General features: G+C 71.4%; 110 protein-coding genes, 4 tRNA genes and 2 riboswitches (1 of these 116 running past the window's edge). Of the genes, 55 read left to right on the forward strand and 59 right to left on the reverse strand.

Annotated features, from left to right (window positions below; translation table 11 throughout):
- Positions 1-536: 536 nt before the first annotated feature.
- The 4 genes from QWJ90_RS08770 to galU all read right to left on the reverse strand — a co-directional run bounded on the left by QWJ90_RS08770 (position 537) and on the right by galU (position 3323).
- Positions 537-609, reverse strand: a tRNA-Ala gene (locus tag QWJ90_RS08770).
- Between the two features lie 63 nt (positions 610-672).
- Complete coding sequence (locus QWJ90_RS08775; protein WP_290107348.1) at positions 673-1686, reverse strand: large exoprotein; 1014 nt, start codon at positions 1684-1686, stop codon at positions 673-675.
- An 87-nt stretch (positions 1687-1773) separates the two neighbouring features.
- A complete protein-coding gene (locus tag QWJ90_RS08780) occupies positions 1774-2400 on the reverse strand; it encodes a GNAT family N-acetyltransferase (RefSeq protein WP_290107349.1) in 627 nt (208 codons plus the stop codon).
- Positions 2401-2435: 35 nt separating this feature from the next.
- Positions 2436-3323, reverse strand: coding sequence for a UTP--glucose-1-phosphate uridylyltransferase GalU (gene galU / locus QWJ90_RS08785; protein WP_290107350.1), 888 nt, complete (start codon positions 3321-3323; stop codon positions 2436-2438).
- A gap of 90 nt (positions 3324-3413) precedes the next feature.
- Between galU and QWJ90_RS08790 the strand changes: the two genes are divergently transcribed.
- Genes QWJ90_RS08790 through mscL form a run of 3 tightly spaced genes read left to right on the forward strand, consistent with a single transcriptional unit; the run spans position 3414 to position 4774 of the window.
- Complete coding sequence (locus tag QWJ90_RS08790) at positions 3414-4001, forward strand: 5-formyltetrahydrofolate cyclo-ligase (protein ID WP_290107351.1); 588 nt, start codon at positions 3414-3416, stop codon at positions 3999-4001.
- 39 nt (positions 4002-4040) lie between these two features.
- Entirely contained in the window at positions 4041-4301 is a 261-nt protein-coding gene (locus QWJ90_RS08795; protein WP_290107353.1) for an FmdB family zinc ribbon protein, read from the forward strand.
- 50 nt (positions 4302-4351) lie between these two features.
- Positions 4352-4774 carry a large conductance mechanosensitive channel protein MscL gene (mscL, locus tag QWJ90_RS08800; protein ID WP_290107354.1) on the forward strand — a complete coding sequence of 141 codons (423 nt, stop codon included), beginning with the start codon at positions 4352-4354 and terminating at the stop codon, positions 4772-4774.
- 18 nt (positions 4775-4792) lie between these two features.
- Here the strand turns inward: mscL and QWJ90_RS08805 are convergent, their stop codons facing one another.
- Both QWJ90_RS08805 and QWJ90_RS08810 read right to left on the reverse strand, forming a co-directional pair.
- Positions 4793-4996, reverse strand: a complete 204-nt coding sequence (locus tag QWJ90_RS08805; protein WP_290107355.1) for a hypothetical protein — start codon at positions 4994-4996, stop codon at positions 4793-4795.
- Positions 4996-8652: an AAA family ATPase gene (locus QWJ90_RS08810; RefSeq protein WP_290107615.1), complete on the reverse strand. Its 3657-nt coding sequence runs from the start codon at positions 8650-8652 to the stop codon at positions 4996-4998. Before QWJ90_RS08810 ends, QWJ90_RS08805 begins: the two co-directional genes overlap by 1 nt.
- A 186-nt stretch (positions 8653-8838) precedes the next feature.
- Here QWJ90_RS08810 and QWJ90_RS08815 point away from each other — a divergent pair, with 186 nt between their 5' ends.
- A complete protein-coding gene (locus QWJ90_RS08815) occupies positions 8839-9351 on the forward strand; it encodes a methylated-DNA--[protein]-cysteine S-methyltransferase (RefSeq protein ID WP_290107356.1) in 513 nt (170 codons plus the stop codon).
- A gap of 51 nt (positions 9352-9402) precedes the next feature.
- On the opposite strand, the gene QWJ90_RS08820 is transcribed toward QWJ90_RS08815, so the two are convergent.
- Together QWJ90_RS08820 and QWJ90_RS08825 are read right to left on the reverse strand one after the other, a co-directional pair.
- Entirely contained in the window at positions 9403-11013 is a 1611-nt protein-coding gene (locus tag QWJ90_RS08820) for a solute symporter family protein (RefSeq protein WP_290107357.1), read from the reverse strand.
- Positions 11010-11360: a DUF485 domain-containing protein gene (locus tag QWJ90_RS08825; RefSeq protein WP_290107358.1), complete on the reverse strand. Its 351-nt coding sequence runs from the start codon at positions 11358-11360 to the stop codon at positions 11010-11012. The genes QWJ90_RS08820 and QWJ90_RS08825 overlap by 4 nt, the downstream gene beginning before the upstream one ends.
- A 132-nt stretch (positions 11361-11492) precedes the next feature.
- Between QWJ90_RS08825 and QWJ90_RS08830 the strand changes: the two genes are divergently transcribed.
- The 4 genes from QWJ90_RS08830 (at position 11493) to QWJ90_RS08845 (ending at position 13356) form a co-directional block, all read left to right on the forward strand.
- Positions 11493-12374, forward strand: coding sequence for a LuxR C-terminal-related transcriptional regulator (locus tag QWJ90_RS08830; RefSeq protein ID WP_290107359.1), 882 nt, complete (start codon positions 11493-11495; stop codon positions 12372-12374).
- Positions 12375-12439: 65 nt separating this feature from the next.
- On the forward strand, positions 12440-12787 hold the full coding sequence (locus QWJ90_RS08835; RefSeq protein ID WP_156243133.1) for a histone-like nucleoid-structuring protein Lsr2: 348 nt from the start codon (positions 12440-12442) through the stop codon (positions 12785-12787).
- 139 nt (positions 12788-12926) lie between these two features.
- Positions 12927-13211, forward strand: coding sequence for a Fe-S cluster assembly protein HesB (locus tag QWJ90_RS08840; RefSeq protein WP_290107361.1), 285 nt, complete (start codon positions 12927-12929; stop codon positions 13209-13211).
- 72 nt (positions 13212-13283) lie between these two features.
- Positions 13284-13356 (forward strand) — tRNA-Arg (locus tag QWJ90_RS08845).
- A 27-nt stretch (positions 13357-13383) separates the two neighbouring features.
- Here QWJ90_RS08845 and QWJ90_RS08850 read toward each other — a convergent pair.
- The 3 genes from QWJ90_RS08850 to QWJ90_RS08860 form a co-directional block, all read right to left on the reverse strand.
- On the reverse strand, positions 13384-13881 hold the full coding sequence (locus tag QWJ90_RS08850; protein ID WP_290107362.1) for an HNH endonuclease: 498 nt from the start codon (positions 13879-13881) through the stop codon (positions 13384-13386).
- A gap of 369 nt (positions 13882-14250) precedes the next feature.
- On the reverse strand, positions 14251-15177 hold the full coding sequence (locus tag QWJ90_RS08855) for a M23 family metallopeptidase (RefSeq protein ID WP_290107363.1): 927 nt from the start codon (positions 15175-15177) through the stop codon (positions 14251-14253).
- A gap of 200 nt (positions 15178-15377) precedes the next feature.
- Entirely contained in the window at positions 15378-16079 is a 702-nt protein-coding gene (locus QWJ90_RS08860; RefSeq protein WP_290107365.1) for a metal-dependent transcriptional regulator, read from the reverse strand.
- A gap of 94 nt (positions 16080-16173) precedes the next feature.
- Between QWJ90_RS08860 and serC the strand changes: the two genes are divergently transcribed.
- On the forward strand, positions 16174-17283 hold the full coding sequence (gene serC, locus QWJ90_RS08865; protein ID WP_290107366.1) for a phosphoserine transaminase: 1110 nt from the start codon (positions 16174-16176) through the stop codon (positions 17281-17283).
- Positions 17284-17343: 60 nt separating this feature from the next.
- Here the strand turns inward: serC and QWJ90_RS08870 are convergent, their stop codons facing one another.
- Entirely contained in the window at positions 17344-17976 is a 633-nt protein-coding gene (locus QWJ90_RS08870; protein ID WP_290107368.1) for a DUF3027 domain-containing protein, read from the reverse strand.
- Entirely contained in the window at positions 17969-18352 is a 384-nt protein-coding gene (locus QWJ90_RS08875) for a cold-shock protein (RefSeq protein WP_290107369.1), read from the reverse strand. The genes QWJ90_RS08870 and QWJ90_RS08875 overlap by 8 nt, the downstream gene beginning before the upstream one ends.
- A gap of 89 nt (positions 18353-18441) precedes the next feature.
- Between QWJ90_RS08875 and QWJ90_RS08880 the strand changes: the two genes are divergently transcribed.
- From QWJ90_RS08880 to QWJ90_RS08905, 6 genes are all read left to right on the forward strand, one after another.
- Positions 18442-18708 (forward strand): multidrug ABC transporter ATPase, encoded by a 267-nt coding sequence (locus QWJ90_RS08880; RefSeq protein ID WP_290107370.1) that lies wholly within the window; start codon positions 18442-18444, stop codon positions 18706-18708.
- A gap of 3 nt (positions 18709-18711) precedes the next feature.
- Positions 18712-20409, forward strand: coding sequence for a helicase-associated domain-containing protein (locus QWJ90_RS08885; protein ID WP_290107371.1), 1698 nt, complete (start codon positions 18712-18714; stop codon positions 20407-20409).
- Between the two features lie 78 nt (positions 20410-20487).
- Entirely contained in the window at positions 20488-22131 is a 1644-nt protein-coding gene (locus QWJ90_RS08890; protein WP_290107373.1) for a DNA repair helicase XPB, read from the forward strand.
- An 81-nt stretch (positions 22132-22212) separates the two neighbouring features.
- Positions 22213-22908, forward strand: a complete 696-nt coding sequence (locus tag QWJ90_RS08895) for a response regulator transcription factor (RefSeq protein WP_156243123.1) — start codon at positions 22213-22215, stop codon at positions 22906-22908.
- Between the two features lie 61 nt (positions 22909-22969).
- Positions 22970-24745, forward strand: coding sequence for a sensor histidine kinase (locus QWJ90_RS08900; protein WP_290107375.1), 1776 nt, complete (start codon positions 22970-22972; stop codon positions 24743-24745).
- A 50-nt stretch (positions 24746-24795) separates the two neighbouring features.
- Positions 24796-25083 carry a WXG100 family type VII secretion target gene (locus tag QWJ90_RS08905; RefSeq protein WP_290107377.1) on the forward strand — a complete coding sequence of 96 codons (288 nt, stop codon included), beginning with the start codon at positions 24796-24798 and terminating at the stop codon, positions 25081-25083.
- 99 nt (positions 25084-25182) lie between these two features.
- On the opposite strand, the gene groL is transcribed toward QWJ90_RS08905, so the two are convergent.
- From groL to QWJ90_RS08925, 4 genes are all read right to left on the reverse strand, one after another.
- Positions 25183-26802, reverse strand: coding sequence for a chaperonin GroEL (gene groL / locus QWJ90_RS08910; protein ID WP_156243120.1), 1620 nt, complete (start codon positions 26800-26802; stop codon positions 25183-25185).
- Between the two features lie 127 nt (positions 26803-26929).
- A complete protein-coding gene (locus QWJ90_RS08915) occupies positions 26930-27469 on the reverse strand; it encodes a LytR C-terminal domain-containing protein (RefSeq protein WP_290107378.1) in 540 nt (179 codons plus the stop codon).
- Positions 27470-27478: 9 nt separating this feature from the next.
- Positions 27479-27751, reverse strand: a complete 273-nt coding sequence (locus QWJ90_RS08920; protein ID WP_290107379.1) for a DUF3263 domain-containing protein — start codon at positions 27749-27751, stop codon at positions 27479-27481.
- A 35-nt stretch (positions 27752-27786) separates the two neighbouring features.
- Positions 27787-28767, reverse strand: a complete 981-nt coding sequence (locus tag QWJ90_RS08925; RefSeq protein ID WP_290107380.1) for a DUF2332 domain-containing protein — start codon at positions 28765-28767, stop codon at positions 27787-27789.
- Positions 28768-28840: 73 nt separating this feature from the next.
- On the opposite strand from QWJ90_RS08925, the gene msrB reads away from it, so the two are divergent.
- Together msrB and QWJ90_RS08935 are read left to right on the forward strand one after the other, a co-directional pair.
- Positions 28841-29242 carry a peptide-methionine (R)-S-oxide reductase MsrB gene (msrB, locus tag QWJ90_RS08930; RefSeq protein ID WP_290107382.1) on the forward strand — a complete coding sequence of 134 codons (402 nt, stop codon included), beginning with the start codon at positions 28841-28843 and terminating at the stop codon, positions 29240-29242.
- On the forward strand, positions 29239-29802 hold the full coding sequence (locus QWJ90_RS08935; protein WP_290107383.1) for a nitroreductase family protein: 564 nt from the start codon (positions 29239-29241) through the stop codon (positions 29800-29802). The genes msrB and QWJ90_RS08935 overlap by 4 nt, the downstream gene beginning before the upstream one ends.
- 22 nt (positions 29803-29824) lie before the next feature.
- Here QWJ90_RS08935 and QWJ90_RS08940 read toward each other — a convergent pair whose 3' ends face one another.
- Entirely contained in the window at positions 29825-30112 is a 288-nt protein-coding gene (locus QWJ90_RS08940; protein WP_290107384.1) for a hypothetical protein, read from the reverse strand.
- A 309-nt stretch (positions 30113-30421) separates the two neighbouring features.
- Here QWJ90_RS08940 and QWJ90_RS08945 point away from each other — a divergent pair, with 309 nt between their 5' ends.
- On the forward strand, positions 30422-31192 hold the full coding sequence (locus tag QWJ90_RS08945; protein ID WP_290107385.1) for a metal-dependent hydrolase: 771 nt from the start codon (positions 30422-30424) through the stop codon (positions 31190-31192).
- Between the two features lie 249 nt (positions 31193-31441).
- Here QWJ90_RS08945 and QWJ90_RS08950 read toward each other — a convergent pair.
- Positions 31442-31517: transfer RNA gene (locus tag QWJ90_RS08950), tRNA-Thr, on the reverse strand.
- 52 nt (positions 31518-31569) lie between these two features.
- Complete coding sequence (locus tag QWJ90_RS08955; RefSeq protein WP_290107386.1) at positions 31570-32484, reverse strand: DsbA family protein; 915 nt, start codon at positions 32482-32484, stop codon at positions 31570-31572.
- Between the two features lie 281 nt (positions 32485-32765).
- Here QWJ90_RS08955 and QWJ90_RS08960 point away from each other — a divergent pair, with 281 nt between their 5' ends.
- On the forward strand, positions 32766-33863 hold the full coding sequence (locus QWJ90_RS08960; RefSeq protein WP_290107388.1) for an ABC transporter ATP-binding protein: 1098 nt from the start codon (positions 32766-32768) through the stop codon (positions 33861-33863).
- 73 nt (positions 33864-33936) lie between these two features.
- Positions 33937-35217 carry a DUF4032 domain-containing protein gene (locus tag QWJ90_RS08965; RefSeq protein ID WP_290107390.1) on the forward strand — a complete coding sequence of 427 codons (1281 nt, stop codon included), beginning with the start codon at positions 33937-33939 and terminating at the stop codon, positions 35215-35217.
- Positions 35218-35481: 264 nt separating this feature from the next.
- Here QWJ90_RS08965 and rlmB read toward each other — a convergent pair whose 3' ends face one another.
- Both rlmB and cysS read right to left on the reverse strand, forming a co-directional pair.
- Positions 35482-36456, reverse strand: coding sequence for a 23S rRNA (guanosine(2251)-2'-O)-methyltransferase RlmB (rlmB, locus tag QWJ90_RS08970; protein WP_156243109.1), 975 nt, complete (start codon positions 36454-36456; stop codon positions 35482-35484).
- Positions 36449-37843: a cysteine--tRNA ligase gene (gene cysS / locus QWJ90_RS08975; protein ID WP_290107391.1), complete on the reverse strand. Its 1395-nt coding sequence runs from the start codon at positions 37841-37843 to the stop codon at positions 36449-36451. The genes rlmB and cysS overlap by 8 nt, the downstream gene beginning before the upstream one ends.
- Positions 37844-37920: 77 nt before the next feature.
- Between cysS and QWJ90_RS08980 the strand changes: the two genes are divergently transcribed.
- Positions 37921-38835: a DMT family transporter gene (locus QWJ90_RS08980; protein WP_290107392.1), complete on the forward strand. Its 915-nt coding sequence runs from the start codon at positions 37921-37923 to the stop codon at positions 38833-38835.
- Complete coding sequence (locus QWJ90_RS08985; RefSeq protein ID WP_290107394.1) at positions 38832-39293, forward strand: GNAT family N-acetyltransferase; 462 nt, start codon at positions 38832-38834, stop codon at positions 39291-39293. The genes QWJ90_RS08980 and QWJ90_RS08985 overlap by 4 nt, the downstream gene beginning before the upstream one ends.
- 18 nt (positions 39294-39311) lie before the next feature.
- Here the strand turns inward: QWJ90_RS08985 and ispD are convergent, their stop codons facing one another.
- Together ispD and QWJ90_RS08995 are read right to left on the reverse strand one after the other, a co-directional pair.
- The gene (ispD, locus tag QWJ90_RS08990) at positions 39312-40490 is read right to left on the reverse strand and encodes a 2-C-methyl-D-erythritol 4-phosphate cytidylyltransferase (protein WP_290107396.1); all 1179 of its coding nucleotides are present in this window, start codon (positions 40488-40490) and stop codon (positions 39312-39314) included.
- Between the two features lie 81 nt (positions 40491-40571).
- Positions 40572-41057 carry a CarD family transcriptional regulator gene (locus tag QWJ90_RS08995; protein ID WP_290107397.1) on the reverse strand — a complete coding sequence of 162 codons (486 nt, stop codon included), beginning with the start codon at positions 41055-41057 and terminating at the stop codon, positions 40572-40574.
- 174 nt (positions 41058-41231) lie between these two features.
- Between QWJ90_RS08995 and QWJ90_RS09000 the strand changes: the two genes are divergently transcribed.
- Entirely contained in the window at positions 41232-41759 is a 528-nt protein-coding gene (locus QWJ90_RS09000; protein ID WP_290107398.1) for a DNA modification methylase, read from the forward strand.
- 88 nt (positions 41760-41847) lie between these two features.
- On the opposite strand, the gene QWJ90_RS09005 is transcribed toward QWJ90_RS09000, so the two are convergent.
- Positions 41848-42531 carry a response regulator transcription factor gene (locus QWJ90_RS09005; protein WP_290107400.1) on the reverse strand — a complete coding sequence of 228 codons (684 nt, stop codon included), beginning with the start codon at positions 42529-42531 and terminating at the stop codon, positions 41848-41850.
- Between the two features lie 27 nt (positions 42532-42558).
- A complete protein-coding gene (locus QWJ90_RS09010) occupies positions 42559-43746 on the reverse strand; it encodes a sensor histidine kinase (protein WP_290107401.1) in 1188 nt (395 codons plus the stop codon).
- A 184-nt stretch (positions 43747-43930) separates the two neighbouring features.
- Here QWJ90_RS09010 and phoU point away from each other — a divergent pair, with 184 nt between their 5' ends.
- A complete protein-coding gene (gene phoU, locus QWJ90_RS09015) occupies positions 43931-44629 on the forward strand; it encodes a phosphate signaling complex protein PhoU (RefSeq protein WP_290107402.1) in 699 nt (232 codons plus the stop codon).
- 63 nt (positions 44630-44692) lie between these two features.
- Here phoU and QWJ90_RS09020 read toward each other — a convergent pair whose 3' ends face one another.
- Positions 44693-45436 carry a phosphoglyceromutase gene (locus QWJ90_RS09020; RefSeq protein ID WP_156243100.1) on the reverse strand — a complete coding sequence of 248 codons (744 nt, stop codon included), beginning with the start codon at positions 45434-45436 and terminating at the stop codon, positions 44693-44695.
- 64 nt (positions 45437-45500) lie between these two features.
- Between QWJ90_RS09020 and QWJ90_RS09025 the strand changes: the two genes are divergently transcribed.
- Positions 45501-46322, forward strand: a complete 822-nt coding sequence (locus QWJ90_RS09025; protein WP_290107404.1) for a class I SAM-dependent methyltransferase — start codon at positions 45501-45503, stop codon at positions 46320-46322.
- Between the two features lie 42 nt (positions 46323-46364).
- On the opposite strand, the gene ygfZ is transcribed toward QWJ90_RS09025, so the two are convergent.
- The 3 genes from ygfZ to QWJ90_RS09040 all read right to left on the reverse strand — a co-directional run bounded on the left by ygfZ (position 46365) and on the right by QWJ90_RS09040 (position 48591).
- Complete coding sequence (ygfZ, locus tag QWJ90_RS09030; RefSeq protein WP_290107405.1) at positions 46365-47465, reverse strand: CAF17-like 4Fe-4S cluster assembly/insertion protein YgfZ; 1101 nt, start codon at positions 47463-47465, stop codon at positions 46365-46367.
- Between the two features lie 50 nt (positions 47466-47515).
- A complete protein-coding gene (locus tag QWJ90_RS09035; protein ID WP_290107406.1) occupies positions 47516-48121 on the reverse strand; it encodes an FABP family protein in 606 nt (201 codons plus the stop codon).
- Between the two features lie 179 nt (positions 48122-48300).
- Entirely contained in the window at positions 48301-48591 is a 291-nt protein-coding gene (locus QWJ90_RS09040; protein WP_290107407.1) for a hypothetical protein, read from the reverse strand.
- 120 nt (positions 48592-48711) lie between these two features.
- Here QWJ90_RS09040 and QWJ90_RS09045 point away from each other — a divergent pair, with 120 nt between their 5' ends.
- The 12 genes from QWJ90_RS09045 to QWJ90_RS09100 all read left to right on the forward strand — a co-directional run bounded on the left by QWJ90_RS09045 (position 48712) and on the right by QWJ90_RS09100 (position 61045).
- On the forward strand, positions 48712-49395 hold the full coding sequence (locus QWJ90_RS09045; protein WP_290107408.1) for a response regulator transcription factor: 684 nt from the start codon (positions 48712-48714) through the stop codon (positions 49393-49395).
- Between the two features lie 49 nt (positions 49396-49444).
- Positions 49445-51628: an RNA degradosome polyphosphate kinase gene (locus QWJ90_RS09050; protein ID WP_290107409.1), complete on the forward strand. Its 2184-nt coding sequence runs from the start codon at positions 49445-49447 to the stop codon at positions 51626-51628.
- Entirely contained in the window at positions 51625-52569 is a 945-nt protein-coding gene (locus QWJ90_RS09055) for an NUDIX hydrolase (protein WP_290107410.1), read from the forward strand. The genes QWJ90_RS09050 and QWJ90_RS09055 overlap by 4 nt, the downstream gene beginning before the upstream one ends.
- 42 nt (positions 52570-52611) lie before the next feature.
- Positions 52612-53619, forward strand: a complete 1008-nt coding sequence (gene trpS / locus QWJ90_RS09060) for a tryptophan--tRNA ligase (RefSeq protein ID WP_290107412.1) — start codon at positions 52612-52614, stop codon at positions 53617-53619.
- Positions 53612-54247, forward strand: coding sequence for a GNAT family N-acetyltransferase (locus tag QWJ90_RS09065; RefSeq protein ID WP_290107413.1), 636 nt, complete (start codon positions 53612-53614; stop codon positions 54245-54247). The genes trpS and QWJ90_RS09065 overlap by 8 nt, the downstream gene beginning before the upstream one ends.
- 106 nt (positions 54248-54353) lie before the next feature.
- Positions 54354-55217, forward strand: a complete 864-nt coding sequence (locus QWJ90_RS09070; RefSeq protein WP_290107415.1) for an Fpg/Nei family DNA glycosylase — start codon at positions 54354-54356, stop codon at positions 55215-55217.
- Positions 55218-55263: 46 nt separating this feature from the next.
- Positions 55264-55410, forward strand: a riboswitch (FMN riboswitch).
- 58 nt (positions 55411-55468) lie between these two features.
- Complete coding sequence (gene ribD / locus QWJ90_RS09075) at positions 55469-56503, forward strand: bifunctional diaminohydroxyphosphoribosylaminopyrimidine deaminase/5-amino-6-(5-phosphoribosylamino)uracil reductase RibD (RefSeq protein WP_290107416.1); 1035 nt, start codon at positions 55469-55471, stop codon at positions 56501-56503.
- A gap of 1 nt (position 56504) precedes the next feature.
- On the forward strand, positions 56505-57260 hold the full coding sequence (locus QWJ90_RS09080) for a riboflavin synthase (protein ID WP_290107417.1): 756 nt from the start codon (positions 56505-56507) through the stop codon (positions 57258-57260).
- Positions 57257-58543 carry a GTP cyclohydrolase II gene (gene ribA / locus QWJ90_RS09085; protein ID WP_290107418.1) on the forward strand — a complete coding sequence of 429 codons (1287 nt, stop codon included), beginning with the start codon at positions 57257-57259 and terminating at the stop codon, positions 58541-58543. Before QWJ90_RS09080 ends, ribA begins: the two co-directional genes overlap by 4 nt.
- Complete coding sequence (gene ribH / locus QWJ90_RS09090; RefSeq protein WP_290107419.1) at positions 58540-59013, forward strand: 6,7-dimethyl-8-ribityllumazine synthase; 474 nt, start codon at positions 58540-58542, stop codon at positions 59011-59013. The genes ribA and ribH overlap by 4 nt, the downstream gene beginning before the upstream one ends.
- A gap of 47 nt (positions 59014-59060) precedes the next feature.
- Positions 59061-59411, forward strand: coding sequence for a Fe-S protein (locus QWJ90_RS09095; protein WP_290107420.1), 351 nt, complete (start codon positions 59061-59063; stop codon positions 59409-59411).
- A 215-nt stretch (positions 59412-59626) separates the two neighbouring features.
- Positions 59627-61045, forward strand: coding sequence for an MFS transporter (locus tag QWJ90_RS09100; RefSeq protein ID WP_290107421.1), 1419 nt, complete (start codon positions 59627-59629; stop codon positions 61043-61045).
- A gap of 162 nt (positions 61046-61207) precedes the next feature.
- On the opposite strand, the gene QWJ90_RS09105 is transcribed toward QWJ90_RS09100, so the two are convergent.
- A complete protein-coding gene (locus tag QWJ90_RS09105; RefSeq protein ID WP_290107422.1) occupies positions 61208-62608 on the reverse strand; it encodes a dihydrolipoyl dehydrogenase family protein in 1401 nt (466 codons plus the stop codon).
- A 94-nt stretch (positions 62609-62702) separates the two neighbouring features.
- On the opposite strand from QWJ90_RS09105, the gene QWJ90_RS09110 reads away from it, so the two are divergent.
- The 3 genes from QWJ90_RS09110 (at position 62703) to QWJ90_RS09120 (ending at position 66123) form a co-directional block, all read left to right on the forward strand.
- Positions 62703-62912, forward strand: coding sequence for an AsnC family protein (locus tag QWJ90_RS09110; protein WP_290107424.1), 210 nt, complete (start codon positions 62703-62705; stop codon positions 62910-62912).
- 7 nt (positions 62913-62919) lie between these two features.
- Positions 62920-64872 (forward strand): ABC transporter ATP-binding protein, encoded by a 1953-nt coding sequence (locus QWJ90_RS09115; protein WP_290107425.1) that lies wholly within the window; start codon positions 62920-62922, stop codon positions 64870-64872.
- A 177-nt stretch (positions 64873-65049) separates the two neighbouring features.
- Positions 65050-66123: a winged helix DNA-binding domain-containing protein gene (locus QWJ90_RS09120; protein ID WP_290107426.1), complete on the forward strand. Its 1074-nt coding sequence runs from the start codon at positions 65050-65052 to the stop codon at positions 66121-66123.
- A gap of 108 nt (positions 66124-66231) precedes the next feature.
- Here the strand turns inward: QWJ90_RS09120 and QWJ90_RS09125 are convergent, their stop codons facing one another.
- A complete protein-coding gene (locus tag QWJ90_RS09125; RefSeq protein ID WP_436836696.1) occupies positions 66232-68094 on the reverse strand; it encodes a phosphoenolpyruvate carboxykinase (GTP) in 1863 nt (620 codons plus the stop codon).
- A gap of 112 nt (positions 68095-68206) precedes the next feature.
- Between QWJ90_RS09125 and QWJ90_RS09130 the strand changes: the two genes are divergently transcribed.
- Positions 68207-69664: an XRE family transcriptional regulator gene (locus tag QWJ90_RS09130; RefSeq protein ID WP_290107427.1), complete on the forward strand. Its 1458-nt coding sequence runs from the start codon at positions 68207-68209 to the stop codon at positions 69662-69664.
- A 54-nt stretch (positions 69665-69718) separates the two neighbouring features.
- Here the strand turns inward: QWJ90_RS09130 and QWJ90_RS09135 are convergent, their stop codons facing one another.
- Complete coding sequence (locus QWJ90_RS09135; protein WP_290107428.1) at positions 69719-70600, reverse strand: bifunctional methylenetetrahydrofolate dehydrogenase/methenyltetrahydrofolate cyclohydrolase; 882 nt, start codon at positions 70598-70600, stop codon at positions 69719-69721.
- Between the two features lie 3 nt (positions 70601-70603).
- The gene (gene glyA, locus QWJ90_RS09140; protein ID WP_290107429.1) at positions 70604-71902 is read right to left on the reverse strand and encodes a serine hydroxymethyltransferase; all 1299 of its coding nucleotides are present in this window, start codon (positions 71900-71902) and stop codon (positions 70604-70606) included.
- A gap of 33 nt (positions 71903-71935) precedes the next feature.
- A riboswitch (ZMP/ZTP riboswitch) is annotated at positions 71936-72019 on the reverse strand.
- A 72-nt stretch (positions 72020-72091) separates the two neighbouring features.
- Between glyA and QWJ90_RS09145 the strand changes: the two genes are divergently transcribed.
- The 3 genes from QWJ90_RS09145 to QWJ90_RS09155 all read left to right on the forward strand — a co-directional run bounded on the left by QWJ90_RS09145 (position 72092) and on the right by QWJ90_RS09155 (position 75101).
- A complete protein-coding gene (locus QWJ90_RS09145) occupies positions 72092-73261 on the forward strand; it encodes an N-acetylglucosamine-6-phosphate deacetylase (RefSeq protein WP_290107431.1) in 1170 nt (389 codons plus the stop codon).
- 230 nt (positions 73262-73491) lie between these two features.
- Complete coding sequence (locus QWJ90_RS09150; RefSeq protein WP_290107433.1) at positions 73492-74289, forward strand: hypothetical protein; 798 nt, start codon at positions 73492-73494, stop codon at positions 74287-74289.
- Positions 74286-75101, forward strand: coding sequence for an alpha/beta fold hydrolase (locus QWJ90_RS09155; protein ID WP_290107435.1), 816 nt, complete (start codon positions 74286-74288; stop codon positions 75099-75101). The genes QWJ90_RS09150 and QWJ90_RS09155 overlap by 4 nt, the downstream gene beginning before the upstream one ends.
- A gap of 11 nt (positions 75102-75112) precedes the next feature.
- Here the strand turns inward: QWJ90_RS09155 and QWJ90_RS09160 are convergent, their stop codons facing one another.
- The 3 genes from QWJ90_RS09160 to QWJ90_RS09170 are packed head-to-tail and all read right to left on the reverse strand — an operon-like array spanning position 75113 to position 78872.
- On the reverse strand, positions 75113-76918 hold the full coding sequence (locus QWJ90_RS09160) for a helicase HerA-like domain-containing protein (protein WP_290107436.1): 1806 nt from the start codon (positions 76916-76918) through the stop codon (positions 75113-75115).
- A 31-nt stretch (positions 76919-76949) separates the two neighbouring features.
- Complete coding sequence (locus QWJ90_RS09165) at positions 76950-77609, reverse strand: phosphatase PAP2 family protein (RefSeq protein WP_290107438.1); 660 nt, start codon at positions 77607-77609, stop codon at positions 76950-76952.
- Between the two features lie 27 nt (positions 77610-77636).
- On the reverse strand, positions 77637-78872 hold the full coding sequence (locus tag QWJ90_RS09170) for a multidrug effflux MFS transporter (RefSeq protein ID WP_290107617.1): 1236 nt from the start codon (positions 78870-78872) through the stop codon (positions 77637-77639).
- A 305-nt stretch (positions 78873-79177) separates the two neighbouring features.
- Here QWJ90_RS09170 and QWJ90_RS09175 point away from each other — a divergent pair, with 305 nt between their 5' ends.
- Entirely contained in the window at positions 79178-79891 is a 714-nt protein-coding gene (locus QWJ90_RS09175; RefSeq protein WP_290107439.1) for a DUF3105 domain-containing protein, read from the forward strand.
- A gap of 5 nt (positions 79892-79896) precedes the next feature.
- Positions 79897-80550 (forward strand): DUF305 domain-containing protein, encoded by a 654-nt coding sequence (locus tag QWJ90_RS09180; protein ID WP_290107440.1) that lies wholly within the window; start codon positions 79897-79899, stop codon positions 80548-80550.
- Positions 80551-80641: 91 nt separating this feature from the next.
- Here QWJ90_RS09180 and QWJ90_RS09185 read toward each other — a convergent pair whose 3' ends face one another.
- The 6 genes from QWJ90_RS09185 to QWJ90_RS09210 form a co-directional block, all read right to left on the reverse strand.
- Positions 80642-81571 (reverse strand): carbohydrate ABC transporter permease, encoded by a 930-nt coding sequence (locus QWJ90_RS09185; protein WP_290107442.1) that lies wholly within the window; start codon positions 81569-81571, stop codon positions 80642-80644.
- A complete protein-coding gene (locus QWJ90_RS09190) occupies positions 81571-82704 on the reverse strand; it encodes a carbohydrate ABC transporter permease (protein WP_290107443.1) in 1134 nt (377 codons plus the stop codon). The genes QWJ90_RS09185 and QWJ90_RS09190 overlap by 1 nt, the downstream gene beginning before the upstream one ends.
- 9 nt (positions 82705-82713) lie before the next feature.
- A complete protein-coding gene (locus QWJ90_RS09195; protein WP_290107445.1) occupies positions 82714-84051 on the reverse strand; it encodes an ABC transporter substrate-binding protein in 1338 nt (445 codons plus the stop codon).
- A gap of 193 nt (positions 84052-84244) precedes the next feature.
- Positions 84245-84628, reverse strand: a complete 384-nt coding sequence (gene rplL / locus QWJ90_RS09200) for a 50S ribosomal protein L7/L12 (protein WP_156243067.1) — start codon at positions 84626-84628, stop codon at positions 84245-84247.
- Between the two features lie 51 nt (positions 84629-84679).
- The gene (gene rplJ, locus QWJ90_RS09205; RefSeq protein ID WP_156243066.1) at positions 84680-85195 is read right to left on the reverse strand and encodes a 50S ribosomal protein L10; all 516 of its coding nucleotides are present in this window, start codon (positions 85193-85195) and stop codon (positions 84680-84682) included.
- 281 nt (positions 85196-85476) lie between these two features.
- On the reverse strand, positions 85477-86517 hold the full coding sequence (locus QWJ90_RS09210) for a hypothetical protein (protein ID WP_290107447.1): 1041 nt from the start codon (positions 86515-86517) through the stop codon (positions 85477-85479).
- A 144-nt stretch (positions 86518-86661) separates the two neighbouring features.
- On the opposite strand from QWJ90_RS09210, the gene QWJ90_RS09215 reads away from it, so the two are divergent.
- Complete coding sequence (locus tag QWJ90_RS09215; protein ID WP_290107449.1) at positions 86662-87348, forward strand: YqaJ viral recombinase family protein; 687 nt, start codon at positions 86662-86664, stop codon at positions 87346-87348.
- A gap of 483 nt (positions 87349-87831) precedes the next feature.
- Positions 87832-88353: a MarR family winged helix-turn-helix transcriptional regulator gene (locus QWJ90_RS09220; protein WP_290107450.1), complete on the forward strand. Its 522-nt coding sequence runs from the start codon at positions 87832-87834 to the stop codon at positions 88351-88353.
- A 93-nt stretch (positions 88354-88446) separates the two neighbouring features.
- Here the strand turns inward: QWJ90_RS09220 and rplA are convergent, their stop codons facing one another.
- From rplA to QWJ90_RS09245, 5 genes are all read right to left on the reverse strand, one after another.
- Positions 88447-89139 carry a 50S ribosomal protein L1 gene (rplA, locus tag QWJ90_RS09225; protein ID WP_156243062.1) on the reverse strand — a complete coding sequence of 231 codons (693 nt, stop codon included), beginning with the start codon at positions 89137-89139 and terminating at the stop codon, positions 88447-88449.
- Positions 89140-89153: 14 nt separating this feature from the next.
- Positions 89154-89585: a 50S ribosomal protein L11 gene (gene rplK / locus QWJ90_RS09230; protein WP_156243061.1), complete on the reverse strand. Its 432-nt coding sequence runs from the start codon at positions 89583-89585 to the stop codon at positions 89154-89156.
- Between the two features lie 221 nt (positions 89586-89806).
- On the reverse strand, positions 89807-90832 hold the full coding sequence (nusG, locus tag QWJ90_RS09235; protein WP_290107452.1) for a transcription termination/antitermination protein NusG: 1026 nt from the start codon (positions 90830-90832) through the stop codon (positions 89807-89809).
- Positions 90833-90930: 98 nt separating this feature from the next.
- Positions 90931-91194, reverse strand: a complete 264-nt coding sequence (gene secE / locus QWJ90_RS09240; RefSeq protein WP_156243059.1) for a preprotein translocase subunit SecE — start codon at positions 91192-91194, stop codon at positions 90931-90933.
- A 35-nt stretch (positions 91195-91229) separates the two neighbouring features.
- Positions 91230-91302 (reverse strand) — tRNA-Trp (locus tag QWJ90_RS09245).
- A 198-nt stretch (positions 91303-91500) separates the two neighbouring features.
- Between QWJ90_RS09245 and QWJ90_RS09250 the strand changes: the two genes are divergently transcribed.
- Both QWJ90_RS09250 and QWJ90_RS09255 read left to right on the forward strand, forming a co-directional pair.
- Complete coding sequence (locus QWJ90_RS09250; protein ID WP_290107453.1) at positions 91501-92418, forward strand: DUF808 domain-containing protein; 918 nt, start codon at positions 91501-91503, stop codon at positions 92416-92418.
- Between the two features lie 74 nt (positions 92419-92492).
- Positions 92493-93692, forward strand: a complete 1200-nt coding sequence (locus QWJ90_RS09255; protein WP_290107454.1) for a pyridoxal phosphate-dependent aminotransferase — start codon at positions 92493-92495, stop codon at positions 93690-93692.
- 57 nt (positions 93693-93749) lie between these two features.
- Here QWJ90_RS09255 and QWJ90_RS09260 read toward each other — a convergent pair whose 3' ends face one another.
- The 3 genes from QWJ90_RS09260 to QWJ90_RS09270 are packed head-to-tail and all read right to left on the reverse strand — an operon-like array spanning position 93750 to position 95738.
- The gene (locus QWJ90_RS09260) at positions 93750-94886 is read right to left on the reverse strand and encodes a UDP-N-acetylmuramate dehydrogenase (protein ID WP_290107456.1); all 1137 of its coding nucleotides are present in this window, start codon (positions 94884-94886) and stop codon (positions 93750-93752) included.
- Positions 94883-95287 (reverse strand): MaoC/PaaZ C-terminal domain-containing protein, encoded by a 405-nt coding sequence (locus QWJ90_RS09265; RefSeq protein WP_290107458.1) that lies wholly within the window; start codon positions 95285-95287, stop codon positions 94883-94885. The genes QWJ90_RS09260 and QWJ90_RS09265 overlap by 4 nt, the downstream gene beginning before the upstream one ends.
- Entirely contained in the window at positions 95280-95738 is a 459-nt protein-coding gene (locus tag QWJ90_RS09270; RefSeq protein ID WP_290107461.1) for an FAS1-like dehydratase domain-containing protein, read from the reverse strand. Before QWJ90_RS09270 ends, QWJ90_RS09265 begins: the two co-directional genes overlap by 8 nt.
- Before the next feature lie 269 nt (positions 95739-96007).
- Here QWJ90_RS09270 and QWJ90_RS09275 point away from each other — a divergent pair, with 269 nt between their 5' ends.
- Positions 96008-96493, forward strand: coding sequence for an FBP domain-containing protein (locus tag QWJ90_RS09275; RefSeq protein ID WP_290107463.1), 486 nt, complete (start codon positions 96008-96010; stop codon positions 96491-96493).
- Positions 96494-96535: 42 nt separating this feature from the next.
- Here the strand turns inward: QWJ90_RS09275 and QWJ90_RS09280 are convergent, their stop codons facing one another.
- Positions 96536-97330 (reverse strand): sulfite exporter TauE/SafE family protein, encoded by a 795-nt coding sequence (locus QWJ90_RS09280; protein WP_290107465.1) that lies wholly within the window; start codon positions 97328-97330, stop codon positions 96536-96538.
- 134 nt (positions 97331-97464) lie between these two features.
- Positions 97465-98073: a TetR/AcrR family transcriptional regulator C-terminal domain-containing protein gene (locus QWJ90_RS09285; protein WP_290107467.1), complete on the reverse strand. Its 609-nt coding sequence runs from the start codon at positions 98071-98073 to the stop codon at positions 97465-97467.
- A gap of 185 nt (positions 98074-98258) precedes the next feature.
- Here QWJ90_RS09285 and QWJ90_RS09290 point away from each other — a divergent pair, with 185 nt between their 5' ends.
- Both QWJ90_RS09290 and QWJ90_RS09295 read left to right on the forward strand, forming a co-directional pair.
- Positions 98259-99500, forward strand: a complete 1242-nt coding sequence (locus QWJ90_RS09290; RefSeq protein ID WP_290107470.1) for an MFS transporter — start codon at positions 98259-98261, stop codon at positions 99498-99500.
- Positions 99497-101101, forward strand: coding sequence for an amidohydrolase (locus QWJ90_RS09295; RefSeq protein WP_290107472.1), 1605 nt, complete (start codon positions 99497-99499; stop codon positions 101099-101101). The genes QWJ90_RS09290 and QWJ90_RS09295 overlap by 4 nt, the downstream gene beginning before the upstream one ends.
- 3 nt (positions 101102-101104) lie before the next feature.
- Here the strand turns inward: QWJ90_RS09295 and QWJ90_RS09300 are convergent, their stop codons facing one another.
- The gene (locus QWJ90_RS09300; RefSeq protein ID WP_290107474.1) at positions 101105-101719 is read right to left on the reverse strand and encodes a TetR/AcrR family transcriptional regulator; all 615 of its coding nucleotides are present in this window, start codon (positions 101717-101719) and stop codon (positions 101105-101107) included.
- Between the two features lie 63 nt (positions 101720-101782).
- On the opposite strand from QWJ90_RS09300, the gene QWJ90_RS09305 reads away from it, so the two are divergent.
- Both QWJ90_RS09305 and QWJ90_RS09310 read left to right on the forward strand, forming a co-directional pair.
- Positions 101783-102814, forward strand: a complete 1032-nt coding sequence (locus tag QWJ90_RS09305) for an agmatine deiminase family protein (RefSeq protein ID WP_290107476.1) — start codon at positions 101783-101785, stop codon at positions 102812-102814.
- Complete coding sequence (locus QWJ90_RS09310) at positions 102814-104514, forward strand: amidase (RefSeq protein ID WP_290107479.1); 1701 nt, start codon at positions 102814-102816, stop codon at positions 104512-104514. Before QWJ90_RS09305 ends, QWJ90_RS09310 begins: the two co-directional genes overlap by 1 nt.
- A gap of 206 nt (positions 104515-104720) precedes the next feature.
- Here QWJ90_RS09310 and QWJ90_RS09315 read toward each other — a convergent pair whose 3' ends face one another.
- The 5 genes in view from QWJ90_RS09315 to QWJ90_RS09335 are tightly spaced (at most 32 nt apart) and all read right to left on the reverse strand, a layout consistent with a single transcriptional unit that may run on beyond the window.
- Complete coding sequence (locus tag QWJ90_RS09315; RefSeq protein WP_290107483.1) at positions 104721-106082, reverse strand: NAD-dependent succinate-semialdehyde dehydrogenase; 1362 nt, start codon at positions 106080-106082, stop codon at positions 104721-104723.
- Between the two features lie 19 nt (positions 106083-106101).
- Positions 106102-107568: an NAD-dependent succinate-semialdehyde dehydrogenase gene (locus QWJ90_RS09320; RefSeq protein ID WP_290107485.1), complete on the reverse strand. Its 1467-nt coding sequence runs from the start codon at positions 107566-107568 to the stop codon at positions 106102-106104.
- A gap of 32 nt (positions 107569-107600) precedes the next feature.
- Positions 107601-109148 carry an APC family permease gene (locus tag QWJ90_RS09325; protein WP_290107487.1) on the reverse strand — a complete coding sequence of 516 codons (1548 nt, stop codon included), beginning with the start codon at positions 109146-109148 and terminating at the stop codon, positions 107601-107603.
- A 5-nt stretch (positions 109149-109153) separates the two neighbouring features.
- The gene (locus QWJ90_RS09330; protein WP_290107488.1) at positions 109154-110029 is read right to left on the reverse strand and encodes a universal stress protein; all 876 of its coding nucleotides are present in this window, start codon (positions 110027-110029) and stop codon (positions 109154-109156) included.
- Positions 110026-110639, reverse strand: the 3' portion of a protein-coding gene (locus tag QWJ90_RS09335) for a flavin monoamine oxidase family protein (protein ID WP_290107491.1). Its footprint extends 745 nt past the window's final position; the window shows 614 of its 1359 coding nt (coding positions 746-1359); its start codon lies beyond the right edge, outside the window; the stop codon is at positions 110026-110028. The genes QWJ90_RS09330 and QWJ90_RS09335 overlap by 4 nt, the downstream gene beginning before the upstream one ends.

Raw genomic sequence — 110639 nt, forward strand, 5'->3', positions numbered from 1 at the left:
CCAGTCACAAAGACCAGGCCGAGGATAATTTGGCATTTGACAAGTGCACGCTGTTGAGTTCTCAAGGATCAGACGCACCCAGCCCCACGACTCCCGCCGTGGCCCTCCGGGGCAACCATCCACCCCCAGCACCAAGACCAGAAGCCTCGAACCGGGGAGTTATGTTTTGTGTTCGTCGCTGACCTGGGGCGGGGAACCTTCCGGCTCAACCTCGCTGCTTGGCGGCGACAAGAGACAACATTACGCTCAGCCCCCCACCCCCGCAAACCAACCAACCCCCGGGCGTGTCGCGCCGGCGGTCTCTCGTTCGGGTGCGCACGCTGGCTGCTGCCGAGCATCCACTCGAGCCCGCGCGTCGGGCCGCCGGGCAGCATCCTCGCTCGCGCCCGGCGGTCCCGCTCCGAGACTGCGTGTCGCGCACGCTGTCTCGGAGCGAGGGCGCGCCACGCCGCTGGTCGGTCGCCACCCACATGTCCGGGGGTACGAGAAAGGCCCCGTCCGATGGACGGGGCCTGACCGACTGTCTCAACTCAGTGTGGACCCAGGGGGATTCGAACCCCCGACCTTCTCATTGCGAACGAGACGCGCTACCAACTGCGCCATGGGCCCTTGCAACCCGCAATACGTTACCAGAGCAGGAGCTGGTTGCCGAATCGAGGGCAACCGCGCGCGTCAGCTCGCCGCGCGGCGAGCGAGCAGCTGGCGCACGTGCGCCTCGATCTCGGCGTCGTCCACCACGCCCATGCCCGCATAGCGGGAGCGCTCGGCCGCAGGGCGAGCCGTCGCGATGGACACGGGGGCTGCGGCCGCGGCCTGCGCGCGCAGTCCCTCCTCGCGGGCGGCCGCTCGCAGCGCCTCCTGCGCGCGTGCCTCCGCGAGCACGACCGCGGCACGCGATCCGGACACGGAGGCGAGCGGCGCGGGAAGCGTCCGGGGTGTCCAGCCGCGGTCTTCCGCGTCGAGAAGCACCGGAGCGGTCCGGTGGACGGGGACGGACATCGCCACGGGCGCCGCCTCCGGCGCGCGGGCGACCGTCTGCGCCGCCGGGCGGCGCGTGCGGCGCGCGACCGCGGCCATCCTCGCCAGCGCCTGGATGGCGACCAGTGCGGTCACCGCTCCCCCTGCCAGCCACCAACCGGCCCCGCCCTGAGCGAGCGCCGTCGCGCCGTACGCGATCGCCGCGAAGCTCGCCATCAGCAGCCCGGTCGCAGTGAGGCGCAGCGCACGTCGGGCGCGAGCCTGACGAGCGCGGCGGACAGCTGGATCGCGGCGGGCGGCTTCGAGGGCTCGGCGCCGGCGATCGGCTTCGGCGGCGAGCTCGGCGCGGCGACGCTCGAGTTCGAGGGCGGCCTCCTCACGCGAGCGGTCCACGTCGGCCTGCACCTCGAGGCGCTTGCGCTCGAGCGCGATGCGGTTCTGCTCGGCGCGCAGCCGCTCCTCCTCCGCGCGCATGCGCTGCACGAGACGTTCCTGAGCCCGCGCCTCCCGCGCGGAGAGCTCGACATGGATCTCCGCCGGCGTCTCACTCGTCTCGGCGAGGACGCGCAGCGCCTGGCTGAGGCGCACGGCGTTGCGCTCGGCGGCGTTGTAGCGCATCCGGCTGTGCCACGTGGGCAGCAGGTACACGATCCACAGCAGCACCGCGACCGCGATGATCACGCCCCCACCCAGCATCTGCCCGCCCATGCTCTAAAGGTAGGGGAATCGGGGCGCGCGCCTCGACCACGCGCCGCGCGTGTCGCGCCGCGCGTGTCGCGCCGTGCGCCCAGCCGCTCAGCCGGCGAGATCCTGCGGCGGGATGTCAGCGGCGTCGCCGGGCACGTCGCCGCGCAGCCATCGCGCGAGCACGCCGTGGTGCACGTCCTCGCGGACGAGTGCGAAGGCGTAGTGGTCGCGCCAGTCGCCGTCGATGTGGATGTAGCGGCGGCGCAGGCCCTCGTACCGGAAGCCCAGCTTCTGCACGATGCGGAGGCTCGGGATGTTCTCCGGTCGGATGCAGATCTCCATCCGGTGGAGGCCGAGCTCGGTGAAGGCCAGGTCGGTCGCCATCGCCACCGCGGTGGGCGTGATGCCTCGCCCCGCGTAGCGCTCGCTCACCCAGTAGCCGATGGTGGCGGAGGACAGCGAGCCGCGGGCGATCCCCCAGATGTTCAGCTGACCGCAGACGGCGCCGTCGTACTCCATCACCATGGGCACGCCGGCACCGTCGCGGTACTGCTGCAGCAGGCGTCGGACACCCGCGCGCATGTCGAAGGAGACCGCGCCCTCCGGACTGGTCGCCTCCCAGGGACGCAGCCACGTGCGGTTCGACAGCAGCTCCTGCTGCAGCACGCGCGCGTCCCTGGGACGGACGAGTCGAATGGAGACCGGACCGTGCTCGCGCAAGAGCTGGCTATCCATCCGACTCTCCTCGGCCGACGTGTCGAGCAACCTGCTCAGAGCGTAGTCGCGAACTCCTTGAACCACGGACGCAGGTCCGGGCCGAGGTCGGGGCGGTCGGCGGCGAGCTGCACGATGGCCTTGATGTAGTCGAGCCGGTCGCCGGTGTCGTAGCGGCGGCCGCGGAAGATCACCCCGTACACGCCGGGGCCATCCTCGTCGGCGGCCACCTCCTGCAGCGCGTCGGTCAGCTGGATCTCGCCGCCCTTGCCCGGCTCGGTGTGCTCGAGCACGTCGAAGATCGCCGGCGTCAGCACGTAACGGCCGATGATCGCGAGGTTCGAGGGCGCGTCCTCCTTGGCGGGCTTCTCGACGAGGCCCTTCACGCGGACGACGCCCTCGGTGTCGGTCGCCTCGACCTCGGCGCAGCCGTACATGTGGATGTGCTCGGGGTCGACCTCCATGAGGGCGACGATCTGCGCACCGCGCTTGCTCTGCTCGTCGATCATCGTCGAGAGGAGCTCGTCGCGCTCGTCGATGAGGTCGTCACCCAGCAGCACCGCGAACGGCACGTCTCCCACGTGCGCCTTCGCACGCAGCACGGCGTGGCCGAGGCCCTTGGGGTCGCCCTGTCGCACGAAGTGGATGTCGGCGAGGTCGCTCGACGCCTTCACGCGCTCGAGACGACCCTGGTCGCCCTTGCGCTCGAGGTTGCTCTCGAGCTCAGGGACGGAGTCGAAGTGGTTGGCCAGCGCGTTCTTGTTGCGCCCGATGATCATGAGCACGTCGCGGATGCCGGCGGCGACCGCCTCCTCCACGACGTACTGGATGGCCGGCTTGTCGACGACCGGCAGCATCTCCTTGGGCGTGGCCTTGGTGGCAGGCAGGAACCGCGTCCCGAGCCCGGCGGCGGGGATGACCGCCTTGATCTTCGGTGAATCCATGGGCCCAGCCTAGGCGATCGGCCGATATTCTCCGTTCGCCGACACCCCCCGTCGCGTGCGATGACGTTTCTCCGCTCCTAGGATCGGGTCATGCGGGACGACATCGAGCAGGCCAAGCGCGCGCTGCGCGCGGAGATCCGCGAGCGCAGGCAGAACGTCACCGACGCGCAGCGGCACACCGCGAGCGAGGGCGTGCGACGCCAGCTCGACGACCTCGTGCAGCGCGTCGGCGCCCGCTCGGTGTCCTGCTATCTGTCCAGCCCCTCCGAGCCCGACACCCGCGCCTTCATCGACGCCGCGCTCGCTCGAGGCGTCCGCGTCCTGCTCCCCGTGACCCGCGCCGACGGCCTCCTCGACTGGACCGTCGCACGGACGGATGGCCGGGAGATCGAGAGCGCGTACGGCGTTCCCGAGGCGGTCGGCGAGGTGCTCGGTCCGATCGCGGTGAACGACGTCGACCTGCTCATCGTCCCCGCATCGGCGGTGGATGGCGAGGGCCTCCGGATGGGGTGGGGTCGCGGCTTCTACGACAAGACGCTCGGCTCGATGGCGCACAGGCCCCCGGTCTATGCGGTGATCTATGATTCGGAGTTGGTCGATCGCGTCCCGCGCGAGCTGCACGATCAGCCCGTCGACGGCGTGGTGACCCCCACGAGGATCGTCGACTTCGCGGGCTGACGACCCCGGCCATCCGCTTCGAGACCCGAACGAGGACACATGCCCACGTACGCCTACGCCTGCACCGCCTGCGGCCACCGCTTCGACGCCGTCCAGGCCTTCAGCGACCCGTCGCTCACCGAGTGCCCGGAGTGCGCGGGGGTCCTCCGCAAGCAGTATGGCTCCATCGGCGTGACGTTCAACGGCTCCGGCTTCTACCGCACCGACTCGCGTTCGTCGTCGAGCGGCTCCGCGGGCACCTCCGCCCCGGCCGCACCGTCATCGGGGGCGGCAGTCGCTCCCGCCGCCTCCGGCTCCTGACGCCGGGCGGTTCCAGCATCCGCCGGCTTCGTCGGCAGCAGGGAGAGAACATGCTTCAGGGCTTTCGCGACTTCATCCTGCGCGGGAACGTCGTCGAGCTCGCGGTCGCCGTCGTCATCGGCACGGCGTTCAACGCGATCGTCACCGTCCTCGTCGAGGCGCTCATCAACCCGCTGATCGCGCTCTTCTTCGACGCCTCGAGCCTTCAGGACGCCCTGCAGGTCACCGTGCCGACGCTGCTCGGGGGCGAGTCGACATCCGCGACGTTCGCATTCGGCGCTGTGCTCGCCGCGGTGATCAACTTCCTCGTGGTCGCGGCCGCGGTCTACTTCGTCATCGTGCTGCCGATGAACAAGGTCAACGAGATGCGGAAGGCCCGCGCCGGTGTCGTGGAGGAGGCCGTGCCCGCTCCCACCCAGGAGCAGCTCCTCACGGAGATCCGCGACCTGCTCGCGCAGCGTTCCGACCGGTAGCGGTCCAGAGCGCAGCGCTCACCAGTGCGGCGGCACGTCCCGCCGCAGCCGCTCGTCGTTCGGCCCCCGCTCCGCCGTCGACGGGCGGGCGGCGCTCGCGTCGTCGGCCGAGCGCAGCGTCGCCTCGGCGTCCGCGTCGGCGAGCGTCCCCTCCACCCGCGTCAGGCGCGCGCGACGTGCTCCCGCCACGCGCACGACGCGCTGGCGCGGCTCCTCGGCCATCAGAACGCGAGCGGCTCGGTGTCGGAGTCGACGCGCGGCGTGTCCGCGGACACGCCGAGGACGGCGGCGATGCGCTGTGCGACAGCGGCCGGGTCGCTGTAGAGGTCGAACGCGTGCACCCGCACGTAGTGCCATCCCAGTCGGCGCAGCGCGTGCGGACGAAGCCGCAGCGACTCGCGCAGCGAGGCATCCCGCGACTCCGGGTCGCTCTCGACCACGACGGCCTTGCCGCTGCGCTGGGCGACGAGCGGGAGCATCCCGTGGTAGTCCACGTCGACCGCGACCCCGAGCTTCCTCAGCTCGCGCGCGAGCACGCGGGTGAGCGGGTCGGCGTCGTCCTCGCGTCGCGCCTGGCGACCGCGCTCGTTCGCCCGGGCGAGCACGCTCATGAGGATGGCCGCACCGTGCTCGAGACGCCCGTCGTCGGCCTCGGGCCGGATGGACGACACGATGATCATCGACCGGCGGGCGCGGGTCATGCCGACGGTGAGCAGCCGCTCGCCATCCGGGGTCGACAGGTCGCCGAAGTCGCTCAGCACGCGGCCGTGCTTGGTGACGCCGTAGCCGAGGGAGAAGATGACGCGGTCCCGGCTCTCCGCGACCGACTCCTCGAGCGTGAGGACCGTCAGCGGCTCGGTGGTGTCGCGGGAGACGAAATCGGCGACATCGGAGCGGCCGGCGAACGCGGTGGTGACGGCCGACCGGACCCGCTCGGCGTGCCGGCGGCTCGCCGTGACGATCATGAGCGACTCGTTCGGGCGGTTCACCGCGTGCTCGACGACGAGCGTCACCACGCGCTGCACCTCCGCGTCGGGGCTCTCCACCGCTCCGCTCTCGGGGTCGGGGGCGCCGAAGCCGCCCTCGACGTAGTCGACTGAGAGGCTGCCGCGGCCGAGGTACGAGCCTGCCCACGGCAGCGACACGATCTCGCCGCCGTAGAACGCGTCGTTGACGAGGTCCACGAGGTCCTCCCCGCCCGCGCGATAGCTGCGGGTGAGCGTCTCGACCGGCAGCACCTCCGCGAGACGCTCGAACGCGCTGGTCGACTCGGTCTGTGCAGGCGGCGTCTCGAGGACGGCAACCGAGAAGGGCACGGGACGCTGCGTCACCGGGTCGCCGAAGGCGACGACCTGGCGGGCGCGGCGCATGGCCGGGGTCGCTTCGGCGAGGCCGATCGCTCCGGCGTCGGCGAGCAGCACGACGTCGAAGTCAGGGGTGTCCGGGATGAGGGGCACGTCGTAGGGCGAGGCGATCCAGACCGGCGCGATCACTCGCGACAGGGTCGGTGCGATCCGTCCGAGCACCTGCGGCGTGATGTCGCCGCGCGTCAGGGCGCGCTTCAGGCTGTCGGCCTCGCCGGGCTCGTCGACGATCCCGATCTTCCACTGCGTCGCGAGCTGCCAGGCCAGCAGGGGCCCGGAAGCCGCGGCGTGGGCCTCGTCGACGAGTCGGAAGTCGCGCTCGAGCCGGTCGACGACCGACGTGTTCGCACCGAGCAGCGCGCGGTCGGTCTGCAGCAGGTGCTCGAGCACCGACTGCCACCAGGCGAACTCCAGCTCCTCGCCGACCCGTTCCTCGTCGACATGGCGCACGGAGAGCTCGGTGAGCAGCGGCTCGAGCCCCAGACGCGAGAGCTCGGCGCGCAGCTCCGCGCGCTCGACGATGTTCTCGAACACGTCCGAGTCGGCCGCGAGGCCCGCGAGCGTGCGAACGAGGCGCTCCACCGGCATCGAGGCCAGGCGGGTGCCGCGGCCGAGCGCCGAGTCGAGGTCGCTGAGCTCGGCCTCCACACGCTGCCATTCGACCTGCACGTCGGCGAGGCCGAGGGGCAGCTCCGGAATCGTGCCGACGTCGACGAGCTGCTGCCACTGCTGACGCTGCTGCTGGATGCGCGTGAGCGCCTCGTGCATGTCGCCGACGTGCACGCCCGGCCGGAGGTACTCCTTCGACAGGCGGCGCAGTCGCCGACGCTGCGCGCCGGTGAGACCGGACTCGCGCCGTGCGCCGAAGGCCTTGATCATGTCCGTCAGCGGGCGCTCGAAGGCGACGGGCGTGAAGCGGTCGAGCGAGTCGCGGATGCCGTGCAGGAGACGCAGGTACTCCCCGAGCTCGTCGATGGTCGTGAACGGGCGCATCCGCGTCTGCGAGATGAGCTCGAACCCGCGCTCGAGGAGCTCCGGCACGCTGGTGCGGTGCAGCTTGCCGGCCATCCGATGCGCGCTGCGCGCGTCGTCGGTCGACGAGAACGAGACGCCGTACCAGGGCGAGTCGTCAGGACCGACGCGGAACTCGCCCAGGCGCGCGGCGAGCGCGAGCGTCGAGGCCGCCTTCGAACGGTCGCCGGCGAGCTGCTCGAGCGCGCGGATGCCCAGACGGGCAGTCGTGGACGGCGGCGTCGGGAGGGCGGCGAGCTTCGTGAGGGTGCGCGTGGTCTCGAGCACGGAGACGCCGAGCCCGGGGTGCACGCGGGTGAGCGCGTGCCGGTAGTCGCGCAGCACGGAGCGCAGCCGCACGAGCGCGTCGTCGATGTCCGACACCTTCGGCTGCGTGGCCTTCTCGTTCCGGCCGATGGCGCGGATGAGGTCGCGTCGCAGGTCGGTGGGCGACACGGCGAGGCCCTCGAGGCCGATACCGGCGAGCCGGTGGCGGATGCCCTCGAGCGTGGAGCGCCGCGCGCTGACGACGAGCACGCGCTTGCCGTCGCGCACGAGGGCGCCCACGGCGTTGATGACCGTCTGCGTGCCGCCGGTGCCGGGCAGAGTGTGCACGGTGAGCGAGTGCCCGGCGGTGATGCGCGAGAGCACGCGCTCCTGCTCGGCATCGGCGTCCAGCAGCATCGTGTCGGCGGCGGGGGCACGCTCGTCGGGATGCGCGAGCGCGGGGGCGGGTCGCTCGGCCGTCACCTGCGCCAGGTCGTCGGGGTGCCCGCCGAGCGCGTTGAGGAGCGGGTGGTCGAGCTTCGTCATGTCCCGCACCATCACCTCGCCCACTTCGGCGAAGGTCGAGACGATGAGGCGCGGCTTCACGCTGAACGTGTCGACGTGCGCGGCCAGCCCGCGCAGCCGGTCGAGCACGGGCTGCGGCTTGAACACGCCCTCGTCATAGGCGAGGTCGGCGAGCTCGTCGCCGTCCAGCTCGATGCCGAAGTGGTCCTGCGCGATGCGGACGAGCTCGGGGTTCACGCGGAACCGGCCGTGCAGCTTCAGCTCGAAGTCCGAGTGGTGCCGGCGGATGGCCAGGGGGCGCAGGAGGACGGGGGCGACGAACTCCTCGTCCCCCACTCGCCAGCCGGCCAGCCCCACGGCCAGGCGGACGGCGTCGATCCCGCGGACCGTGCGCAGCTCGAGGTTCTTCGCGGTGATGCGCTCGGCGGCCAGCCGCGCGGTGCGCAGCGCGACCTCGTCGCGGAAGAGGTTCGACAGCAGCGTCGAACGGCCGGTGATGAACTGCGGCAGGCTCCCCGGATGAGCCTTGGTGATCTCGATCCCGGACTCCGAGGAGGGTCGGTAGCGCAGCAGCGGCGATCGACCGCCCAGCTGGGCGGCGAGCGCGCGCACGCGCTCGCGTTCGGCCTCAGCGACATGCGCGACCGAGACGTCGGGATCCGCGATACGGAGATCCGCAGGCGTCACGGGCGCGAGCCTGAGGTTCTCCATGGCGTCGTCTTCTGCGGGCAGCACACGTGCCAGGGTAGGCGGGCCGTGCTCAAAGTCCTCCGCGCGCACCGGAGTTTCGCGGAAATGCGCGGCCACGTCTCGTGCACAGGCCCTGTCGCGCGGCGTTTCGCGCCTCGGGACGGTGGAGATGCCTCTGCCCGCCTCCCGGCGCGTGAGGATTGGCCCATGACCTTCCGATACGCGATGCTCCCGACGCCCGTCGGCGATGCGATGGCGGCGTTCTCCGATGAGGGCCTGGTCGCCCTGCGCGTCCGCGCAGAGCCGCACGAGGCCCTCGAGTCCGTCTCCCGCGAGCTGCGCGGCGCGCTCCTTCCCGACGACGACTCGGAAGCCGTCGAGGACCTCGCCGCGCAGCTCGAGGGCTACTTCCAGGGCGAGCGTCGCCGCTTCGACCTGACTCTCGACTGGCGCCTCGCCAACGGCTTCACCCGGGAGGCGCTGGCGGTGGTCTGCGACATCCCGTACGGGACGACCGCGAGCTACGGCGAGGTGGCCGCGCTGGCTGGTCGCCCTCGGGCGGCGAGGGCGGTGGGCACCGCCTGCCGCACGTCGCCCTTCTCGCTCGTCGTGCCCGTGCACCGCGTGATCCACGCGGACGGCACGATCGGCGGATACGGATCCGACATCGACGTCAAGCGCCACCTCCTCGAACTCGAGCAGGACGAGGAGTCGGCATGACGAGGGCGTCGGCGCCGCGTGTAGGCCGCGGCGCCGACGCCCTTCCTCGCGTCAGTGCTGTGCGGCCTTCTCAGCGCCGAAGCCGGTGAGCGAGCGGACCTCCATCTCCGCCGCCAGGCGAGGGTCCTCCGCACGGCGGGAGGTGAGCGAGCCGATCCATCCGAGCAGGAAGCCCACCGGGATGGAGACGATTCCGGGGTTGCTCAGCGGCCAGACCGCGAAGTCGGCGCCCGGGAAGACGCTCGTCTCCGTGCTCGAGAACACCGGCGACAGCACGATCAGCACGAGTGCCGTGCCGAGACCGCCGTACATGCTCCAGACGGCGCCACGGGTGGTGAAGCGTCGCCAGAACAGCGAGTACAGGATGGTGGGGAGGTTCGCGGATGCCGCCACGGCAAAGGCCAGCGCGACGAGGAACGCCACGTTCTGCCCCTGCACGCCGATCCCGCCCACGATCGCGAGCGCGCCGATGACGAGCACCGTGATGCGGGCGATCTTTACCTCGCCGTCGCCCTCGACCTGCCCCTTCTTGATGACGTTCGCGTAGATGTCGTGCGCGAACGAGGTCGCCGCGGTGATCGTGAGCCCCGCGACGACAGCGAGGATCGTCGCGAACGCGACCGCCGAGATGAACCCCATGAGGACGGGCCCGCCGAGCGCCTGTGCGAGCAGCGGAGCCGCCGAGTTCACGCCGCCGGGAGCCGCCGCGATGGTCTCGGCGCCAACCAGAGCGCCCGCGCCGTAGCCGAGCACGAGGGTGAGCAGGTAGAACAGGCCGATGAGCCAGATCGCCCAGACCACCGAGCGCCGGGCCTCCTTCGCGGTGGGGACCGTGTAGAACCGCATCAGCACGTGCGGCAGGCCGGCGGTGCCGAGGACGAGCGCCATGCCGAGGGACAGGAAGTCCAGTGGCTTCGCGCCGTACTGCAGTCCGGGAGCGAGGATCGCGTCTCCCGAAGCGGAAGCGGCCACCGCCGCCTCGAGCACGCCGTTGAAGTCGAACCCGTACTCGGCGAGAACCCAGATGGCCATGGCGATGGCGCCTCCGATGAGGAGGAACGCCTTGACGATCTGCACCCAGGTCGTGCCCTTCATGCCGCCGATGAGCACGTACGCGACCATGAGCACGCCGACCACGGCGATCACCACGGACTGCCCGACCCGGTCGCCGACGCCGAGGAGGAGCGAGACGAGACCGCCCGCTCCCGACATCTGCGCGAGGAGGTAGAACAGGCACACCGCGAGCGTGGTGATGGCGGCGGCCATCCGCACCGGCCGCTGCTTCAGGCGGAACGACAGCACGTCGGCCATCGTGAACTTGCCGGTGTTGCGCATGAGCTCTGCGACGAGCAGCAGGGCGACGAGCCAGGCCACCAGGAAGCCGATCGAGTAGAGGAAGCCGTCGTACCCGTTGAGAGCGATGGCTCCGACGATGCCGAGGAACGACGCGGCCGAGAGGTAGTCGCCTGCGATCGCGAAGCCGTTCTGCGGCCCGCTGAAGGAGCGCCCGCCCGCGTAGAAGTCGGCGGCGGTCTTGTTGTTGCGGCTGGCCCGGATGACGATGAACAGCGTGATGGCGACGAAGGCGCCGAACACGCTGATGTTGAGCACCGGATTGTTCTCCATCTGCTCTGGCGCCTGCGCGAGCAGCACGCGGTTCATGCGCCGATCTCCCGGCTCTCGAGGTCCGCCCGCATCTCCGCGGAGATCGGGTCGAGACGGCGATTGGCGAATGCGACGTACCCCATCGTGATCGCGAAAGTGGTCACGAATTGCCCGAGCCCGAGAAGCAGCCCGACGGTGATATCCCCCGCGACGCGCTGCCCCATGAATTCGGGGAAGAACCCGGCCGCGACGACGTAGGCGAAATACCAGACGAGGAAGAACACCGCGAGCGGGAACACGAAGCTCCGCTGTGTGCGCTTGAGTTCGCGGAATCGCGGTGATTCCTCCACCGCGATGTAATCGATCGACGTCGTCGCTGAGACGCCGCCAGGAGAATCGGTCATGAGGCCTCCTTGCCGCATGGTTCCCTTCGCACTGCGTCGTCGCAGCACGGCCCCGGCAACTCGCCGGTGATATCTTCGACGCTACGGAATGCGACGGAGCCGTCGTCACCCCCGAAAGTAGGTACTCGACCCGTGCAGGCAGCGCCGCAGCAGCTCAGCCCAGATGAGCGCGCACTCGTCTCCGACGCCGTGGGCGACCTCACCCGCCGCACCGGCTTCCCCGTCGCGTTCGGCGGCATCCTCCGTGGCGGCGAAGTCGCCATCACCGCCATCCGCGGCGCGCGCACGGGAGCACTCGACGGACTCGCGGTGCGCCCCGAGCGGGGCCTCGGCGGCCGAGCCATCACCGAGCTGCGGCCGCGCCTCGCCAGCGACTACCGGACAGCGAAGCAGATCACGCACGACTACGACCGCTACATCCTCGGGGAGGGCATCGGCACGCTCTTGGCAGTGCCCGTCGTCGTCGCCGGACGCGCGCGCGGTGTGCTGTACGCGGCGGCCTGGTCGCAGTGGGAGGTGGGCGGCGTCGCCGCCGCGCCCGCCGTCGACGTGGCCGCACGGCTCGGCCGGCGGCTCGCAGAGCTCGACGCGCAGGATGCGGCCGCCGCCGAGGCGCCGCCGGCGCGCAACACGCTGTCCCACCCGGCGCCGGCGCTGCCGCCTGCGCACCAGGAGGAGCTCCGCGAGACCTACGCCGAGCTCCGCCGCATCGCCGCGTCCGTCGCCGACGGTCCCCTGCGCTCCCGCCTCGAGCAGGTCGAACGCCGCCTCGCCGGTCTCTCCGGGATGGCCGCGAGTGCCTCGTCCGAGGAGCCGCCGGTCCGGCTCTCACCACGCGAGACGGACGTGCTCGCGTGCGCCGCGTTGGGGGCCACGAATGGCGATATCGCGACGCAACTCGGTCTTCGAGAAGCCACGGTGAAGGCCTATCTCGGTGCCGCGATGGCGAAACTCGACGTGTCGACGCGGTGGGCGGCGGTGGCGAAAGCACGCAGGGCGGGAATTCTGCCCTGAGAGGCCCGCTGGGAATTCCGGAATAGTCGCACGGCGTCGCATTATTTCTGCGCTACATTTACGGCATGGCTCGAAAGATCATTCATCAGCTCGTGGACGACCTCGATAACAGCGTGCTCGACGCCGGCGAAGGCGAGACCGTCACGTTCGCCCTGGACGGCAAGAGCTACGAGATCGACCTGACCGCGCAGAACGCCGCGGAATTCCGCTCGCTCTTCGAGCGCTACATCTCGGCCGGTCGCCGTGTCGGCGGCGGCGCTTCGGCACAGAACTCGTCGCGCACGCCGCGCCGTCGTTCCGGCCAGACGGATTACGGACCGGTGCGCGAATGGGCGAAGGAGAACGGCTACTCCGTCTCCGAGCGCGGCCGTGTTCCGGCGAATGTGCTCGAGGCATACGAAGCAGCCCACTGACCGCAGCCCGCGACGGCGGCGCCGACCCGCACGGGATGCGCATGTGCATTCCGTGTGAATCGGCGCCGCTTCGTCGTCTCCGGCTTGCGCACCGCGGTCGATCTCGGCATCGTGGCTGGCCCGACGGAAGGAGAGCCCGATGCTCACACTCACCGAGAACGCCCAGACCGCCGTCCGCACGATCGTCGACCAGTCCCCGGCTCCCGCCACGGGTGGCCTGCGCATCGACGGGTCCAGCGCTTCGGCCGAGGGATACACCCTCAGCATCGCCCCCACCCCCGAGCCCGCGGACGCCGTGGTGGATTCCGGCGTCGCCCGGGTCTTCCTGCCGGGCGACGCCGCGGCGGAGCTCGACGACAAGGTTCTCGACGCGGAGATGACGCCGGACGGCGTGCGCTTCGCACTCGGCCTGCAGCAGCACTGAGCGTGACGACGACGGCGCCGCCCACGGGCGGCGCCGTCGTGCTGCCCGCGCCCGATAAGCTGGAGCGCACACGCCCCCGTAGCTCAGTGGATAGAGCGTCGGTTTCCTAAACCGTGCGTCGCTGGTTCGAGTCCAGTCGGGGGCACCGACAGCTCGACCCGAGTCCGACAGCTCAGGCCGCGAGCGCGAGATACGGCTCCCACCTCGGGTCTGCCCGCTCGGTGCCGCGCACCGTCCACGCGCCGCCGCGCGGAGCACCCAGCGCGAACCGGAGCTCCCACCCCATCTCCTGGGGAGTGCGGTCGCTCTTGACGTTGTTGCAGCGGAGACAGCACGCCACGAGGTTCTCCCACGTGTCGCGCCCGCCTCGCGAACGCGGCATGACGTGGTCGATCGTGGAGGCCGCTGCCCCGCAGTAGCCGCATCGGAACGCGTCGCGTCGCAGCACGCCGCGCCTGGTCGCCGGCACCCGACGAGTGCCGGGCACTCTCACGTAGCGCGTCAACACGATCACCGCGGGCCGCTCGAACACCGCTCTCGCTGCCCACACCGGCTCCCCCTCCACACACTCGAGAACCGTGGCCTTCTCGTTCATCACGAGCACGAGGGCTCGCTTGAACGAGACGACCGCGAGGGGCTCGTAGCCCGCGTTGAGAACCAGTGTCCGCATCATCGTTCCCTTCGACGCCACCCGGACGGCTTCCGGGCATTCGAACTGCGGCCGCTCCGATCGAGCAGAGGGGGGCACGAAGAAGGGCGCCGTCTCATGGACAGCGCCCTCGAATGGCCACGGCGGTGCCGAGGCGCACGTGCACACGATGCCGGAGGACGTGACGACCGAGCGCATTCATGGGGTGAATGCGAGGTGTTCGCTCCATCGGCTCCTCCGCCCTTCTCGGCGACAGGGTCAGAGTAGCGCATCCCGGGCGTGTCGCGGGCGAATCGGAGAAGAACGCCTCGGGGCGTGCGAGCGACGTCCGGCATGCGCAGAGCGCCCGGCACCGTGGAGGTGCCGGGCGCTCTGCGGGAGCGGATGCGCTCAGATGGGGAGGTAGCTCAGCGGGTCGACGATCGCGCCGTTAATGCGGTACTCGATGTGCAGGTGGTTCGCGGTCGAGTGTCCGGTCGATCCGACGTAGCCGATGATCTGGCCGGCGGAGACGGTGTCGCCGACCTGAACCTGGCGGGTGCCATAGGTCATGTGCCCGTAGAGCGAGGTGGTGCCGTCGCCGTGATCGATCGCGACGACGACGCCCCAACCTCCGAGCGCCTCCTGCGAGGTGATGACCCGGCCGGGCTTCACCGCATAGATCGGAGTCATAGCAGGGGCGACCATGTCGGCGCCCTCGTGCCCGGAGCTGACCGAGCGGCTGACGTAGTAGGAACCGGCGGGCAGCGGGCAGATGCCGCTCGCGTTCCGCGCGGGTGCCTCGTAGGTCTGCGTCTGCGGGGCCTGCGGCGCCTGCGGCTGCGCGGGCTGCACCTGCGCCTGCTGCTGCTGCTGCGCCTCGGCCTGCTGCTGCTGCTCCGCGGCCGCCTGCTCGGCCTGCTCGCGTGCGCGCTCGGCTGCGGCCGCTGCCGCCGCCTCGGCCTTCGCCTGCTCGATCTCCTCGGGGGTGGTCGCGGAATACGCGGCCCCGCCCAGGGGGGCGGTCTGGACCGCGGCGTCCACCGCGATCGACTGCGCCTCGCTCTCGGCGGCGTCCTGCAAGGACACCGTCTCGGCGGAGGGCTGCGTCGCGGCGTAAGCGGGAACCGCCACGCCGGCGATCAGCGCGAGCACGGCCGCCAGCGTGCCGACGGTGCGCACGGGCTTCACCTTCGGGGCTGCTGCGCGCAGCGCGGCCCGCTCCATCCGGCGCACGTCCCTGCGCGACATCACAACCGGGCCGCTCGCGGCGGGGGCGTTCGTCTGAGAGGTCTCGACGGTGTCGGGGGCACCGTCGGACACGGGGTTCTCTGCCAAGTCTGTTCTCCTCCGTCGCCTCGCGCCAGGGAGCGCCGACTCGTCAGAACTGGTTCGGGGCACAGTTCCACTCCGTCAGAACGACGAGCCGGAGAGGCGATTTCTCACGGAGCGACCCGGGATCAGGGACCCGGGCATCGCTCAAAGGTAACGGAAGATAACGAGAATGTCACGCTCCCGAGCGGGCTCCCGGCCGGTGCTCAGGCGTGGTCGTCGACGAGGAAGACGTGCGAGGCGATCTCGACCGGCAGCTCGAGCGCTTCGGCGACCCCGGCCATCTGCACGAGGACGTACCCCTCGCTGTAGCGGAAGTCGCCCTGCGCGCCCGGCACGACGCCCGCCTGACGCAGCTGCTGCAGCAGCTCGGGATCCACCTGCGCCGACTCCGCGAGGCGGCGGACGGTGCCGGAGACCGGGCCGCCCTTCTCGTCCAGCAGGCGGACGAGGCCCACGACGCCCTGATGCTCGCGTTCGATCGCGAACTCGCCCAGCTGCTCCAGGCCGGGGATGGGGTTGCCGTACGGCGACTCGGTCGGGTACCCGAGGAGCTCGACGAGCCGGCGCTCGACCTGCTCGCTCATGACGTGCTCCCACCGGCAGGCCTCGTCGTGCACGTAGGCCCAGTCGAGGCCGATGACGTCGGACAGCAGCCGCTCCGCGAGGCGGTGCTTGCGCATGACCTCGACGGCCTTGGCACGACCGTCATCGGTCAGCCGCAGCCGTCGGTCCTCCGCGACCACGACGAGACCGTCGCGCTCCATGCGCGCGACCGTCTGCGACACCGTGGGACCCGAGTGCCCGAGCCGCTCCGAGATGCGCGCGCGCAGCGGCACGATCTCCTCCTCCTCGAGGTCGAGGATGGTGCGGAGGTACATCTCCGTGGTGTCGATCAGGTCGGTCATCGATCCTCCGTCTGCGTCTGGCGCAATCCTAGCCATCCGCCCTGCGACCACGGCGGGCCGGGGGCCGCGGAGGCCTCGTTCTAGGATGAGCACCATGACGCTCACGATCCCCGCCGATCTCCTCCCCTCCGACGGCCGGTTCGGCTGCGGCCCCTCGAAGGTGCGCCCCGAGCAGGTGGCCGCCCTCGCCGCGGCGGGATCGTCGCTGCTGGGCACGTCGCACCGCCAGGCTCCCGTGAAGAACCTCGTCGCGGAGGTGCGCGAGCGTCTCGCGCAGCTGCTCCGCCTGCCCGACGGCTACGAGATCGTGGTGGGCAACGGCGGATCGACGGCCTTCTGGGACGCCGCGGCGTTCGGTCTCATCGAGCGGCGCAGCCAGAACCTCGTCTTCGGGGAGTTCGGCGGCAAGTTCGCCAAGGCGGCGGGGGCCCCCTGGCTCGCGGCCCCCGACGTGCGCCGCGCCGAGCCCGGCACGCGGTGCGACGCGGAGGCGGTCGCCGGCGTCGATGTCTACGCGTGGCCGCACAACGAGACGTCCACGGGCGTCTCCGCGCCCGTCCGGCGCGTCGCCGGCGACGCCGGTGCGCTGACGGTCATCGACGCGACGAGCGCGGCCGGCGGCATCGACTTCGATGTGACCGAGACGGACGTCTACTACTTCGCTCCGCAGAAGAACCTCGGGTCGGATGGCGGGCTCTGGTTCGCAGCGATGTCTCCCGCCGCGATCGAACGGGTCGAGCGCGTCCACGCGAGCGACCGCTACATCCCCGAGTTCCTCAGCCTCTGGAACGCGGTGGACAACTCGCGCAAGCAGCAGACGCTGAACACCCCCGCGCTCGCGACGCTGCACCTCCTGGACTCCCAGCTCGGCTGGATCCTCCAGAACGGCGGCCTGCAGTGGGCGGGTGCCCGCACGGCGGAGTCCTCGGACATCCTCTACTCGTGGGCGGAGGCGTCGGACGTCGCGACGCCCTTCGTCGCCGACGTCGCGCACCGCTCCCCCGTCGTCGTCACGATCGACTTCGACGACAGCGTCGACGCGGCCGAGATCTCGAAGACCCTGCGCGCGAACGGCGTGGTCGACACGGAGCCCTACCGCAAGCTCGGGCGCAACCAGCTGCGCGTGGCGACCTTCGTCTCGGTCGAGCCCGACGACGTGCGTCAGCTCACCCGCTGCCTCGACTTCGTGCTCGAGCACCGCTGAGCTCTGCCACGAGAAACGCCCCGGCCGTCGACCGGGGCGTTTCTCGTCGTGGGGGACGTCTCAGTCGTCGCTCTCGCGATCCCACCGGTCGTCATCGTCCGACTCGTCATCATCCGATTCGTCGTCGTCATCGTCCGACTCCTCGTCGTCCGACTCGTCGTCGTCCGAGCCGTCGGAGTCCTCGTCGTCGAGCTCGTCGATGTCGACCCCGTCGACGTCGCCCGCGTGCAGGATCGGCGAGCCGTCCTCGTCGAAGTCGTCCTCGTCCGAGTCCTCGTCGTGGTCGTCCGCGAAGTCCTCGCCGTCCGAGTCGCCCTCGTCGTCGGCCTCGGCGTCATCGTCGGACGCCTCCGCCGCCGCGACCTGCGCCGCCTTGTACTCCTGCAGGCGCACCGACCAGGGCACCCACTCCGGAGCGAGCAGTGCGCCATCGCCGGGGAGCAGCTCGACCTCGAGCACGGTGGGCTCGGCGTCTTCCACGACCGCGAGCGTGACGGTCCAGTGCCAGCCCGGGTATCCGCTCAGCGTCGTCTCGAAGCGCAGCGACACCGCGCCGCCCTCCTCGACGGCATAGCCGGCGGGCTCGCCGATCGTCTCCGCCGGCGTCACCTCGCGGAGGGCCGCCAGGGCGAGGTCGTGCGCCTCGAGGAGGCGCGCGTCGGGCGCGGCGCCGGCTTCGGAGGCGTCAGACATCGAGCTCGTCCGCGACCTTGCGCAGCACCGCGGCGACCTTGCGCCCGTGTGACGAGGAGGGGTAGCGGCCGCGGCGCAGGTCGCCGCCGATGTCGTCGAGGAGCTTCACGAGGTCCTCGACGATGACCGCCATGTCGTCGGCGTTCTTCCGTGCGGCCTTCGCGAGGCTGGGCGGGGCCTCGAGCACGCGGACGGAGAGCGCCTGCGGACCCTTGCGGCCATCCGCGATGCCGAACTCCAGACGCGTGCCCGCCTTGACCACGGCGCCCGCGGGGAGGGCGCTCGCGTGCAGGAACACGTCGTCGTGTCCGTCGTCCGACGTGATGAAGCCGAAGCCCTTGTCGTCGTCGTAGAACCTGACCTTGCCGGTGGGCATGTGAACCTCGCTGATGCGGCTGGACGTAGAGAGAGGGGTCGTCCGATCCCTCCCCGCCAGCCTAGCGCGGTGCCACTATCCTGGTGAGGATGAGCACCCACCCCAACCCGCAGCCGGCGGTCCGCCGCATCGACCGCATCCTCGCGTTCGCGTCGCTGGGCGTCGTCGTCCTCTCCATCGGCTGCTTCCTCTCGGTCATGATCGCCACGTGGGCCGGCGTGACCGACTTCTCCGGCGGGGCGTGGCCGGTGGTCTTCCTGGTCCAGCTGATCGGCCCGATCGTCGCCTTCCTCCTGCTCCTCACGCTGCTCATCACGAGCTTCGTGCGAAGGGGACGCGTCTCCCGCGGGAGCTGACGCATGAGCGGCGGCGAGGCGCGCGAGCTGGCTGAGCAGCTGGCCGCTCTCTCCGACGCCGACCTGCGTGCGCTCCTCACCGCCCGGCGCATCCAGCCGCAGGTGGGATGGCACGACTTCTTCGATGCTGCGGAGGCCCTGCTCGCGCCGGAGTCGATCGCGTCGGCCCTGCGGCTCCTGCCGCGAGGCGTCCTCGCGGCCCTCGCGGGCGGTCGCCCGGTCCAGGGCGGCGCGGTGGCCGCGTCACTCGTCGGGGCGGATGGCCGCGCCCTCCCCCGGGTGGCGGCCGCTCTCGCCGATGTCGACCTCGCGCCCGCCGACGCCCCGCCGCCGCGCCTCGCGGACGACGCGGCGAGCGCGCGTGCGGCCGAGCGCGCCTTCACGACCCTGTCGGCCCTCGCTGACGTGCTCGTCGCGGCCCTCTCGACTCCGCTCACGCGGGTGGGGAGCGGATCGGTGGCCGCGGCCGACCGGCGGCGCCTGCTGCAGGAGGAGGTGGCGCGAGACGCCGACGAGCTCGACGACCTGGTCCGGCTCGGCGAGGTCGCGGGGCTCCTGCACGCCCTCGAGCGCGCGTGGGTGGTGACCGCGGCCGGAGCCGACTGGGTCCAAGCGGACACCCGGGTGCGCTGGGAGAGGCTGACGGGCGGATGGCGCGACGCGCTTCCCGAGGGAGTGCGATCGCCGGCAGGGGGCTGGCTGCCGCCTGCGGCATGGGCCGGGGCCTATCCTCTCGATCCGAGCTGGCCGGAGAGCGCGACGACCTGGCTGCGTCTCGGCGTCCTCCTCGGGCTCGGCGAGCTCCTCGAGTTCGACGCAGCGGAGACGGCCTGGGCGCGTCCCCTGCGCGAGGGCACGGCGCCGGACGCCTCCGCGCTCGTCGCGCTCCTCCCCGGCGAGGTCGATCGAGTGTTCCTGCAGAACGATCTCACGGCGATCTCCCCCGGTCCGCTCGTACCGGCGCTCGAGGTCCGGCTGCGCGGCATGGCGACACGGGAGACCCATGCGCAGGCATCCACCTACCGCTTCAGCGAAGCCACCCTCTCGACCGCGCTGGCCGCCGGCGAGACGGCCGAGGCCATCCGCGCATTCCTCTCCGAGCTGTCGCTCACCGGCATCCCGCAGCCCCTCGACTACCTGCTCTCGCGCGCCGCCGAGCGTCACGGGCTCGTGCAGGTGCGCACGGACCCCGACGACGGCAGGACGCTGGTGACGAGCGTCGACCCGCGCATCCTCGAGACCATCGCCGTGGACCAGGCGCTGCAGCCGATCGCGCTCGTACGTGCGGGCGGCGCGCTGCGGACGCGCATCTCCCGCGACGCCGTCGCCCGTGCGCTGGCCGAGGCCCGGTATCCGGCCGTGGCCGTCGACGAGAGCGGGGCGCCGGTTCCGCTGCGCCACGGGCACGCGGCCCCGCCGCCGAACGACACCGCCTCCAGCCGGTTCGATCCGCTCATCGCACGGCTCCGGGCCGCGCACGGCGAGGATGCCGAGGCGGCATGGCTCGAGCGCGAGCTCGAGTCGGCCGTCCGCGCACGGGCGCTGGTGGTCGTGGCGGTTGCGATGCCGGACGGAGCGGTGCGCGAGTTCACGCTCGAGGCCTCGGGGATGGCGGGCGGACGGCTCCGCGGACGGGACCGCGCAGCCGACGTCGAGCGCACGCTGCCGGTCGCGCTCATCCGCTCCGTGCGTCCGGCCTGACGGCGCCCACGGGGGGAGGTCCGACGTGACGGACCCGCCCCGAGCCGCGCCGCCATCCCGCCGGTAGGATGGTCAGCTATGTCCGACGGCCCCCTCATCGTCCAGAGCGACCGCACGGTGCTCCTCGAGGTCGCCCATCGCGACGCCGAGACGGCCCGTCACGAGCTCGCCGTGTTCGCCGAGCTCGAGCGGGCTCCCGAGCACATCCACACCTACCGCGTGACGCGACTCGGGCTCTGGAACGCTCGCGCCGCCGGCCACACCGCCGACGACATGCTGGCCACCCTTGAGCGGTGGTCGCGGTTCCCCGTTCCGCCCTCGGTCAGCACGGATCTGCGCGAGACCGTGGAGCGGTACGGCCGTCTCGTCATCGACCGCGATGACGAGGGACGCCTGCGTCTGACGTCCACCGACCGCGCCGTGCTCACCGAGGTGTCCCGCAGCAAGCGCATCCAGCCGCTGCTCCTGGCGCAGCCGGCCGAAGACTCCTTCGTCGTCGAGGCGTGGGCCCGCGGGCAGATCAAGCAGGAGCTGCTGAAGATCGGCTGGCCCGCGGAAGACCGCGCCGGCTACACGCCCGGCACCCCGCATCCCATCTCGCTGCGCGAGGACGACTGGGAGCTCCGCCCCTACCAGCGGATGGCCGTCGACACGTTCCGAGCAGACGGCTCCGGCGTCGTCGTGCTCCCGTGCGGTGCGGGCAAGACGCTCGTGGGCGCCGGCGCGATGGCGGCGACCGGGACGACGACGCTCATCCTCGTGACGAACACCGTCTCCGCCCGGCAGTGGCGCGACGAGCTGCTGCGCCGCACCACGCTCACGGCCGAGGAGATCGGCGAGTACTCCGGGCAGTCCAAGGAGATCAAGCCCGTCACGATCGCGACGTACCAGATCCTCACCTCCAAGCGGAAGGGCGAGTACGCGCACCTGTCGCTCCTCGACGCCCTGGACTGGGGGCTCGTCGTCTACGACGAGGTGCACCTCCTCCCCGCGCCGGTGTTCAAGCTCACCGCCGACCTGCAGGCGCGCCGTCGCCTCGGCCTCACTGCGACCCTCGTGCGCGAGGACGGGCGTGAGGGCGACGTGTTCAGCCTCATCGGCCCCAAGCGGTTCGACGCCCCGTGGAAGGAGATCGAGGCGCAGGGCTTCATCTCCCCCGCCGCCTGCTACGAGGTGCGCGTCGACCTCCCGGCCTCCGAGCGGCTCGAGTACGCGGCGGCGGCCGACGACGAGCGCTATCGGCTGGCGGCGACCGCACCGGCGAAGATCGACGCCGTCCGCCGCATCCTCGCCCAGCACGCCGACGAGCAGGTGCTCGTGATCGGGCAGTACCTCGACCAGCTCGACGAGCTCGCCGACGCGCTGGGGGCGCCGAAGATCACCGGCGCCACGCCCGTCGACGAGCGCGAGCGGCTGTTCAGCGCGTTCCGGGCCGGCGAGGTGAAACTCCTGGTCGTGTCGAAGGTGGCGAACTTCTCGGTCGACCTCCCCGAGGCGTCGGTGGCCGTCCAGGTGTCCGGCTCGTTCGGATCCCGCCAGGAGGAGGCGCAGCGGCTCGGCCGGCTCCTCCGCCCGAAGCAGAGCGGCCTCACCGCGAGCTTCTACACGCTCATCGCGCGCGACACCGTCGACCAGGACTTCGCGCAGAACCGCCAGCGCTTCCTCGCCGAGCAGGGCTACAGCTACACGATCCTCGACGCGGAGCGCCTCGAGGCCGCGTGACGCTCCGCCGCGACGGGCGGATTCGGGCGGAAGGCGCGCCATTGCCCACCCGCCCCCGTCCGACGGCGACATAATGGGGTCATGACCGCACCGCGCATCCTGGTCGTCGACGACGAGCCGAACATCCGCGACCTGCTCTCCCAGAGCCTGCGTTTCGCCGGGTTCCAGGTTCGGACCGTGTCCAACGGAGCCCAGACCATCTCCGCCGTGCTGGAGGAGGAGCCCGACCTCATCGTGCTCGACGTGATGCTGCCCGACATGAACGGGTTCAGCGTCACCAAGCGCCTGCGCGACGCCGGCTACACGGCTCCGATCATCTTCCTCACGGCGAAGGACGAGACCGAGGACAAGATCAAGGGTCTCAACGTCGGCGGCGACGACTACGTGACCAAGCCCTTCAGCCTCGACGAGATCGTCGCCCGCATCCAGGCGGTGCTGCGCCGCACGATGCAGACCGACGAGGAGGAGTCGGTCATCCGCGCCGGCGAGCTGACGATGGATCAGGACACCCACGACGTGTACGTGGGCGACGAGCAGATCGATCTCAGCCCGACCGAGTTCAAGCTCCTCCGCTACCTCATGCTGAACCCCAACCGCGTGCTGTCGAAGGCGCAGATCCTCGACCACGTGTGGGAGTACGACTTCAACGGCGACGCCGGCATCGTGGAGAGCTACATCTCCTACCTGCGCCGCAAGATCGACCCGCACACGTCGGAGTCGCTCATCCAGACCAAGCGCGGCTTCGGCTACATGCTGAAGGTCGACAAGGTCTCCTGACCGTCGGCGAGCTCCGCTCGCCCCGAGGAAGGGCCCGGCCCTGGCACGCAAGCTCGACACGGTGACCCGCTGGTGGCGTCGCGTGAGCCTGCGGGCCAAGGTGACCGGGGTCACCGTGTTCGTGCTGGCGTCGGGCCTGCTGGCCGCGGGGCTCGCGACGCTCCCGATCCTGCGCGTCAATCTGCTGAGCACGGTGGACAGCACCGTCCAGGAGTACGCGCAGTCCAACGTCGCCGAGCGGCTGCTCACGCCCCTCACGACGGCATCGGGCGACCTGATGTTCGTGCCGTCCGACAACGAGCCGCGCACGGAGTACTCCGTCGCCATGTACAACCGCGAGGGCGAGCTGCTCGCCACGGCCGGGGGCGCCGAGAATCAGCCCGACCCGGCGTTTCCGCGACAGCTGCCACTGGATCAGGCCTACATGAAGCGCGGCGACACGCTCATCCTCGAGTCCACGAGCGGCTCGGGGTCGGGGTTCCACGCCGCCGTCTCCGTCAACACGCTGCAGTCGGAGAGCTACGACCTGCCGTACGCGACGATGATCGCGCTTCCGCTCACCGGCGTGGACGCCTTCATGCGCACCTACATCGCGGTCTTCACGCTCGTCGCGACCGCGACCGTCATCATCGCCGCGTTCCTCACGCGCGGGCTCGTCACGCTCACGTTCCGCCGCTTCGGCCAGGTCGAGGCGACCGCGATGGAGATCGCGTCGGGCGACTTCAGCCAGCGCATGACCGACATCGAGCCGCGCACCGAGATCGGTCGCCTCAAGATGGCGATCAACACCATGCTCGATCGCATCGACGGCGCGATCGACGAGCGCGACGCGACCGTGCGCCAGATGCGACGGTTCATCGGCGACGCCAGCCATGAGCTGCGCACGCCGCTCGTGAGCGTGCGCGGCTACGCGGAGCTGTACCGGATGGGCGCCCTGCAGGACGAGGAGGCCACCGCCAAGGCGATGGAGCGGATCGAGGCCGAGGCGAAGCGGATGGCTCTCCTGGTCGAGGACCTGCTCGCCCTCACCCGCCTCGACGACCACCGCGAGCTGGACATCCGCCCCGTCGATCTGCGTCCCATCGCGCACGACGCAGCGCTCGATGTGCGCGCGGCGGACCCGGGGCGCAATGTCACGGTCGTCGACCACACCTTCCAGGCGCTCACCGCGTCGGTGACGCTGCCCGACCTCTCGCAGCTCGAGGGTCCCGTGGAGTCGGACGACGCCCCGCGCCGACGGTGGGTGCCGCCGCGCACCGCCGCCATCGCACGCGCCTCCGCCGCTCTGCGCCGCCGCCGCCCCGCTGCCGGGGACGACGACCCCTTCGTCACTCAGCTCGACATCCCCGTGCAGCCGCCGTCGAAGCCCGTCGCGCTGCCCCCCATCGTGCGCGGTGACGAGGACAAGATCCGCCAGGTCGTCTCGAACCTCCTGGGCAACGCGCGGCGCTACAGCCCGCCCGAGGCGCCGATCGTCATCGAGGTCGGCGTGGACGCCGAGGCGCACGCGGGATGGATCGCGATCGTCGATCACGGGGAGGGGGTTCCCGAGTCGATCCGCGAGAAGGTCTTCCAGCGCTTCTGGCGCGCGGACACCTCGCGTGCGCGGGAGACCGGGGGCAGCGGCCTCGGCCTGTCGATCGTGGCCTCCATCGTCGAGTCGCTGAGCGGAACGGTCGAGGTCCACGACACCCCGGGCGGCGGAGCGACCTTCCGCGTCGGCTTCCCCCTCGCGCGCGAGGGCGCGGAGCTGTCGTCGCGTGCACAGGCCTCCCCGGCCCCGGTGTCCGCCGACGCCGCTGTGGACGACGGCGAGGAGACCGCCTCCGGCTCCTAGCGTGAGAATGCGTCGACCACCGGCGCGCCGCGATGAACAGGAGCCCCAGGATGCCCGTCTTCTCCGCCGACAGCGATGCCATCGTCTCGCAGTCCGTCAATGTCCGCGCCACCTGCGATCGCCTGCAGAGCGAGTCCGACACGCTGCTCGGTCAGCTCGCCGAGCTGAAGTCCGTCTGGCACGGATCGGCGGCAGCGGGCTTTCAGGGCGTCATGGACCAGTGGCGCTCCGCGCAGCTGGCGATCCAGGAATCGCTCGCCTCCATCGGGCAGGCGCTGAACATCGCCGGCACCCAGTACGCCGACGCCGAGCAGTCCGCCGCGTCGTTGTTCCGCTGAGGAGGCAGCAGCCTCCGGACACGCGGAAGGGCCCCTCCTCGCGGAGGGGCCCTTCGTGTGGATGGACGTCAGGCCGTCACCGGCCTCGACCCGTCGGGGTCAGAAGTCCATGCCGCCCGTGGGGTCGGCGGGAGCGGCGGCTGCCTTCTCCGGCTTGTCGGCGACGACGGCCTCCGTGGTGAGGAAGAGGCCGGCGATCGACGCGGCGTTCTGCAGCGCGGAGCGCGTGACCTTCGCCGGGTCGATGATGCCCGCGGCGAACAGGTCGACGTACTCGCCGGTCGCGGCGTTGAGGCCCTGGCCCACGGGGAGCTCGGCGACCTTGTTCGCGACGACGCCGGGCTCGAGGCCCGCGTTGAGTGCGATCTGCTTGAGCGGAGCCTCGATCGCGATCTTCACGATGTTCGCACCGGTCGCCTCGTCGCCCGAGAGCTCGAGGCCCTGGAACGCCACCTTGGCGGCCTGGATGAGGGCGACGCCACCACCGGGGACGATGCCCTCCTCGACGGCCGCCTTCGCGTTGCGGACGGCGTCCTCGATGCGGTGCTTGCGCTCCTTGAGCTCGACCTCGGTCGCCGCGCCCGCCTTGATGACGGCGACGCCGCCGGCGAGCTTCGCGAGGCGCTCCTGGAGCTTCTCGCGGTCGTAGTCGCTGTCGGTGTTCTCGATCTCGCGACGGATCTGCGTGACGCGGCCCTCGATCTGGTCCGCCTCGCCGGCGCCCTCGACGATGGTGGTCTCGTCCTTGGTGATGATGACCTTGCGGGCACGGCCGAGCAGGTCGAGGTCGGTGTTCTCGAGCTTGAGGCCGACCTCCTCGGTGATGACCTGGCCGCCGGTGAGGATCGCGATGTCCTGCAGCTGCGCCTTGCGACGGTCGCCGAAGCCGGGAGCCTTGACGGCGACCGACTTGAAGATGCCGCGGATCTTGTTCAGCACCAGGGTCGCGAGCGCCTCGCCCTCGACGTCCTCGGCGATGATGACGAGCTCCTTGCCCGACTGGATCACCTTGTCGACGACGGGCAGAAGGTCCTTGATGTTGGAGATCTTCTGGTTCGCGATGAGGATGTAGGGGTCCTCGAAGACCGCCTCCTGGCGCTCCGGGTCCGTGACGAAGTACGGGTTCAGGTAGCCCTTGTCGAAGCGCATGCCCTCCGTGAGCTCGAGCTCGGTGCCGAAGGCCTGGGCCTCCTCGACCGTGACGACGCCCTCCTTGCCGACCTTGTCGATCGCCTCGGCGATCAGCTCGCCGATCGAGGGGTCAGCGGCGGAGATCGAAGCCGTGGCGGCGATCTGCTCCTTGGACTCGATCTCCTTGGCGCTGGAGAGCAGCTCGTCGGTGACGGCCTTGACGGCCTTCTCGATGCCGCGCTTCAGGCTGATGGGGTCGGCGCCCGCGGCGACGTTGCGAAGGCCCTCGCGGACCAGCGCCTGGGCGAGGACGGTGGCCGTCGTCGTGCCGTCACCGGCGACGTCGTCGGTCTTCTTCGCGACCTCCTTGACGAGCTCAGCGCCGATCTTCTCGTACGGGTCGTCGAGCTCGATCTCCTTGGCGATGGAGACGCCGTCGTTCGTGATGGTGGGGGCGCCCCACTTCTTCTCGAGTACGACGTTGCGACCACGCGGGCCGAGCGTCACCTTGACGGCGTCGGCCAGCGTGTTGAGGCCGCGCTCGAGGCCGCGACGGGCCTCTTCGTCGAAAGCGATGATCTTTGCCATGTGTTTGTCGTCCCTCCCGGACGTAGGTATGGGTTTAGCACTCTCTCAACGGGAGTGCTAATGCCATTTTGGCACTCGACCCCACCGAGTGCAAGCCGGAATCGCGGCGGATCGCGAGGGGTCCCGGTCAGCGAGCGGCCGCGCGGTCCAGCCCGACGACCACCGTCAGCTGCTTCTCGCCCGCCGCGCTGTAGGTGGTGCTCTCGGCCACCTCCGCCGTGCCGATCGCCTCGGCCAGGCCGCGGGCGGCCGCCTCGTCATCGGGGGCCGCGTAGAACACGGTCGTCGCCTCGAAGTCGGTCGTCTCGGAGTCGGCCGTCGTGAGCGCGTCCTCGGCGAAGCCGGCGGCCGCGAGCTGGTCGGCGACCTCGTCGTCGAGGCCCTCGGTGGCGGTGCCGTTGAGGATGAGCACCGAGTAGGAGGTGTCGACGACGGGGTCGGTCGTCTGCACCGCCGACGGCTGCGTCGAGGTGGTCGGCGCGGTGCTCTGGTGCGACAGCTGCAGGAAGACGACGATGCCGACGATCATGAGGACGACTGTGGCGACCGCCGCCCACAGGAGCATCGCGGCCGTGCCCAACCCCGGGTTCTCCGCGCGATGCGCGCCGACGCGTCCCGATGTGCGGGGGATCTCGTCGAAGCGGTCCCGGGGGTAGCTGCTCGGCATCCCTCGATGCTATCGGGCGGTCTCGGTGGATCCGCTGGCGACGCGGAGGCGCGCGGCGGCGCGCTCATCCCGCACGCGGCGCAGCCGGTTCACGAGCAGCGGATCCGCGGCGAGCGCGGCCTCGGTGTCGATGAGCCGGCCCAGCAGCTGGTAGTACCGCGCCGGCGTCAGCGCGAGCTGCGCGCGGATCGCCTCCTCCTTCGCGCCGCCGTGCCCGGTCCAGCTCGCCTCGAAGGCGAGGATGGCGCGGTCGCGGTCATCGAGGTCGAGTGCGGACGGCATCCCCCGAGGCTACGACCGCCGAGGGCCGCCCCCGTTCAGGCTCGCCACTCGACGCGCGCCCCCAGCGAGTCGGCCGCGGCGAGCACTCGGCCGTCGAGGGCGAGCGCGAAACCGCCGGGCCACGTGCCGCGATCGATCGGCTCGGTCCATCCGCCGTGCAGACCGGGAGCATCGAGCGTGATCCACCGCGCGTCCATCTCCCGGATGGCGGTGATCAGCGCGTCGCGGCGCGCGCGCGGCAGATAGGGCAGCACGCCGGGCGTCGAGATGACGAGCGTCGCCTCACGGGGAGCGCCGGCGGCGACGGTGCGCAGGAGCGCCACGTCGCCCGCGTCGCCCGACACGAGCAGCGGCGGATCGGCGGCGGCGATGTCGAGGGCCGCCTCGATCCGCTCGCGCCGCCCGTGCTCACCCGGCCACACCAGCGTCGTGAGCCAGGCGCGGTCGGCATCGCTGCACGGGTCGCGCGGCTCCAGGTCGATGCCCGCGCGCCACACGATCTCGGGCACCCGGAGCGAAGCCCGGGGCCCGGCCCACTCCGCCGAGAGCACGACGCAGGATGGCCCGTCCGCCGGATCCACCGCCATCCTTCCGCCGGCGGAATCGGCATAGCGATAGGAGTAGCGATCGGGATACAGGCACAGGCCGCCGGAGGCGCCGAGCTCGAGGAGGGCGATCGGCCCGTCGACGAGCGACAGAGCGGGGAGCAGCGCCGCACACCGCAGGGGCTCGTTGGTCTGCAGGCTGCGGCGCGCGCACTCGCCGACGATCTCGTCGGCGTGGGCGAGGACGAAGGCGGCCCAGTCGGCCGGGTCGAGCGGAGCCCCCAGCAGCCGCGTGACGGCGAACACGAGCGGGGGCTGGCGGTGCGCGGCCGGAATGCGGGCGAGAACGCCGGCGAGCGCGTCGTCCGATGCCACCTCGAGCGCATACTCCTCGTACACGTGCGAGCGCCCAGGGGCCTCGTCCGCGGCGAAGCGCGCGAAGCGCTCCCTGACCTGCTCGACCTCGTCCATCCCGGCCATTCTCCCCCGTGCGCCTGCCCCTCCGCCCGGCCCCGGCCATCGGCTGCGGCAGTAGAATCGGCGTATGTCGTACCAGGTCGAGAAGTCGGATGAGCAGTGGCGCGAGGAGCTCTCGCCCGAGCAGTACGCGGTGCTGCGCGAGGCCGGGACCGAGCGGCCGTGGACGGGTGAGCTCCTCGACGAGGAGCGCGCGGGTCTCTACACCTGTGCGGCGTGCGGCTCCGAGCTGTTCCAGAGCGGCACGAAGTTCGACTCCCACTGCGGATGGCCGAGCTTCTACGAGTCGGTCCGGCCCGAGGCCGTGCAGCTGCTCGAGGACAACAGCCACGGCATGGTGCGCACCGAGGTCCGCTGCGCGAACTGCGGCTCGCACCTCGGGCACGTCTTCCCCGACGGCTTCGGCACCCCGACCGGCGACCGCTACTGCATGAACTCGCTGTCGCTGAACTTCACGCCCGAGGCGTGAGCGCGACGACCGCGGGCTCGGCGCTGGAATCCGCCCGGGCCCGCCGCTCCTGGTCGAAGGTCACCGACGACGCGCCAACGCGCGAGGAGCTGCTGCCGCTGATCGCCGCGGCGTCGCGCGTCGCCGACCACGCGAATCTCGCGCCGTGGCGGCTCATCGAGCTGCGCGGCGACGACCGGATGCGGCTCGGTCGGGCGATCGGCGAGGCGACCGGCGACGGTCCCTCCACGAAGCCGCTGCGCGCGCCGCTTCTCATCGCGATCGTCTCGAGCCCCAAGCCGAGCGACAAGGTCGAGGAGTGGGAGCAGGAGGCTGTCGCCTCGGGCGTGGCGCACATGCTGAGCCTCCTCCTCGACGAGGCGGGGTGGGGCGTCATGTGGCGCACCGGCGGATTCGTCCGCTCTGCCGCCGTGGCGAAGGCGCACGGCCTCACGCGCCGCGAGAAGCTGCTCGGCTGGCTGTACGTCGGCGGTCGCCCGCCGCGCGAGCGGGAGGCGTTCCGCGCCGCGGTCGACCCCGATCGCGTGCTCGGGCGGATGCCCGGCGGAGACCCCCGGTAGCTCGAGCCCAGGCGGGTCGCGCTCAGACGAGCGCGGGGCGCGCGCGACGGCGGTTGCGGGTCGAGCGCACGCGCGCCGCGGGCGAGGCGGGCTTCGCCCGCTCCTCGAGCACGCCGAGAGCGGCGGCCAGGGAGGCGTACTCCCCGATCGGCAGGCTGTGGCGGTCGTGCGCGAAGTGGCGGTGTCCGTCGATCGTCACGAAGCCGGCGAACTCGCCGGCGTGCGTGGCGACGAAAACGTCGTCTGCCGCCTGCTTCCAGGCAAGCGGCTCACCGGTATGGTGCGGGTCGTGGAGGCGGGGCATGGTCATGTTCACTCTTCTCGTCTGATGCGGGCACCCACGGGCGGATGGCCCGGATGCGACGGCCTCAGCGACTGCCGCTCGCTTCGGTGCGGCGGATGGCGCTGGGCCGGTGAGCTGAGGCGAGGGCCGTGAGAGGCGGCGAGTTCGCACTGCAAGCTCCGGTCAGTCTACCCGAGCGGGGCTGGGAGGGCGCCGGACGTGCTGGAGCGGTGTTCGCGCCGCCGGGCCGATGTCTGCGGTCGGACATAGCCTGGCGGTCGTCCCGACGGCGTGACGCGCAGTCACCCCGAACCTTTCGAAGGAGCATCCGCCACCATGATGGGGACCTCTCATGCCGCCAGCGGTGCCGCCGCGTGGATCGCCCTCACCGCCACGGCCCTTCCCGCCGTCGGCGTCCACGAGCTGACGCCCGCCGCGGTTCTCCTCGGCGCGCCCATCGCCGCGGGCGCGGCGCTCCTGCCCGATGCCGATCACCACAGCGCGACCGTGGCCCGCGCGGTTCCCGTCGCCGGCCGACTGGCCGCCGAGGTGCTCGGGGCGGTGTCCGGCGGGCATCGCAAGGGCATGCACTCGCTGCTGGCGGTCGCCGCCGTGATGATCGGCATGCGCTACCTCGGCCAGATCGTCTGGCAGCCCGGCGGCGACGCTGACCCGTTCCTCCTCGGCGTCGCGCTGGCCGTCGCAGCATGCACGGCGCCCGCGCTCAAGGCGCTCCGCATCGCCCGGCGCTGGGGGCCCGCCTGGCTGGGCGGCACCGCACTCGGCGCCATCGCGGGTCTGCTCGCCCCCGAGCAGCTGACGTGGCTGCCGTGGTGCCTCGGCGTCGGCTACGTCGCGCACATCATCGGCGACCTGCTGACGACGGGCGGTGTGCCCTTCCTCTGGCCCATCCGCATCCCCTCGCCCCGCTGGGCCCGGCGCACTCCCCTGCTGCGTCACATCTGGCTGCGCGGCGGCGGTATCGCCGTCCCGGTGCTCGGGGACACGGGGTCGGGGCGCGAGAAGCTGCTGGCGCTGGGACTCAGCGCCTATGCGCTCTGGGGCGTCTGCGCGGAAGCCGCCACGGCCATCCGCCCGGGGAGCTGATCCGTTCCGCGCTCGACGCGGCCGGGAGACGACGACGCCTCCCCCGGGGGGTCTTCACCCAGGAGAGGCGTCGGCAGGGCAGGCGTGTGTCGTAGCCGAACTACGCCCCCGATTGGCCCTGCGATGAGCGGTCCCCGCACGCGCCTCTGGGAAACGCACGGCGTGAAGGGTCCGCTCGCCGATCAGCCTAGTTCACGGCGAGAGCGGTCGCGTCCGCCGGGATCCCATCCGCGTGGTCTCGCGGAGATGTGGTGCCGGCTACCGGGTTCGAACCGATGACCCCCTGTTTACAAGACAGGTGCTCTACCAACTGAGCTAAGCCGGCGACGGCCCCGAAGGGACCAGGAAAGCATACCGCCGCGCGACGGCCGCTCCCGCTACTCGGCGGGCGCGGGCGTCGGCGTCGCGGTGGAGTAGTACGCGTCGCTCGACACCGTGAGCACGAACTGGGCGAACTCGGCCGGGTCGTCGAGCTGCCCCTGGTAGGGCCGGCCGTTCACGAGGATCATCGGCGCACCGGCGAGCTCGACGCCGTCGGTGTCGGGCAGCGGATTCTCGAGCACGTCCTGCGTGGTGTCGCTCGCCCAGGTGACGAAATCCTCGTTCTCGATGCAGTCGCGCACGGCGTCCGCGTCGTCCGCGCCCACGGCGGCGGCCATGGAGGCGAGCTCGTCGTCGGTGTAGCCGTCGCTGTCGGCGGAGGGCTGATCTACGAGCAGGGCGTGGTTATAGGCGAGGGCGGCTTCGGGCGAATGCGTCCGCACACAGGCCACGGCCCCCGCTGCGCGCAGGGAGTACTTGGTGCCGTTGGACTTCGCGGTGAGGAGGGCGACGGGGTGGTAGGCGAGATCTGCCGCACCCTGCGAGACCCACTCGGCGAGCTGCGCGGCATTCGTCTGCTCGAACTCCGCCGACCCCTCCGAGAGGTAGTCGACGTAGACGCGGATGCTCACCGCCGACGCGGACGAGCCCGAGGCGCTGCCGGCTTCGGGAGCGGGCTCCTCGGTCTGCAGCGAGGTGGTGGCCATGGGAGTGAGGTCATCGCCCTCGCCCACGACGAGGCCGTTGTCGTCGAGGTTCTCGGGCGACAGCGTCGGCCGGTTCAGCGCGGGGAGCACGGCGCTCGTCACGGCGAACGCGATGGCCACGACGGCTGCGACGACCACCAGCGCGATCCCGCCGCGGCGCAGCGCCTTCGCTCGCGTCTGCCTGGCCTGGACCTTCTGCGCTTTCTCCCGCACGGCGTCGCGTCGCTCGCTGCCCGCGGGAACGATCGGATTCTCGTTCGTCATCGCCTGCTGCACTCCCCCTCGCCGCCTCGGGTTCAGGGCGGTCGACCTCGACGATGCTAGATCGAGTCACTGAGAAACACCCACGCAGAAGGTGCACGAATGCCGCCTTTCCCACACGTGCGGCCACCGCCATCCGCTGGTCGGGAAAGCGATTCCCCCCAAAGTCGCCGATCGATGTCATACTGTCCCCAGGTCCAACGACGGACCTACGGCGGCTCACCCCGTCGGTTCCATTCACTACGGATCGTCCGGCACGTACCTGCCGGTGAAGGAGAACAGACATGGCCAGTGTCACTTTCGACGACGCCACGCGCCTCTACCCCGGCGGCACGCGCCCCGCGGTGGACAACCTCAACCTCGAAGTGGGCGACGGCGAGTTCCTCGTCCTGGTCGGCCCCTCGGGCTGCGGGAAGTCCACGTCGCTGCGCATGCTCGCGGGCCTCGAGGAGGTCAACGACGGCCGCATCCTCATCGGCGACCGTGACGTCACCGACGTGCCGCCGAAGGACCGCGACATCGCGATGGTCTTCCAGAACTACGCGCTGTACCCGCACATGACCGTCGCCGAGAACATGGGCTTCGCGCTCAAGATCGCCGGCGTGAACAAGGACGAGCGTGCGAAGCGCGTGCAGGACGCGGCGAAGCTCCTCGACCTCGAGCAGTACCTCAACCGCAAGCCGAAGGCCCTCTCGGGTGGTCAGCGTCAGCGCGTCGCGATGGGACGAGCGATCGTCCGCGAGCCGCAGGTGTTCCTCATGGACGAGCCGCTGTCGAACCTCGACGCCAAGCTCCGCGTGCAGACCCGCACGCAGATCGCGTCGCTGCAGCGCCGCCTCGGCGTCACCACGGTCTACGTCACGCACGACCAGACCGAGGCGCTGACGATGGGCGACCGCATCGCCGTGCTCAAGGACGGCGTGCTCCAGCAGGTCGGCACCCCGCGCGACCTCTACGAGAAGCCGAACAACGTGTTCGTCGCCGGCTTCATCGGCTCGCCCGCGATGAACCTCTTCCCCGCCCCGATCGCCCAGGGCGGCATCGCCTTCGGCACGCGCGTGGTCCCCGTCGAGTCCACCGCGCTCAACCGCGCGCACGGCTCGCAGGTCACCGTCGGCGTCCGCCCCGAGGACTTCATCGTCGGCCCCGCCGGCGCTGACGGCCTCGCCGTCAAGGTGGACCTCGTCGAGGAGCTCGGCGCGGACGGCTACCTCTACGGCCACGTCGAGGGCTCCGACGCGCAGATCGTCGCGCGCGTCGACGGCCGCGCGCACCCCATGGCCGGCGAGACCGTCTCGCTCCTGCCGACGCCCGACCACATCCACGTCTTCGACGCGGAGACCGGCGAGCGCCTGCTCGACAAGGCGATCGCCTCCGCCTGAGCCACGAACCGCGGCGCGGTCGGACCTCCTGGTCCGGCCGCGCCGTCGGCGTTTCTGCGAGAGGATCGTGAGCATGCCCGACTCCCTTCGCATCACCGCCGCCGAGATCGATCCTCAGCTGCTGACACTGCCCTGGCGCATCCCGCTCGCGGACTGGCCCAGCAGCGCCATCGTGAAGCTGCCGAAGGGCATCTCGCGCCACATCGTGCGCTTCAGCCAGCTGTCGGAGACCGTCATCGCCGTCAAGGAGACGACCGCGGAGATGGCGCAGCGCGAGTACGACCTGCTGGGGGCGCTGCAGCGGCTCGAGGCGCCGTGCGTCCGTCGCGTCGCCGTCATCGACGGGCGCACCGACGAGCAGGGGCGGCCGCTGCCGGCGGCCCTCGTGACCGCGCACCTGAAGTTCTCCATGCCGTACCGCGCGCTCTTCACGCAGACGCTGCGCCCCGACACCGCCACCCGGCTCGTCGACGCCCTCGCGCTGCTCCTCGTGCGCGTGCACAAGGTCGGCTTCCGCTGGGGCGACGTGTCGCTCTCCAACACCCTCTTCCGACGCGATGCCGGCGCGTTCGCCGCGTACCTCGTCGATGCCGAGACCGGCGACATCTACGAGGGCGGGCTGACGGATGGCCAGCGCGAGCACGACATCGACATCGCGCGGACGAACATCGCCGGGGAGATCATGGATCTCGAGGCCGGCGGCCGGGTGGAGATCGGCGTGGACGCGGTCGAGGTCGCCGACCAGCTCGTCGCGACCTACCGCGAGCTGTGGTCGGCCCTCACCGAGGCGCAGTCGTTCGCCCTCACCGAGGCGTGGCGGATCACCGAGCGCGTGGAGCGGCTCAACGCCCTCGGCTTCGACATCGACGAGATGACCATCGAGACGGACCCCGACGGCACGCGGGTGTCCATCCAGCCGAAGGTCGTCGACGCCGGCCACCACCGGCGCCGGCTCCTCCGCCTCACCGGCCTCGACGCCGAGGAGAACCAGGCCCGCCGCCTGCTCAACGACCTCGACGAGTACCGGTCGCGCACGGCGCGGAGCCGCGACGAGGACGTGGCAGCCCACGAGTGGCTCACCCGCGTCTTCGAGCCCGTGGTCCGCGCCATCCCGTATGAGCTGCGCACGAAGCTCGAGCCGGCGGAGGTGTTCCACCAGGTGCTCGAGCACCGGTGGCACCTGTCGCAGCAGCGCGGCGCCTCGGTGCCGCTCGCGGAGACCCTCACGAGCTACATCCGCGACGTGCTCCGGCACCGGCGCGACGAGGCCACGATCATGGGCCCCCTCACCGAGACCCTCACCTCGACGATGTCGACGACCGGCCCCACGCGCGACTGGCGCGACCTCGTCTGAGACGGCGGACGGCCCCGTTCGCGCGAGTGGCGGACGGACCCGCTCCCGCAAGTGCGACCATCCGCTCCCGCAAGTGGACCGAGACCGCGCCTCCGCTCCGCCTCCGCGCCGGCGCTCCGAGACAGCGCGCGCTGCACGCGGTCTCGGAGCGTTCATGCGGTCCGCGAGCGCGAAGGCGGTCTCAGGACGCCTGCTGCGCGGCCTGGCACGGCGAAGGCCCCGGTCCCTTCGGACCGGGGCCTTGCGCGTGCGCGAAGCGGCGGACTACGCCTGAGCGGCCCGGATCGTCGACACCTGGTACAGCGCGACGGACGCGGCGATGCCGGCGTTCAACGACTCCGTGACGTCGGAGATCGGAATCGACACGACCTGGTCGCACGTCTCGGTGACGAGGCGCGACAGTCCCTTGCCCTCGCTGCCGACGACGATCACAACGGGCCGATCGGCGAGCTCGATGGACGGCAGCGACACGTCGCCCTCGCCGTCGAGTCCGAGGACGAACACGCCCTGCTTCTTGAACTCCTTGAGCGTGGTCGTGAGGTTCGGCGCGATGGCGACCGGGATGCGCGCGGCGGCGCCGGCGCTCGTCTTCCAGGCGGCCGAGTTCACCCCGGCCGAGCGCCGCTGCGGCACGATGACGCCGTGGCCGCCGAACGCGCCCGTCGAGCGGATGATCGCGCCCAGGTTGCGCGGGTCGGTGATGCCGTCGAGGGCGATGAACAGCGGCGTGCGCCCGCGGTCGATGACCTCCTCGAGGAGGTCCTGCGGGTGCGCGTACTCGTACGGCGGCACCTTCAGGGCGACGCCCTGGTGCACCCCGTCGAACCCGGCCATCCGGTCGAGCTCGGGCCGGGTGACCTCGAGCACGGGGATGTCGCGGTTGCGGGCGATGACGAGCATCTCCTTGACGCGGTCGTCCATCTCCACGCGCTGGGCGATGTAGAGGGCGGTCGCGGGGATCTTCGCGCGCAGCGCCTCGAGCACGCTGTTGCGCCCGGTGACGTTCTCGGTGTCGTCCTTCGGGCGCGCGCTGCGCTGCGCGGGCTTCTGCGCACCGCCGCCGCGCTTCGCGTTCAGGCGCTCTGCCGACTGCTTGCGCTTGTGCGCGACGTGGTACGGCCGGTCCTCGGCCTTCGGGGTCGGGCCCTTGCCCTCGAGCGAACGGCGGTTCTTCCCGCCGGTGCCCTTCGTGGGGCCCTTCTTGCCCTTCGCGGCGCCGGGCCGTCCTGGCTTAGCCATTGATACTCCAAGTGGTTCCGTGTGCGGTGTCTTCGAGGGCGATGCCCGCGGCCGCGAACGCGTCGCGGATGCGGTCGGCACCGGCCCAGTCCTTCGCGGCGCGCGCCTGCGCGCGCTGAGCGATGAGCTGCTCGACGAGCGCGGAGAGGGATTCCGCCGCGGGTCCGTCACCGGATGCCCGCGCGAGTGCGCCGAGCGGATCCAGACCCAGGACATCCATCATGGCGGAGACGGCTGAGAACGCGCCTCGCGCACCCGCTTCGTCCCCCGCATCGAGGGCGGTGTTCCCCGCGCGCACCGTCTCGTGCACGACCGCGAGCGCCTGGGGCACCCCGAGGTCGTCGTCCATCGCGGCGACGAACGCCTCGGGCAGCGCGGCTGCGACAGCGCCGGCCTCGTGCGCGCGCAGGAAGCGCTCGAGGAACGTGCGGATGCGCGAGAGCGCGGCCTCCGCCTCCCGCCACGACGAAGCCGTGAGGTCGAGGTTCGAGCGGTAGTGAGCCGTGGCCAGCGCGTATCGGACGACCAGCGGGTCGTGCGCGTCGAGGACGTCGGACGCGAGCGTGAAGTTGCCCAGCGACTTCGACATCTTCTGGCCGTCCACCGTCACGAGGCCGTTGTGCACCCAGTAGCGGGCGAAGGCGTCTCCGGCCGCGGTCGACTGCGCGAGCTCGTTCTCGTGATGCGGGAAGCGCAGGTCGAGGCCGCCACCGTGGATGTCGAACTCGGCGCCGAGGTACCGCCGCGCCATCGCGGAGCACTCGATGTGCCATCCGGGGCGTCCTCGGCCCCACGGCGAGGCCCAGGTCGCGCTGCCCGGCTCGCCCTCCTTCGCGCCCTTCCAGAGCGCGAAGTCGTGCGGGTCGCGCTTGCCGCGCGGATCGGCGTCGGCGGCGTCCTCCATCGCGTCGACGGACTGGCGCGTGAGGGCTCCGTAGCCGGGCCAGGAGCGGACATCGAAGTAGACGTCGCCCGCGGCGGCATAGGCGTGCCCGCGGTCGATGAGCTCCTGGATGAGCTCCTGCATCTGCGGGATCGACCCCGTGGCCCGGGGCTCGTACGTCGGCGGGAGGACGCCGATGGCGGCGTAGGCGGCCGCAAACTCCTGCTCGATGCGGTAGGCGAGCGCCCACCACGGCTCGTCGCCCGTCGCGTTCGCGAGCACCTTGTCGTCGATGTCCGTGACGTTCCGCACGAAGGTGACGCGAGGATGCCGCACCGCCAGCCACCGGCGCAGCAGGTCGAAGGCGAGCGCGGCGCGGAGGTGGCCGATGTGCGGCCCGGACTGCACCGTCGGCCCGCAGACGTAGAGGGTCACGTTCTCCGGATCGAGGGGCGCGAAGTCGCGCAGGGCCTGCGCGCGGGTGTCGTACAGCCGGAGGGTCACCCTCTCAGACTACTGGCCGCGCTCCTGCGCGCCCCGGCGGAATGGGCGTTTGGAGCTCGCCCGTGTAGAACCGTAGGGTGCCTCCCGTCCTCGCCGTGCTGGCCGCCGCCGTGCTGTTCGGCACCACCGGCACCTCGCAGGCGCTCGGGCCGGAGGGCGCGACCCCGCTCGGCGTGGGAGCCGCCCGCGTCGCGGTCGGCGGCGTCGCGCTGGCGCTCGTCGCCGCGATCGCCGGCGCGCGAGGGCGGGCGCGCGGTCTCCTCGGGTCGCCGCGCCTCACCGGGCGCTCGGCGCTTCTCATGGGGGTCGCCGGCGCCTGCCTCTTCTCCTATCAGCCGCTGTTCTTCCTCGGCACGTCGGCCAACGGCGTCGCGGTGGGAACCGTCATCGCCCTCGGCTCCGCCCCCGTGCTCGCGGGCGCGCTCGAGTGGGCGCTCACGCGCCGCTGCCCCGGGGGCCTCTGGCTCGCCGCCACGGCGCTGGCGACCTCGGGCGTCGCCGTCCTCGCGCTCGGCGGGCAGAGCGACGCGACGACCTCGCCCGTCGGCGTGGCCGCCTCGGTCGGCGCCGGCGCCTCGTTCGCGGTCTTCACGGTGTCGCAGCGTCGCCTGCTCGACGACGGATGGCGGCCGCTCACGATCATGGGCGCGGCCGGTGCGGTCGCGGCGCTGCTCGCCGTCGCGCTTCTGCTCCCGCAGGACGTGACATGGCTCGCCGAGCCGCGGGGGACGGCCGTCGCCCTCTGGCTGGGACTCGTCACGACCGCGCTCGCCTACACCGCGTTCACCTGGGGCCTCCAGGGGGTGCGCGCGGCGACGGCGGCGACCCTCACCCTGGCGGAACCGCTCACGGCGAGCGTGCTCGGCCTCGCCGTCCTGGGCGAGCGGCTCACCCTGCTCGCCGCCGCCGGCATCCTGGTGCTCGCCTCGGGCCTGACCCTCACCGCCTGGGGAGCCCGCCGCCCCCGCAACCCACGACAGGAGATCGCGTGACCATCACCATCCGCCCCGCCGACCTGGCCGAGCCGCGCACCCGCGCACTCGCCGAGCTCCACCTCGCCGGCATGCTCGCGGGCACCCCGGCCGAGAGCGTGCACGCCCTCGACCTCTCGGGCCTGCAGCACGCCGCCGTCACGGCGTGGGCGGCATGGATCGACCCGGAGGTGGCGGGCATCGCGGCCCTCAAGGCGCTCGACGCCGAACGCGGTGAGCTGAAGTCGTTCCGCACGGACCCCGCCCATCTCGGTCGCGGCGTCGCGCGCGCGCTCCTGCGCCACATCGTCGCGGACGCCCGCTCCCGCGGCATGACATCGCTGTGGCTGGAGACCGGCAGCGACGCGGCGTTCCTGCCCGCGCGGCGGCTGTACGGCAGCGAGGGCTTCGTGGAGTGCGAGCCCTTCGAGGGCTACCGGCCTGACCCGCTGTCGACCTTCATGACGCGTGCGCTGTGACGCCCGCCGCGTGACGCGTCAGCCGCGGTAGACGACCGCCACGGCGAAGGCCTGCACGCCGGCGTCGGCCGTGAAGCCGAGGCCATCGGTCGTCGTCGCCGCGACACTGACGGGAACGCCGCCGAGCGCGGCAGACAGGGCTGCCTCGGCCTCCGCGCGGCGGGGCGCGAACTTCGGCCGCGCTGCCTGCACCTGCACCGAGACGTTGCCGATCGCCCATCCCTCGGCGGCGAGGTGCGCGCGGGTGTCGGCGAGGAAGGCCGCCCCGTGCGCTCCGGCGAACTCCGGCCGGTCCGTGCCGAAGCGGCCGCCGATGTCGCCGAGGCCCGCCGCCGACAGCAGCGCGTCGACGATCGCATGCGAGACGGCGTCGCCGTCGGAGTGCCCGGACAGCGCGCGCTCGCCCGGCCATTCCAGGCCGGCCAGCCACAGCGCGCCCTCGCCGCCGAAGGCGTGCACGTCGGTTCCGACGCCGACGCGCGGCAGAGCGGCGTTGGCCCTGGCTGCGCCGACGAGGGAGCGCGCGCGCTCGAGGTCGTCGGGAGTGGTGATCTTGAACGCGCGCTGGTCACCCGCCACCGTGGCGATCGGATGGCCGGCGGCCGCGACGAGCGCGGAGTCGTCGGTGTACTCGACGTCGGCGACGCGGTACGCGGCCTCCAGCACATCGCGGCGGAAGCCCTGCGGCGTCTGCGCGGCCGCCAGCTGCGAGCGGTCGACGACGGCGGTCACGGTCTCGCCCTCGACCCGCTTGATGGTGTCGACGACGGGCAACACGGGAACGACCCCCCACCCGGTACGCTCCACGGCCTCGACCACCCGGTCGATGAGCGCGGCCGGCGCCAGCGCGCGGGCGGCGTCGTGCACGAGCACGATCTCGACATCGGGCCAGACCGCCGCGAGCCCGGCCGCGACGGACTCCTGTCGCGTGAGCCCGCCCGCGACGACGGAGAAGAGGTCACGGCGGTCACCGGCGGCAGCCTGCGCGTCCGCGAGCGCCTCCCCGGTGCGCTCCTCGGGCGCGACGATGACGACCTGCGCGGGCTGGGCGTCGAACACGCCGCGCAGGCAATGGCGCAGGATCGTCAGCGCGTCGAGCCCGACGAAGGCCTTCGGAGCACCGGCCTGGAGGCGGGTGCCGGATCCGGCGGCGACGACGATGACGGCGACACGGGGCGAGGGCGCGAAGGTGGTCACGCCCTCACGCTACCCGCGCGGACGGCCGACGGCCCGGCTCACCGAGGGTGAGCCGGGCCGTCCGGGAATCGCGTGGAGCGGTCAGCTGCTCGCGAGCACCTCGTCGAGGAGCTCGGCTGCCCGCTCCTCCTCGACCTTCTCCGCAAGCGCGAGCTCGGAGACGAGGATCTGCCGGGCCTTCGCGAGCATCCGCTTCTCGCCCGCGGAGAGCCCGCGGTCCTGGTCTCGACGCCACAGGTCGCGCACGACCTCGCTCACCTTGATCACGTCGCCCGAGGCGAGCTTCTCGAGGTTCGCCTTGTAGCGACGCGACCAGTTCGTCGGCTCCTCGGTGAACGGCGCACGCAGCACCTCGAAGACCTTGTCGAGCCCCTCCTGGCCGATGACGTCCCGCACGCCGACCAGGTCGACGTTGTCGGCGGGAACCTCGATGACGAGGTCGCCCTGCGTGACGTTCAGCTTGAGGTAGATCTTCTCCTCGCCCTTGATGACGCGGGTCTTGACTTCGGTGATCGTCGCGGCCCCGTGATGGGGGTAGACGACGGTCTCGCCAACCTCAAAAAGCATAGAAATGTGTCCTTTCGGCGATCTCCAGGATATCACAGCTGAGGATGCACTAAGGTTCGCCGCCCTCCGTGACCGGGCCCACGGCCGCCCCCGACCACGAGAAAGCCCGGAATCCCTTTAGGATGGGCAGGAAGCGTCCGCTCGACGGGCGACGCCGCACCATCTGGAGGATCCGTGAACACGCGCGCACTCGCGTCCGCCGCCCTTGCCGGCCTCGTCATCCTGGGAGCCACGGGTTGCCAGGCCGTCACCTCGCAGGCGACGACGATCATCTACTCGCCGGCGGACGGCGTCAGCGTGCCCGACGCCGAAGGCGCCCCGATCGAGATCCGCAACGCCGTGGTGATCGCCGACGACGAGGGCGAGCAGGGCAATCTCGCCGCCGCTCTCGTGAACCGCACCGAGAGCGCGGGGACCCTCACGCTCGAGTGGGGCGACGAGTCGACCACGGTCCGCGTGCCGGCCGACTCCGTCGTGAGCCTCGGCACCGCGGCGGAGGACCCGCTGCTGCTCGATGCGATCGACACCGTCCCGGGCGCCACGCTTCCCATCTACTTCCAGTCCGGTGACGCCGAGGGCGTCCTGACCGAGGTGCCGGTGCTGAACGGCTGCCTCGAGCAGTTCGAGGACCTCGTGCCCGGCAATGGCTCGAGCGACTGCGAGAAGGAGACGCCCGCGCCCGTCGAGGGCGAGGAGCACTGACGCTTCGCGCGACACTGCGCGAGAAGGGGCCGAGCGGAGATCCTCCCGCTCGGCCCCTTCTCTGCGCGCTCGACGCTCGCGGCCGCGCTCAGCCCTCGAAGCGGTAGCCGAGGCCGCGCACCGTCACCAGCATCGTCGGGTCGCTCGGAGTCTCCTCGATGCGGGAGCGGATGCGCTTGATGTGCACGTCGAGCGTCTTGGTGTCGCCGAAGTAGTCGCTCCCCCACACGCGGTCGATGAGCTGCCCGCGGGTGAGCACGCGGCCGGAGTTGCGCATGAGCACCTCGAGCAGCTCGAACTCCTTCAGCGGCATGTTGATCGGAGCGCCGTCGACCGAGACCGTGTGCCGGTCGATGTCGAGCGTGACGCGCCCGCCGTGCAGCACGCGCTCGTCGAGATCCGCCTCCGCGGGCGCCGTGCGCCGCATCACCGCGCGCATGCGGGCCAGCAGCTCGCGGGCGGAGTACGGCTTGGTGACGTAGTCGTCGGCGCCCAGCTCGAGCCCCACGACGATGTCGACCTCGGAGTCCTTCGCGGTGAGCATGATGATCGGCACCGCGGAGGTCGTGCGCACCTGACGGCACACCTCGGTGCCGGGCATGCCCGGCAGCATGAGGTCGAGGAGGATGACCGCCGGCTCCTCTCTCCGGAAGGAGGCGAGCGCGGTGTCGGCGTCCTCCGCGATCTCCACCTCGTACCCTTCCCGGCGCAGGAGATAGGCGAGCGGGTCGGCGAGATCGGGCTCGTCCTCCACCAGCAGCACACGCGTCATTCGTCTTCTTCCTTCCGTGGGCTGCCCTCACGCGGCGTTGACCGCGCGGGAGCCCTTCTTCTTGCGTCGTCCCGTGCTGTCGCCCACCAGCGGCGCGTCCGTGCGCGGGAGCCGGATGGTGAACGTCGATCCGCGCTCGGGCTGCGACCACAGCCGCACCTCCCCGCCGTGCCGGCTGACTGCGTGCTTGACGATGGCGAGGCCGAGGCCCGTGCCGCCCGTTCGGCGGGAGCGGGCCTGGTCCGCGCGGTAGAAGCGCTCGAACACGCGCTGCTGATCGGCCTCGGCGATGCCGATGCCCTGGTCGGTGACGGCGATCTCGACGGCCTCGACCGTGCCGCGCACGCCGATGCCCACGCGCGATCCGCGCGGGGAGTAGGCGATGGCGTTGGCGATCAGGTTGCCGAGCGCCTCGACGAGGATGGTCGCGGAGCCGCGGACGTGCAGCCCGCGATCCCCGCCGCGCACGAGGACGACCTCGGCGGAGCCGGCCTGCACCTGATACTGCTCGATCGCCGCGGCGACGACCTCGTCGATCGCGACGTCGCCGACCTCGGTGAGCTCGTCGGCGGCCTGCAGCTTCGACAGGTTCATGATGCGCGCGGTGAGCTCGCCGAGGCGCCGCGCCTCGGCCGACATCCGGCCCGCGAAGCGGCGCACCTGATCGGGATCGTCCGAGGCCGAGTCCATCGCCTCGGCGAGGAGGCCGATCGCGCCGACGGGCGTCTTCAGCTCGTGGCTGGTGTTGGCGATGAAGTCCTGCCGCATCTGCTGCAGCCGCTCCTGCTCCGAGATGTCGCGCACGATGAGCAGGGTGAGGCGGTCGGCGATCCTCGCGGCGCGCGCCACGACCAGACGCGATTCGTCGGAGATGCGCCCGCGCCGGATGCGCATCGTCTGGGTCTGCGCGCCGCCGCCGAGCCGGGCGGCCTTGACGAGCTCGCGCAGCTCGGCCTCGTGCAGCCCCTGCCCGGGGGTGAGGCCCAGCCACGTGCCCGGCGCGGACACCGCCACCACCGCTCCGGAGGCGTCGATGATCGCGCTCGCGTCGTCGATCACGTCGAGAGCCGCGATCAGCGCGGGCGGCACCGCCCGGCTCTGCTCGCGCAGCGCGCGCTCGCGAGCGCGGAACGCGAGCACCACGACCAGAGTCACCGCGACGCCCAGGAGGATCCCCAGGGCGAGCGCGAGCAGCCCGAGCTGCGTGGAGTGCATGCCTCCAGAGTAGAGTGCAGCCGAGAGCCCTCCCCTGCGAACGGGCTCGTGCGAGGTAGCCTCGACCCAGTGTTCACCCCGCGTGCACCGGCCGTTCACCTTCGAGGTCGAGGATCGCCGAGCGCGCTGGACGTGCGACCGCCGCCGCCTGCGGCAGATCCGACACCGACGAAAGGTTCGCCCGATGCGCGAAGTCTTCCACCAGGCCCTCGAGGACATCCAGACCCGGCTGGTCGAGATCGCCGAGCTGGTCACCGTAGCCATCGACAAGGCGACGATCGCCTTCGAGACCGGCGACGTGTCCCTCGCCGAGGAGGTCATCGCCGACGACGCCCGCATCGACGAGCTCGCGCTCTCGGTCGACGAGCTCGCGATCGACACCCTCGCCATGCAGCAGCCGGTGGCGCGCGACCTGCGCATCATCGTCAGCGCGCTGCGCACCAGCGCGTCGCTCGAGCGGATGGGCGACCTCGCCGAGCACATCGCCCAGCTGGCGCGCTCCCGCTTCCCCGAGCGGGCCATCCCGAAGGGCCTGAAGAGCACGTTCGTGAAGATGGGCAAGCTCGACGTCAGCGTCGCGCGGACCCTCGTCGAGCTGCTGCGCACGCAGGACCTCGCCTACGCCGCGCAGATCCGCGACGCCGACGACCTCATCGACGAGCTGCACGCCACCGTCTACGAGAAGGTGCTGAGCGAGGCGTTCTCGGGCGACGTCGGCCACGTCATCGACGCCGCGCTCGCCAGCCGCTATCACGAGCGCTTCGGCGACCACGCGGTCTCGATCGCGAAGAAGATCGTCTACCTCGCCACCGGCGACTGGACCGGATCCACCGATCCCGAGATCGCCGCAGCAGACGAGCGCACCTCGCACTTCGGCGTCTGAGCCGCCCTCACGACGAAGCGCCCCGCCGATCGGCGGGGCGCTTCGTCGTGAGGGGTCAGCGCGTCACTTCTTGCCCTGCGCGGCGACGGCGGCGGCACCAGCGGCGGCAGCCTCGGGGTCGAGGTAGCGGCTCGCGCCGGTCGGCTTCATGTCGTCGTCGAGCTCGTACACCAGCGGGATGCCGGTCGGGATGTTGAGACCCGCGATGTCGTCGTCGCTGATGCCGTCGAGGTGCTTCACGAGCGCGCGCAGCGAGTTGCCGTGAGCGGCGACGAGCACGGTCTTGCCGGCCTTCAGGTCGGGGACGATCTCGCCCTCCCAGTACGGCAGCAGGCGGTCGATGACGATCTTGAGCGACTCGGTGCCGGGGATCTCGCCGTCGATGCCCACGTAGCGCGGGTCGTGCGTCTGGGCGTACTCGTCCTCGGGGTCGATCACGGGCGGCGGCACGTCGAACGAACGGCGCCACTCCATGAACTTCTCCTCGCCGAACTCGGCGAGCGTCTGCGCCTTGTCCTTGCCCTGGAGCGCACCGTAGTGACGCTCGTTGAGGCGCCAGGAGCGCTTGACGGGGATCCAGAGCCGGTCGGCCGCGTCGAGCGCGATGTCGGCGGTCTGGATGGCCCGGCTCAGCACCGAGGAGTGCAGGATGTCGGGCAGGACGCCCTGCTCGCGCAGCAGCTCACCGCCGCGCTGAGCCTCGCGCTTCCCCTGCTCCGTGAGTCGGACGTCGACCCATCCGGTGAAGAGGTTCTTCTCGTTCCAGTCGCTCTGCCCGTGGCGGAGCAGGATCAGGGTGTGCGTCATACCCGCCATGCTACCGAGCCGCGACGGGGCGCCGGCGCCGTCGCCGGCGGGCGAGAATGGAGGCATGCCGACGACCGAGGGCCGCCCCACCCGCGGCACCACGGGCACCAATCGGCTCCGTCGCGTGGACCGCTGGATCGCCGCCCATCCCGCCCTGCGCGACGCCGACCATCCGCTCGTCGTCGATCTCGGCTTCGGCGCGAGCGGGGTGACCGCGTTCGAGCTCGCGAGCCGCCTGCGCCGCGCGCGGAGGGACGTCGCGGTGCGCGGGCTCGAGATCGACCCGGACCGGGTGGCGCGTGCGCGGGCCCAGCTCGAGGAGGTGCGCGCGGGGCGCACGGTCTTCGCGGCGGACCTGCCGGTGTCGTTCGCGCGCGGCGGCTTCGAGGTGCCTCTCGAAGGCGGGCGACGCCCGGTGGTGATCCGCGCGTTCAACGTGCTGCGTCAGTACGACGAGCACGAGGTGCGCGCCGCGTGGGGCCGGATGGCCGAGCGCCTGGCTCCGGAGGGGGTGCTGGTGGAGGGCACGTGCGACGAGCTCGGGCGCATCTCGTCGTGGGTGGATGTCGCGCCGTCGGGCGAGCCGCTCCGCTTCTCCGTCTCGCTGCGTCTCGCGCAGCTGGAGCGGCCCGGCGTCGTCGCCGAGCGGCTGCCGAAGGCCCTCATCCACCGCAATGTGCCGGGCGAGCGCGTCCACGCGTTCCTGCAGGCGCTCGACGGCGAATGGGAGCGCGCGGCGCCGCTGTCGACGTTCGGCACCGTGCAGCGATGGCTCGCGACCGTCGCGGCGCTGCGCCACGGCGGATGGCCGATCGCGCGCGCTCCGCGGCGCTGGCGCCTCGGCGAGATCACCCTGCCGTGGTCGGCGGTCGCGCCCGCCGAGTGAGCGCGAGTCGCCCCGCTGCCACGGGCGGCGCAGCGCCGGCGCCTACTGAGCCAGCGGGCGTCGCGAGAGGCGCGTGATGCGCGGCACCTCCGCCGTGGCGCCGGCGTCTGCGGGGACCACGATCTCCTGCGCGGCGGCGACGGCCACCCCGTCGACGTCGACGACCAGCTGCGCGTCGGCGGGCGTGCGCCGGGTCAGCACGGCGAGTGCGATGGGCCCGAGCTCGTGATGCCGCGCGACCGACGTGATGTGCCCCGCCTCGCTCTCCCCGTCGCGCACCACCGCGCCGGGCGCGGGCAGCACGCTCTCGCTGCCGTCGAGGTGCAGCATCGCCACGCGGCGCGGCGGGTGCCCGAGGTTGTGCACCTTGGCGACCGTCTCCTGGCCCCGGTAGCAGCCCTTGTCGAGGTGCACCGCGCTGCGCAGCCAGTCGGTCTCGTGCGGCAGCGAGCGCTCGTCGACCTCCCGACTCCAGCGGGGTCGCCACGCCGCGATGCGGAGGGCCTCGGCCGCGAGCAGGCCGGCGACGTCGCCGTGCTCGGCGAGGGCGGCGGCCCCCGTCTCGTCGACGATCGCCTCGGCCCACGCCAGCTGCGTGCCGGGGTGCTCCTCGACGCGGGCGTACTGCCATCCCCCCTGTCCGACGTCCGTCCACGGGTCGTGCCAGACGAGCGGCCGGCCCGCGGGATGGAGCGCGGCGCCGGAGACCCGCTCCTCGGCAGCGCCGCCCGCGACGAACCCGACGACGCGGAGGTCGCGGCACTCGGCGACCTCGACGCGGGCGCGGAAGCGCATCATGCCGAGCCACTTCGCGAGCTTCGGGGCGTCGCCCGCGTCCGCGATGAGCCACGCCGCCTCGCCGTCGTCTACGACGGCGGCGGCGTGCTCGATGTGCCCGTGCGGGTCGAGGACGAGGAGCTCGGTGCTCGCACCCGGCGCGAGCCGCTTCAGCGCCTGGGAGGTGATGGAGTCGAGCCAGGTGAGACGGTCCTCCCCCGCGACCCGCACGACGGCGCGATCGCCCCGCGGCACGACCGCTCCGCCCGCGAGGAGGCGGCGCTGCTCGCGGACCGGATCGCCGAAGTGCTCGACGCCCTCGTCGCCGTTCACGGCACCGGGCAGCTGGGAGAAGGGATCGGTCATGCTCCCATTGTCCGCCACCCGGCTCCGAGGCGGGCTCGGCGCGCGTGGGCTCAGTCGACGCGGGCGAGGCGCGCGGAGGCGTGCGAGCCCATCTCGCGGCCGAGTGCGGCGATGTCCCATGCCCACAGCAGATGCCCGTCGACCAGGCCGTACATGCGGGTCGCCGCCGCATAGGGCTTCGCGGCCGCGGTGCGCACGACGGCATCCGTGGCGATGTCGATGCGCGGGCCCTTTACCTCGCCGAGGTACAGCTCGCTGACGCCGTCGGCGTGCACGAGATTCACCTCGATCTCGAACCCGCCGCCGTCCGTGCGCAGCTGCTCGACGTCGTCGGCGGTGCGGATGGGAGCGGTCTCGAGAGCGGGCAGCAGGCCGGGGCCGGGAGTGGCCGCGGTGGCGGGTCGCGAGAGGCGCCAGAAGCCCGTCTCGGCGACGAGCTGCTGCGCGGGACGCTCCCCGTCAGCGGCGAGCCACGCCGTCGCGGCGTAGTTCAGGTACGGGCCGCCGTCGTGGCTGAAACTCACGCGATGCGTGAACTCGCCCTCGAAGTGCGCGTCGCCGACGCGGTAGTCGACGACACCGGTGCCTTCCCACACGCCGATCAGCCAGGACAGCGGAACGAGGTCGGCGGGGAGGTCGGTCGGAATCTCGATCACGAGGCTCCGCCCTGACTCAGCGCTGGCCGCGGAAGAGGTTGACGATCACTGCGCCGGAGCAGAAGGCGATCGCAAGACTCGCGAGGCCCAGCAGGCCGACGAAGAACAGTTCGAGGGCGACGAGATCCATGCGCTCAGTCTAGTCCGCTCGGGCAGGGCGCGGCGACCGCCGGGCAGACTCAGTCGGGGACGATCGCGGCGAGGCTGAACAGCGCCGACAGCGCGCCCAGGAGCACCACGCCGCCGACCGCCGCCGCGGCGACGCGGAAGATGAAGCCGCGCGCCTGCCCGACCCGCAGCTCCGCCGCGAACGCGACGAGCAGGGTGGCGCCGGCCCCCACGGCGAACCAGCCCGCCTGGTCGGCCGCGGGCGCGAAGGCCCCGATGGCGATCGCAGCGAGGAGCGCGAACCCCCAGGTCACGACGAAGCCGAGGGGGAACCTGCGCGGGGCGACGTCTCGATCGGTCATGCCGTCCATTGTCGGGGATGTCCCTGCACGCTCGGCGATGACGCCCCGTCGGGAGCCGACGCCGGCGCCCCCTATCATCGGAGACACGGGGCGGACCCCACCGCCGCGAAAGGACTTCGCTTGGCTCAGCTTCTCGTGCTCAGCTCCGCCCCCGGCGGAGAAGCCCCCCTGCCCGCGCTCGAACTCCTGAGCCATCGCGTGCGGACGGCCCCGGCCGACGCCGCCCACCTCGTGGACGCGGCCGACGCCGACGCGGTGCTCCTCGATGCGCGCGTCGACCTCGTCGGCGCGAAGTCGCTGTGCAAGCTGCTGGCGACCGCCGGCGTCTCCGCTCCGGTCGTGCTGATCGTCACAGAAGGCGGGCTCGCCGCGATCTCTCCGGAATGGGGCGTCGACGACGTCATCCTCGCCACGGCGGGCCCCGCCGAGGCGGACGCGCGGGTGCGTCTGGCCCTGGGGAGGCGCGCGCCGGCGGAGACCTCGGGGCGCATCCAGACGTCGGGCATCACGATCGACGAGTCCGCCTACTCGGCGAAGGTCAACGGCAAGCCGCTTGATCTCACCTACAAGGAGTTCCAGCTCCTGCACTTCCTCGCGCTGCACCCCTCGCGCGTGTTCACGCGGGAGCAGCTGCTCAGCGAGGTCTGGGGCTACGACTACTTCGGCGGCACGCGCACCGTCGACGTGCACGTCCGGCGCCTGCGCGCGAAGCTCGGCGACCTGGAGCAGCTCATCGGCACCGTCCGCAATGTCGGCTACCGGTTCACGGCCGACGAGGACGAGACGCCGCGCGGAAGGGACTGAGCCGCAATCCGTTCGCGCGAGCGCCCCCGGCGGGTGCCAGGATAGGCACATGACGGATGCGCCGCTGGTCGACCCCGGCTTCGACACGGAGGACGACGACTTCGACGAGATGGTGGAGGCGCCGGACGCGAACCTCCCCGAGCACCGCTTCATGGATCGCGAGCTCAGCTGGCTCGCGTTCAACAACCGGGTGCTGGAGCTCGCCGAGGACCCCACGCTGCCGCTCCTGGAACGGGCGAACTTCCTGGCGATCTTCGCCAGCAATCTCGACGAGTTCTTCATGGTGCGGGTGGCCGGCCTCAAGCGCCGCATCGTCACCGGCCTCGCGGTCCCCAGCAACATCGGCACGGCGCCGGCGAAAGTGCTCTCCAACATCTCCGACCTCGCGCACGAGCTGCAGGCTCGCCACGCCGAGGTGTGGAACGAGGAGGTCAAGCCCGCCCTCTCGGAGGCCGGCATCGACTTCGTGCGCTGGGACGAGCTCGACGACGGGGAGCGCGAGTACCTGTACGACTACTTCCAGGCGCAGGTCTTCCCGGTGCTCATGCCGCTCGCGGTCGATCCGGCCCATCCGTTCCCGTACATCTCCGGCCTCTCGCTGAACCTGGCCATCCGGATTCGCAACGCGCGCACAGGGCGCGAGGAGTTCGCGCGCCTCAAGGTGCCGCCGATGCTGCCGCGTCTCGTGCCGGTGCCGGCGAAGGACGACGCCCCCGACAGCATCCGGTTCATCGCGCTCGAGGACCTCATCGCCGAGAACCTCGCGGACCTCTTCCCCGGCATGGAGATCCTCGACCACCATGCGTTCCGCCTCACCCGCAACGAGGACGTGACGATCGAGGAGGACGAGTCGGAGAACCTCATCCAGGCGCTGGAAGCCGAGCTGCTGCGACGGCGCTTCGGCCCGCCCATCCGCCTGGAGATCACCGAGGACATGGACGACGTCACCCTCGACCTCCTCATCCGGGAGCTCGACATCTCCGAGCAGGAGGTCTACCGCCTCCCCTCGCCGCTGGACCTGCGCTCCCTGTTCGGGCTCGGCCGCATCGATCGCCCGGAGCTGAAGTACACCCCGCACCTGCCGGTGACGCCGCTGGCGTTTCAGGCCGCGGATGCCGACTCCAAGCACGCGCGCGGCGACATCTTCCGGGCCATCCGCAAGGGCGACGTGCTCGTGCATCACCCGTACGAGTCGTTCGCGACGAGCGTGCAGGCGTTCCTCGAGCAGGCCGCGCGCGACCCGCAGGTGCTCGCCATCAAGCAGACCCTCTACCGCACCTCGGGCGACAGCCCCATCGTGCAGGCGCTCATCGACGCGGCGGAGTCGGGCAAGCAGGTGCTCGCCCTGGTCGAGGTGAAGGCGCGCTTCGACGAGGCGAACAACATCGAGTGGGCCCGCAAGCTGGAGAAGGCCGGCGTGCACGTCGTCTACGGCCTCGTGGGGCTGAAGACCCACTGCAAGCTCGCGCTCGTCATCCGCGAGGAGAAGGGCGTGCTGCGGCACTACACGCACGTCGGAACCGGCAACTACAACCCGAAGACCAGCCGCATCTACGAGGATCTCGGGCTCTTCACCTGCAGCCCCGAGGTGGGCCGCGACGTCACGCGCCTGTTCAACGAGCTGAGCGGGTACGCGATCGAGAAGAAGTTCAAGCGCCTGCTCGTCGCTCCCCTGCACCTACGGAAGGGGCTCCTGCGCCTCATCGACCGGGAGCGCCGCCACGCCGCCGCCGGCAAGCCAGCGCACGTGCGCATCAAGGTCAACTCCATGGTCGACGAGCAGATCATCGACGCGCTGTACCGGGCGTCGCTCGCCGGCGTGCAGGTCGACGTGTGGGTCCGCGGCATCTGCAGTCTGCGCGTCGACCTGCCCGGGGTGAGCGACAACATCCGCGTCCGCAGCGTGCTGGGGCGCTACCTCGAGCACGCCCGCATCTTCGCGTTCGCGAACGACGGCGACCCCGAGGTCTACATCGGCAGCGCCGACATGATGCATCGCAACCTCGACCGCCGCGTCGAGGCGCTCGTGCGCGTGACGCGGCCGGAGCACATCCAGGAGCTGCAGTCGTTCTTCGACCTGGGGATGGACGACGCGAGCGCGACGTGGCACCTCGGCGCCGAGGGCGTGTGGACCCGGCACAACCGCGACGACAGGGGCCGCCCGCTCGCCGACGTGCAGGACCGGACCATGGCCGCGATCCAGCGTCGCCGACGTCCGCGCGCGGCTCGATGAGCTCGAACCGTCGACCCGTGTACGCGGCGGGGTGCGTGGTCTGGCGCGAGCTGGACGGCGAGCTCCTCGTCCTGCTCGTGCACCGAGGCAAGTACCGCGACGTCTCCCTGCCGAAGGGGAAGCTGGACCCGGGCGAGATGCTCCCGCAGACCGCGGTGCGGGAGATCCACGAGGAGACGGGCCTGCGCGTCGCCCTGGGGCCATCCGTCGGCCAGTCCGTCTACATCCAGCCGTCCGGACGCGAGAAGATCGTGCACTACTGGGCCGCGGAGGCGACGACCGAGGCCATCCAGGCGAGCACGTTCGTACCCAACAAGGAGATCGCGGGGCTGGAGTGGGTGACCGTCGCCGCCGCCCGCGAGCGGCTGAGCTACCCGGTCGACCAGGACATCCTGGACCGCTTCGAGCGGCTGCGGCGCTCGGCGAGCCTCCGAACCTTCCCCATCGTGGTGCTGCGGCACGGCAAGGCCGTCTCCCGCGACGACTGGGATGGCGAGGACGCGGACCGGCCGCTGCACCCTCGCGGCAAGGAGCAGGCGAAGGCCGTGGTGGGCGCGGTGAGCGCGTTCGGCGTGCGGAAGATCATCTCGAGCCCCGCCGAACGCTGCGTGAAGACCGTCGCTCCCCTCTCCAAGGCGCTGCACCGCCGCGTCACGAAGACCTCGCTCATCAGCCAGGACGCGTGGTCGGATGGCACGGCGGACGTCCGCGAGGTCGTGGGTCGCCGGGTGCGGGCCGGGCGGCCGTCGGTTCTGTGCAGCCACCGCCCGGTGATCCCCGCCATCCTCCGGGAGCTGGCCCTGGCCACGGGAACCGTCAAGGGGCCCGAGCTCGAGAGCGCATCGACCCTCGACCCCGGCGCGTTCGCCGTCGTGCACGTGTCGGTCGAGCACCCGGGAGCCGGAATCGTCGCGATCGAGACGCACAAGCCGGCTGCCTGAGGCCCGCACGAAGAGGCGTGCAACGCCGCCTACAATCGTCAGGTGACTCAGAAAGCTCGCCTCTACTCGGGAATGCAGCCCTCGGCCGACTCTCTCCAGATCGGCAACTACATCGGGGCGCTCCTGCAGTGGCGCGACATGCAGGACACGTACGACGCGTTCTTCAGCGTCGTCGACCTGCACGCCCTCACCCAGCCGAACGACCCAGCCGAGCTGCGCGAGAAGACGCGCCGCACCGCCGCGCAGTACATCGCAGCGGGAATCGAGCCCTCGCGCTCGACCCTCTACGTGCAATCGCACGTGCGGGCCCACGCCGAGCTGGCGTGGGTGCTCTCGACGATCACCGGCTTCGGCGAGGCCGGGCGCATGACGCAGTTCAAGGACAAGTCGCAGCGCTACGGCGCCGACGCGACCAACGTCGGGCTGTTCACCTACCCGATCCTCATGGCCGCGGACATCCTGCTGTACCAGACGCACGTGGTGCCGGTCGGCGACGATCAGAAGCAGCATGTGGAGCTCACGCGCGACCTGGCCGAGCGCTTCAACTCCCGCTACGGCGAGACGTTCCGGGTGCCGCAGCCGGTCATCCAGGCCGAGACCGCGCGGATCTACGACCTGCAGAACCCGGCGGCGAAGATGTCGAAGTCGGCCGAATCGCACGCGGGCGTCATCTGGCTGCTCGACGACGTCGACTTCACGGCGAAGAAGATCATGCGCGCGGTCACCGACAACGACGGCGTGGTGCGCTACGACCGCGAGGGGAAGCCGGGCGTCTCGAACCTGCTGACGATCTACGCCGCGCTCACGGGGCGGCAGATCCCGGCCATCGAGGACGAGTACGCCGGTCGCGGCTACGGCGACTTCAAGAAGGGCCTCCGCGACGTGGTGGTGTCGGAGTTCGAGCCGGTGCGCGCCCGCGCGCTCGAGCTGCTGGACGACCCCGCCGAGCTCGACCGCGTGCTCGCGGTCAACGCCGAGAAGGCGGCGTCCGTCGCCGACGAGACGCTGAACGCCGTCTACGACCGGATGGGCCTGCTGCGCCGTGCATGATCTGCTGACCCTCCGCACCGGTCGCCTCGTCCTCGCCCCGCCCACCGAGGCGGACATCGACGCGATCCACCTGGCCTGCCAGGACGCCGAGGTGCAGCGCTGGACCACGGTGCCGTCGCCGTACACGCGACAGGACGCCGAGCAGTTCGTCGAGCTGACCGCCGAGCGGTGGCAGAGCGGCGAGGAGCTCACCTGGGCCATCCATGACGCCGCCGGCCTCGTCGGCATGGTCGGCCTGCACCGCATCGTCGACGGTGCGGCCGAGCTCGGCTACTGGATCTCCGCCGCCGCGCGTGGGCGCGGATACGGCGCCGAGGCCGGCTGCGCTGTCGTCGACTTCGCACTCGGGCCGATGCGCCTCGAGCGCCTGGAGTGGCATGCCGTCGCGGGGAACGTCGCCTCGGCGCGGCTCGCCCGCTCGCTCGGCTTCCGCTTCGAGGGCGTCCGCCGTCAGGGCACCCGCACCTCGGGACGCCGTGAAGACGCGTGGCTCGCCGGACTCGTGTCGGGCGACGACCGCTCCCCCGTGGACTGGCCCGTGCTCGCTCCGCTCGCGGCCGCCCTGCCGGTGATGCGGCGCCGCGCCCGCAGCGGCCGCGGCCTCCGCGCGGGCGCCGCCGCCCGCTGAGTCGCGCGCGCGCCTTCCGGGAGGGGATGCGCATTCGGGAGGGCGATCCATCGGGGGTCGCCCTCCCGTTCGCGGTTCTCCTCCCGCGCGATGGCAGGATGGCCGCATGCCAGAGATGCCGGAGGTGGAGGGACTCGTGCGCTACCTGCGCGCACGCGCCGGGGGGCTCGTCATCGCGAAGGCGCGGCTCGCCGCCGTCGCCGCGCTGAAGACGTACGACCCGCCGCTGGACTCCCTCGAGGGCTCGCGGGTGACCGGTGCCGGACGGCACGGCAAGTTCATCGACCTCGCGACGGATGGCGGCGCCCACCTCGTCTTCCATCTCGCGAAGGCGGGGTGGCTGCGATGGCACGAGACGCTGCCGGCGACGGTCATCAAGCCCGGCCGCTCCCCCATCGCCCTGCGCATCGGCTTCGACGACGGCTCGGGCTTCGACCTCACCGAGGCGGGCACGAGGAAGTCGCTCGCCGTCTACGTCGTGCGCGACCCGGCGGAGGTCCCGGGAATCGCGCGTCTCGGGCCCGACCCGCTGTCCGACGGCTTCGACCGGGCCGCGTTCGGCGCACTGCTCGAGGGGCGTCGCACGCAGATCAAGGGGCTCCTGCGCGACCAGACGGTCATCGCCGGGATCGGCAACGCCTATTCCGACGAGATCCTCCACGCCGCGCGCATGTCCCCTTACGCGCTGGCGGCGAAGCTCGACGAGGCCGAGGTCGATCGGCTCTACGAGGCGATGCGCACGACGCTCGCCGAGGCGATCGAGGCGGCTTCGGGCAAGCCCCCGGCCGACCTCAAGGACGCCAAGCGGCGGGGGATGGCCGTGCACGCGCGGGCGGGCGAGACCTGTCCCGTCTGCGGCGACACCATCCGCAGCGTGTTCTTCGCCGACACCGACTTCCAGTACTGCCCCACCTGTCAGACGGGCGGGAAGATCCTCGCGGACCGGCGGCTCTCGCGACTGCTGAAGTGACCGGGAATACCGCCCCTCGAGCGCGGTTGATTATGCTGAGTGCGAAGAACGTGCTCCGGGGTCGGTGAGAATCCGAACCGGCGGTGACAGTCCGCGAACCGCCCTCATGATGAGGGCGGCCGATCCGGTGGAAGTCCGGAACCGACGGTGATGCAGGCGCAGCCTGCGAGTCCGGATGAGAGGCAGCACGTGACGACGCCCGCTGCGGGCGACGTTCGCGATCCCCCGGTGCCGAGACGGCGGAGGTTCGGATGGCGTTCAGCGAGGCGGAGCAGCGGGCGATGGCCCGCGCGCTCGAGCTCGCACGTCGCGGGCCCCGCAGCCGCAACCCGCAGGTCGGGGCGGTCCTCCTCTCCCCCTCCGGCGAGGTCCTCGCGGAGGGCTGGCATCGCGGCGCCGGCACCCCGCACGCCGAGGTCGCCGCGCTGTCGCACCTCGAGGGCGACGCCGCGCACGGCGCGACGGCCGTCGTCACGCTCGAGCCCTGCAACCACACCGGACGCACGGGTCCGTGCGCCGAGGCCCTCATCGCCGCCGGCGTCGCGCGCGTCGTTTTCGCGCTGCCCGACCCGGGTGAGGTCGAGGGCGGCGGCGGCGAGCGCCTCCGCGCGGCCGGCGTCGACGTCGACAGCGGCCTCCTCGCGGAGGAGGCGCGCGCGCTCCTCGAGCCGTGGATGACCGCGCGCACCCTCGGACGCCCGCACGTGACGGTGAAGTGGGCGCAGAGCCTGGATGGCCGCGCCGCGGCCGCCGACGGCACCAGCCGGTGGATCACCGGGCCGCTCGCACGAGCGGACGTCCACGCTCGCCGGGCGCAGGCCGACGCGATCGTCGTCGGCACGGGCACGCTCCTCGCCGACGACCCCGCCCTCACCGCGCGCGACGCCGCCGGGCTCCGCCCGGCCCAGCCCGTCCCCGTCGTCATCGGGAGCGCCGAGATCCCCGCGGGCGCGGCCATCCGCCGTCACCCCCACGAGCTCCTCCACTACCCCTCGCGCGATCTCGACGCCGTGCTCGCCGATCTCCACGATCGCGGGATGCACCGCGTGTTCGTCGAGGGCGGACCGACCCTCGCGAGCGCCTTCCTCGCGGCGGGCCTCGTCGACCGCGTCCTCGTGTACCTGGCGCCGACCCTCCTCGGCGGAAGCCGCACCGCGATCGCCGATATCGGCGTGGCCAGCATCTCCCAGCAGCGTCGGCTCGCCGTCGAGCAGATCGACCGCCTCGGCGACGATCTGCTCGTCGTGGCCCGCCCCGCCCCATCCGCCCCCGAAGGAGGCAGCTGACATGTTCACCGGCATCATCGAGGAGATCGGCCGCATCACGGCGATCGAGCCCTCGGGAGACGGCGTGCGCCTGACGCTGCACGCTCCCCGCGTGATCGAGGACGTGCACCACGGCGATTCGATCGCCGTCAGCGGCGTCTGCCTCACCGTCGTCGACTGGACCGCCGACGGCTTCACGGCCGATGTCATGAGACAGACGCTCGACATGTCCACGCTCGACGCGGCGCGGGTCGGATGGCCGGTGAACCTCGAGCGGGCGACCGCGTCGGGCGGACGGCTGGGCGGACACATCGTGCAGGGCCACATCGACGGGACCGGAACCGTCGTCGACGTGCGCCCCGGCGAACAGTGGCGGGTGGTGCGCATCGCGCTGGCTCCCGCACTCGCGCCGCTCGTCGTCGACAAGGGGTCCATCGCGGTGGACGGCGTCTCGCTCACCGTCAGCGCGGTCAGCCCCGCACACGAGCCGACGCCGTGGTTCGAGGTGTCGCTCATCCCCGAGACGCTCGAGGCGACGACCCTCGGCGAGCGCCGCGTGGGTGACCCGGTGAACCTCGAGACCGACATCCTCGCCCGTCACGTGCAGCGGCTGCTCTCGTTCGGCGCGAGCCGTCCTGCGCAAGCCGCTGGCGACCATCCGATCGCGCGCGCCCAGCGCGAGGCCGGTACCGGCGCCGAGTCCTCGTTCGCCACCTACGACGTTCCCGCCGCCGACTTCGTCATCCTCCGTTCCACTCCCGAAGGGGGCTCCCGATGAGCCTTGCCAGCAAGCTGTCGACCATCCCGGAGGCCCTCGACGCGATCCGCGCCGGGCGCCCGGTGATCGTCGCCGACGACGAGAACCGTGAGAACGAGGGCGACGTCATCCTGTCCGCGCAGCTCGCGACGCCCGAGGTCATCGCGTGGGCGGTGCGCTACTCGTCGGGTTTCCTCTGCGCGCCGATGCCGCAGGAATGGGCGGACCGGCTCGACCTCCCCCCGATGGTCGCCGTGAACGAGGACGCCCGCTCGACCGCGTACACCGTGAGCGTCGACGCCGCCGAGGGCGTGACTACCGGCATCAGCGCGCATGACCGCGCGCGGACCGTGAACGTCCTGGCCGATCCCGACTCGACGCCGACGAGCCTCATCCGGCCCGGGCACATCCTGCCGTTGCGCGCGGTACCCGGCGGCGTCCGCGAGCGCTCGGGCCACACCGAGGCGGCCGTCGACCTCATGCGCCTGGCCGGCGTCGCACCGGTCGGCGTCATCGGCGAGATCGTCGAGGACGACGGCGACATGATGCGCCTGCCCGCCCTCATCGAGATGGGCGAGCGCGAGAACGTCCCCGTCATCACGATCGAGCAGCTCATCGCGTACCTCGAGGAGCACGAGCCGTCCTCGGCGGCGGCCGCGCCCTTCCGGCGCCAGGTCAGCCTGCGAGCGGACTCCACCGTCCCCACCTCGCACGGCGTCTTCCGCTTCCTGGCGTACAAGGACCGGATCACCGGCACCGACCACCTCGCGATCGTGAAGGGCGACCTCTCCGACGGCGCTCCGCTCGTCCGCGTGCACTCGGAGTGCCTCACGGGGGAGGCCTTCGGCTCGCTGAAGTGCGAGTGCGGGCCGCAGCTCGACGCGGCGCTCGACGCGATCGAGCAGGAGGGCGGCGTGGTCATCTATATGCGCGGGCACGAGGGCCGCGGCATCGGCCTCATCAACAAGCTGCGTGCGTACGCTCTGCAGGAGCGCGGCTACGACACCGTCGACGCGAACACGGCGCTCGGCCTGCCCGCCGACGCGCGCGACTACGCGGCCGCGGCCGGGATCCTCGCGGACCTGGGCGTCGAGAAGCTGCGCCTGCTGACCAACAACACCGACAAGGTGAGCCAGCTGCGCGCCCTCGGCCTCGAGGTCGTCGAGCAGGTGCCCCTCATCGTCGGCGTCGGGCCGAACAACCACCAGTACCTCGAGACCAAGCGCGACCGGATGGGTCACATCATCGGCGAGGAGGCGCTCGCCGCCGCCGTCGCCCAGATGCACGAAGGAGCAGGCAGATGAGCGGCAAGGGCGCACCCCAGCAGGGCGACGTCACGGCGGAGGGCGTCCGTGTGACGGTCGTCGCCGGCACCTGGCACGAGCAGATCACCGACGGTCTCATCGCGGGCGCCGAGCGCACCCTCGATGCCGCCGGCGCCGATTGGACGCTCGTGCGCGTGCCGGGCTCCTTCGAGCTCCCGGTCGTCGCGAAGGCCGCCCTCGACGCGGGCGCCGACGCGGTGGTGGCGCTCGGCGTCATCATCCGCGGCGGCACACCCCACTTCGACTTCGTCTCGAACGCGGCGACGGATGGCCTCACGCGGGTCGCGCTGGACACCGGCAAGCCGGTGGGCTTCGGCGTGCTCACCCTCGATGACGAGCAGCAGGGCATCGACCGCGCCGGGCTGCCGGGGTCGAAGGAGGACAAGGGCGCCGAGGCGGCCGATGCCGCGGTGCGCACGGTGCTCGCGCTCCGCGCGCTCCGCGACTGAGGTCCACCTTCCTTCTACGATCCGTAGAAGCCCTTTAGGCTGTGGGCATGGAGACCCTGCGCGACATCGTCCTCGTCATCCACCTCGTCGGCTTCGCGACGCTGTTCGGCTCGTGGCTGGTGGAGGTAGTGAACCGCCGCACCCAGGTGACGCGGCTCATGCACTGGGGCCTGGCGATCTCGCTGATCGCGGGCCTGGCGCTGTCGGCTCCGTGGGGCACGGACGCCGATTTCAACTACATGAAGATCGGGATCAAGCTCGTGATTCTCGTGATCATCGGCGCACTCCTCGGGATCCTCGGCGCTCGACAGAAGCGCGGTGCGCAGATCGCTCCGGCTCTCTTCTGGGCCGTGGGCATTCTGACCCTCGCGAACGCGGCGATCGCAGTGATCTGGTGAATTTCGACTGCTGAGCACTCCGCTCAGCACTGACGCTCTCGACGGGCGCCGCCCTGCGCACTTCACACGCGGGCGGCGCCCGTCGCGGTCGTTCTGCTCACGAGGAGTAGGATGGCTCGCTGTGTCCGGAGGCAGCCGCGCTGCTCCCCCTCCGACACGGCGTGATTCCGCGCCGCAGCTCCTCGGGAGCGCGGCCCTTCCTCTGACAGGCCCTCATGACATCCACCACCCCTGTTTCCTCCGCGGCGAAACCCGCGAACTCGCGCGGCCGCGTCATCACCGCGAGCCTCATCGGCACCACGATCGAGTTCTACGACTTCTACGCGTACGCCACCGCGGCCGTCCTCGTCTTCCCCGCGCTGTTCTTCCCGACCGGCAACGAGACGACGGCGCTGCTGGCCTCGTTCGCCACCTTCGGCGCCGCCATGCTCGCGCGCCCCGTCGGCGCGGTCGTCTTCGGCCACTTCGGCGACAAGTTCGGGCGCAAGGCGACGCTGGTGGCGTCGCTGCTCACCATGGGCATCGCGACGTTCCTCATCGGCGTGCTGCCGACGTACCAGTCGGTCGGATGGCTGGCCGCGCTCCTCCTGCTCGTCCTCCGTCTCGCCCAGGGCTTCGCGCTGGGCGGCGAGTGGTCGGGCGCCGCTCTCGTCGCGACCGAGAACGCCCCGGCCGGAAAGCGCGCGCTCTACGGGACGTTCCCGCAGCTGGGCGCGCCCATCGGCTTCATCATCGCCAACACGCTGTTCCTCGTCATCAACTTCACGATGCCGGGCGAGGGCGGCACGGCGTCGGAGGCGTTCCTGGCCTGGGGATGGCGCATCCCGTTCCTCTTCTCCGCCGTGATGGTCATCATCGGCCTCTGGGTCCGCCTGAAGCTCGTGGAGTCCGACACGTTCACCAAGGTCGAGAAGACCGGCGCGATCAAGAAGTTCCCGCTCGGCGCCACCGTGCGCAACCACTGGCGTCCGCTCATCCTCGGCACGTTCTACATGCTCGCGACGTACGTGCTGTTCTACCTGATGACGAGCTTCACGCTCGCCTACGGCACGCGTCCGATGACGGCGCCCGAGGGTGCGGACGCGGGGTCCTTCGTCCCCGGTCTCGGCTTCGCGTACGTCGACTTCGTGCTCATGCAGATCATCGGCGTGGTGTTCTTCGGCCTCTGCACGCTGCTGTCGGGTCCGCTCGCCGACGCGATCGGCCGCCGCAAGCTGCTCATCGGCGTGACGTCCGCGATCATCGTCTTCGGCCTGCTGTTCGTCGTCTTCCTCCTGCCGCAGGGCGACGAGAAGTTCACGGGCGCCCTCGTGCAGGCGTTCCTGGTGTTCGGCTTCCTGCTCATGGGCATGACCTTCGGCCCGATGGGTGCGTTGCTGCCCGAGCTGTTCCCGACCAACGTCCGCTACACCGGATCGGCGATCTCGTACAACGTGGCCTCGATCCTCGGCGCGGCCGTGGCGCCCTCCATCGCCCTGTGGCTGTGGAGCGTCGGCAAGGGCAACCCGTGGCTCGTGGGCGTCTACCTCGCGCTCGCCGGCGTGCTGACCCTCATCGCGCTCATCATCGGCAAGGAGACGAAGGACGTCGACCTCGACGACGACGCCGCAGTGAGCGCCGCCGCACGTCGCTGAGCCCGCTCTCCTCGAAGGCCCGCGTGCTCCCGCTTCGGCGGGGTCACGCGGGCCTTCCGCTGTGCGGGCGACAGTTGCGGATGGCCCCGCTCGCCAGTGCGGGCGACACGCGATCGGGCGCGGAAACGGCTCGCCCGCACTGGCGAAGCAGGTCAGCGCGAGTCAGAGGCCGTACGTCTCCAGCAGGCGCAGCCACACCTCGCTGATCGTCGGATAGGCCGGCACCGCGTGCCAGAGGCGCTCGAGCGGAACCTCGCCGACGACCGCGATGGTCGCCGAGTGCAGCAGCTCCGCCACTCCGGCGCCGACGAAGGTCACGCCCACGAGCACACGCCGGTCCTCGTCCACGACGGCGCGCGCGGCGCCCGCGTACCCGTCCGCGGTGAGCGATGCCCCCGCGACCGAGCCGAGGTCGTAGTCGACGACGCGGACGCGCATCCCCGCGTCCTGCGCCTGCGCGGCGGTGAGCCCGACGGCCGCGACCTCCGGGTCCGTGAACACGACCTGGGGCACGGCGGCATGATCGGCCGTCGCCACGTGAGCACCCCACGGCCGATCGAGGACCTCACCGCCGGTGGCGCGCGCGACGATCACGTCGCCCGCTGCTCGCGCCTGGTACTTGCCCTGGTGCGTGAGCAGCGCTCGGTGCGTGACGTCGCCGGCAGCATAGAGCCAGTCCGATCCGGCCACGCGCAGGGTGTCGTCGACGGCGATCCACTCCCCCGGCTCGAGGCCCACCGTCTCGAGCCCGAGGTCCTCGGTGCGCGGCACCCGCCCCGTGGCGACGAGCACCTCGTCGACCTTGAGCGGCTCCCCGTCACCGAACTCGATCCGCACACGCCCGTCGTCGCGGGTCACCCGATCGGGCTCGACGCCCTCACGGACGTCGACACCGCGCTCGCGCAGCGCCGCAGCGACCTGCTCGCCGGCGACCGGCTCGAACGCAGTGAGCAGCCCGCTGCGCGCGAGAACGGTCACCCTGCTGCCGAGGTCGGCGAGGAAGGTCGCCGCCTCCGTCGCCACCACCCCGCCGCCGATGATCACGATGCTCTCGGGCACCGTCTGCAGCGCGGTCGCCTCGCGGCTGGTCCACGGCTCGGCCTCGGCGAGGCCGGGGATGCCCGGCAGGCGCGCGGCCGACCCCACCGTCACCACGACCGCATGGCGGGCGGCGATCTCGACCTCCTCGTCGCCGCCGGTGACGACCACGTGCTTCTCCCCTGCCAGGCGCGCGTGCCCGCGCACGAGGTCGATGCCCGCCGACTGGAGCCACTGCACCTGGCCGGAGTCGTCCCATCCGCTGGTGAAGGAATCACGACGACGCAGCACGACTTCCGGGTCGACGCGCCCGCCCTCGACACCCGCCGCCTGCGCCGCACGGTGTGCGGCGCCAGTGCGCAGCAGCGCCTTCGACGGCATGCACGCCCAGTACGAGCATTCGCCGCCGACGAGCTCCGCCTCCACGATCACGGCACTGAGGCCGCCTCTCACGACCCGGTCGGCGACGTTCTCGCCCACAGGGCCTGCTCCGATCACCACGACATCCGTCTCACGCACAGTCATAAGGGGACGCTACGCGCGGGAACGGGCTCAGGTCACCCCCGAGAACGTCAACTTTCCTTGACGCGCGCCCTCGTCGTCACCTAATGTTGACGCCATGTCCATCCCGCGAACCGCGAACGACGCCGAGGAGCCCAGGGAGCCGTTGGCTGAGTTGCATAGGCTGGCGGAGGTGCGCCGCGACATCGCCCGCGCCGAGGACGCACAGGTGCGCCGCGCCCGCATGCAGGGGCATTCCTGGCAGGCGATCGCGTCAGCCCTCGGCGTCACGAAGCAGGCGGCCCACCGCAAATACGGACGGAAGTAGAGGACCCGTGAGTCAGACCGCCGCGCGCACCCGCCGTTCGCCCTTCGCGCGCAGGAGCGCCGACGACGGTCCCCGCGCCTCGTTCCGCCAGCTGCTGCCGTTCCTGCTCGAGCATCGAGGCGTGCTCGTGGTCGTCGCCGTGCTCAGCGTGATCGAGGCGGCCGCGACGCTCGTCCAGCCCCTCCTCATCGGCCAGGTCATCGAGCGCGTGCAGTCGAGCACCCCGCTCGAATGGCTGCTGTGGGCGCTCGTGCTGCTCGTCGTCGTCTCCAGCGCCGTGGGCGCCTACCAGCACTACCTCCTGCAGCGCACGGGAACGGCCGTCGTCCACTCCAGCCGGCGGCAGCTCATCGCGCGCATCCTGCACCTGCCCATCCGCGAGTTCGACGCCCGACGCACGGGTGACCTCGTCTCGCGCGTGGGCACCGACACCACGCTGCTGTACGCCGTGCTCACCCAGGGTCTCGCCGACAGCATCGGCAACGCCCTGCTGTTCGTCGGCGCGCTCATCGCCATGGCCTTCATCGACCCCGTGCTGCTCCTCACGATCGTCGCGGTCATCGGCGTCTCCGCGGTCGGAGTGGCTCTGCTCTCCTCCCGCATCCGCTCCGCCTCGGCGGCGCAGCAGGAGCGGGTGGGCGAGCTCTCCAGCGGCATCGAGCGCGCGATCGGGTCCATCCGGACCATCCGCGCCGCCGGTGCCACCGAGCGCGAAGCGGACGCCGTCAGCACGCTGGCGGCGGCCGCGTACCGAGCCGGCCTTCGGGTCGCACGCGCGTCGGCGCTCGTCGTCCCCGTCGCGGGCGTCGCCCTGCAGGTGTCGCTGCTCGTGGTGCTGGGGGTGGGCGGCATGCGCGTGGCGTCCGGCGCGCTGTCGATCGCGAGCCTGGTGACGTTCGTGATGTTCCTCTTCCTCCTGGTGATGCCGCTCGGATCCGCCTTCGGCGCCATCGCGAGCGTGGGCCAGGCGCTCGGCGCGCTCGGACGCATCCAGGAGGTGCTGGACCTGCCGACCGAGGACGCCGACGACCGCGTGCGCGCAGATGAACCGGTCCGCACGGCACCTGCTTCCTCGTCGACGACTGCGCCCGCCATCGCCTTCCGCGACGTCCGCTTCTCCTACCCTGCGGCCGCGGTGGCTGCCCGCGAGGAGGCCGCGCGCGAGGCGCAGCGCGCCATCGAGCGGGCGCACCTCGAGCCCGCGGCGCTCGAAGCGCTCGAGCCCCTCGAGTCCCTCGACGGCGCGACGACAGCCTCGTCCAGCGAGTCGAGCAGCGACCGAGAGGTGCTGCGCGGGGTCTCGTTCGACGTCCCCCGCGGCGCGCGGGTCGCACTCGTGGGCCCCTCGGGGGCGGGCAAGTCGACCATCCTCTCGCTGATCGAGCGCTTCTACGACCCGACCGGCGGCGCCGTCCTGCTCGATGGGGTGGACATCCGCGATCTGCCGCGCGCGCAGCTGCGGGCGCACTTCGGCTACGTCGAGCAGGACGCGCCGACCCTCGCCGGCACGCTCGCCGACAATCTGCGCCTCGCGTCGCCCGACGCCGACGCCGACGCCTGCGACCGGGTGCTGCGCGCGGTGAACCTCGGCGACGTCGTCGATCGCAGCCCGCTCGGGATCGACACCCCCGTGGGAGAGGACGGGGTCATGCTGTCCGGCGGCGAGCGCCAGCGCCTCGCGATCGCGCGGGCGCTGCTCGCGGCGCCGCCCATCCTCCTGCTGGACGAGTCGACGTCGTCGCTCGACGGCGTGAACGAGCAGCGGATGCGCGAGGCCATCGACGCGGTCGCCGAGGGGCGGACCCTGATCGTCATCGCGCACCGCCTCTCCACGGTCGTCGACAGCGACCTCATCGTCGTGCTCGAGCACGGGCGCGTGGTGGGCCAGGGGACGCACTCGGAGCTCGTGCAGACCGTGCCGCTCTACCGCGACCTCGCCAAGCACCAGCTGCTCGTCTGACCCCGAGCGGCGCGGGCGCTCGAGCTCGCTGCTCCGAGACCGCGTCGCCGCTCCGAGACCGCGTCGCCGCTCGCGAAGTCCGCTCCGAGACTGCGCGAACGCTCGCGAACTGCGCTGCCGCTCGCGCACCGCACGTGCTGCGAGCGGTCTGGGAGCGTCCGCGGCAGGATGAGGGCCATGCACGTCACGGAGCTGCGGCGAGCGCGCCTGCGCCACCATCGTCTCACCGCGCCGGCGGCCACGGCCGTCGACGCCGCACGCCACCTCGCCGCCACGCAGTCGCAGGATCTGTGGGGCGGGCGCCTGGCTCTGGCCTCGCGCACCCGCGACACGGGCGTGTCCGCCGTCGACCGCGCCTTCGACAGCGGCGCCCTGGTCCGCGCGTGGACGCAGCGGGGCACCCTCCACACCGTCGTGGCGGAGGACCTCGGGTGGATGCTCGCCGTCACCGGCGCACGCATGCTGCGCGGCGACGCGAAGCGGATGGCCGACCTCGGCCTCGACGGCAGCGACGTCGCGCGCGCGGAGACGCTCGCCGTCCGGGCGCTGTCGGGCGGCGGACGCCTCACCCGCGCCGAGCTGCTCGCGGTATGGGAGGCGGACGGGCTCTCCACCGCCGGCCAGCGCGGGTACCACCTGATCGCGGCCCTCGCCATCCGCGGGCTCCTGGTGTGGGGGCCGGTCGTGCGGCGGGAGAACCTCGAGCCGCGGGAGCAGCACCTGGTGCTGGCGGATGAGTGGATCCAGGATCACGCGACCCACGCGGACCCGGCCGCCGAGCTCTTCGTTCGATACATCACCGGGCACGGCCCGGCGACTGTGCGGGACTTCGCGTGGTGGGCGGGCCTGCCGCTCGGCGCCAGCCGCGCGGCGGCGGCCGGCGCCGTGCACCGGCTCCGGGTCGTGGATGAAGGGCCGGAGCCGCGCTACGCCGCTGCGGCCCCGCCGCGGGCGCGCTCGAGCGCGCCCGCGACGCTCGCGCTGCCGACGTTCGAGGAGTACTGCATCTCCTACGCCGATCGCTCGCTGACGGGGAGCCCCGCCGCGCACGCGGCGGTCGGACCGGGCCGCAACGGGATGGTGCGCCCGATCATCGTGCACGAGGGCGAGATCGTCGGTGTCTGGAGGCCGCCGGCCATGTCCGCGCGCGCCGCCGGCGAGGCCGCGGTCACGGTCTTCGACGACGCTCCCCTCGACCACGAGGAGGCGACATCCGCGGTCGACCGGGCCCTGACCATCCTGCGCAGCTGACCGCCGCAGACGTGGAACGGCCCGCCCCCGATCGGAAGGGGGCGGGCCGTGCGCGTGCGCCGCTCGGCGTGCGGTCCGGGCGACGCGGCGGAAGGCCGTCTGTGCGGATCAGGCCTTCGCGTTCTGAAGGCGGCCGCGCAGGGCCGCGAGCTGGGAGCGCAGCGCCGCCGGGAGGCGGTCGCCGAACGTGTCGTAGAACTCCTCGGTGAGCTTCGCCTCGGCGAGCCAGGAGTCCGCGTCGATCTCGAAGAGCTCCTCGAGGTCGGCGGCCGGCAGGTCGAGCCCGTCGAGGTTCAGCTCGTCGACGACGGGCAGCAGGCCGATCGGCGACGGGATGGCCTCGGCCTCGCCCTGGAGACGGCGGATGATCCAGTCCACGACCCGCGAGTTCTCGCCGAATCCCGGCCAGAGGAAGCGGCCATCCGCGCCTCGGCGGAACCAGTTGACCTGGAAGATCCGCGGCAGCTGCTCGGCGGTGCCGCCCATCTCCAGCCAGTGAGCGAAGTAGTCCGCCATGTTGTACCCGCAGAACGGCATCATGGCGAACGGGTCGCGGCGCAGCTCGCCGAGGGTCCCCTCCGCGGCGGCGGTGCGCTCGGAGGAGATCGTCGACCCGAGGTACACGCCGTGCTCCCAGTCGAACGCCTCGACGACGAGCGGCACGTTCGTCGCGCGGCGTCCGCCGAACAGGATGGCGTCGAGCGGGACCGCGTCCTCCCAGTCGTCCGAGATCGACGGCGCCTGTGCGGCGCTCACGGTGAAGCGGGAGTTCGGGTGCGCGGCCGGGAGCCCGGAGTCCGGGGTCCAGTCCTGCCCCTGCCAGTCGATGAGGTGCGCGGGCGTCTCCTCCGTGAGCCCCTCCCACCACACGTCGCCGTCGTCGGTCAGCGCGACGTTGGTGAAGAGCACGTCCTCGCGCAGGGTCTCGACGGCCGTGATGTTGGTCGTCACGCCGGTGCCGGGCGCGACGCCGAAGAAGCCGGCCTCCGGGTTGATCGCGTGGAAGCGCCCGTCCTCGCCCGGGCGGATCCACGTGATGTCGTCGCCGAGCGTCTGCACGCTCCAGCCCGGGATGGTCGGACGCAGCATCGCGAGGTTCGTCTTGCCGCAGGCCGAGGGGAACGCGGCCGCGACGTGGTATTCCCGACCCTGCGGATCGACCACTCGGATGAGGAGCATGTGCTCGGCCATCCAGCCCTGGTCGCGCCCGAGGACCGACGCGATGCGCAGCGCGTAGCACTTCTTCGCGAGGATGGCGTTGCCCCCGTAGCCGGAGCCGAACGACCAGACCTCGAGCGAGTCCGGGAAGTGGACGATGTACTTCTCGTCGTTGCAGGGCCAGACCGCGTCGGCCTCGTCGGGACGGAGCGGGGCGCCGACGGAGTGCACCGTGCGCACCCACTCCGCCCCCTCGGCGATGAGGCGCGTGACCTCCTGGTCGACCCGGGTCATGATCTGGATCGAGGCCACGGCGTACGGGCTGTCGGTGATCTGCACGCCCAGCTTCGACAGCGGACCGCCGACCTTGCCCATCGAGAACGGGACGACGAACATGGTGCGGCCGCGCATCGAGCCGTGGAAGAGCGGCTGGATGGTCTCGCGCATGCGGGCGGGCTCCGCCCAGTTGTTCGTCGGGCCGGCGTCCTCCTCGCGCTCGGAGCAGATGAACGTGCGCGACTCGAGGCGGGCGACGTCGCCGGCGTCGGAGCGGGCGAGGAACGAGTTCGGGCGCTTCTCGGGGTCGAGCCGGATCAGCGTGCCGGTGGCGACCATCTGGTCGAGGAGCGCGGTGCGCTCTTCTTCGCTGCCCGACACCCAGTGGATGCGATCGGGCTGCGTGAGGGTCGCGATCTCGTCGACCCACGCGATGAGGGCCGCCATGCCGGGTCCGGGTCCGTCGAAAGCGGGCCGCGCGCCCAGCGCGGCGGGGTCGTGGGCCGCGTGAGGGGCGAGGGATTCGGCGATGGCCATCAGAGCTCCTTCGATGTGATGCGGTGTCGCTCTGCCAGGTTCTCGCGGTTCTGGAACTCTTTTACGCCAATTCGACCGGAAAGAAGCAGAGATCTTTCGCTATCATCAAGGAATGCCGCCGACCACCGAGCACAAGTCCGGGATCGAGCTGAAGACGCTCGGCCACCGCATCCGTCACCACCGCGTGCTGCGCGGGCTCACCCTCGACGAGCTCGGCGCGCTCGTCGGTGTCGCCGGCAGCCAGCTCAGCCTCATCGAGAACGGCAAGCGGGAGCCGAAGCTGTCGCTCCTGCAGACGCTCGCGGATGCGCTCGGCACCCACGTGACCGACCTCATCTCCGGCGAGCCGCCGAACCGGCGCGCCGCTCTCGAGATCGAGCTGGAGCGCGTGCAGTCCAGCCAGGTGTTCCGTCAGCTGGCCATCCCCCCCATCAAGGTGACGAAGGGCCTCAGCGACGAGACCATCGAGTCGATCATCGGCCTCCACCGCGAGCTGCAGCGGCGTGAGAACGAGGCGAGCGCGACGCCCGAGGAAGCACGCCGCGCCAACACCGAGCTGCGCCTGCGGCAGCGCGCGGCGGACAACTACCTCCCCGAGATCGAGGAGCTCGCGGAGCGCCAGCTGCGCGCGGCGGGGCACACCGCCGGCGCGCTCAAGCACCGGACCGTGAGCATCATGGCCGAGCAGCTGGGCTTCGAACTCATCTACGTCAACGACCTGCCCTCGTCGACGCGCTCGATCACGGACATCGAGAACGGCCGCATCTACCTGCCGCCGGCGTCCATCCCCGGCGGCCACGGCCTGCGGTCGATGGCGCTGCAGGCCATGGCGCACCGCCTGCTGGGGCACGAGCGCCCCACGGACTACGCGGACTTCCTCCAGCAGCGCCTCGAGATCAACTACTTCGCCGCCTGCTGCCTCATCCCGCAGACCGCGGCCGTGGCGTTCCTCGACCGCGGTCGCAAGGAGCGCAATCTCGCTGTGGAGGATCTCCGCGACGCGTTCGGCGTCACGCACGAGGCCGCCGGCATGCGGATGACGAACCTGCTGACCAAGCACTTCGGGATGCCGCTGCACTTCCTCCGCGTCGGCGGCCAGGGGCAGGTGGAGCGCGTCTACGAGAACGACGGGCTCCCCCTCCCCGAGGACGTGACGGGCGCGGTCGAGGGTCAGATCGTCTGCCGCAAGTTCGCCGCGCGCAACGCGTTCGAGCAGCAGAACCGCACCACCGAGCACTACCAGTACACCGACACCCCCGCCGGCACCTTCTGGTGCGCCACGCAGACCGGATCGCGCAGCTCGGGCGAGTTCTCCATCACCGTCGGCGTCCCGTTCGACGATGCGAAGTGGTGGCGCGGGCGGGAGACCCAGGCGCGCGCGGTGTCGACGTGTCCCGACGAGTCCTGCTGCCGGCGCCCGCAGAGCGTCGCCGAGTCGCCCTGGCGCGGCAAGGCCTGGCCGAGCGCACGCGTGCACACGCACATCTTCTCGCCGCTTCCCCGGGGCGCGTTCCCCGGGGTGGACGACCTCGAGGTGTACGAGTTCCTCGATCGTCACACCGCGCACTGACCGAGACGACGAAGACCGCGGCCACCGGCCGCGGTCTTCGTCGTCTCAGCGGGCTCAGGCGAGCGAGCGCTCGGCGGCCTCCACCACGTTCGTCATGAGCAGGGCGACCGTCATGGGCCCGACTCCCCCGGGGTTCGGCGACACGAAGCCGGCGACCTCGGCGACGTCGGGCGCGACATCTCCGTACACCTTCTGCTTGCCGGTCTCCTGGTCGATCTCGCGCGTCACGCCGACGTCGAGCACGGCGGCACCGGGCTTGACGTCCTCCGCGCGCACGAGGTGCTTCACGCCGGCGGCGGCGACGATCACGTCGGCCCGGCGCAGGTGCTGCGCCATGTCGACGGTGCCGGTGTGGGTGAGCGTCACCGTGGCGTTCAGGTCGCGGCGCGTGAGCAGCAGGCCGATCGACCGCCCGATGGTGACACCGCGACCGACGACGACGACGTGCTTGCCGCGCAGGTCGTACCCGTTGCGCAGCAGCAGCTCGATGACACCACGCGGCGTGCACGGCAGCGGAGTGTCGATCGGGCTGTTGACGTTGAGGACGAGGCGTCCGAGATTCGTCGGATGGAGGCCATCCGCGTCCTTCGCGGGGTCGATGCGCTCGAGGATCGCGTCGGTGTCGATGTGCTTCGGCAGCGGCAGCTGCACGATGTAGCCGTGGCACGACGGGTCGGCGTTCAGCTCGTCGATGAGCGCCTCGACGTCGGCCTGCGTGGCGTCCGCCGGCAGCTCGCGCTGAATGGAGTTCATGCCGATCGCGACCGACTGCTTGTGCTTCATGCCGACGTACAGCTGCGAGGCGGGGTCGGCGCCGACGAGCACCGTCGCGATGCCCGGCGTGACGCCGCGCTCCTTGAGCGCCGCCACCCGTTCGGTGAGCTCGGCCTTGATCGCCGCCGACGCGGCCTTGCCGTCCAGAATCTGTGCGGTCATCCGTCAGGCGCCCGCGTAGCCCTGGCCGACCTGCTCCAGCTCGGGGTAGAGCGGGAAGGCGTCGGCGAGCTTCGCCACGCGCTCGCGCAGCGTGGTGACGTCGGCGCCGGGGAGCAGCGCGAGCGCGATGATGTCCGCGACCTCGGTGAACTCCGGCTCGCCGAAGCCGCGCGTCGCGAGGGCGGGCGTCCCGATGCGCAGGCCCGAGGTGACCATCGGCGGGCGCGGGTCGTTCGGCACCGCGTTGCGGTTCACCGTGATCTGGATCTCGTGCAGGAGATCCTCCGCCTCCTTGCCGTTGATGGCGGCATCGCGGAGGTCGACGAGCACGAGGTGCACGTCGGTGCCGCCGGAGCGGACCGAGATGCCGGCACCCTGGACGTCCTGCTGCATGAGGCGGTCGGCGAGGATGGCCGCGCCGCGGACGGTGCGCTCCTGGCGGTCCTTGAAGGCGTCGGTGGCCGCGAGCTTGAACGCGGTCGCCTTCGCGGCGATCACGTGCATGAGGGGGCCGCCCTGCTGCCCGGGGAACACCGCGGTGTTGATCTTCTTCGCGAGGTCGGCGTCGTTCGTGAGGATGAAGCCCGAGCGGGGGCCGCCGATCGTCTTGTGCACCGTGGAGGAGACGACGTGCGCGTGCGGCACGGGGCTCGGGTGCACGCCCGCGGCGACGAGCCCGGCGAAGTGCGCCATGTCGACCCACAGGTACGCGCCCACCTCGTCGGCGATCGCGCGGAACGCGGCGAAGTCGAGCTGGCGGGGGTACGCCGACCAGCCCGCGATGATGACCTTCGGCTTGTGCTCGAGGGCGAGGCGGCGCACCTCATCCATGTCGACGAGCGACGTCTCCGGGTCGACGCCGTACGCGACGATGTCGTAGAGACGCCCGGAGAAGTTGATCTTCATGCCGTGCGTGAGGTGGCCGCCGTGGTCGAGCGACAGGCCGAGGATCGTGTCGCCGGGGCGGGCGATCGCGTGCAGCACGGCGGCGTTCGCGGTCGCGCCGGAGTGCGGCTGGACATTCGCGAACTCGGCGCCGAACAGCTCCTTGGCGCGCGCGATCGCGAGCTCCTCGGCGACGTCGACCTCCTCGCAGCCGCCGTAGTAGCGGCGGCCGGGGTAGCCCTCGGCGTACTTGTTCGTGAGCACGGATCCCTGCGACTGCAGCACCGAGACGGGTACGAAGTTCTCTGAGGCGATCATCTCGAGGAAGCCGCGCTGGCGGTTCAGCTCGCGCTGCAGCACCTCGGCGATCTCCGGGTCGACCTCGGTCAGGGGGGCGTTGAACAGCGGATCGGTCATGGCGATCTCCAGACGACAGACAACAGGGGTTTTCGCTCCGGCCCAGGCGTGCGGTCGAATGCCGTCTCGGTCGCTTCCCGGTGGTTCACCACCTCAACGCCAGTCGCGACGCGAACAGCATAGCCGAAGAGCGGCGGATGACCCTGCCTCCGCGATGAGGGAGGGCGCGCGATGTGGGAGGGTCGTGGCATGAGCATGGTGATCCATTCCGCGCTGCTCGTCTCGGGCGGCCGCGCGGTGCGCGACGGCTGGATCCGAGTCGAGGGCGGCGGGATCGTCGGCCAGGGCGATGGCGAGGGATGGCGCGCCGCCGCGCAGGCAGGTGACGACGTGCTGGACGCGGTCGACATCGCCGGCCAGGGTGCCGTCCTCACACCCGGGCTCATCGACCTGCACGGCCACGGCGCGGCCGGCGCCGCCTACGACGACGGGACCGATGCGATCCGACGCGCGCGAGCCCACCACCGGCGTCACGGCACCACCCGTGCGGTGGTGTCGCTCGTCACGGCGAGGCTCCCGGATCTCGAGGCCCGCGTCACCGAGATCGCCCAGCTCGCCCGGCAGGACGACGACGTCCTCGGCAGCCATCTCGAGGGGCCTTTCCTCGACCCCGCTCACCACGGCGCGCACGAGCTCTCGCTCCTTCGCGCGCCCGACGCGGACGCCGTGACGCGCCTGCTCGCGGCCGGAGTCGTCGACGGAGCACAGACCATCCGGCAGGTGACGATCGCACCCGAGCTCCCCGGAGCGCTGGCGGCGATCCGGCAGATCGTGGCGTCGGGGGCGATCGCCGCGATCGGGCACACCGACGCCGACGCGGCGACGACCGCGGCGGCGATCGACGCGGGGGCGACCCTCGTGACGCACGCGTTCAATGCGATGCCGGCCATCCACCATCGCCGCCCGGGACCGATCCCCGTCGCCGCGCGCGAGGAGCGGGTCGTGCTCGAGCTCATCGCCGACGGCGTCCACGTCGACGATGCGGTCATGCTCCTGCTGCTGCGTGCGGCGCCCGGCCGCGTCGCGCTCGTCACCGACGCCATGGCGGCGACGGGGATGGCCGACGGCGACTACACGCTCGGGTCGCTGGAGGTCGTCGTGGCGGACGGTGTCGCTATGGTGCGGGGCACCGATACCATCGCCGGCTCCACGCTCACGCAGGATGCCGCCGTGCGCCGCGTCGTCGCGCTGGGGGTGGACCTCCCCGACGCGGTCGATGCCGCGACCGGCGTGCCGGCCCGAGTGCTCGGGCGCGAGGATCTCGGGTCGCTGCGGGTCGGCGCCGTCGCCGACGCGGTGCTCTGGACGCGCGATCTCGAGGTGCTGCGCGTGTGGACGGCGGGGGTCCCGGAACACTGAGCTCGCTCCTCGGGTGGCGCGACGAGCCGAACGGGTGGGAGGATGAACGAGGCCCAGAACCCGAACCGGCCGATCCGATCGTGCGTCGCCTCACCCGGCAGTCGCCGTGACGAGCACGAACCGCACCTATGACGACAGACGACGACAGCCCCCGCGACACCGAGGCACCGGATCCCGCCGGCGCCTCTGCACGCGGTCCGGGCAGCGCTGTCGCCCATCCTCGATCGCGCATGCGGACGATCGGCGGCCTCGTGGGAGCGGGTCTCGCGGCGGCAGTCGTGGCGAGCGCCGCACTCGCCGCGTCGCTCGGCGGCGGATTCAGCCCGAGCGGCGAGGACCGGTCTTCCTTCGTGGATGGCGCCGCGAGCGCATCCATCGAAGCGTCCGACGAGCTGCTCCCCGGCCCCACCCCCGACGCCGAGATGCCGCCCGCCGAGCCGACACCTCAGCCCACCGACGACAGCCGGGACCCGTCGCGTCGCCGGGCGGTGCTGCCCGCCCCGAAGGCCGAGCCGACGCCGACCGAGGCGCCCCGTCCGGAGGTGACAGCGGCCCCCGAGGCGACGCCGGCACCCGACCCGACCCCGCTGCCGAGGGCGACGCCCGCGCCGAAGGTCACGGTCGAGCCCGTGCCCGAGGCCACTCCGGAGCCGCTGCCGGAGGCCACCCCGGACCCCGACGTCGCTCCGGAGCCGGAAGCGACACCCGAGCCGACGCGGGACCCCGAGCCGCAGCCGGCTCCGACGCCCGCGCCCGATCCGCATCCCGCTCCCACGCTCGCTCCGCTGCCGGAATCCACGGCGCCCCCTGCACCGTTGCCGACCGCGGCACCGGCGCCGGAAGCGGCCCCTGAGGACGCCGTCTCCCCCGAGCACGACGATGGGGTTGTTCCGGAGGAGGACGACGGCGTCGAGACGCCCGAGAACGACGCCGAGCAGTCGACCCCGGACGACGACTTCGCCGTGCCCGCCCCGGCTCTCGCCGCGCCCGCGCGCCCGGAGTCCGCCGCGGCCCGGCCGCGCGCGTGAAACCGGCATACGGGCCCGAGTGGGCGCGGCATGACGCGACCGCGGCGGACGGTGCGCGGCTCGCGTACTGGAGCGCGGGAGACGGCGACCCGCTCCTCCTCATCGCCGGGCAGGCCGTCGACCACGGGTCGTGGCAGATCGTCGGGCCGGCGCTCCTGCCCGGGCGGCGGGTGATCATCTTCGACCACCGGGGCATCGGCGAGAGCGAGTCGGGCGAAGCCGAGCGCTTCACCACGCGGCTGTTCGCCGACGACGCCGTGCGCATCCTCGACGCCGCCGGAGCGGATCGGGCCGACGTGCTCGGTCACTCCATGGGCGGCCGCGTCGCGCAGTGGCTGGCGGTGGATCATGGCGACCGGCTGCGACGGCTCGCCCTCGTCTCGACGTCCGCCGGCGATGCGCGCGGGTCGCGGCGGTCCGATGCCGCCGACCGCGCCATCCGCTCGTCCGACCCCCGGCAGGTCGCCTCCGTCTTCTGGGATGCCGACCGGCAGGACCTCGTCCGGCTGCTCGCGGTCGGGCGGGACCGCACCGCTCTCGCCCGCCATCACCGGGCCAGTCGGAAGCACGATGCACTCGCCGCGCTCGGCGGCGTCACGACGCCCACGCTCGTGCTGCACGGCGAGCACGACGAGCTGACCCCGGTGGATCATGCGCGGATCCTCGCGGCGGCCATCCCCCGAGCGCGCCTCACGGTCGTAAAGGACGCGCGTCACGGCATCGTGCTCGACGGCGGACTCGGCCTGCAGATCGCCGATCGCTTCCTGCGGCGCCCGCCGCGGACATCCGACCCCGCGGCGAGCGCGACGTAGCCCTGACGGGATCAGCGACGTCGGCCGGTGCCGAACATCCCGCGGATGACGCTGTTGACGAGCGTCGTCGCGGCGGAGCCCACCACCCGTTCGACGATGCGATCCGTGCTGGATCGCGTGCTGCGCCGGGTGGTCGTGCGCCTCGCCGTGCTCTTCAGAAGCCGGTCGTACTCGCGCTGCGCCCGCTTCTCGATGGCCGCCTGCTGCCGCTCGTACTCGGCATCGATCCGCGCCTGCTCGAGCGCCGCGTCCTCCGCCGCTGCGGCTTCAGCCGCCGCCTTCATCTTGGCCGTGAGGATCTCGTACGCCGACTCGCGATCCACGCTCTCGCCGTACCGCGGCAGCAGCGGCGAGCCGGCGACGGCCCGCTCGATCTCCGCCGCGGGGGCGGCGTCCATCAGCCCCTGCGGCGCGCGCAGCCGGGTCCAGGCGACCGGGGTGGGCGCGCCCTCCTCGCTCAGCACGGTGACGATCGCCTCCCCGGTCGCGAGCTCCTGGAGCACCCGCTCGAGCGCGTACTGCGATCGGGGGTACGTGCGCACCGTGGCGCGGAGCGCCTTCGCGTCGTCGGGTGTGAACGCGCGCAGCTGGTGCTGCACGCGGGAGCCGAGCTGAGCGAGCACGTCGGCGTCGATGTCCTTCGGAGTCTGCGTCACGAAGAAGACTCCGACGCCCTTCGAGCGGATGAGCCGGACGGTCTGGGTGATCGCGGCGAGGAAGGGCTTCGACGCGTCGCGGAAGAGCAGGTGCGCCTCATCGAGGAAGAACACGAGCTTCGGCTTGTCGAGGTCGCCGACCTCCGGCAGCACCTCGAAGAGCTCCGCGAGGAGGTACATGAGGAAGGTGGAGAACAGCGCCGGCCGCTCGGCGACGCCCGCCACCTCCAGCAGTGACACGATGCCACGGCCATCCGCCGCGACGCGCAGGAGGTCGAGGACGTCGAACTCGGGCTCGCCGAAGAACGCATCCGCGCCGCTCTCGGCGAACGCGACGAGCTCGCGGAGGACGACGCCCGCCGTCGCCGAGGAGATGCCGCCGATCGCGCGCAGCTCGTCTTTGCCCTCGTCGCTCGTGAGATGCATGAGCACCGCCCGGAGGTCGGCCAGATCGACGAGCGGCAGGCCGGCCTCGTCCGCGTAGTGGAACACGAGGGCCAGGCTCGATTCCTGCGTGCGGTTGAGCCCGAGCACCTTCGCCAGCAGCAGCGGCCCGAAACCCGTGACGGTCGCGCGGACGGGAACCCCGGTCCCCTGCCCGCCGAGGGCGAGGTACTCCACGGGCGTCGCCGCCGGCTGCCAGTCCTGCCCGATCCCGGCGGTTCGGCGGGTCACCTTCTCGCTCGCCTCGCCGGGCACGGCCATCCCGGTGAGATCGCCCTTGATGTCAGCGGCGAAGACCGGCACGCCGTGTGCGGCGAGCTGCTCGGCGAGACTCTGGAGCGTGCGGGTCTTCCCGGTGCCGGTTGCGCCGGCGATCAGCCCGTGCCGGTTCAGCATCGCCAGCGGGATGCGCACCTGCACGTCGGCGAGCGGCTCGCCGTTCACGAGCGCGCCGAGGTCGACCGCGGCGCCCGGGAAGCCGTATGCCGCTGCGACGCGTCGCACCTCCTCCGGCGAGAGGATGGCCGCGGGCTCGACGGCCAGCGGGGTCGCGTCCGAGGGCGGCACGCTCGCGTCCGCTCCGGCCGCCTTCGCGGCCGCCGCCTCCGCCGCGGCGAGTCGAGCCCGCGCCTCGGCCGCGCGGAGCTCCGCCTCGGCGAGCGCGGCCTCCGCACGCAGACGCTCGAGCTCAGCGGAAGAGCGGTCTTCGGGACACATGGCCTCACCCTGGCGACGAGCGCGGGGGCCGCTACGCGGCGACGGCGCCATTCCCACGGTCCTCACGCAGCTTCACGCGTCGGTCCTGCTCGCGAAGGAGCCGAGCGTTCATGATCCCCGCGACCAGCAGCGCGACGCCGACCCCGATGAGCGCGCCCCCGGCCGTGTCGCTCGCCCAGTGGGCGGAGAGGTACGTGCGGGCGAACGCCATCGCGACCGTCCAGACCACCGCGACCACGGCCATCCACCAGCTCGGGAAGAGCACCCACAGCGCGAACACGACCGTCGCCGCATTCGCCACATGCCCCGAGGGGAATGAGCCGGCGTCGACCACGACGAGGATGTCCTCGGGGCGCTGCCGGCTGAAGAGCTGCTTGAGCAGCTGCACGAACCCCGCGCTGACCGCCGTGGCCACGAGGAAGTACAGCGCACCCCATCGGCGACCCGTCGCGAACAGGATGGCCGCGATCGCGAGCGGCAGGATGAGGATGGCCCACCATCCGCCGCCGACGTCGTCGAGCAGGAGCGAGACCCACAGCTGCGCGCCGGATGGGGGTTGCGAGAGCACATCGGACCACCAGGTGTCGATGTCGAACGGGTCGCGGTGCAGCACCGTGGCCCATCCCAGCACCGCTGCCACCGCGATGAGGGCGATCCCCCACCACACCATGCTCCGCCGCCACGTCGTCATCGGGCCATTGTGCCCGAGCGCGCGGTTTCAGTCGGCGAGCTTGCCAAGCGTGCGCGGACGCACTATGACCCATAGCGACACGACGGCGATCGCGGAGCAGCCGACCATGACGCTGGCCATGGTCGTGCCCGTGATGCCGGATCCGGCCGAGATGACGCCCACGAGCGGCGAGACGAGACCGGCGACGCCGTTGTTCGTCGCGCCGAGGATCGACGCCGCGGTGCCCGCCGCCTCGGGGTGCCGGTCGAGCGCGAGCACCTGACCGCACGGGAAGGTGAAGCCGCACATCGACATGAAGACGAACAGCGGCACCATGATGCCCCACACGCCGAGCTCGAGCTGGTCGCACACGACGATCGCGGCGCCCGCGAGAAGCAGCACCGCCGTCGAGAAGGCGAGCACCCACTGCGGCCCGAAGCGGGCGGCGAGTCGCGCGGCGATCTGGTTGCCGATGACGAGGCCGATCGAGTTCGTCGCGAACAGCGCCCCGTACTGCAGCTGGGAGAAGCCGTACGTCTGCTGGAACAGGAACGATGATGACGAGAGGTACGAGAACAGTCCCGAGAACGTCATCGCCGCGATGAGCAGCACCCCCAGGAACACACGGTCGGTGAGGACGACGCGGTAGCGGTGCCAGACCGACACGGTCTCGTGCGCGACGCGGTCGGCGGCGGGGCGCGTCTCCGGCAGGGCGAAGATCGCGCACAGCAGCATGATCACGCCGTAGGACGCGAGCACGATGAACAGCCCGCGCCACGGGAACACCGACAGCAGCGCCGAGCCGATGAGCGGCGCGATGACCGGGGCGACGCCCGTGACGAGCGCCAGCCGCGAGAGCATGACGACCAGCCGTCGCCCGCCGAAGAGATCGCGCACCATCGCCATGGCGACCACGCCGCCGGCGGCCGCGCCCATTCCCATCAGCACGCGCGCGGCGCCCAGCAGCTCGAGCGAGGGTGCGAGGGCCGCCGCGACACTCGCCAGCACGTGCAGTCCCGTGACGATGAGGAGGGGACGCCGTCGGCCGACCTTGTCGCTCAGCGGCCCCACCACGAGCTGCCCGAGCGCGAAGCCGATCATGGTGCCGGTGAGGGTGAGCTGGATGGCCGCGCTCGTCGTCGCGAAATCACGCTCCAGCAGCGGGAACGCCGGCAGGTACAGGTCGATCGTGAACGGGCCGAGCGCGGTGAGCGCTCCCAGCAGCAGCACGTACGCCAGCCGGCGTCGGCTCGAGAGGGCGTCGCCGCGGTGCGTGGTGGGCATCTCGCCCGCCGCCGCCCGCGCGTAGTCGGGCAGCGCGATCGTCCCCGTGGGCACCGGGAGGATGCCGGTGGCGGTCGGGATGATGCCGGTGCGCGGGTCGCGGGAGGAGCGGGATTCGTGAGTCATCGTGGGCGTGGGCGCTGCTTTCGCGGACGAGAGGGACGGGAAATGAAGAATGTCCCTGACGACGGCGGAGGAATCCGCGCGAAGGGGACGACGGCCATCCTATGGGTTTGCCCTGGCCATCGGCTGTCTCGCCGCGCACTCCCAGCCGGCCGCCGCATTCGCGCGCATAGGATCGGAGCGTGTCGACGCAGAAGCGCCCTCAGCAGTCCAGTGGCAACCCCGCGAAGCAGGCCCAGATCGCGCAGAGCATCAAGCAGCAGCGCGAGGCGCAGCGACAGGAGAAGCTCGCCGAGTACCAGCGCCAGCTGAAGCGCCGCCAGCGGGGCAGGGTGCTCTGGTGGACGGTCGGCTCCGTCGCCGCGGTGGCCGTCGTCGCGGCCGTGGTGGCCTCGTTCGTCTTCGCGCCGGCCTCGAAGGACGCCTCGTACGACATCGGCGGAACCGGCGCCGAGATCGAGGGCGTCGAGACGTTCTCCAACACGAACACGCACGTCGAGGGCACGGTCGACTACGAGCAGACGCCGCCGGCAGGCGGACCGCACAACGCCTACTGGCTGAACTGCGGCGTCTACACCGAGCCGCAGCAGAACGAGAACGCCGTGCACTCCCTCGAGCACGGGGCGGTGTGGGTGACCTACGACCCCGAGCTCGTGAGCGACGAAGACGTCGAGACCCTCGAGGGGTACCTCCCCTCGAGCTACGCGATCCTCTCCCCCTACCCCGACATGGGCACGCCCATCGCGGTGAGTGCGTGGAACGCGCAGCTGAAGGCCGACTCCGCCGACGACGAGCGGATCGCCGACTTCTTCGAGGAGTACTGGCGGAACGACAGCGTGCCGGAGCCGGGCGCGGTATGCACGGGCGCGATCGACGGCCCCGGGAAGGTCGGCTGAACCGGATGACCGATGCCCCGCGGCGCGTGCGGTGGATCGCGGTCGCCGTCGGCGTCGTCCTCGTGGCGGCGCTCGCCTTCGCGGCCGGGCGCTTCACGACGTTCGGGGCGCTCGCCGAGGCGGGCGGGACGGATGGCGGGCCGAACGCCGCCGACGCCGGCTTCGCCCGCGACATGCAGGTCCATCACGCCCAGGCAGTCGAGATGGCGATGATCGAGTACCGCTCCACCGCCGACGACGAGCTGCGATCGATCGCCTACGACATCGCCACCGCGCAGTCCGCGCAGCGCGGCGAGATGTTCGGGTGGCTCGTGGAGTGGGATCTGCCGCAGGCGGGTGACCCGCTGATGTCGTGGATGGCCGACGCGGGGCATGCGCACGGCGCGAGTTCCGCGACGGCGGAGGAGCTCGAGGCGCAGATGGGCATGGCGTCGGACGAGGAGCTCGCGCGGCTCGCGGCGCTCGACGGCGCCGAGCAGGACTGCCTCTTCCTCGGCCTCATGATCCGCCATCATGCTGGCGCGGTCGAGATGACCGATGCCGTCGTCCAGCTCGGCAGCGCGCCGCGCGTGATCGAGACGGCGCGGAACATGGGTCAGGCGCAGACCGCCGAGATCGCGGCCATGGAGTCCGCGCAGCGGCGCGTCGGCTGCGGCTGACCTCCTCTCCACACGGCATGTCCCGGTTGTGCACCCCAAGCGACCGCTTTGAGGTGCATAACCGGGACATGCCGAGTGGGGCTGCGTGGAATCAGCCCTTCGCGGACCCTGCCAGCAGGCCCCGCACGAAGTACCGCTGGAGGAACAGGAACACCAGCAGCGGCACGATGATCGCGATGAACGCGCCCGCCGTGAGCAGATGCCAGTCCTGACCTCGGGAGCCCGTCATCTGCGCGAGCAGCTTCGTGATCGGCGCCACGTTGCCGTCGGCGAAGATCAGCGCCACCAGCAGGTCGTTCCAGACCCACAGGAACTGGAAGATCGCGAACGACGCGATGGCCGGCATGCTGAGCGGCAGCACGATGCGGAAGAAGATCTGCCCGTGCCCCGCTCCGTCCACGCGCGCGGCCTCGATGACGTCACCGGGGATCTGCGCGATGAAGTTGTGCAGCAGGAAGATCGCCAGCGGCAGGCCGAAGATCGTGTGCGCGAGCCACACCTGCGCGTAGCCCGACGACCCGACGGCCTGGATCACCGGAACGCCGAACAGCGTGCCCTGGGAGAACAGCTGCAGCAGCGGGATGAACGCCATCTGGATCGGCACGATCTGCAGGGCGAAGACGAGCACGAACAGCACGTTCTTGCCCTTGAAGTCCATCCAGGCGAACCCGTACGCGGCGAGCGTCGCGAGGATGAGCGGGATGATCGCGGCCGGCAGCGTGATCGCGAACGAGTTCACGAACGACCCCAGCAGCGTCAGGCCTCCCGTCGAGGTGTTGAGCGCCTCGACGTAGTTGTCGATCGTCCAGCCCCAGTTCTGGAAGACCGTCCACCATCCGGTCGTCTGGATCTCCACCCGCGGACGGAACGAGGAGATGAAGATGCCGAAGGTGGGGATCGTCCAGAGCACGGCGATCACGAGAGCCGCGATGGTCGCCCACGGCGACGTGAGGCGGCGTTTGGTGTCGTTCAGAACCCGTCGCTGCGACCTGCCGGTCGTGACGGTCTCGGTGGCGGTCATCAGCGCACCTCCCTCTGCGCCTTGAGCTGACGCGCGTTGTAGATGACCAGCGGCAGCACGAGCACGAACAGGACCACGGCGTACGCTGCGGCTCGTCCGCCCTCGAAGCTGCGGAACTGCGAGTACATCTCGTTCGCGAGCACCGAAGTGTTGTTGGCACCGGCGGTCATGGTGCGGACGATGTCGAAGATCTTCATCGACGCGATGGCGATCGTCGTCAGCACCACCACGATGGATGGCCGGATGCCCGGCACGACGACGTTCATGAACCGCTCGTAGGCGTTCGCCCCGTCGAGCTCAGCGGCTTCCAGCTGCTCCGTCGGAACGCCCTTGATGGCGGCCGAGAGCACCACCATCGCGAAGCCCGTGTAGATCCAGACGAACACCACGATGAGGAACAGCGTGTTCCACGGCTCCACCTGGAGGAACGACACGGGGCTGCCGCCGAGCCAGACGATGATCTGGTTGACGAAGCCGATCTGATCCGCGTCGGCCGGGCGCGCGGTGTACATGAACCGCCAGATGATCGACGCGCCCACGAACGAGATCGCCATCGGCAGGAACACGAGGATCTTGTAGACCTTCTCCCCGCGCGTCTTGTCGATGAAGTACGCGTACACGAGGCCGACGACCGTCGACACCACCGGCGCGACGAGCACCCAGACGATCGTGTTGACGACCGTCCGGATGCCCTGCGGCTGCGTGAAGATCCAGATGAAGTTGTCGAGCCCGATGAAGCGCGTCCCACTGGCGTTGAACATCGACTGCCCGAACGTCTGGATCACCGGGAAGATCAGGCCGACGATGAGCAGCAGCAGCGCCGGAGCGAGGAACCCGACCAGCTGGAAGAGGTATCCCGCCCCCTCCTTCCCGCGGTAGTCGAGCCAGAAGAACAGCAGTCCGAGCGCACCGGCGGCGATGATCGCCCACCAGTACGACTGGAGGATCCACATGATCCCCAGCGGCAAGAGCACGCACGCGGCGAGCCGGATGTACGTGTACACCCGGCCCGCACGCGGCGCGATCTCGATGAAGAAGAGCAGGATGCCCACCGCGACGAGGAACACCCCGATGATGATCGGGATCTCCAGCCAGGGTGAGAGCGTGCTCAGCCAGTCGAGGAACGCTTTCATGGCCGGTCGTTACTCTTCCGGCCAGCCCGATTCGATCTGCTCCAGCACGTCGTCGGTCGAGGCGCCGTTCACCCAGTCGCGCATGCCCGTCCAGAACGTGCCGGCGCCGACGGCGGAGGGCATCAGGTCGGAGCCGTCGAAGCGGAACGTCGTGTCCTCGTCCTGCAGGATCTCGATGGCCGCCTTCAGGATGGGGCTCTGCGCGTTCTCGGGGTCGAGCCCGTTGTTCGCGCTGATCACACCGCCGAGCGAGACGCGGGAGTTCGCCCACTCCGGGCTGGAGAGGTACTCCTGCACCTTCACGACGTTCTCGTCGTCGCTGAACGCGCCGACGATCTCGCCACCGCCGGTGATGACCTGACCCGACCCGGCTTCGACGGGAGGCAGCATGAAGGCCCAGACATCGCCGTCCTCGCCCACCTCGCCGCCGGCCTCGGCGATGAACCCGTCGAGGAACGACGCCTGGTGCGTCAGGAGGCAGTCTCCGGAGACGAGTGCGTTCGCCACGTCGCCGAAGGGCGTCGATCCGATCGAGGCGACATCGCCGAAGCCCGCGTTGACGTAGTCGGGGTTCAGCAGGATCTCGCCCGTCGCGTCGAAGGCCGACTTGATCTGCGGGTCGGTGAAGGGGACCTCATTGGCGACCCACTGGTCGTACACGTCGGGACCGGACTGACGGAGGACGAGGTCCTCGACCCAGTCGGTCCCCGGCCATCCGGTCGCCGCGTCGGAGCCGAAGCCAGCGCACCAGGGCGCTTGGCCCGTCTCGTCGCGGATCTGCTGCGTGAGATCGAGAACGCCTTGCCAGTCGGTCGGGATCTCCCAGCCGTTCTCCTCGAAGGTCTGGGGCGGGTACCAGATCCACCCCTTCGCGCTCGCCATGAGGGGCGCGCCGTAGACGGTGCCGTCCTGCGACGCGTACGTCTCCCAGTCCTCGGCCCAGTACTCGCGGAGGTTCGAGACGACGCCCTCGGGTGCCTCCATGATGTAGCCGCGGCTCGCCATGTCGGCGAGGAGGCCGGGCTGCGGGAAGATCGCGAGGTCCGGCGGGTTGCCGCCCTGCGCGCGAACGGCGATCTGCGCCTCGAACTCCTGCGAGCCCTCGTACACGATGTCGATGCCGTTCTCCTCCTCCCAGTCCGCCCAGGACTCCTCGAGGAGTTCCGCCTCGGCGTCGACGATCGTGCCGTAGACGGTCACCTGCGCGGAGCCGCCGTCCCCGCCTTCCTCTCCGCCGCCGCCACCCGAGGAGGCGCCCGGTCCGCTGGTACATCCCGCCAGAGCGAGGCTGGCGATCCCCAACCCGCTCGCGGCGAGGAGGATGCGCTTGCGTCCTGCAGTCATCATCGTCTGCTCCTATCTCGAGCACTCGGGTAACAGTGCTGTGCATCCCAAGCTATGAGCGATAGGAGCGCTTCCACAACGTCTCAACAGTCACGGACGGGTAACTTCCGCTTCCTCCCGCCCCACGGCGGACGCACGAAGGCCCCGGGCACAAGCCCGGGGCCTTCGAGAAGCGAGTTCTTCGCGGGGAAGAGACTTACTTGAGGGTGACGGTGGCGCCGGCGCCCTCGAGGGCCTCCTTGGCCTTCTCGGCCGTCTCCTTGTTGGCGCCCTCGAGGACGGCCTTGGGAGCGCCGTCGACGACAGCCTTGGCCTCGCCGAGGCCGAGCGAGGTGAGCTCGCGGACGACCTTGATGACCTGGATCTTCTTGTCGCCAGCGGCCTCGAGGACCACGTCGAACGAGTCCTTCTCCTCGGCCTCTTCGGCCGGGGCGGCGGGGCCACCAGCAGCCGCGACGGCGACCGGGGCAGCAGCGGTGACGTCGAAGGTCTCCTCGAACGCCTTCACGAACTCGCTGAGCTCGATGAGCGTGAGCTCCTTGAACTGGTCGAGCAGCTCTTCGGTGCTGAGCTTCGCCATGATGTATCTCCTACTGTTCGGGGTTTGTGGGGTTGCTGATACGCAGCCTGATCAGGCCGCGTTCTCCTGCTTCTCGCGCAGCGCCTCGACCGTGCGAACGGTCTTCGACAGCGGCGCCTGGAAGAGGGCGGCAGCCTTCGACATCGATGCCTTCATCATGCCCGCGACCTTGGCGAGCAGGACTTCACGGCTCTCGAGGTCAGCGAGCTTGCTGACCTCCTCAGGGCTGAGAGCGGCGCCATCGAAGTAGCCGCCCTTCACCACGAGAAGAGGGTGTGCCTTGGCGAAGGCGCGCAGACCCTTGGCGACGGCGACGGGGTCGCCGTGCACGAAGGCGACGGCCGACGGACCCTTGAGGTCGTCGTCCAGCGCCGTGATCCCCGCGTTGTTCGCGGCGATCTTGGTCAGCGTGTTCTTCACCACGGCGTACTCCGCGTCCTGACGGATCGCGCTGCGGAGCTCCTTGAGCTCGGCAACCGTCAGACCGCGGTACTCGGTGAGCAGAACGGCGGTCGAGCTCTCGAACTGCTTCGTGAGCTCGGCGACCGATGCTTCCTTCTGCGCCATGGCCACTCCTTGATTGTCCTGAGGTGCTCCACGGAGGTGGGGCACCGGCCGCACCGCCCGCCCCGACAAAGAAAAAAGCTCCGGCGCAAGCGCACGGAGCTCGATTCCCGTTCTCACGGGATACGTTCGTGACACCTGCGCGGGCCCCTGCTTCGCAGAGCTTCGATCATCGTGCACTTGCGCACACGACGATGACCGGCGGTCTTCGGCTTGATACAGCGTACCTCACGCGACCGGCGCGGGCCAAATCCGGGCAGGGCCGCGCGCCAGACGATGTCGTCTCACCGAAAGGACACGGGTTTGCGCCGAATACCGTGTCCGCTCGACGAGACGACATCGTTTGACGCCGGGAGGGGCACGTGGAACGCGGCGAGGTGCTTCGCGAAGGCCGCCGGGTCGCGTGCCTCGGCCATCCCCCACCGGATGGTGCGCCAGCCGGTGACGCCGCGCACGCCGTCCTCCCGCCTCTTCTCATCGAGCACGACCTCCTCGACCGTGCGACCTCCTCGCATCCCCGCGTCGAGGTACTTCCCCCGTCCGTCGAACTCGCCGAAGACCTTCGCCTCGTCGAGCGCGAAGTCCATCCACCACCATCCGCCAGCGGGGTTCGCCACCGGAACCTGCAAACGCGGCGTGAAGCCCAGGCGGTGGAGCTGCAGCCGACTCAGCGACTCCCCGGGAAGCTGCGCCCGGCCATCCGCGAATCCGATGAGCCACTCGGCCTGGCGCAGCCCGCGCGCACCTCGGGCGTCCGCGATCCGGCGATGGAGCACCGAGCGCCAGGCGGCTTCCTTCTCCTCGTCCATCGCGCGATGGTCCAGGGCCGCGGCAGCGAGTCCGGCGTCGAGGATGGCGATGGCCCGCTCCGCGGGCTCGCTGCGGGCCACGTCGAAGAGCGTGCGATCCACTCCCGTGCAGCGGATTCCGTCCACCTCGGTGATGTCCTGCTCGTCGAGGGCCAACCGGTGTCGGGCGACGTCACCCGTGCCGGATGCGCCGGCCTCGCCGGGAAGCGTGACGTGCACGCGCTCCGGTCGGGCGCCGACGAGGGGGAACCCGTGCAGGACCGCCGCCGAGACGTGCGAGACCACGACGCCGCCGTCGCGCATCTCGCACGTGGCCGCGACGACGTCGACGAGGTGCTGCTCGCCCGGGTGGAGGCCGTTCCAGAAGTCCGCGACCACGTACCAGCCCTGGCGGACGCGCCTCAGATCACCCCGGCGCACCGCCTGCTGGATGCGCGACGGGCGCCAGCCTTCGATTCGCAGCCGCTCCCGCGACCACAGATGTCGGAGCACCTCGTTCACGCGCAGGTCGGCCATCCCCCGATGCTCGCGCCGACCCGATGACCGATGCGGCACGGGGGATACCTTGACCGACGACGCGCCGCGTGACGGTTGCTGCGCAGAAGCCGACGCGCGGGCGGTGTCAGGGATGCCGTCAGGGGTCGGCGTTAGGGTCTATTCGTGACCCCCGAAATCGCCGCCCGGATCGTCGCGGACTCCCGCGACCGGGTCGCATGGCTGCGAGCGCGGTCGCAGGGGATCACCGCCACCGACATCGCGACGATCACCAGCGAGCGCGTCATCCCGCGTGCGGCGGAGCAGAAGCTGCGCGGGTCGTCCTTCGGCGGCAACGCCTACACCGACCACGGTCGGCGCCGGGAGCCCGAGATCGCGGCCTGGGTCGCGGCGACACACGGCATCCAGCCCTCGAGCGCCCTCTTCCACGCGACCGTCGAGCGCCGGCACCTCGCCACACCGGACGGCATCACCGTCGACACCAGCGGCCGCGTCCTCCTCGCAGAGATCAAGACCACGAACAAGACCTGGCGGTCGATCCCCCGCACCTACCTCCGTCAGGTGTGGTGGCAGCAGCACGTGCTCGGCGCCGAGCGCACGCTGTTCGCGTGGGAGGAGCACCGCGACTTCCAGCCCCTGCACGACGAGCCGAAGTCGGTGTGGATCGATCGCGACGACGTCGAGATCGGCAAGCTCGTGAAGCTCGCGACGGCGCTCATCGACGAGCTCTACCGCCGCACCACCGGCAAGGAGCTACCGCAGCGTCCGATCGCGGAGACCGCGCCGGCTCTCACTCCGCGCGAGCGGGCCCTCCAGCGCTCCGCGTATCGCGCGCTCGCCCTCTCCGACTGAGCTGCGCGCCTGAAAACGGCCACGGAGCGCCCGCGGCGCCGCCGGCCGCCCCTCCCGCTCCCGTGTCTCACTCCACGCGGCCATCCGCCGACCAAACCCGCACCAACTGAGACACGCCCCGCCGAACCCGACCCCCGTGTCTCACTCCACGCGGCCATCCGCCGGTCAAACCCGCACCAACGGAGACACGCCCCGCCGAACCCGACCCCCGTGTCTCACTCCACGCGGCCATCCGCCGACCAAACCCACACCAACGGAGACACGCCCCGCCGAACCCGACCCCCGTGTCTCACTCCACGCGGCCATCCGCCGACCAAACCCACACCAACTGAGACACGCCCCGCCGAACCCGACCCCCGTGTCTCACTCCGGGCGGCCATCCGCCGGTCGAACCCACACCAACTGAGACACGGCCGCTTCGACACCGCGCCGGATCGAACCGCCTTCCGGCAAGTGCTGAGCCCGATCCGCGAGAATGGGCTCATGACTGCGGATCTCGCGCCGAGCGCCTTCGAGCACTCCGGGCAGGCGACCTCCGGGGAGGCGCGCGCCGCCTCCTCCGAGCAGGCCGAGGCCATTCTGGCCGTCGAAGCCGAGTTCGGCGAGCTGATGACGAAGGTGCGCCGCATCACCAACGAGATGGCCGAGCGCGTCTCCCCCGGGCTCAACCCCGGCGCCTACAAGGTGTTCACCACCATCGTCCGCGATGGTCCGATCAAGGCGTCGGACATGACCGAGCGGATGGCTCTGGACAAGGGGCAGCTGAGCCGCACCCTGCGAGAGCTGCAGGATCTGGGGCTCATCGCCCGCACGCCCGACCCGGGCGACCGGCGCGCGAGCCTGCTCGAGGCGACGCCCTTCGGCGTCGAGCGCCTGACGGCTGCGCGCTCGGGCACCCAGACGCTGCTTCACAACAGCCTCCTCGCGTGGGACGTCGACCGCGTCCGTGATCTCGCCACGCTGCTGCGCGCGCTCACGGATGGCACCGCACCCGACCCGCGCTGACGCGCGCGGGCGCCGCTTCCCCGCACCCACGCCATCCCCCGGATACCAGGAAGGCCCCGTCCGATGGACGGGGCCTTCCTGGTGCAGCGCGTGTCAGACGATCGCGTTGACGTCCAGCGGGATGCCGGGACCGAAGGTGGTCGAGACGGCGCCCTTCTGGATGTAGCGACCCTTCGAGCTCGACGGCTTGAGGCGCACGATCTCCTCGAGCGCGGCGTCGATGTTCTCGTTGAGCTGCTCGGTCGAGAACGAGGCCTTGCCGACGACGAAGTGCACGTTGGCGTGCTTGTCGACGCGGAACTCGATCTTGCCGCCCTTGATCTCCTCGACGGCCTTCGCCGTGTTGGGGGTGACGGTGCCCGTCTTGGGGTTCGGCATCAGACCGCGGGGGCCGAGGACCTTGCCCAGACGACCGACCTGGCCCATGAGCTCCGGCACGGCCACGGCCGCGTCGAAGTCGGTCCAGCCGGCCGCGACCTTCTCGATGAGCTCGGCGCCACCGACCTCGTCGGCGCCCGCGGCGATGGCGGCCTCAGCCGCAGCGCCGTTGGCGAACACGATGACCCGGGCGGTCTTGCCGGTGCCGTGGGGCAGGATGACGGTGCCGCGCACCATCTGGTCCGCCTTGCGGGGGTCGACCGAGAGCTTCAGCGCGACCTCGACGGTCGAGTCGAACTTCTTCGAACCGGTCTCCTTGGCGAGGGCCACGGCCTCAGCAGGAGTGTAGAACTTGCCGGCCTCGATCTTCTCGACCGCGGCGGCGTATGCCTTGGACTTGGTAGTCATATCCGTTATCCCCCTCAGTCCTCGACCGTGATGCCCATGGAGCGGGCGGTGCCGGCGATGATCTTCGAGGCGGCCTCGAGGTCGTTCGCGTTCAGGTCGGGCTGCTTCGTCTTGGCGATCTCGACGACCTGGTCCTTGGTGAGCTTCGCGACCTTGACCGTGTGCGGCGTGGACGAGCCCTTCGCGACGCCAGCTGCCTTCTTGATCAGCTCAGCGGCCGGCGGGGTCTTCAGGATGAACGTGAAGCTGCGGTCCTCGTAGACGGTGATCTCCACGGGGATGACGTTGCCGCGCTGCGACTCGGTCGCGGCGTTGTACGCCTTGCAGAACTCCATGATGTTGACGCCGTGCTGACCCAGAGCGGGTCCGATCGGCGGCGCCGGGTTGGCTGCACCGGCGTTGATCTGAAGCTTGATCAGGCCGGTCACCTTCTTCTTCGGTGCCATTTCCTCTTCCTTTCATCGAACGGATGCCGGTTGCATCCGCTCTCCCGCACCTCGGATGGCCCGGGTGCGGTGGGATCCACGTCGCAAGACGCAAACCACACGAGTCTACCGCATCTCCCCCGTGCGGGCACGACGAAGCGGCCGCCCCGATGGGACGGCCGCTCGTCGTTCAGAAGCGCTGCATCGAGTCGCGTCGCGTATGGGTTTCGACTCGCGTCGCGTCAGAGCTTCGTGACCTGGTCGAACGAGAGCTCGACGGGCGTCTCCCGCTCGAAGAGCGACACGAGCACGGTGAGCTTGCCGCTCTCCGGCTTGATCTCGCTGATCGATCCGGGGAGGCCGGCGAACGAGCCCTCCTTGATGGTGATCGTCTCGCCGATCTCGAAGTCGACCTCCGCCGCGATGACGCGCGCGGGGGCCTGCTGGCCCTTCTTCGCGGCGCCCTTGCCGGACGCCTGCGCCTGCGCCTCCTTGAGCTCCGCGAGGGGCTTCAGCATGTTGAAGGCCTCTTCGAAGCGCAGCGGCGTCGGGTTGTGGGCGTTGCCCACGAAGCCGGTGACGCCCGGGGTGTGGCGCACGACCGACCAGGTGTCCTCGTTCAGCTCCATGCGCACGAGCACGTAGCCCGGGATGCGCACACGAGTGACCATCTTGCGCTGGCCGTTCTTGATCTCGACGACGTCCTCCATGGGGACCTCGACCTGGTAGATGTCGTCCTCGACCTCGAGCGTCGACTTGCGCTGCTCGATGTTGGCCTTCACCTTGCGCTCGAACCCGGCGTAGGAGTGGATGACGTACCACTTGCCCTCGAGCGAGCGGAGCTCGCGACGGAACGCCTCGTACGGGTCGTCGTCGTCGCCCTCTTCGTCGTCGCCCTCGCCCTCGGTGCCGTCGCCGAGCTCCGGGCCGTCGTAGGGAGCGACCTCGTCGGCGGCCGCAGCCTCGGCCTCGTCGGCCTCCTCCTCGGCGGCGTCCGTGAGGACCTCTGCCGCGGCCTCGACCTCGGCGGTCTCGTCGAGGTTCAGGGCGTCGTTGACGACAGCGTCGGCCTCCGGGTCGTCGATGTCGGGGGCGATGTCCTCGTTCGAGCCCTCGTCCTCGCCATCGATGTGCATGGCGGCGTGCTCGGCGGAAGCGCTCGCGCGCTCCTCGGCGGTGAGGACGCTGCCCTCCTGGGCCTCGTCCTCTTCGCTCGACTGCTCAGCAGCCGTCGCGAGGTCGACGTCGTCGGCGTACTTCTCAGACACGTGGTTTCTCTTCCGTTCCGGACGCCGGGAGGCGTCGCGCAGACTTGCTCTCCCCATTGTGACGCGGAGAGGGCGCGGCCGTCATCCGACCGGCTGGATCAGCTCGGAACGCCGAACACCACCGTCGTGACCCACGAGAACAGGTAGTCCAGCCCGTAGACCAGGGCCATCATGACCACCACGAACCCCAGGACCACGGAGGTGAACTTCAGCAGCTCCTTGCGCGTGGGCGTGACGACCTTGCGGAGCTCGGCGATCACCTGGCGGACGAAGAGGGCGATCCGGGCGAAGAACCCCGCCTTCTTGCCGTCAGCCGCGCCATTCGCCGCGACGATCTCGCCGCCGGAAGCGTCGTGGGCCATGGGTTACCTTTCGTGAGCCAGCTGTCGCTGACGCGCAGGGCGGACAGGAATCGAACCTGCAACCTGCGGTTTTGGAGACCGCTGCTCTGCCAATTGAGCTACCGCCCTAGAGGTCTCCCGACCTCGGCAACACCCCTCCGACCATCCGCCCTGCACGAGGCACAGCGGAAAAATGCAGACGAGCACTGCGCTCTCCAGCATAGGGCATGCCGCTCGGCACCGCGAACCGAGGCGTGTCGACGGCGACGGCGGATGGCCGCATCGGCCCGGTAGTGTTGCCACCCCACACCCTCCAGGAGGCACCTCATGTCCGTCGGTCTGCTCGCCGTCGTCGACGACATCCTCAGCGCGGCCCTGAAGGCCTCCTCGAAGGCGGCCGGCGTCGTCATCGACGACGCCGCCGTGACCCCGCAGTACGTGCAGGGCATCACGCCCGCGCGCGAGCTGCCGGTCGTCGCGAAGATCGCGCTCGGGTCGATCGCGAACAAGTTCATCGTGATCATCCCGGTCGCGCTGCTGCTGACGGCTTTCGCGCCGTGGGCGCTGCCGTACCTCCTCATCGCAGGCGGGGCCTTCCTCTGCTTCGAGGGTGCGGAGAAGGTGCTGGAGTGGTTCGGCATCGAACACGGCCACGCTGACGAGGACGCTCGCGACGAGAAGCGCCTGGTGCTCGGGGCCATCCGCACCGATCTCATCCTGTCGGCGGAGATCATGCTCATCTCGCTGTCGAACCTCGACCCCGACATGGGCATCTGGCTGACGCTGGGGACGCTCGCGGTGATCGCGCTCATCATGACCGGCGTCGTCTACGGGGTGGTCGCTCTCCTCGTGAAGATCGACGATGTCGGCCTGCGGATGGCCACGAGCGGCAACGCGCGCGTGCGCGGCACCGGCTCCGGCATCGTCCGCGCCATGCCCGCCGTCTTCCGCGTGATCAGCGTCATCGGCACCGTCGCGATGCTCTGGGTCGGCGGGCACCTCGTGCTGGCGAACCTCGCCGAGGTCGGCCTGCACGCCCCCCTGGACGTGCTGCACGGGATCGAGCACGTCCTGGAGCCCCTCGGCACGGTCGTCGTCTGGTTCGGCGACACGCTCGCATCGGCGATCGCCGGGCTCGCGGTCGGGCTCGTGATCGTCGGCGTGGTCCTCCTCATCGGCCGGATCATGGGGCGCCGCCCGAGCTTCACGGAAGGCGGCGAGTCGCCCGCTCACGTGCACGGCTGACCGCGGCCGCTCGCAGAATCACGGTCGGTGACGTCGCCGTGGTCGCGCCGTGGCGCTCCCACTACGCTGAGAGCGTGACCGACCGCGCCCCGCTCTCTCGCAAGCTCTCCGCCATCGCCGAATCCGCGACCCTCAAGGTCGACGCCAAGGCGAAGTCCCTCAAGGCGGAGGGGAAGCCCGTCATCTCCTACGCCGCCGGCGAGCCGGACTTCTCGACCCCGCAGTTCGTCGTCGACGCGGCCGCAGCCGCGCTGACCGACCCGGCGAACTTCCGCTACACCCCGGCAGCGGGTCTCCTCCCGTTGCGCGAGGCGATCGCCGCGAAGACGCTGCGCGATTCCGGCCTCGAGGCGTCCCCCGCTCAGATCGTCGTCACCAACGGCGGCAAGCAGGCCGTCTACCAGGCGTTCCAGGCGGTGGTGAACCCCGGCGACGAGGTGCTCCTGCCCGCTCCGTACTGGACGACGTACCCCGAGGCCATCCGCCTGGCCGACGGCGTGCCGGTGGAGGTCTTCGCCGGCGCCGATCAGGAGTACAAGGTCACCGTCGAGCAGCTCGAGGCCGCCCGTACCGAGCGCACCACCGTGCTCGTCTTCGTGTCGCCGTCGAACCCGACCGGCGCGGTCTACACGCTCGAGGAGACCGAGGCCATCGGCCAGTGGGCGCTCGAGCACGGCATCTGGGTGATCACCGACGAGATCTACCAGAACCTCGTCTACGAGGGCGCCCGCGCGGTCTCGATCGTCGAGGCCGTCCCGGAGCTCGCGAACCAGACGCTCCTCCTCAACGGCGTCGCCAAGACGTACGCCATGACCGGCTGGCGCGTGGGCTGGATGGTCGGGCCCGCCGACGCGATCAAGCTCGCCGCGAACCTGCAGTCGCACCTGACGAGCAATGTCAACAACATCGCGCAGCGCGCGGCGATCGCGGCGCTCAGCGGCCCGCAGACCGAGGTGGAGGAGTTCCGCACCGCGTTCGACCGTCGTCGCCGCCTCATCGTCTCGGAGCTGTCGAAGATCGAGGGGGTGACGGTGCCGAACCCGCTCGGCGCGTTCTACGCCTACCCGGATGTCCGGGGTCTCCTCGGCCGGGAATGGCGCGGTCGCCGCGTCGAGACGTCGCTCGAGCTCGCCGACCTCATCCTCGACGAGGTCGAGGTCGCCGTCGTCCCGGGCGAGGCCTTCGGCCCGAGCGGCTACCTGCGGCTCTCGTACGCGCTCGGCGACGACCAGCTGCTCGAGGGCATCCAGCGCATGCAGGAGCTCTTCGCCTGAGTCCGGATGCGCGACAGGGGCCGCCGTCCGAGGACCGCGGCCCCTGTCGCGTCTTCGCTAGAGCTCGACGCCGACGAGCACGGGCTCCGGCTGCAGCACGATGCCGAACTCCGCCGCGACGCGGCTCTGGATGAAGCGCGCGAGCTCCCCCACCTCGCCGCCCGTGGCTCCGCCGCGGTTGGTCAGGGCGAGCGCGTGCTTGGTGGAGACGCCGGCGCGCGAGCGCGGCAGGCGGAAGCCCTTCTCGATGCCGGCGTGCTCGATGAGCCACGCGGCCGGCACCTTCACGTCGGCACGTGACGACTCGATGGGCGGCAGCGCGCCATCGTAGGCGGCGAGCGGGATGACGACGACCGGGTCGAGGTCGGGCTCGACCGGCCACCGCGGGCACTCGGGCGGCAGCGTGCGGGCGACGGCCTCCGGGAGGATCGGGTTCTGGAAGAACGACCCCGCGCTGTGCGTGTCGGGGTCGGGACCCTCGAGCACCATGCCCTTGGCAGCGCGGATGGCCAGCACGTGCTCGCGGATCCACGAGAGCGACACCTCGGCGCCGTCCGCGACGCCGAGGGCGCCGCGCAGCCGCGCGTCGTGAAGCGGCCGCGGACCGGTGCCGACGCTCTCGAGCTCGAGGGTCAGCGAGAGGATGACCGCCTCGCGCTCGGGCGCCGAGTCGTAGTGGCGCTTCAGCACGGATGTCCGCGGGCCGAGTCCGAGGTCCGCGGCGGGGACGGTCGAGACCTCGCCGGTCGCCTCGTCGATGAGTTCGACCTCGACGAGCGTCTGCACGATCTCCTGGCCGTACGCGCCGACGTTCTGAATGGGCGCGGCGCCGGTCGTGCCGGGGATCCCCGACATCGCCTCGATGCCGGCGAGCCCGTGGGCGACGGCGTACGCGACGAGCTCGTCCCAGTTCTGCCCCGCCTCGACGCGCAGCCGCACGAAGCCATCGCGAGCCCCGTCGACGACCTGGAAACCGCTGGTCAGGATGCGGATCACGGTGCCGGGGAACGGCTCGTCACCGACGAGCAGATTGGATCCGCCGCCCAGCACCATCCACTCGTCGTCGTCGCTCCAGACGTCCCGAAGCGCGGAGACGAGCTCCTCTCGGGTGCGGGCCTCCACCATCCGCTCGGGTGCGGCGCCGACCCGCAGCGTCGTGAGCTGCGAGAACGGGATCGGAGAGACCTCGCTCATGCGACCCGCACGCGCACCTGCGCCTTGCCGAGCACCGTGGTGTCGGCATGCGTGACGGTGAGGTCGATGCGGGCGACGTCGTCGGTCAGCTGGCCGACCTTGGCGACCACGGAGACGTCGGCGCCCGTCTCGGCATCGACGACCACGGGGCGCGTGAAGCGGACGCCGTACTCGAGGATGCGGCCCGAGTCGCCGAGCCACTCGGCGATCGTGCCGACGGCGAGCCCCATGGTGAGCATCCCGTGCGCGAGGACGCCGGGGAGCCCGACCGAGACCGCCACATCGTCGCGGTAGTGGATGGGGTTGAAGTCGCCGGATGCCCCGGCGTACCGCACGAGGGACTCGCGCGTGAGGTGCACGCTGCGCTCGGCGACGACGTCGCCCACGGTCAGGTCAGACATTCGCGGTGTCCTCTCCCCCGACGAGCAGCACGGATGTGGCGGTCACGACGTGGGCTCCGGTGCTGTCGATGATCTCGGCGTCGCTCGTGATCATGGCGTTCGCGCCGACCGAGCGGATGCCCGTGACGGTGAGGCGGGCGGTGAGCTCGTCGCCCGCGACGATCGGGCGGGTGTAGCGGAACCGCTGCTCGGCGTGGATGGTGCGCTCGAGCGCGATGCCGCTGTCGGGCTCGCCGAGCAGCTGCTGCAGGGTGTGATCCTGGACGACCATCGCGAAGGTCGGCGGCGCCACCACGTCGGCGTAGCCGAGGGCGCGCGCGGCCTCGGGGTCGGTGTGCTGCGGCGCGTCGGCGAAGACGGCGCGCGCGAACTCGCGCACCTTCTCGCGACCCACCAGGTACGGGGGTGTCGGCGGGAACTCGCGGCCGACCAATTCGGGGTTCACAGGCACCGGGCCATCCTAACGACGGCGGCCTGGACGCCGTCGGCGCGAAGTTAGACTGGCGCGCATGTCCCTTCCGGCGAGCCCGCGTCGCGGGCGTGAGGAGGTCGCCGACGCCACCCGCGTCGGCGGCAGAGGCTGAGCGCGCTCGCCCCTCGCGAGCACCCTGTCCGGCGCCCGGCGCGCCCTCTTCTCCTGCGTCTCCGACGCCTCCTCCGCGACCGCCCTCGCGGCCGCTTCCGCCTGCCGGCGCAGCCCCGGCCATCCGAACGGACATCATGACCCCGATCACCGAGCGCGACATCCGCGCCGCCTTCGTCAACGCCTCCCGCAAGGAGGTCGCCGACCTCACCCTGCCCGTCGACTTCGCCGAGCGCGACTTCGACCGCCTCGACTACCTCGGCTGGGCCGACCCCAAGCTGCCGCGCCGCGCGTACGTCGTGGTCGAGCTCGCCGACTCGCCGGTGGCGGTCCTCCTGCGCCAGGCCGAGCCGCGCGTCGGTGCTCGAGCCATGTGCTCGTGGTGCGACGACGTGACGCTCGCCAACGACGTGCAGTTCTTCTCCGCGCGCAAGGCCGGGCCGGCCGGCCGCAAGGGCGACACCATCGGCACCCTCGTGTGCGCTAATTTCGCCTGCTCGGCGGCCGTGCGGAAGCTCCCGCCGCTCGCCTACGAGGGCTTCGACCGCGAAGCCGCGCGCGACGAGCGCATCCGCCGGCTCGGCGAGCACGTGCGCGCGTTCGTCCGCGAGCTGGGCGCGTGAGCTGACGCGGCGGGGCGCCCCGACGCCCCGCCGCGCCTGCCCTCAGCTGGTGCGGCGCGACGCGCGGATGGCGCGCTGCGTCATCTGCGCGATGATCACGACGAGGAACACGGCGAAGAGGATGTTCCCCAGCCGCGGGTCGACGAGGTTCGCGACCCATGTGCCGAGCGGCGCCGTGGCGCAGGCTGTGAGGCCGACGCCGAGCGCGGCGGGAACGTCGACGTTGCGCTTTCGGATGTTCGCCACCGTGCCCGACAGCGCCGTCGGAATCATCATGAGCAGCGAGGTGCCCTTGGCGACGAGGTCGCTCATGCCGAACAGCAGCATGAGCACCGGAACGACGATGATGCCGCCGCCCACGCCGATGAGGCCCGACGCGATGCCCGTGATGAGCCCGAGGGCCACGAGCCCGATGCCGCTGACGAGGTGCAGCTGCAGCTCGGCGTCCCGCGAGGGGACGATGAGGAAGAGGCTGATCATCACCACGACGAGGAAGCCCACGAAGATCCAGCGGAGCACCGACTCCGACAGCACGTGCAGCAGCCGCACGCCGATCTGCGCCCCGACGACCGCGCCCGCCGCGATGAGTAGCGCCGCGACCCAGTCGACATCGCCGTGCAGGGCGTAGGCGATCACCCCGACCGCGGCGGTGGGCATGATCGACGCCGCGGAGGTTCCTGCGCTCAGCCGCTGCGAGAACGACACCAGGAGGATGAGGAGCGGCACGATGACGGTGCCGCCGCCGACGCCGAAGAGGCCGGACAGGAATCCCGACAGTGCCCCGATGAGGATGAACGACCCGATCGCGCGGTAACCCGCCGGGCGCTCCCCCGTCACGACCGAGATCCCGGGGCGGAGCAGGTGGTGCAGCAGGTCATCCCTTCACGGTATCGCGGCGGACGGTCGTGACCGGGCGCGTCGCGCACTTCGCCGGTCGGCCGGGGCCGCGCGGGGCCCGACGCACGCGAGGCTCAGGCGCCGGCCGCGAGGCGCGCGCGCAGCGAGTCGAGCAGGATGGCCGACCCGAGTTCGAAGGTGCGGTCGGCACGCTCGGCACCTCCGGCGGCGCCGTGCAGCACCCGTCCGAGCGTGCGCGTCTCCTCGGATGGCTGCCACACGTCGTCGGGAGACGCCAGGTCGAGTCCGAAGCCGATGGCGAAGGCGTCGATCACCGCGATGACCGTGAGGATCTCCGACTCGGGGAAGCCCGCGTCGACGAGCACCGTGGCGAGGTCGTCGTACGCCGCGATCACACCCGGATGGGTGATCGTCTTCCCGACGAGGAGCGGCACGAGGAGCGGATGGTCCGCATACATGCGCCGGTGGCTGCGCAGGACCGCGAGCACCACCTCGTCCCACGACCCGCCCCCCGGATGCACGCGGTACGACTGGACCAGGCGACCTCGCATGAGCTCGACGATCTCGTCCATGCCGTCGACGTGGTTGTACAGCGACGACGGGCGCACGCCGAGGTGCCGCGCGATGGCGTTGACGCCGAACGGCTTCCCCGCCCGCGCGAGGGCGAGGCCGGCGTCGCCGATGATCTCCGGAGACAGCAGCGGGGCCGACGGTCTGGCCATGGAGTTCTCCCGATTCTCAGCTGATCGAAACAGAGCCGTCACGCGAAGTCTTCCGCACGTCGCCCCTCCCGTGCATAATAACGAGCACCATTCGTTTACGAACACCATTCGTTTGATGGTCGCGGGCTACCCGACCCGCTCCGATGATCGTCTGCGCACGCCGTCGTGCCCGACCTGGAGACCTCATGACATCGCTCGACCTCAGCAGCCGCGTACCGCTCCGACTGCCCTCCGCCACGGCGACCTTCGCCATCGGCATCGCCGGCTATCTCGGTGTGAACCTGTCGCCCTACATGATCACCGCCGCCCAGATCGGTCTCGGGCTCGACGTGCTCGCGGCGAGCTGGCTCGTCACCGCGACGCTTCTGCTCACGGCCGTCACCGGGCTCGCGATCGCGCCGCTGTGCGCGGGCGCCCACCGACGCACGGTCGCCCGCGCGGGGCTCGTGCTCGCATTCCTCGGCTTCACCACCGCAGGTCTCGTGCCCGCGCTGCTCGTTGTCGGCCTGCTGGCAGGCGGCATCGGCGCTGGCGGAGCGGTGGCCGCCTCCGGAGCTGCGCTCGCGGCCTTCCGCAACCCCGACCGGGTCGCGGGCTTCAACGGTCTGGCCAACCGCGGCGTCATCACCGTGGTCCTCGCGGCCGTGCCCCTCATCGGCCTCGCCCCCATCGACGTCTTCGGCGCGCTGGCACTGTTCGCTCTCATCGGGCTCGCGGTGTCGATGTGGCTGCCCGGCGCGCCGGTGGTCGACCCGCAGGCGGGCGCCGCCGTGGGCGAGGCGATGCCCATCGAGATCCCCCCGACGGGCACCGTCCGCACCGCCGCCCCCGGGACGCGCAGCGTCACCACCGCCGGGCTCGGGCTCCTCGTCACGTTCGCGCTCTGGGCCGCGAGCGAGGACTCGCTCTGGGCCATGGCCGGCGTGATGGGCGCCGACCGGACCGGCCTCACGGCCGAAGGCCTCGGTGTCGCACTCAGCGCCGCCACCGCGGGTGGCCTCCTCGGCTCGCTCGGGCTCATGATCGTCGGCAACCGACTCGGCCGAGCCGTGCCGCTCGTCGTCCTGCTCGTGGCGGGCGGCGTCCTGAAGCTCGCGGAGGGCTTCGTCACGGACTCGACGATCTTCATCATCGTCTTCGTCGCCTGGAACACCGTCTACGCGGTCGGCTTCATGTACTTCGTCTCGACGTCGGCCGCCCTCGATGCGGATGGCCGTTGGTCCGGTCCGCTGCTCGCGGTCTACCTCGTGGGATCGGCCCTCACGCCCGTGATCGGCGCCGGCCTGGTGTCCGCCCTCGGCTACCAGGGCTTCGCGATCACGCTCGGCGTCGCGAGCTTCGTCCTCGCGATCCCCGCGGGCGCCATCGCCCTGCTCTCCTCTCGGCGCGAACGCGCCGTCGCCGCCATCTCGGAGCTCGCACGATGACCCGCACGCTGTACCGCAACGCCCGCCTCTTCACCGCGGACGACCCCGCCTGGGCCGAGGCCCTCGTCGTCGACGGCGACTCGATCGCCTACGTCGGCGATACGGCCACGGCGCCGACGGCCGACGAGGAGGTGGATCTCGACGGACGCCTCGTGCTGCCGGGTTTCGTCGACGCGCACACGCACCTGCTCATGATGGGCGACGCCCTCGGGCAGGTCGGCCTCACCGACGCGCGCACCCTCGCCGACATCCAGCGGCTGCTCGCCGAGGCACGTGCGGCGGATCCCGACGCTCCCGTGCTGCGCGGGCGCGGATGGCTGTTCGACGCGATCCCGGATGGCGCGCCGACCGCGGCCATGATCGACGAGGTCGTCGCCGACGTTCCGGTGTACCTCGACGCGAACGACTACCACTCGTGCTGGGTGAACAGCGCGGCGCTGGCCGAGCTGGGGATCACCCGTGACACCCCGGACCCCCACGGCGGGCGCATCGAGCGCGACGCCGACGGAGAGGCCGTCGGCATCCTCTACGAGACCGCGGCGCAGCAGTACGCCTGGGCGCACCGCGACGCCACGACCACCGACGCGCAGCGCGATGCCGCGGTCGAGCGGGTCATCGAGGCGTACCTCGCCGCCGGCGTCACCGCCGTCGTCGACATGGCCTTCGACGACTTCGGCCTCGCCGCGTTCCGGCGTGCGGCCGAGCGACGCGGAGGCGCGCTGCCCCTCCGCGTCGCCGTGCACTGGTTCGTGCCCAACACCGGGGACGACGAGGAGAACCTCGCCCGGGTCGCGCGGGCGGCCGATCTCGCAGCGGAGGTCGCCTCGCCCTGGCTCCGGGTGATCGGGATCAAGCTCGTCCTCGACGGGACGATCGACGCCTGCACGGCGGCGATGGGCCATCCGTACGCCGACGGCTCGAACGCCGAGCCGATCTGGCCCGCCGATCGCCTCGCGACCGTGGTCGCGGCGGCGGACGCGTCGGGCCTGCAGATCGCCATGCACGCGATCGGCGACCGCGCGAGCACGATGGCGCTCGACGCGATCGAGCACGCCATCTCCGTCAACGGCGAGCGCGACCGGCGCCACCGCATCGAGCACCTCGAGTACGCCGCGCCGGGCACCCCCGAGCGGATGGCCCGGCTGGGCGTGACGGCGTCGATGCAGCCCGTCCACAGCGACCCGGCGATCTTCGCGAACTGGGCGGCCCAGCTGGACGACGAGCGCGTGGACCGTGCGTTCCCGTGGCCGGAGTACGAGAAGGCCGGCGCACTGCTCGCCTTCTCGACCGACGCGCCCACCGCCCCGTACCCCGCGCTCGCCAACATGTACGTCGCGACGACGCGGGCCTCGGCGCTCGACCCCGCGCAGGCTGCCGTGCACCCGCAGCACGCCGTGCCACTCGAGCGCGCGATCGCGCACGCCACGCGGGACGCCGCGGCGTCGGTGGGCGACGGCGGATGGCGCGGGCGACTCGCGCAGGGATGCGCGGCCGACTTCGCGGTCGTCGACGTCGACCCGTTCGAGAGCGGCGCCGACGCGCTCCTCGCCGCGCGCGTGGTGCGCACGGTCGTAGCGGGACGCACCCAGTACGAGGGCTGAGCCTCAGCGCGCGCCGCCGAGCATCCCCTCGGCGGCGCGCAGCATGAGCGCCGAGCGCTCCGACGCCTCGCCCCAGCGGACGAGGGCCTGCGCGTTGAGACCGTCGATCATCCCCAGCAGCTGCCACGCGGCGGCCGCCGGATCGTCGACGCGGAAGACCCCGGCGCGCACGCCGGCCTCGACGATGCCCGCGAGGAGCCTCGCCCAGGCGTCCATCTCGTCACGCACGGCGGCCGCGAGCGGCTCGCTCCGGCGCCCGAGCGCCCACGCCTCGACCCATACCGCGGTCACGTCGTCGCGCGTCCCCGCGAGGAGGGTCTGGATGAGCTCGACCAGCGCCGCGCGCGGCTCGCGATCGTCGACGAGCGCGGCCATCTCGTCGAGCTCCTCCCGCACGATGGCGGCGAACGTCTCGGCGACGAGCTCCTCCATCGACGGCGCGTAGTGCGCGACCAGCGCGGGCGCGACCCCCGCCTTCGCGGCCACCGCACGCAGCGTCACGGCGCCCAGCCCGTCGGCGAGCGCGGTGGCTCGGGCGGCGCGCCGGATGGCCGCGCGGCGCTCGGCGGGCGCGAGCCGCGCCGCCCGGCGGCGCGGGACAGCGGCTTCGCTTGACATGTCCTCACCCTAGCCCGAGAATCGTTTTATTGATCAAGTGGTCAATAGGAGTGAGGATCGACGATGACCTGGCGGATGCCCGCGGAGACCGACCGGCACGAGCGCACCTGGATGGCGTTCCCGCGCGAGGGCTTCACCCTCGGAGACACTGACGCCGAGCGGGCGGCCGGCTACGCGGCGTGGACCGAGGTCGCGCACGCGGTAGCGGAGTTCGAGCCCGTCACGATGGTCGTCGATCCCAGTGAGACCGATCGCGCGCGCCGCATGCTCGGCTCGCACATCGATATCGTCGAAGCGCCCCTCGACGAGTTCTGGATGCGCGACGCCGGCCCGACCTTCGTCGTCGACGACGACCGCCCCGACGTGCTGGGCGCAGTGGACTGGACCTTCAACGGCTGGGGCGCACCCGCCTGGGCGGAATGGCGGCTCTCCGCCGAGCTCGGGCGCATCGTCGGCCGCTCGGTCGGCGCCGAGATCGTGAGCTCCGCGCTCGTGAACGAGGGCGGCGGCATCCACGTCGACGGCCTGGGCACCGTGCTCGCCACGGAGACCGTGCAGCTCGACCCGCGCCGCAACCCGTACGCCGACAAGGAGCGGGTCGAGGCCGAGTTCGCCCGCACGATCGGGGCCACGCGCGTGGTCTGGCTGCCGCGCGGCCTCACGCGCGACTACGACGAGTTCGGCACGAACGGGCACGTCGACATCGTCGCGACGATCACCTCCCCCGGGGTCCTCCTCCTCCACGAGCAGCGCGACCCCGGCCATCCGGACCATGCCGTCACTCGCGAGCTGCGCGCGCACCTCGCTCAGGAGACGGATGCCGCCGGCCGCCCCTTCGAGATCGTCGAGCTGCCCGCCCCCGCCACGCTGCGCGACGACGAGGGCTTCGTCGACTGGAGCTACGTCAATCACCTCGTCGTGAACGACGGCGTCATCGCCTGCGGCTTCGGCGAGCCTGAGGCGGATGGCCGTGCGCGGGACATCCTCGCCGAGGTGTACCCGAGTCGCACCGTGAAGACGGTCGACGCACGGGAGATCTTCGCGCGCGGCGGCGGCATCCACTGCATCACGCAGCAGCAGCCGGAGGTGCGCTGATGTTCGACGTGGTCGAGGCGTCGATCGCCGACCTGCAGCAGGCGCTGGCGGATGGCCGCACGACGGCCGTCGAGCTCGTCACGTCGTACCTCGCCCGCATCGAGGCGTACGACGACCCCGGCACGGCGACCGCGCTCAACGCGGTCGTCGTGCGCAACCCCGACGCCCTCGCGGAGGCGGAGGCATCCGATGCCCGTCGCGCGGCCGGCAGCGGCCTGGGGCCGCTCGACGGCATCCCGTACACCGCGAAGGACAGCTACCTGGTGCGGGGCCTGACGGCCGCATCCGGGAGCCCCGCGTTCGCCGACCTCGTCGCCCAGCGCGACGCCTTCACCATCGAGCGGCTGCGCGGCGCCGGGGCGATCTGCCTCGGCCTCACGAACATGCCGCCGATGGCCAACGGCGGCATGCAGCGCGGCCTCTACGGGCGAGCTGAGAGCCCCTACAACGGAGAGTATCTGACGTCGGCGTTCGCGTCCGGTTCCTCGAACGGCTCCGGCACCGCCACTGCGGCGAGCTTCGCCGCGTTCGGCCTCGGGGAGGAGACGTGGTCGAGCGGGCGCGCGCCGGCCTCGTGCAACGCGCTGTGCGCGTACACGCCGTCGCGCGGCGTGATCTCCGTGCGCGGCAACTGGCCGCTCGTGCCCACCATGGACGTCGTCGTCCCGCACACCCGCACCATGGCCGACCTCCTCGCCGTGCTGGACGTCGTCGTCGCCGACGACGACGAGCCGCGGGGGGACTTCTGGCGCGTGCAGCCGTGGATCGAGATCCCCGCGGCCACGGCCATCCGCCCCGCCTCGTACCCCGCGCTCGCGGAGAGCGCGTCGCTGCAGGGCAAGCGCCTGGGCGTGCCGCGGATGTACATCAACGCGGATCCCGAGGCAGGCACAGCCGAGGCCCCCGGCATCGGCGGGCCGACCGGGCAGCGCGTCGAGACGCGTGACTCGGTCATCGCCCTGTGGGAGGCCGCTCGCGCGGATCTCGAGGCGGCGGGTGCGACCGTGGTCGAGGTCGACTTCCCGCTCGTGTCGAACTACGAGGGCGACCGGCCAGGCACGCCGACGATCTTCACGCGCGGGCTCGTCACCCCGGAGTACCTGCACCGTGAGATCCTGGACCTCTCCGCGTGGGCGTGGGACGACTTCCTGCGCGCGAACGGAGACCCCGCCATCCCCTCGCTCGAGGTGGTCGACGGCGCGCGGATCTTCCCGCAGCCCGAGGGCGCGCTTCCCGACCGCTACACCGGCTTCGACGACGACATCGCGGCGTATCCCGCGCAGGTGCGCGAGCACCCGGTGACGGACGTCGCCGAGATCCCCGAGCTCGCAGATGGCGTGCGCGGACTGGAGGAGACCCGTCGCGTCGATCTCGAGCAGTGGATGGACGAGCTCGGCCTCGACGCCGTGATCTTCCCGGCGATGGCGGACGTCGGACCGGCCGACATGGACGTGAACCCCGAATCCGCCGACCTCGGCTGGCGGAACGGCGTCTGGGTCGCGAACGGCAACCTCGCGATCCGGCACCTCGGCGTGCCGACCGTGACCGTGCCGATGGGGACCATGGTCGACATCGGCATGCCCGTCGGGCTGACGTTCGCGGGTCGCGCGTACGACGATGCCGCCCTGCTCGCGCTGGGTGCCGCGTTCGAGGCGACGGGCGCGCGCCGCACCGTGCCGCCTCGCACGCCGGCGCTGTAGGGGGGCGGAGAGGGCGCTCCGAGACGGCGTCATCGCGCGCATCCCGCGCCTTCGCTCCGAGACCGCGCGCACCACGTGCAGTCTCGGAGCGAAGGTGCTTCCGGCGACCACGCCGATGGCCGGTCATCGCGGCGCTCGCGGAGGAGCTGCGCTGACAGGCGAAGGGCCCCTCGCCCGCGATGCGGACGAGGGGCCCTTCGCGCGACTCAGCCGATGCGGACGAGCTTCTTGTTCACGAACTCGTCGGCGGCCAGCAGGCCGAGCTCCCGCGAGGTGCCGCTGCGCTTGACGCCACCGAACGGCAGCTCGGGGCTGTCGGCGAGGACGACGTTGACGTAGACCATGCCTGCCTCGATGCGGTCGGCCACGCGCTGCGCCTGCTCCGCGTCGGTCGTGAAGACGTACGAGCCGAGGCCGAACGGGGTGTCGTTGGCGAGGCGCACGGCCTCCTCCTCGTCGGCGACGCGGTAGACGACACCGGCGGGGCCGAACAGCTCCTCGCGGTAGACGTCCATCTCGGGCGTCACGTCGGTGAGCACGGTGCCGGGGAAGTACGCACCGTCGCGCATGCCGCCCACGACGAGGCGGGCGCCCTGCTCCACCGCGCGGTCGATCTGCTGCTGCAGGCGCTCCGCCGCTGCGAGCGATGACAACGGCCCGAGCACGGTGTCCTCCTCGAGGGGATGGCCCACCTTGGCGGCGTCCATCGCGGCGGCGAACTTCGTCAGGAACTCCTCGTACAGCCCGTCCACGACGATGAAGCGCTTGGCGCCGTTGCACGCCTGGCCGTTGTTGTCGAGGCGCGCGTCGACGGCGGCCTGCACGACCTGGTCGAGGTCGTCGGCCGAGAGCACGATGAACGGATCCGACCCGCCGAGCTCGAGGGCGACCTTCTTGAGATGCTGCCCGGCCAGCGCGGCGACTGCCGAGCCCGCGCGCTCCGAGCCCGTGACCGAGACGCCCTGCACGCGCGGGTCGGCGATGATCGTCCCCGCCTGCTCGTTCGTGGCGTACACGTTCACGTACGCACCCTCGGGCAGGCCTGCGTCGCGGAAGATCTGCTCGATGGCCGCCGCGGACTCGGGGCACTGCGGCGCGTGCTTGAGGATGATCGTGTTGCCGATGATCAGGTTGGGGCCCGCGAACCGCGCGACCTGGTAGGTCGGGAAGTTCCACGGCATGATCCCGAACAGCACGCCGAGCGACGAGCGGCGGATGACCGCGCTCCCCTCGCCGAGGATCTCGATGGGCTGGTCGGCCGTGATCGCCTCGGCGTTGTCGGCGTAGTACTCGATGATGTCGGCAGCGAAGTCCACCTCTCCGAGCGCTGCCTCGAGGGGCTTGCCCATCTCGCGCACGGCGATGGCGGCGAGGTCCTCGCGGCGATCGCGGTGCAGCTGCGCGGCGCGGCGGACCGCCGCCGCGCGCTCTGCGACGGGCAGCGCCGACCACGCGCGGTGGCCCTCCGCTGCGCGCGCGATCGCGTCCTGGATCTGCTCGTCGGTGAACGTGTCGTACTCGGCGATGGTCTCACCCGTGGCGGGGTCGACGACGGCGTAGTCGCTCATGATGCTCCTCTCGAGGCGATCAGTCGTTGGGGATGAGGGTGTACTTCGTGGAGAGGTACTCGTGGATGCCCTCGAAGCCGCCCTCGCGGCCGACACCCGACTGCTTGACGCCGCCGAACGGTGCAGCGGCGTTCGAGACGACACCCGCGTTCAGGCCCATCATGCCGGTCTCGAGGCGGTCGATCATGCGGTGACCGCGCGCGAGGTCCTGCGTGTAGACGTACGAGACGAGACCGTATTCGGTGTCGTTCGCGAGGCGCACCGCGTCGTCCTCGGTGTCGAACGTCGCGATCGCCAGCACGGGGCCGAAGATCTCCTCGCGCAGGATGGCGCTGCCCGGCTGCACACCGGTGAGGACGGTCGGCGCGTAGAACGTGCCGGGGCCCCCGAGCTTGTCGCCGCCTGTGAGCAGGGTCGCGCCGCGGTCGGTGGCGTCGGTGACAAGCTCGTCGGCCTTCGCGACGGCGTCGCCGTCGATGAGCGGGCCGATGGCCACGCCGTCCTCGGTGCCGCGGCCGATGCGCATCTCCTTGACGCGCTCGGTGATCTTCGCGGCGAACGCCTCGGCGACCGAGGAGTGCACGATGAAGCGGTTGGCAGCCGTGCAGGCCTGGCCGATGTTGCGGAACTTCGCCGCGAGGGCGCCCTCCACGGCCTTGTCCAGGTCGGCGTCCTCGAAGACCACGAACGGCGCGTTGCCGCCGAGCTCCATCGACACGCGCAGCACGCCCTCGGCGGCCTGCGCGATGAGCTTGCGGCCCACCTCGGTCGAGCCGGTGAACGACAGCTTCCGCAGGCGCGGGTCGGAGATGATCGGCTCCGACACGCGGCGCGACGAGGCCGAGGTCACGACGTTCACGACGCCCGCCGGCACGCCGGCATCGGCGAGCAGCTGCGTGAAGAACAGCGTGGTCAGCGGGGTCAGCTGCGGGGGCTTGATGACCACCGTGCAGCCGGCCGCGAGGGCGGGGGCGATCTTGCGGGTGGCCATGGCGAACGGGAAGTTCCACGGCGTGATGAAGAACGACGGTCCGACGGGTCGCTGCGACACGACCATCCGGCCGGTGCCCTCCGGGTTCAGGCCGTAGCGGCCGGTGATGCGCACGGCCTCCTCGCTGAACCAGCGGAGGAACTCCCCGCCGTAGCCGACCTCGCCACGGGCCTCGGCGAGGGGCTTGCCCATCTCGAGCGTCATCAGGAGGGCGATGTCCTCCTTGCGCTCCTGCACGAGCTCCCACGCGCGGCGCAGGATCTCCCCGCGGGTGCGCGGAGCGGTCGCGGCCCACGCGTCCTGCGCGGCGACGGCGGCGTCGAGAGCGCGGGTGGCGTCGTCTGCCGACGCGTCGGCGACGCGGGCGATGACCTCGTTCGTGGCGGGGTCCCGGACGTCGAAGGTCGCTCCCTCGGGTGCGTCGACCCACTCCCCTCCGATGAACAGACGGGTCGGGACGGAGGCCAGCAGCGTGTTCTCGCGGTCGTTCGTCATGTCTTTCCTTCCGGTGGTGCTGTCTTCAAGTCTCAGCGACGCGCGCGGCGGCGGCTCGGCGGGGCGTCCATCGTCAGCACGCTGCCGCGGAAGAACGCGGGCTCGCGCACGGCCTGCCAGATCATCAGCACGACGCCGATGACGATGACGGCGATGCCGAGGATGAACACGAGGCCGATGCCCCCCACCTCGGACCCGCTGCCGTAGGCGGGGTCCATGGTGTCGATGAGCGTGGTCACGAACAGGATGGCCAGGATCGCGCCGCCGACGAGCGGGCACAGCAGCATGAAGAAGAAGTTGCGCACGGAGTCGAACCACTGGCGGCGGAAGTACCACACGCACGCGAACGCGGTGAGGCCGTAGTAGAAGCAGATGAGCATGCCGAGGGCGAGGATGGTGTCCCACAGCGTGTTCTCGCTGACGAAGCGCATCACGGCGTAGAAGACGCTCGTCACGATGGCCGCCACGATGGTCGCGTAGCCGGGGCTGAAGAAGCGCGGGTGCACGGCGGCGAAGCGCTTCGGCAGGGCGCCGTAGTGCCCCATCGCGAGGAGCGTGCGCGTCGGCGAGGCGAACGTGGCCTGCAGCGACGACGCCGAGCTCGTCAGAACCGCGAGGGAGACGAGAAAGCCCAGCGAGCCCATGATCGGGTTCGACAGGGCGAAGAACACGTTCTCCTGGATGTCGGGGTTGCCGAGACCGAGCTCGCCGTCGCCGACACCGGCGAACATCATCATGCCGATCGCGAGCAGCAGGTACAGGAAGACCACGACGAGCACGACGACGGTCGCCGCACGGCCCGGCGTCTTCTCGGGGTTCTTCGTCTCCTCGTTCATGGTGAGAACGAGGTCCCACCCCCAGAAGATGAAGATCGACAGCGACAGGCCGGCGACGGTGGCGCTGAACGACGGCACCGCGAACGGATTGAACCAGTTCGCGTCGAAGGGCGTCGCGTCGAACGCCTCGCCCGACGAGGCCCGCACGATGGCGGTGACGGCGAAGACGACGAGCACGATGACCTGGAAGCCGACGAGCACGTACTGCAGGCGCTGCGAGGTCTGCAGGTCGCGGTACGAGACCCACGTCGCCGCGAGCACGAACAGCAGGCACACGCCGACGTTGATGAAGGGGTTCCGCGTCAGCTCGGCGATCTCGCCGTTGCCGGTGATCTGGCTGAGGAGGAGGAAGAGGAAGTCGACGGCGATGCCGGCGAGATTCGACAGGACGAGGATGGTCGCCGCGACCAGCCCCCATCCGGCCATCCAGCCGATCCACGGCCCGAAGGCCCGCGTGACCCACGTGAAGGAGGTGCCGGAGTCGGGCATGACCTTGTTGAGCTCGCGGTAGCCGAAGGCGACGAGGAGCATCGGGATGAAGCCGACGAGGATGATCGCGGGCACCTGCGTGCCCACCTCGGAGGCGGTCGGGCCGATCGCCGCGGTGAAGGTGTACGCGGGCGCGACGGTGGAGACGCCCATCACGACGGCGCCGATCAGGCCGAGGGTGCCGGCGCTGAGGCCCTTGCTGGAGATCCCCGTGGTGACGGGGTCAGACACGACGGTGTGCGGGTTCGAGGTCATGTGACTCAGGATTCTTCGGGCGCTCGGGTGCGCGGGACGACGATGAAGGGGACGGGGAGCTCGCGGAGCATCTTCGCCGCGGTGGAGCCGAGGAACAGGAAGCGCGGGCGCGCGAGCCGGCTGGAGCCGACGAGCACGACCTCGCCCGGGAGCCAGTCGAGCTGGGCGACGGCGTTCTCGATGGAGTCGCCCTCGGCGACGACGACCTCGACCGGCACGTCGGCGGGGAGCTCGGCGCGGGCGGCGGCGAGCACCTCGTCGGCGTGGGTGTCTCCGACGACTCGGATGGCCGCCGTCTGGACCCCGGCGGGCAGATCGACGGTGACGAGGGAGACCAGGCGGAGCGGGACGCCCGCCGCCGCGGCCAGCGCGACGGCGTCGTCGAGGAGCACATCGGCGCCGGGCCGCGTGCCGATCGCCGCCGTCACCCGGTCGAGCGGAGCGTCGACCTCGGCCGAGCCCGCGGGCGCGAGGACGACGGGGATGTCGGAGGAGTGCAGCAGCTCGTTGGCCACCGATCCCACGCGGTGGCGCCCGCGGCGGCCGCCGTCGGCCGCGCCGACGACGATGTGCGAGGCGCCGAACTCCCGAGCGGCCGAGTGAAGCCCCTCGGCGAACGACTCGGCGGTGCGGACGTGCGCACGGTGCGCGACTCCGGCGGGGAGCGCGGCCGCGGCGTCGCGCAGCCAGTCTCGCGCCTGACCGCGGACGTACTCGTCGTACGAGGCGTTAGGCGGCGTGAGGGCGTTGCGGCCCTCCGCCGGCAGCACGAGGACGATCTCGATCGCCGCGCCGGTGGCGGCGGAGAGACGCCCCGCGAGCGCGACGGCGTCTGCGCCCGCGGGGGTGGCGGTGTAGCCGACGACGAGCGACGCGGTCACGACCGCGACCGCTCGATGATGTCGGCAGCGGCGCGGCGGCCCATCCGGATCGCGCCATCGACGTGCTGGTAGCCCAGGCCGGCGAGGTCGCTGCAGGCGAAGTGGATGGGGCCGACCGGCACGGACTGGTCCTTGCCGTAGCGGTGAAGGCCGCCGAGGTCGAAGCTCGCCGCGTAGGCGCCGCGGGTCCACTCCTCGGTGCCCCAGTCGCTCTCGTAGTAGACGACCGGGTTCTTCGCCTCGGGGCCGTAGTAGTGCGCGAGCGACTCGAGGATGCGCTCCTTGCGCTCCTCCGCGCTCAGCTCGAACACGCCGTCGGCGTGCTTATCGGAGACGAAGGCGACCAGGGTGCCGCGCTCGTCGCCGTGATTCGAGTTGTCGTACGCCTCGTGGCAGAGCTCATAGGGGCTGAAGGCCGTGGCCGACAGGCCCTGCTCCCGCCAGAACGGACGGTCGTAGACCGCGTGGACCTTGATGACGAAGCCCATCGAGAGATGCTGGTGCATCTGGTGCTGGCGCCGCGGCAGCGGCGGGACGAACGAGATGCGGTCGTAGAGCACGGGCGCGAGCGCGAGGATCGCGTACTTCGCGCGGACGGTGATTCCCTCCG

It is taken from the genome of Microbacterium oryzae (assembly GCF_030406385.1).
Taxonomy (GTDB): Bacteria; Actinomycetota; Actinomycetes; order Actinomycetales; family Microbacteriaceae; genus Microbacterium; species Microbacterium oryzae_A.

Coding starts and splice junctions, on each gene's coding strand:
- QWJ90_RS08775 (WP_290107348.1), bottom strand. CDS start 1,686: ATGGGCGGGCAGATGCTGGGTGGGGGCGTGATCATCGCGGTCGCGGTG.
- QWJ90_RS08780 (WP_290107349.1), bottom strand. CDS start 2,400: ATGGATAGCCAGCTCTTGCGCGAGCACGGTCCGGTCTCCATTCGACTC.
- galU (WP_290107350.1), bottom strand. CDS start 3,323: ATGGATTCACCGAAGATCAAGGCGGTCATCCCCGCCGCCGGGCTCGGG.
- QWJ90_RS08790 (WP_290107351.1), top strand. CDS start 3,414: ATGCGGGACGACATCGAGCAGGCCAAGCGCGCGCTGCGCGCGGAGATC.
- QWJ90_RS08795 (WP_290107353.1), top strand. CDS start 4,041: ATGCCCACGTACGCCTACGCCTGCACCGCCTGCGGCCACCGCTTCGAC.
- mscL (WP_290107354.1), top strand. CDS start 4,352: ATGCTTCAGGGCTTTCGCGACTTCATCCTGCGCGGGAACGTCGTCGAG.
- QWJ90_RS08805 (WP_290107355.1), bottom strand. CDS start 4,996: ATGGCCGAGGAGCCGCGCCAGCGCGTCGTGCGCGTGGCGGGAGCACGT.
- QWJ90_RS08810 (WP_290107615.1), bottom strand. CDS start 8,652: ATGGAGAACCTCAGGCTCGCGCCCGTGACGCCTGCGGATCTCCGTATC.
- QWJ90_RS08815 (WP_290107356.1), top strand. CDS start 8,839: ATGACCTTCCGATACGCGATGCTCCCGACGCCCGTCGGCGATGCGATG.
- QWJ90_RS08820 (WP_290107357.1), bottom strand. CDS start 11,013: ATGAACCGCGTGCTGCTCGCGCAGGCGCCAGAGCAGATGGAGAACAAT.
- QWJ90_RS08825 (WP_290107358.1), bottom strand. CDS start 11,360: ATGACCGATTCTCCTGGCGGCGTCTCAGCGACGACGTCGATCGATTAC.
- QWJ90_RS08835 (WP_156243133.1), top strand. CDS start 12,440: ATGGCTCGAAAGATCATTCATCAGCTCGTGGACGACCTCGATAACAGC.
- QWJ90_RS08840 (WP_290107361.1), top strand. CDS start 12,927: ATGCTCACACTCACCGAGAACGCCCAGACCGCCGTCCGCACGATCGTC.
- QWJ90_RS08850 (WP_290107362.1), bottom strand. CDS start 13,881: ATGCGGACACTGGTTCTCAACGCGGGCTACGAGCCCCTCGCGGTCGTC.
- QWJ90_RS08860 (WP_290107365.1), bottom strand. CDS start 16,079: ATGACCGACCTGATCGACACCACGGAGATGTACCTCCGCACCATCCTC.
- serC (WP_290107366.1), top strand. CDS start 16,174: ATGACGCTCACGATCCCCGCCGATCTCCTCCCCTCCGACGGCCGGTTC.
- QWJ90_RS08870 (WP_290107368.1), bottom strand. CDS start 17,976: ATGTCTGACGCCTCCGAAGCCGGCGCCGCGCCCGACGCGCGCCTCCTC.
- QWJ90_RS08875 (WP_290107369.1), bottom strand. CDS start 18,352: ATGCCCACCGGCAAGGTCAGGTTCTACGACGACGACAAGGGCTTCGGC.
- QWJ90_RS08880 (WP_290107370.1), top strand. CDS start 18,442: ATGAGCACCCACCCCAACCCGCAGCCGGCGGTCCGCCGCATCGACCGC.
- QWJ90_RS08885 (WP_290107371.1), top strand. CDS start 18,712: ATGAGCGGCGGCGAGGCGCGCGAGCTGGCTGAGCAGCTGGCCGCTCTC.
- QWJ90_RS08890 (WP_290107373.1), top strand. CDS start 20,488: ATGTCCGACGGCCCCCTCATCGTCCAGAGCGACCGCACGGTGCTCCTC.
- QWJ90_RS08895 (WP_156243123.1), top strand. CDS start 22,213: ATGACCGCACCGCGCATCCTGGTCGTCGACGACGAGCCGAACATCCGC.
- QWJ90_RS08905 (WP_290107377.1), top strand. CDS start 24,796: ATGCCCGTCTTCTCCGCCGACAGCGATGCCATCGTCTCGCAGTCCGTC.
- groL (WP_156243120.1), bottom strand. CDS start 26,802: ATGGCAAAGATCATCGCTTTCGACGAAGAGGCCCGTCGCGGCCTCGAG.
- QWJ90_RS08915 (WP_290107378.1), bottom strand. CDS start 27,469: ATGCCGAGCAGCTACCCCCGGGACCGCTTCGACGAGATCCCCCGCACA.
- QWJ90_RS08920 (WP_290107379.1), bottom strand. CDS start 27,751: ATGCCGTCCGCACTCGACCTCGATGACCGCGACCGCGCCATCCTCGCC.
- QWJ90_RS08925 (WP_290107380.1), bottom strand. CDS start 28,767: ATGGACGAGGTCGAGCAGGTCAGGGAGCGCTTCGCGCGCTTCGCCGCG.
- msrB (WP_290107382.1), top strand. CDS start 28,841: ATGTCGTACCAGGTCGAGAAGTCGGATGAGCAGTGGCGCGAGGAGCTC.
- QWJ90_RS08940 (WP_290107384.1), bottom strand. CDS start 30,112: ATGACCATGCCCCGCCTCCACGACCCGCACCATACCGGTGAGCCGCTT.
- QWJ90_RS08945 (WP_290107385.1), top strand. CDS start 30,422: ATGATGGGGACCTCTCATGCCGCCAGCGGTGCCGCCGCGTGGATCGCC.
- QWJ90_RS08955 (WP_290107386.1), bottom strand. CDS start 32,484: ATGACGAACGAGAATCCGATCGTTCCCGCGGGCAGCGAGCGACGCGAC.
- QWJ90_RS08960 (WP_290107388.1), top strand. CDS start 32,766: ATGGCCAGTGTCACTTTCGACGACGCCACGCGCCTCTACCCCGGCGGC.
- QWJ90_RS08965 (WP_290107390.1), top strand. CDS start 33,937: ATGCCCGACTCCCTTCGCATCACCGCCGCCGAGATCGATCCTCAGCTG.
- rlmB (WP_156243109.1), bottom strand. CDS start 36,456: ATGGCTAAGCCAGGACGGCCCGGCGCCGCGAAGGGCAAGAAGGGCCCC.
- QWJ90_RS08995 (WP_290107397.1), bottom strand. CDS start 41,057: ATGCTTTTTGAGGTTGGCGAGACCGTCGTCTACCCCCATCACGGGGCC.
- QWJ90_RS09005 (WP_290107400.1), bottom strand. CDS start 42,531: ATGACGCGTGTGCTGCTGGTGGAGGACGAGCCCGATCTCGCCGACCCG.
- QWJ90_RS09010 (WP_290107401.1), bottom strand. CDS start 43,746: ATGCACTCCACGCAGCTCGGGCTGCTCGCGCTCGCCCTGGGGATCCTC.
- phoU (WP_290107402.1), top strand. CDS start 43,931: ATGCGCGAAGTCTTCCACCAGGCCCTCGAGGACATCCAGACCCGGCTG.
- QWJ90_RS09020 (WP_156243100.1), bottom strand. CDS start 45,436: ATGACGCACACCCTGATCCTGCTCCGCCACGGGCAGAGCGACTGGAAC.
- QWJ90_RS09025 (WP_290107404.1), top strand. CDS start 45,501: ATGCCGACGACCGAGGGCCGCCCCACCCGCGGCACCACGGGCACCAAT.
- ygfZ (WP_290107405.1), bottom strand. CDS start 47,465: ATGACCGATCCCTTCTCCCAGCTGCCCGGTGCCGTGAACGGCGACGAG.
- QWJ90_RS09040 (WP_290107407.1), bottom strand. CDS start 48,591: ATGACCGATCGAGACGTCGCCCCGCGCAGGTTCCCCCTCGGCTTCGTC.
- QWJ90_RS09050 (WP_290107409.1), top strand. CDS start 49,445: ATGACGGATGCGCCGCTGGTCGACCCCGGCTTCGACACGGAGGACGAC.
- QWJ90_RS09055 (WP_290107410.1), top strand. CDS start 51,625: ATGAGCTCGAACCGTCGACCCGTGTACGCGGCGGGGTGCGTGGTCTGG.
- QWJ90_RS09070 (WP_290107415.1), top strand. CDS start 54,354: ATGCCAGAGATGCCGGAGGTGGAGGGACTCGTGCGCTACCTGCGCGCA.
- ribD (WP_290107416.1), top strand. CDS start 55,469: ATGGCGTTCAGCGAGGCGGAGCAGCGGGCGATGGCCCGCGCGCTCGAG.
- QWJ90_RS09080 (WP_290107417.1), top strand. CDS start 56,505: ATGTTCACCGGCATCATCGAGGAGATCGGCCGCATCACGGCGATCGAG.
- ribA (WP_290107418.1), top strand. CDS start 57,257: ATGAGCCTTGCCAGCAAGCTGTCGACCATCCCGGAGGCCCTCGACGCG.
- ribH (WP_290107419.1), top strand. CDS start 58,540: ATGAGCGGCAAGGGCGCACCCCAGCAGGGCGACGTCACGGCGGAGGGC.
- QWJ90_RS09095 (WP_290107420.1), top strand. CDS start 59,061: ATGGAGACCCTGCGCGACATCGTCCTCGTCATCCACCTCGTCGGCTTC.
- QWJ90_RS09100 (WP_290107421.1), top strand. CDS start 59,627: ATGACATCCACCACCCCTGTTTCCTCCGCGGCGAAACCCGCGAACTCG.
- QWJ90_RS09105 (WP_290107422.1), bottom strand. CDS start 62,608: ATGACTGTGCGTGAGACGGATGTCGTGGTGATCGGAGCAGGCCCTGTG.
- QWJ90_RS09110 (WP_290107424.1), top strand. CDS start 62,703: ATGTCCATCCCGCGAACCGCGAACGACGCCGAGGAGCCCAGGGAGCCG.
- QWJ90_RS09120 (WP_290107426.1), top strand. CDS start 65,050: ATGCACGTCACGGAGCTGCGGCGAGCGCGCCTGCGCCACCATCGTCTC.
- QWJ90_RS09125 (WP_436836696.1), bottom strand. CDS start 68,094: ATGGCCATCGCCGAATCCCTCGCCCCTCACGCGGCCCACGACCCCGCC.
- QWJ90_RS09130 (WP_290107427.1), top strand. CDS start 68,207: ATGCCGCCGACCACCGAGCACAAGTCCGGGATCGAGCTGAAGACGCTC.
- QWJ90_RS09135 (WP_290107428.1), bottom strand. CDS start 70,600: ATGACCGCACAGATTCTGGACGGCAAGGCCGCGTCGGCGGCGATCAAG.
- glyA (WP_290107429.1), bottom strand. CDS start 71,902: ATGACCGATCCGCTGTTCAACGCCCCCCTGACCGAGGTCGACCCGGAG.
- QWJ90_RS09145 (WP_290107431.1), top strand. CDS start 72,092: ATGAGCATGGTGATCCATTCCGCGCTGCTCGTCTCGGGCGGCCGCGCG.
- QWJ90_RS09150 (WP_290107433.1), top strand. CDS start 73,492: ATGCGGACGATCGGCGGCCTCGTGGGAGCGGGTCTCGCGGCGGCAGTC.
- QWJ90_RS09160 (WP_290107436.1), bottom strand. CDS start 76,918: ATGTGTCCCGAAGACCGCTCTTCCGCTGAGCTCGAGCGTCTGCGTGCG.
- QWJ90_RS09165 (WP_290107438.1), bottom strand. CDS start 77,609: ATGACGACGTGGCGGCGGAGCATGGTGTGGTGGGGGATCGCCCTCATC.
- QWJ90_RS09170 (WP_290107617.1), bottom strand. CDS start 78,872: ATGCCCACCACGCACCGCGGCGACGCCCTCTCGAGCCGACGCCGGCTG.
- QWJ90_RS09180 (WP_290107440.1), top strand. CDS start 79,897: ATGACCGATGCCCCGCGGCGCGTGCGGTGGATCGCGGTCGCCGTCGGC.
- QWJ90_RS09185 (WP_290107442.1), bottom strand. CDS start 81,571: ATGACCGCCACCGAGACCGTCACGACCGGCAGGTCGCAGCGACGGGTT.
- QWJ90_RS09190 (WP_290107443.1), bottom strand. CDS start 82,704: ATGAAAGCGTTCCTCGACTGGCTGAGCACGCTCTCACCCTGGCTGGAG.
- QWJ90_RS09195 (WP_290107445.1), bottom strand. CDS start 84,051: ATGATGACTGCAGGACGCAAGCGCATCCTCCTCGCCGCGAGCGGGTTG.
- rplL (WP_156243067.1), bottom strand. CDS start 84,628: ATGGCGAAGCTCAGCACCGAAGAGCTGCTCGACCAGTTCAAGGAGCTC.
- rplJ (WP_156243066.1), bottom strand. CDS start 85,195: ATGGCGCAGAAGGAAGCATCGGTCGCCGAGCTCACGAAGCAGTTCGAG.
- QWJ90_RS09210 (WP_290107447.1), bottom strand. CDS start 86,517: ATGGCCGACCTGCGCGTGAACGAGGTGCTCCGACATCTGTGGTCGCGG.
- QWJ90_RS09220 (WP_290107450.1), top strand. CDS start 87,832: ATGACTGCGGATCTCGCGCCGAGCGCCTTCGAGCACTCCGGGCAGGCG.
- rplA (WP_156243062.1), bottom strand. CDS start 89,139: ATGACTACCAAGTCCAAGGCATACGCCGCCGCGGTCGAGAAGATCGAG.
- rplK (WP_156243061.1), bottom strand. CDS start 89,585: ATGGCACCGAAGAAGAAGGTGACCGGCCTGATCAAGCTTCAGATCAAC.
- secE (WP_156243059.1), bottom strand. CDS start 91,194: ATGGCCCACGACGCTTCCGGCGGCGAGATCGTCGCGGCGAATGGCGCG.
- QWJ90_RS09250 (WP_290107453.1), top strand. CDS start 91,501: ATGTCCGTCGGTCTGCTCGCCGTCGTCGACGACATCCTCAGCGCGGCC.
- QWJ90_RS09260 (WP_290107456.1), bottom strand. CDS start 94,886: ATGAGCGAGGTCTCTCCGATCCCGTTCTCGCAGCTCACGACGCTGCGG.
- QWJ90_RS09265 (WP_290107458.1), bottom strand. CDS start 95,287: ATGTCTGACCTGACCGTGGGCGACGTCGTCGCCGAGCGCAGCGTGCAC.
- QWJ90_RS09275 (WP_290107463.1), top strand. CDS start 96,008: ATGACCCCGATCACCGAGCGCGACATCCGCGCCGCCTTCGTCAACGCC.
- QWJ90_RS09285 (WP_290107467.1), bottom strand. CDS start 98,073: ATGGCCAGACCGTCGGCCCCGCTGCTGTCTCCGGAGATCATCGGCGAC.
- QWJ90_RS09290 (WP_290107470.1), top strand. CDS start 98,259: ATGACATCGCTCGACCTCAGCAGCCGCGTACCGCTCCGACTGCCCTCC.
- QWJ90_RS09295 (WP_290107472.1), top strand. CDS start 99,497: ATGACCCGCACGCTGTACCGCAACGCCCGCCTCTTCACCGCGGACGAC.
- QWJ90_RS09300 (WP_290107474.1), bottom strand. CDS start 101,719: ATGTCAAGCGAAGCCGCTGTCCCGCGCCGCCGGGCGGCGCGGCTCGCG.
- QWJ90_RS09305 (WP_290107476.1), top strand. CDS start 101,783: ATGACCTGGCGGATGCCCGCGGAGACCGACCGGCACGAGCGCACCTGG.
- QWJ90_RS09310 (WP_290107479.1), top strand. CDS start 102,814: ATGTTCGACGTGGTCGAGGCGTCGATCGCCGACCTGCAGCAGGCGCTG.
- QWJ90_RS09315 (WP_290107483.1), bottom strand. CDS start 106,082: ATGAGCGACTACGCCGTCGTCGACCCCGCCACGGGTGAGACCATCGCC.
- QWJ90_RS09320 (WP_290107485.1), bottom strand. CDS start 107,568: ATGACGAACGACCGCGAGAACACGCTGCTGGCCTCCGTCCCGACCCGT.
- QWJ90_RS09325 (WP_290107487.1), bottom strand. CDS start 109,148: ATGACCTCGAACCCGCACACCGTCGTGTCTGACCCCGTCACCACGGGG.